This window comes from Streptomyces sp. NPDC000410 (assembly GCF_040300305.1).
Lineage (GTDB): Bacteria > Actinomycetota > Actinomycetes > Streptomycetales > Streptomycetaceae > Streptomyces.
In genome coordinates this window covers 226,491-341,833 of sequence record NZ_JBEPDM010000003.1, presented here as the reverse complement: position 1 = coordinate 341,833, position 115,343 = coordinate 226,491, and the positions used below count along the sequence as shown (strand labels likewise).

Here is a 115,343-nt window from a genome sequence, read left to right as displayed (position 1 = left end):
TGCAGCAGTACGGCGCGATGCCCGCCGACAAGGCGCTCAAGGTGACCGCGGATGTGCTGGCGGCGCTGGAGACCAGCCATGAAATGGGCCTGGTCCACCGGGACATCAAGCCCGGCAACGTGATGATGACCAAGCGCGGCGTCGTCAAGGTCATGGACTTCGGTATCGCGCGCGCCATGCAGTCGGGCGTCACGTCGATGACGCAGACCGGCATGGTCGTCGGTACCCCGCAGTACCTGTCGCCCGAGCAGGCGCTGGGGCGGGGCGTGGACGCCCGCTCCGATCTGTACTCGGTCGGCATCATGCTCTTCCAGCTGCTGACGGGCCGGCTGCCGTTCGACGCGGACTCGCCGCTCGCGATCGCGTACGCGCATGTGCAGGAGGAGCCGGTCGCTCCGTCCTCCATCAACCGCTCGGTGACCCCGGCGATGGACGCGCTGGTCGCCCGGGCACTGAAGAAGAACCCCAACGAGCGCTTCCCCAGCGCGGCCGCGATGCGCGACGAGTGCCTGCGGGTGGCCGGTGCCGGGCAGACGGGCGCGCCCATGATCGTCCAGGGCGGGCCGGTCAGCAGCGGCGCGGGGGTCGGCTCGGCCGTCTTCCCGCCGGTGGACCAGACGACCGGGGCTCCGGGCCCGCACAGCGTCCAGCAGCCGTACCAGCCGACCCCGGCCCCGGGTCCGGTACCCGGTCCGTACGGTCCGCCGACTCCGGCGCCCGCTCCGACGTACGGGTACCCGCATCAGGCCCCGAGCCCGGTGCCGGCTCCCGCGTACCAGGCGGCGACCCCGCCGCCGTACACCCTCGCGCCGCAGCAGCCGACCCACGCGGGCGGATCGGGCGGCGGCAGGAAGAACATGCCGGTGATCATCGGCTCGGCGGTGGTGGCGCTGCTCGCGATCGGCGGTCTGATCACGGCGCTGAACGTGGGCGGGGACGAGGACCCGGTCGACCCCCCGACCACGAGCGAGTCGAACGCGGCGCGCGGCGAGCACAAGCCGCCGGAGCGCAACCGCACCATGGACACGGACGAGTGCACGGACGCCATGGAGGACTCGGACGACCCGAAGAAGGTCCAGGCTCCGAACTTCGTCTACAAGGACGTGCTCTCGGTCAAGGCGTGCCTCCAGGCGGCGGGCTGGCAGGTCCGGGAGACGGAGGTCGACGACCCCCTGTTCGCCGAGGACCAGGTCGTCTCGCAGTTCCCGACGGCGGGCACCGCGGTGGTGCCCGGGAGCGCGACCTTCGAGCTCGAGGTCGCGACCGGCGACCCGGGGCAGTAGCCCGCCCGGCCCCTCTTCAGGGCGGGTCACGGACAGCTCCCGGACGGCCCGGCACGTGCGCGTGCCGGGCCGTCCGCGTGCCGGGGCGTCCGCGTGCCGGGCCGGCTGCTTGCCGAGCGCCTGCGTGCCCGGCCGTCCGTCTGCCGAGCGCCTGCGTGCCGGGCCGGCTGCTTGCCGAGCGCCTGCGTGCCCGGCGCCTGCTTGCCCGGCCGTCCGCTTGCCCGGCCGTCCGCTTGATCTCGTCACTCCAGATTGCCCCGGGATGCCGGAAATCTCCCGGCATGTGACGCTGAGTCCGATGTCTTGAATCTTGGCGACTCGGCGACTCGGCGACTCGGTGACTCGGCACGGGAGGGGGTCCCCCGGTGACTCCGAAGCTCCGCACGCACTGCGCGGTGACCTTCGCAGCTCTCGTGCTGGCCGTGCCCGCCGGGGCGCACGCCGATGAGCCGCCCCGCCGCGAGGCGGCGTCCCCGTCCGCACCCCGCTCCGCGACCGGCTCCGCCCCGGCCCCGGCGTACGCCCCCGCCTCAGCCTCCGCATACGCATACGCTTCGGTGCCCGTATCCGTTTCCGGGTCCGCCTCCGGGTCCGCATCGCCCCCATCCTCACCCTCACCCTCGCCCTCACTGGCGGGACGGCAGGCCGGCGAGGGCCGCCAGCGGCCCGGGCGTACCGCCGAGGCGTCCCCCTCGCTTTCCGGCAACCCTTCCCCCAGCCCGTCCTCCAGCTCTTCCGACAGCGCCTCCGCCAGCCCCTCCACCGGCCCCTCCACCGAGGACGCGACGGATGCGTACGAGGTGGAGGCCGAGGAGGAGCTGGAGGAAGGGGCCCGGGAGGACCCGCCCGTGGCCGGCTCCGTATCGCCGCCCGTGGCGACCCCGGCCCCCTCCGACCCCACCTCGATCGGCAAGGCGGCCCCGCAGCCCGCCACCGAGCCGCTGGGGCGGCAGGTCCCGGTGCTGACGCTGGGCGCCGGGTTCGCGCTGATGGGAGTGGGTCTCGGGTACATGGGCCTGCGCCTGCGTCGCCGCTGAGACCCATCCGTCCCTCGTACGGCCTAGGGACAAGGTCCTTCTCAAGACGGTTGCCCGCGGCGGCATACTCGGTATACATACTGAGTATGTCGATCCGCCATGGACTGCTCGCCCTTCTCGAACGCGGCCCGCGTTACGGCTCCCAGCTCCGCACCGAGTTCGAGTCACGCACAGGCGCGACCTGGCCGCTCAACGTCGGCCAGGTCTATACGACCCTGAGCCGGCTGGAGCGCGACGGCATGGTCGTCCAGGACGGGGAGGACGAGGCCGGGCACACGCTCTACGCGATCACGGACGCCGGGCGCTCCGAGCTGAGCTCCTGGTACGAACGGCCGGTCGACCGCACCAGTCCCGCCCGCGACGAGCTGGCCATCAAACTCGCGATGGCCGTCGGTGCTCCGACGGTCGACATCCGCGAGGTCATCCAGTCCCAGCGCCGCCACACCGTGAAGGCGATGCAGGACTACACCCGGCTCAAGGCCCAGGCACTGGCGTCCGTCCCCACGGAACGGGACGAGGTCGCCTGGCTGCTCGTACTGGAACAGCTCATCTTCCAGACCGAGGCGGAGGCCCGCTGGCTCGACCACTGCGAGGCCCGGCTCATCCGGCTCTCCGCCGCGGCACCCCGGGACCGGGACCCCGACCCTGCCCCACCCCCCGTCCCGGCACCGGACGCCCTCCACAGGCGACGGCGCTGACCCCCCGGGACCATCCGGCCGGCCACCCGCGCCCGCACTTCTCACGTCCGCACTTCTCACGTCCTTGTCACGTCCGTACATCCGCTTGGTATCCGCTTCACATCCGCTCGCGTCCGCCGACGCCGTCCGCGTACGCCCCAAGGGGGACCGCTCTCATGTCCAACCAACCCCAACAGCCCCAGCACACCCGGCAGCCCGTGCTGCAACTTCAGCAACTGGCCCGCGTCCACGGCAGCGGTGCCACCGAAGTGCACGCGCTGCGCGGTGTCGATCTCACCGTGTTCCCCGGTGAACTCGTCGCCGTCATGGGGCCGTCCGGCTCCGGCAAGTCCACGCTGCTCACCATCGCGGGCGGTCTCGACACCCCGAGCTCCGGCCGTGTGATCGTCGAGAGCACCGACATCACCACCGCCGACCGCAAGACGCTCGCCGCCCTGCGCCGCCGCAGCATCGGCTACGTCTTCCAGGACTACAACCTCATCCCGGCACTCACCGCCGCCGAGAACGTCGCCCTGCCCCGCGAACTCGACGGCACCTCCGCCCGCAAGGCTCGTCAGGAGGCCGTCGCCGCCCTGGAGGAGATGGACCTCGGCCACCTCGCCGACCGGTTCCCCGACGAGATGTCCGGCGGCCAGCAGCAGCGCGTGGCGATCGCCCGCGCCCTGGTCGGCGACCGCCGCCTCGTCCTCGCCGACGAGCCGACCGGCGCCCTGGACTCCGAGACCGGCGAATCCGTGCTCGCCCTGCTGCGCAACCGCTGCGACGCGGGCGCCGCGGGCATCCTCGTCACCCACGAGCCCCGGTTCGCCGCCTGGGCCGACCGGGTCGTGTTCCTGCGCGACGGCGCCGTCGTCGACCAGACCCTGCGCAGCGACGCGGACTCCCTGCTGAGCGGGCAGGCGGCCGAGCGGTGACGAACTGGTACCACTCCTGGCGTGCCGCGGTGCGCATAGCCCGCCGTGACGCCTGGCGCTTCAAGGGGCGCAGTTTCCTCGTCCTGGCGATGATCGCCCTGCCGATCCTCGGCGTGAGCGCGGCGGATCTGACCCTGCGCAGCGCCGAGCTCTCCACCGAGCAGAGCATGGAGCGCGGCCTCGGCGCGGCCGACGCCCGCTTCTCCGACGCGGGCACCGGGGGAGTGCCGATCTACCAGACGCCTGACGGCCAGGGCTCCATGCCCGTCGGCGGCGTCCCCGACGGCAAGCCGTGGCCCGAGGGCAAGACCGACGCCACGAAGGCCATCCCGGCGGGCGCCACGTCCCTTGCGGACACGTCCGGTTCCGCAAAGATCCGCACCGCGCACGGCCTGCTGACCTCCGAGATCCGCGAGCTCAAGGCCGCGGATCCGATGGCCAAGGGCATCATGACGCTGGTCAGCGGCCGGTTCCCGAAGTCGGCCGACGAGGTGGCCACGACGACGCACTTCCTGGAGTCGAGCGGCCTGAGCATCGGCTCCAAACTCGCGGCACGCGGGCTGGAGCGGGAGTACACGATCACCGGCTCGTACGAGCTGCCCGACTCGCTGAAGACCGACCAGGTCAACGCCCTCCCCGGGGCCCTGATCGCCCCCCTCAACAAGGCGCTCGAAGCAGCGAAGATGCCGAGCTCCGGCGAGCAGACGACGTACCTGGTGAGCCTTCCGGACTCCGCGCGTGGTTTCACGTGGAACATGGTCAAGGAGGTCAACGCCAAGGGCGTCATAGTGATTTCACGAGCCGTGGCGCTGGATCCGCCGGCCGACTCCGAGGTCCCGCTCTACCAGCAGGAGGACTGGGGCAACTTCGAGAACAGCCCGGCCGCCGACGCCGCGACGCTCGCGGCCGTCGGCACGGTCGTCGGACTCGCCATGCTGGAGATCTGCCTGCTGGCGGGGCCCGCCTTCGCGGTCGGCGCCCGGCGCTCGCGCCGCCAGCTCGGGCTGGTCGGCGCCAACGGCGGCGACCGCCGGCACATCCGGGCGATCGTCCTGGCGGGCGGTCTGGTGATCGGCGTCGCCTCCGCGGTCGTCGGCACCGTACTCGGCCTGGTGCTCACCTTCGCCCTGCAGCCCTGGCTCGAGGAGACCATGGGCCGGCGGTTCGGCAGCTTCGACGTCCGGCCCCTGGAACTGCTCGGCATCGCGCTGCTCGCCGTAGTGACCGGTCTGCTGGCCGCGATCGTCCCGGCCGTCACCGCGTCCCGGCAGACGGTGCTCGCCTCGCTCACCGGCCGCCGGGGCATCCGTCGCAGCAGCCGCGTACTGCCGGTGATCGGTCTGGTCGCGGTCCTGATCGGCGCGGCGATCGCCGTGTTCGGGTCCCTGGTGTCCGATTCGTTCATCATCGTCGCGGGCGGCAGCGCCATCGCCGAGCTGGGTGTGGTGGCCCTGACACCCGCGCTGGTGGGCCTCTTCGGCCGGGTCGGCCGCTGGCTGCCCCTCTCGCCGCGGCTCGCGCTGCGCGACGCCGTACGCAACCGTGGTCGTACGGCTCCGGCGGTGGCCGCGGTACTGGCCGCCGTCGCCGGAACCGTGGCCGTGGCCACGTACGCCGCGAGCAACGACGCCCAGGAGCGGGCCGCGTACGAGGCGCGGCTGCCGAACGGGGCCGTCTCGGTCATGATCGACGAGAACGGCGGGCGGGACGTGCCCGCGGCCCGCGCGGCCGTACGGAAGCACCTGCCGGTGGACGTCCAGGCCGACCTGGCCCGCATCGCCGTCGGAAACACCAACTGTCCGACGTACGGCGGCGGCGGCAAGGACTGCGGCCGCATGGAGGTCGTCGTACCGAAGGCGAACCAGTGCCCGCTGTGGGAGTCGACGCCCGGGTCGAAGGAGGACCCGGCATCCCGGTTCACCAAGGAGCAGCGCCGTGCGCTGGCCAAGGACTGGCGCTGCACGCAGGAGGGCGGATACGCCGCTGTGGACGGCGGTGTCGTCGTCGCCGACGAGAAGCTGCTGAAGGTGCTCGCGATCGACGACCCGGCGGCCGTGCGGGCCCTGGCGGACGGGAAGGTCGTCTCCTTCGACAAGCGCAATGTCGACGCGGCCGGCGCGGTCAACATCCGGCTGGTCACCGACACCGAAGCGGCCGACAGGGCCTTCGAGGAGGGCAAGGAGGCGCCCGGCGCGATCAAGTCCTTCCCGGTGCACCAGGTCGGACCGGACGTCGAGGCGTACGGTCACTCGATGATCCTGCCGCCCGCCGCCGCCAAGGCCGCAGGCATCACGACGGTCCCCGTCGGGTCGTACTACTCGACGGACCGGGCGCCGAGCACCGAGCAGTATCAGCGGCTGGACGCCGAACTCACCAAGACGGGCATCGGCGCCTCCCTCCACATGGAGGAGGGCTACATCAGCCAGAACAGCATCGTGCTGCTGTCGCTGACCGTCTTCGCCGGACTGATCACCATCGGCGCGGCCGGTATCGCCACCGGGCTCGCCCAGGCCGACGCCGAGGCGGACCTGAAGACGCTCGCCGCGGTCGGCGCCCCTCCCCGGGTCCGCCGTACGCTGAGCGGCTTCCAGTGCGGTGTGGTCGCGGCGATGGGTGTGGTGCTGGGCGCGGCGGCGGGTGTGCTGCCCGCGATCGGCCTGCGGCTGGCCGAGAAGCGCCAGCGGCTGAAGTTCCACGAGGAGGCGCTCAACTCGGGCTGGGGCAGCATGGACCCGCCCTACGTCCCGATCGTCGTCCCCTGGGAGACGCTGGCCGCCCTGCTGATCGCGGTCCCGGTGGGCGCGGCGATCCTGGCGGCCTTGGTCACCCGCTCGCGGGGAGCCCTGGCGCGCCGCGCGGCGATCTGATTCGGACTCGCTGTGGCTCGTTCCCCTGTACGAGGGTGGATCACCCTCGTACAGGGGCACACCGTCTGGTGAGGCACACGTGCGAGAGAATGGGCGGCATGGAGATGCCGAGGAATGAACGGTCGCAGGAGAGTCCCCATGTCCTGATCGTGGGACAGGACGGGATGGCGCTCGGCGGCGGTGACGGTGACGACGAGTCGCGTGAGGTCCCGGTGACGGACATGGTCGAACAGCCTGCGAAGGTCATGCGGATCGGCAGCATGATCAAGCAGCTGCTGGAGGAAGTGCGGGCGGCACCTCTCGACGAGGCGAGCCGCGTCAGGCTCAAGGAGATCCACGCGAGCTCGGTGAAGGAACTCGAGGACGGCCTGGCGCCGGAACTGGTCGAAGAGCTCGAACGTCTGTCGCTGCCGTTCACTGACGAGGCGATTCCCTCGGAGGCGGAGCTGCGCATCGCGCAGGCTCAGCTGGTGGGGTGGCTGGAAGGCCTGTTCCACGGCATTCAGACGGCCCTGTTCGCCCAGCAGATGGCAGCGCGCGCCCAGCTCGAACAGATGCGCCGCGCCCTCCCTCCGGGCGCTCCCCACGATGACGACGACAACCCCCACGGGGCGATCCGCTCGGGCCCGTACCTCTGACTCGGCTTTCGGGCCCGCCCCCATGGATGGGGGCGGGCCCGCAGCCGTCTCGGACGCGCTCCCCGACATGGGGGCGGGCACCCGGACCGCTGGATGAGGGGGTGCGTCCGAAGTCCCGCCCGCGGGCTGCTTCGGACGCACTCGTCTAACCCGCCGCCGGCGCGGTCAACAGCACCTTGCCCACGTTCGCCCCCGATTCCAGCACCCGATGTCCCTCCGCCGCCTCCGGCATCGGCACGGTGCGATCCACCACCGCCCGCACCGTCCCGGCCCCGACGAGCGGCCACACATGCTCCCGCACCGCCGCCACGATCGCCGTCTTCTCGTTCAGCGGCCGCCCCCGCAGCGTCGTCGCCGTCACCGCCGCCCGCTTCGCCAGCAGCGCCCCCAGGTTCAGCTCGCCCTTCACACCGCCCTGGAGCCCGATCACCGCGAGCCGGCCGTTCACGGCCAGCGCCCGGACGTTCCGGTCCAGATACTTGGCCCCGATGATGTCGAGGATGACGTCCGCCCCGGCCCCGTCCGTCGCCTTCCTCACCTCCTCCACGAAGTCCTGCTCGCGGTAGTCGATGAGGATGTCCGCGCCCAGCTCCGCGCAGCGCGCCAGCTTCTCCGGCCCGCCCGCGGTGACCGCCACTTTCGCGCCGACCGCCTTCCCCAGCTGGATCGCCATCGTGCCGATCCCGCTCGCGCCGCCGTGCACGAGCAGCGTCTCGGCGGGCCGCAGATGAGCCACCATGAAGACGTTGGACCAGACCGTGCAGGCCACCTCCGGCAGCGCCGCCGCCGTCACCAGGTCCACACCCTCCGGCAGCGGCAACAGCTGCCCGACGGGCACGGCGACCTTCTCCGCGTATCCCCCGCCGCCCAGCAGCGCGCACACCTCGTCACCGACGCTCCAGCCGGAGACCCCGGGCCCGAGTTCGACGATCCGCCCCGAGCACTCCAGCCCGGGGTACGGCGACGCCCCGGGCGGCGGGTCGTAGAAACCCTGCCGCTGCAGCAGATCCGCACGGTTGACGGCGCTCGCGACGACCTCGACGAGCACCTCCCCCTCGGCGGGCACCGGATCGGGCACCTCCGCCCAGACCAGCGCCTCGGGACCACCTGGTTCGGGAATCGTGATCGCATACATGGCCGCGAGGCTACTCCGAGCAGCCCCGCCCGCTAGTCCGCATCGTGCGCATGTGGCCCGTTCGTCGCCCGCACGATGGTGATCACGCGATCGGTCAGCTGCAAGGGGCTGGCGGCCGGATCGTCATAGCCGAGCAGCCGGTGCCCGCGCAGCACGCTCACCACCAGGTCGTCCGTCTCCCGGACACTCTTGCCGACCTCGCTCTTCGTCACCGGGCGTTCGACGATGTCGAGCCCGCTGCCCTGCTGGATCAGGTCCTCCATCACCATGCCCGCGCTGGGGCTGAGCACCGACAGCCCGAGCAGCCGGCCGGCCGCGCTCGCGCTGGTGATCACCACATTGGCCCCGGACTGGCGCAGCAGCGGCGCGTTCTCCTCCTCCCGCACCGCCGCGACAATCTTCGCCCCGCGATTGAGCTGGCGCGCGGTCAGTGCGACCAGCACCGCGGTGTCGTCGCGCTGCGTCGCGATGACGATCTGGCGCGCCTTCTGCAACTCGGCCCGGAGCAGCACCTCGCTGCGGGTCCCGTCGCCGACGACGCCGACGTACCCTTCCGCGTTGGCCGCCTCGATGACCTTCGGACTCGGATCGACGACGACGATCTGTTCCTTCTTCAGCCCCGTCGCGGACAGGGTCAGAATCGCGGAACGTCCCTTCGTGCCGAAGCCGACGACAACGGTGTGCTCACGCAAGGCGGCCCTCCAGCGGTTCAGTCGCCACTCGTCCCGCGTCCGCTCTGCGAGGACTTCGAGGGTGGCGCCGACCAGAATGATCAGGAACATCACGCGCAACGGCGTCACCAGCAGCACATTGGCCAGCCGCGCGCTGTCACTGTGCGGAACGATGTCGCCGTAACCCGTGGTGGAAAGGGTGACGGTGGCGTAGTAGACGGAGTCGAGGAAGTCGACGCTCTCATCGGCGTTGTCGTGGTAGCCGCCGCGGTCGGCGTAGACGATGAACACCGTCAGCACCAGCACGAACAGAGCCATGAACAGGCGCTTGCCGACCTGGCGCAAGGGCCGCTCGATGACGCGTCGCGGCATGTGCACGTTCGCGGCGGTCACCTGCTCGTCGGGCTGCCGGGACATCGCGTCCTGGCCGGAAAGTTTCACGTGAAACACCCTTCCCCCGTCGCCGACCAGGGCAGATCGAGGACCTCCAGCTCCTGGCCGGCGTGCCCGCCGCCGGGCGGTACGACAGCGAGTCCATGTGCGGCCGCGATGCCCCGGAGCATCGCCGGACCCTGGTAACGCAACGGCACGAGCCGACCGCCCTGGTACACGACCGGCACCAGCCGGGTGTCCCTCGGATGACCGTGCACCTCGTCCCTCAACAATGCACGGCGCGGGGCCGGGGCCGCCTGCCCGGACATGCCGCGCAGCAGCGGCTCCGCGAGAGTCAGCAGCCCGGAGACGGCCGCGAGGGGATTGCCCGGCAGCCCCACCAGATACCGGCCCGGCGCGAGCCGGGCGATCAGCATCGGATGCCCGGGGCGCACGGCCACCCCGTCGGCCAACAGCTCGGCTCCGGCCTTGCGGAGCACCGGATGGACGTGGTCCACGGGCCCGGCCGCCGTGCCTCCCGTGGTGACGACGAGGTCGGCCTCGGAGGTGGTGACGGCACTGTGCAGCGCATCGGCATCGTCACCGATCCGACGGGTGGCCAGGACCTCGGCACCGAGCGCCCGGAGCCAGGGTCCGGCCATCGGGCCGAGCGCGTCGCGGATGAGCCCGTCGTGCGGCAGCCCTTCGGTGAGCAGCTCATCGCCGAGTACGAGAACCTCGACGCGCGGCCGTCGGACGGTGCGCAGCTCGTCGTATCCGGAAGCCGCGGCGAGGCCCAGGACGGCGGGAGTCACCAGCGTTCCGGCGGGCAGGAGTTGGTCACCGGAGCGGCATTCCTGGCCCCGCGGCCTGATGTCCTGACCGTGCGTCACCTGGTGCCGCGGATGGAGATGTCCGCTGCCGTCGGCGTGGGAGTGCTCACTGCGGATCACGGCGGTGGCGCCGAGCGGAATCCGGGCGCCGGTGGCGATGCGTACGGCCGTGCCGTCGGCGAGCGCCTCCGGCTCCCCGTGCCCGGCGAGGATGCCGCTTCCGGCGCTCTTCACCTTCCAGGGGCCAGGTCCTGAGACCGCCCAGCCGTCCATGGCGGAGGTGTCGAAGGACGGCAGATCGGTGAGCGCGACGAGAGGCTCGGCGAGCACCTGCCCGAGAGCCCGGTCGAGCGGTTCGTGCCGCGTACGGACCGGGACACCACGGCCGGCCCGCGCGGCGATGGCACGGGCCTCCTCCCAGGGGGTGGTGCGGTGCGACCCGTCGTCGGCACGTCGGGGGGCGGTGGGGCTGGTAGGGCCGGTGGGACTGGAGGGGCTCACCGTGGGGGCGGATGATCTTCTGCCGACGAGCGCGAGAGCGTCCTCCATGCCGTCCGAGGCCTCGTCGGCTCCGGTGTCCGCGCCGCGCTCCGGCGTCGGCGGCTGCGATGGTTCCGACGGCGGCTGGGCCGATCCCGATGGCCGCTGGGCCGGTTCCGGGCGGCTGTTCACCAGCCCGAGGACGTCCTCGATTCCGTCCCCGCTGTCGTGTCCCTGCGCAGGGCCGCGGGCGTCGCCGCCCGACGAGAGCCGCGACGAAGGCCGTTCGGGCTGCCGGCGTCGCACGAGGGCGAGGGCCTCCTCGATACCGTCGCCGCCCGTGAGGGGGCCGCCGTGCCCCGCACCCGGCGCCGGGGCGCCGGGCTGCCCGGCGGTGCCCGGAACGTCGAGTCGGGGGTTCTGCGCGGTCATGGCGTGCCGTCCGCCTCCGCCGCCCAGCGGTCGGCGAGCGCCGCGGCCTTGCGCGCCGCCTCAGCCACCGCCTGGGCACTGTCACCGCCCGCCTTGGCCGCCGCGTAGCCGACCAGGAACGTGGTGAGCGGCGCCGCCGGTCTGGCGACGCCGTGCGCGGCGTCGCGGGCCAGGTCCAGCAGCACTGTGGTGTCGACGTCGAGCTCGATGCCGAGTTCGTCCTTGACCGCGGTGATCCATTCGTCCAGCACGTTCCCATGCTCCCTGATCCGGGCACGAGCCGCGGCAACGTCCTCCCAGGTGTCGCAGTCGAAGGCGTCGAGCGCCCCCGCGGGAACCTGGTCGAGTTGCAGCTCCTGCGTGAGCAGCCGCAGCGGCAGCCCGGCGAGAGCACCGTACTCCGTGGCGAGCAGCGCCAGTTCACGGCGCAGCGGCTCGGTCCGGTAGGCCGCGACCAGGGGCTGGTCGCGGCCGTCGGCATCGGTGAGCAGGGCGGCTTCCCGCCCGCCCGCGTCCAGGGCGGCGAGCAGCTGCCGTACGGTCGCCTCCCCGAGGAACGGCAGATCGGCCGAGAGCACGAGGACCGTCTCGGCCTCGACCTGCCGCACGCCCGCGTCCAGGGCCGCGAGCGGCCCGCCGCCGGCCGGGGTCTCGCGCGCCCAGAACACCGGGTGCGCGGTGCCCCGCCGGTCCCCGACGACGACGGTGCGGCCGGCTCCCCTGCACGCCGCGAGCACGCGGTCGAGCAGCGTCCGCCCGCCGACGCTCACCCCGGGCTTGTCCGCCCCACCGAGCCGCTTGGCGGCGCCTCCGGCGAGCACGATCGCGTCGTACTCCGCATACGCAGTCACCCCAGCAGTATGGGCCGTGATCACCGATACGGAACCGGCCGGGGTGGGTCCGGCCCTCTCGGGCCGCGTGAGGCTACAGCGTGCGCAGGAGCACCGCCGGATTCTCCACGCAGTCGGCCACGTAGCGCAGGAAACCGCCCGCCGTGCCGCCGTCACACACCCGATGGTCGAAGGTGAGCGAGAGCTGCACGACCTGCCGGACCGCGAGCTCACCCCGATGCACCCAGGGCTTCGGCACGATCCGGCCGACCCCGAGCATCGCCGCCTCCGGGTGGTTGATGATCGGCGTGGAGCCGTCGACACCGAACACCCCGTAGTTGTTCAGAGTGAACGTGCCTCCCGTGAGGTCGGCCGGGGTGAGGCTGCCCTGCCGTGCCTTGTCGGTCAGCCTCGCGAACTCGGCGCTCAGTGACTCGGCGTTACGGGCATGCGCGTCCCGGACGACCGGAACGACCAGGCCACGGTCGGTCTGGGCAGCGAAGCCGAGGTGTACCCCGGGCAGCCGCACGATCTCCCTGGCGGCCGTGTCCACCCTGGAGTTGAGCTCGGGGAAGCGCGCGAGTGCGGCCGTACAGATCCGCGCGAGCAGGGCGATGACGGAGATCTTCGGCCCGCCCGCCGCGTTCAGCGCCGAGCGCGCCGCCATGAGCTCCGTCGCGTCCGCGTCGACCCAGCAGGTCGCGTCGGGTATCTCGTGCCGACTGCGGGACAGCTTCTCCGCCACGGCCCCGCGCACGCCGCGCAATGGGATCCGCTCCTCGGCGGGAGCGGCGGGAGCGGCGGACACGACCGGCACCGGCTGCGCCTCCGGCTCCGGTGCGGCGGGACGGACGGACTCCCGCACCGCGTGCTCCACATCGGCCCGCAGAATCAGCCCGTCGGGCCCGGACCCCCGCAGCGCCCGCAGATCGATGCCGTTCTCCCTGGCCAGCCGCCGCACCAACGGCGATATCACCGCCACGGGCCCTTCGACGGCGGGTCCACGCAGCCCCGCATCGGGCGCCGGGCTCTCCACCACGCTGTCCCACAGGGGCTCGGGAAGCGTGTGCGCACCGTTCGACCGCGCCCCGGCCCCCTGACCGGCCGTGTCCCACGAAGGCTCCTGCCCCACGAAGGCGGCATCCGCCCGATCCGTCCCGCGCGCCCCGGGGGCACCCGACGTGCGCGTCGTACCCGGCAGGGGCGTCGGCCGGATCCGGCGGCGCCGCGCCGCGGGCGCCCCCGTGCCGTAACCCACCAGCACATTGCCCGAGGACTCGTCCTGGGGGGCACCGCTCGCCCCGGAGGCAGCCGGGGCGGGGGCCGAGTCCCCCGAACCCCGCCCCGGCTCCGCCGGGCCCACCGCGACCGTCAGCAGCGGCGCCCCGACCGGCAGCTCCGTGCCCTCCTCGCCGAAGCGCGCGGTCACCACGCCCGCGTACGGGCACGGCACCTCCACCATCGCCTTGGCCGTCTCGACCTCGACGACCGGCTGGTCCACGGCGACGACATCGCCGACCGCGACCAGCCAGCGCACGATCTCCGCCTCCGTCAGCCCCTCACCGAGGTCCGGCAGCTTGAATTCGAGCACCTGGGCCATCAGCTCCCCGCCTCCCACTGCAGCCGCGCCACCGCGTCCAGCACCCGGTCCACACCGGGCAGATGGTGCCGCTCCAGCATGGGCGGCGGGTAGGGAATGTCGAAGCCGGCCACCCGCAGCACAGGCGCCTCCAGATGGTGGAAGCAGCGCTCGGTGACCCGAGCCGCTATCTCCCCGCCCGGCCCGCCGAACCCGGGCGACTCATGGACGACGACCGCCCGGCCCGTACGCCGCACCGACGCGCACACCGTCTCGTCGTCGAACGGCACGAGCGAGCGCAGATCGACCACCTCCAGGTCCCAGCCCTCGGCCCGCGCCGCCTCGGCCGCCTCCAGGCAGACCGGCAGCGACGGCCCGTAGGTGATGAGCGTGGCGCTGCGGCCCTGGCGCCGCACCACCGCCCGGCCTATCGGCTCCACGGCCGCCGGCGCCTGCGGCGACCAGTCCGACTTGGACCAGTACAGCCGCTTGGGCTCGAGGAAGACCACGGGGTCGTCCGAGGCGATCGCGGCCCGCAGCAGCCCGTACGCGTCGTCGACCGTCGCGGGCGTGACGACATGGAGCCCCGGAGTAGCCATGTAGTACGCCTCGGAGGAGTCGCTGTGGTGCTCGACTCCGCCGATCCCGCCGCCGTAGGGCACCCGCACCGTGATCGGCAGCGGCATCGCGCCCCGCGTACGGTTCCGCATCCGCGAAACATGGCTGATGAGCTGCTCGAACGCCGGATAGGCGAACGCGTCGAACTGCATCTCGACCACGGGCCGCAACCCGTACATCGCCATGCCGACGGCCGTCCCGAGGATCCCGGCCTCGGCGAGCGGGGTGTCCGTGCAGCGGTCCTCGCCGAACTCCTTCGCGAGCCCGTCCGTGATCCGGAAGACACCCCCGAGCGTGCCGACGTCCTCGCCCATGACATGGACCGACGGGTCTTCGGCCATCGCGTCGCGCATCGCGCGCTGGAGGGCCTGGGCCATGGTGGCGGGCTTGGCCTGCTTGGCGGCCGTAGCCGCAGCCGTGCTCATCGCGCGTCGCCCTCCGAGCCGTCCGTACCCTCGGCGTCCAGCTCTGCTCGCAGCTGCGCCGCCTGCTCCCGCAGCTGGCCGGTCTGCTCGGCGTAGACGTGCGCGAACAGGTCCATCGGATCGAGCACCGGGTCCGCGTTCATCCGCTCCCTCAGGCGCGCCGCCATCGTCTCCGCCGCCTCCGCAGCCGTCCGCTTGGTGTCCTCGTCGAGCAGCCCGCGTCCCGTCAGCTCCGCCTCCAACAGCCGGATCGGATCGTGCTCGCGCCAGGCGTCGACCTCGCTCTCGCCCCGGTACCGGGTCGCGTCATCCGCGTTCGTATGCGCGTCCATCCGGTACGTGACGGCCTCGACCAGGGTCGGACCGCCACCGCGCCGCGCCCGCGCGACGGCCTCGGACAGCACCTGGTGCACCGCCACCGCGTCGTTGCCGTCCACGAGACGGCCCGGCATTCCGTAACCGACTGCCTTGTGGGCGAGGGAGGGCGCGGCAGTCTGCTTGGCGAGCGGCACCGAGATCGCGAAGCCGTTGTTCTGCACGAGGAAGACGACCGGCGCCTGCCATACCGCGGCGAAGTTCAGCGCCTCGTGGAAGTCGCCCTCGCTGGTGCCGCCGTCGCCGACCATGGCGAGCGCGACGACGTCGTCGCCCTTGAGGCGCGCCGCGTGCGCCAGGCCCACGGCGTGCGGCAGCTGGGTGGCGAGCGGGGTGCACAGGGGCGCTATGCGGTGCTCGCGCGGGTCGTAGCCGGTGTGCCAGTCGCCGCGCAGGAGCGTGAGGGCCTGGACGGGATCGAGGCCGCGGGCCACGGCCGCCAGGGTGTCCCGGTAGCTGGGGAAGAGCCAGTCGTGGGCCTGAAGGGCGAGCGCGGCTGCGACCTGGCACGCCTCCTGGCCGGTGCTGGACGGGTAGACGGCGAGCCGGCCCTGCTTGGTGAGCGCGGTCGCCTGCGCGTTGTACCTGCGGCCGCGCACCAGCTCGGCGTACAGCCGCAGCAGCAGCTCGGGGTCGGTCCCGGACACGTCCTGCGTACCGAGAATCCGGTACGGCTCGGGGTCCGGGAGCAGCGGCGCGGGGTCGGTGCGCGGCTTCCACGCCGGCGGCGGGGTGGGCCGGTAGGCGCCACCCGGCCGCTCTTGGACCGACATGCTGCTCTTCTTCAACGCGAGCACCTCCTCGTGGGAGCGGGCATAAGGACCCGTGAAGGGCGCGGAGTGTGGGGCGCCTCACCTACCGATTGTTCGGTCGTGGGCGCATTTTGGCTACAGGCACCTTCAGCCTGTGGACAAACGGTTCTCCACAGCCTGGGATAGGAGCAGGTCGTCCATGGCAGAAAGGCGGGGGGACGTGACAGCTGAACAAATGGCCGACGGCGGGGACAGCACCGTGTACGAGGTCGTGAACGGGTCCTTCATCGGAGCGGACCAGGGCCCACCGCCCCGCCCGCTCGACGCGATCGACCGCGACATCCTCCGCATCCTGCAGACCGACGGGCGCGCCTCGATACGCTCCGTGGCCGAGCGGGTGCACGTCTCGCGCGCCAACGCGTACGCCCGGATCAACCGGCTCATCGACGACGGCGTGATCCGCGGGTTCAGCGCCCGGGTGAACCACGAGCGCGCGGGGCACGGCGCCTCCGCCTACATCACCCTCAAGATCGTGCAGAACTCCTGGCGGACGGTGCGCGAGCAGCTCCAGGCGCTCCCCGGCGCCGCCCACATCGCTCTGGTCAGCGGCGATTTCGACGTACTGCTGCTCGTCCACACGCCGGACAACCGCACCCTGCGCGAACTCGTCCTGACCAAGCTCCAGTCGATCCCCGAGGTGCTCTCCACCCGGACGCTGCTGGTCTTCGAGGAGACCGATCTGGACCCGGACCACACCTCCTGAGGTGTGGTCCGTCCCGGCCCTCAGAGGCTGGTCACGGACCCGTGCGCAGCCCGTCGAAGGCGAGCCGTACGACCGCGTCGGCGACCTGATCGCGGTCGTACCCGGCGCCGGCCTGCGGCCGGTACCACTCCACCAGGGAGTTGACCATGCCGAACAGCAGCCGGGTCGCCAGCCTCATGTCCATGTCGGCGCGCAGATCCCCCTCGGCCGCGGCGGCCTTGAGCAGATCGGCGACCCGGTGGTCGAACTCACGGCGCCGTTCCAGCGCCCAGCGCTCGGTCCTGGTGTTGCCGCGCACGCGCAGCAGGAGGGTCACGTAGGGCAGCTCGGCCATCAGCACCTCGACGGTGCGCCGCGTCACGTACTCGACGCGCTCTATGGCTCGCCCGCGCACCGCCCCCGGCTCGTCGAGGATGCCGAAGAGCCCGTCGAGGGCGCGGCTGACCGCCCGGCGCAGCAGCTCCTCCTTGCCCGCGACATGGTGGTATATCGACGACTTGGAGATCCCCGCGGCCTTGGAGAGGTGCTCCATGGAGGTGCCGTCGTAACCGCGCTCGTTGAAGACCCGGACGGCGACGGACAGCAGCGTCTCCGGCGTGTACGTGTCGCGCTTGGCGGTCGTCATGAGGCCTGCTCCCCCGTCCGGACGTACGACTGGCGATAGAGCCCCAGGGACGGCGCGTAGCGGCCGGTGGGCACGCGTTCGTGGAGCTCGTCGAGCAGCTCGTGCGCCCAGGAGCGGCCGAGCCTGCGGCCCCATTCGACCGGGCCGACAGGATAGTTGACGCCGAGCCGCATCGCCGTGTCGATGTCCTCGGCGGAAGCGACGCCCTTGGCGACGGCGTCGGCCGCGAGGTCCACGAGCATCGCGACCGTCCGCGCGACGATCATGCCCGGCACGTCGCCGATGACACTCACGTTCTTGCCGAGGGCCTGGAACAGGCCGATCGACTGCCGCAGCGTCTCCCACCCGGTGACCTCGGACGCGGACAGGGCGATCCGGGTCGCCTTCCGGTAGTCGAGCGCCAGGTCGAAGTAGACGACATCGCGGAACTCGGCGGACGTCTGGCCGTCGGCGAGCGCCAGCTGCCCGCCGCTCGGCAGCAGGATGCGGGTCCCGCGGTCCTCGTCCTCCTCGTGCACGGTGATACCGGCCTCGCGGAACAGCTCGACCAGCTCGCCGGCCGGACCCAGGTCGCCCTCCACGGTGATGTGCGGGGGCGGCTCGGTGGGCGGAGCGGTGTGCGGCACGGGCCGCTCGGCCCCGGTCTCGTACGAGAACCAGCCCTGGCCCGACTTGCGGCCGAGGCGTCCGGACTCGACCAGGCGGCGCTGGGCGAGGGACGGTGTGAACTTCGGGTCCTGGAAGAAGGACTCCCACACGGAACGGGTCACCGCCTCGTTCACGTCCTGCCCGATCAGATCGGTGAGCTCGAAGGGGCCCATCCTGAAGCCGCCCGACTCGCGCAGCACGGCGTCGATCGTGGCGGGGTCGGCGCCCCGCTCCTCGTACACCCGCAGGGCCTCGGCGTAGAAGGGGCGCGCGATGCGGTTGACGATGAAACCGGGGGTGTCGGCGCAGCGCACCGGGGTCTTGCCCCAGGCTTTCGCCGTCCGGTAGGCGCGCGTGGCGGCGGTCTCGTCGGTGGCGAAGCCGCTGACGACCTCGACGAGGGGGAGCAGCGGGGCCGGGTTGAAGAAGTGCAGTCCGACGAACCGGCCGGGCAGGCGCAGAGCACCGGCGATGGCGGTGACGGAGAGGGAGGAGGTGTTCGTGGCGAGGAGGCAGTCGTCCGCGACGATCTTCTCCAGCTCGGTGAAGAGCTCCTGCTTGATGTGCAGTTGCTCGACGACGGCCTCGATGACGAGCGCGGCGTCGGCGAGCTCGGTGAGCTCCGTGGCGGGGTGGAGCCGGCCTCGGGCCACGTCGCGTTCCGCTGCGTCCAGACGCCCCTTCTCGACCAGCCGGTCCAGACGGCCGCCGATCGCGTCCGCGGCCTGCTGTGCGCGCTCGGGGACCGCGTCGTAGAGACGTACGAGGTGGCCGGCGACGAGCGCGACCTGGGCTATGCCCTGGCCCATGGTGCCGGTGCCCACGACGGCGACGGCGCGGCTCGTCGCGATGGCATGGCCGGCACTCGTGGCGGTGGCGGCGTCGATGGCGGTCATGAGTGTGATCCTCCCCTACAAAAGTTGTCCACAGGTTCTGCGGGGCCCTCTTGTCCCGACCGATCGTTCGGTTAATCTAACCCTGTCCGCGTTTCCCTGCCCAGCTCATCGAGGAGTTGGTCTTTCATGCAGCTGACCGAGACCCACCGGCCCACGCTCGACCAGGCCCTCGACGCGATCCGCTCGCGGGCGTACTGGTCACCGCACCCCGAGCACCCGAAGGCGTACGGCGAGACCGGCGCTGCCGACGGGCTCGAGGCCTACAAGGCCCTGCTCGGCAAGCGCTTCGAGCTCGACCAGCCCGGCACCGACGGCTGGACCGGCGGCGAAGTGTCGCCGTACGGGCCGGAGCTGGGCGTCGAGTATCCGCACCCGGACCTCGAAGTCCTGCTGCCGGCGATGCGCGCCGGCATGGCGGCCTGGCGCGATGCCGGCCCCGAGACCCGCGCCCTGGTCTGTATCGAGATCCTTTCGCGCATCGGAGCACGGACGCACGAGTTCGCGCACGCGGTCATGCACACGAGCGGCCAGGCGTTCATGATGGCCTTCCAGGCGGGCGGCCCGCACGCGCAGGACCGCGGTCTGGAGGCGGTGGCGTACGCCTACCAGGAGCAGACGCGCACCCCCGCCGCGGCCGACTGGAGCAAGCCGCAGGGCAAGCGCGACCCCCTGGAGCTGCGCAAGGCCTTCACCGCGGCCCCCCGCGGCATCTCCCTGCTGATCGGCTGCAACACCTTCCCGACGTGGAACGGCTACCCCGGCCTGTTCGCCTCGCTGGCCACCGGCAACCCCGTCCTGGTCAAGCCGCACCCGCGCGCCGTCCTCCCGCTGGCGATGACGGTCCGGGTCGCGCGCGAGGTGCTGGCCGAGGCGGGCTTCGATCCGAACCTGGTCGCGCTGGCCGCCGAGCGCCCCGGCGAGGGCATCGCCAAGATCCTCGCCGTCCGGCCCGAGGTCAAGATCATCGACTACACGGGCTCCACGTCCTTCGGCGACTGGCTGGAGACCAACGCCCGCCAGGCCCAGGTCTACACGGAGAAGGCCGGCGTCAACACGGTGGTGATCGACTCCACCGACAACTACAAGGGAATGCTGTCCAACCTGGCGTTCTCCCTGTCGCTCTACAGCGGCCAGATGTGCACCACCCCGCAGAACCTGCTGGTCCCGCGCGACGGCATCGCGACGGACGCCGGCCACAAGTCGTACGACGAGGTGGTCGCCGACCTGGCCGCCGCGGTGGACGGTCTGCTCGGCGACGACGCCCGGGCGAACGCGCTGCTGGGCGCGCTGGTCAATCCCGATGTGAAGGCCCGGCTGGAGGCGGCGTCCGCTCTGGGCGAGGCGGCCCTGGCCTCGCGCGAGGTCACCAACCCCGAGTTTCCGCAGGCCGTGGTGCGTACGCCCGTGATCGTCAAGCTGGACGGCGCGAGGAAGTACTGGGACGGTGCCGAGGACGAGGCGGCGTATCTGTCGGAGTGCTTCGGTCCGGTGTCCTTCGCGGTGGCCGTCGACTCGACGGGCGAGGCGCTGGAGCTGCTGCGTCGCACGGTGCGCGACAAGGGCGCCATGACGGTCGGGGCGTACACGACATCGGCCGACACCGAGCGGGCGGTCGAGGAGGTCTGCCTGGAGGAGTCCGCGCAGCTCTCGCTCAATCTGACCGGTGGGGTCTACGTGAACCAGACGGCGGCCTTCTCGGACTTCCACGGCTCCGGCGGGAACCCGGCGGCGAATGCCGCGCTGTGCGACGGCGCGTTCGTCTCGAACCGCTTCCGCGTGGTGGAGGTCCGCCGCCAGGCGTGACGAAGCCCGGCGCCCGCGTCCCCCGTGCCTCGGTCGGGGCGCGGGGACCGGGCCGGGGCCCGGCGGGCGGCTCACGGCTCAGGCCGTCAGGGCCGGGGCCTGCTGGCGGCTCAGGCCGTCGGGCCCGGGATCTGGGCGTACCGCTGCACCCACGCGTGCATCGCGATCGCGGCCGCCGCTCCCGCGTTGATCGAGCGGGTCGAGCCGAACTGGGCGATCGAGCAGACCATCGCGGCGTGCTCGCGGGCCTCCTCGGTCAGCCCCGGCCCCTCCTGCCCGAACAGGAGCACGCACCGCCTGGGCAGCTCGGTGCGCTCCAGCGGGACGGCGCCCGGCAGATTGTCGATCCCGATGATCGGCAGCTGCTCGGACAGCGCCCAGGCGGTCAGCGACCGCGTGTCCGGGTGGTGGCGGACATGCTGGTACCGGTCGGTGACCATCGCACCGCGCCGGTTCCAGCGCCGCCGCCCCACGATGTGGATCTCCTTGGCCAGGAAGGCGTTGGCGGTGCGCACCACGGACCCGATGTTGAAGTCGTGGCCCCAGTTCTCCACCGCCACGTGGAAGTCATGGCGGCGGGTGTCCAGGTCGGCGACGATCGCCTCCCGCGTCCAGTACCGGTACTGGTCGGCCACATTGCGCCGGTCCCCGTCGGCGAGCAGCTCGGTGTCGTACCGAGGGCCCTCGGGCCAGGGGTGCGGATGGGGTCCGACGCCGACCTCGTGGCCGTAGCCGTCGTCGTACTGCACGGGTGCCTGGGTCTCGCTGCTCACCCGACGAGGGTACGTGCGGGCTGCTCCTCGGGGGTACCGCGTGGCCCGGGCACCGGCTGCCGCCGGCGCAGCAGCCGGTCCCGCCCGTAGGCGGCCCGGGCACCGAGCCACAGCAGGAACGCCGTCGGCAGGAAGACCGCGTCCGCGGCGATCATCGCGAGCGAGAAGAAGGGGAGGCCTAGCAGCACGGCGATGCCGGCGTGCTCCAGCATCATGGCCACGAGCAGGACGTTCTTGACCTTCCGGTTGAACAGCGTGAAGGGGAAGGCGACCTGCACGATGACCGTCCCGTACGTCAGCAGCATCACGATCAGCCCGCTGGCGGCGAGGATGTCCGAGAGCGCCGGCCAGGGCGTGAAGTAGTCGAGCTTGAGCGGGTAGTACAGCGCGCTGCCGTCCTGCCAGCGCGAGCCCTGGATCTTGTACCAGCCGGCGGTGGCGTAGATCAGGCAGACCTCGGCCATGATCACGACGAGCGCGGCGTTGTGGGTGAGATTGGCGAGGATGTCGAGCAGCGTGCGCGGCTCGCTGCCGGGCGCGTAGCGGTTAACCGCCCACCAAACACCGTGGATGATCCACAGCCCCCAGAGCAGGACGGGGATCCACCATTCCCCGCCGATCCGGTCGACCACCGTCCCCAGGAGGAGGACCACGCCGAGAACCGACCACAGCACCGGTCCCGCCGCATCCCGTACCCGGGCCTGCCCGCGCGCGGCGGCACGGCCCCTCCTGCGGGCATCGAGTGACCACACCTGACCGCAGCGCGTCAGCACGAGATAGATCGCCATCAGGTGGATCACGTTGTCGCCGCCGTCGCCCATGAAGATGGACCGGTTCTGCAGCGACAGCACGCCGACCAGGAAGAGCACGGACATCGTGCGCGTGCGCCAGCCGAGCATCAGCAGCGCGCTGGAGAGTACGGCGAGGGCGTACACGACCTCGAACCAGACCGTGCTGTCGGACCACATCAGCACGGTGAAGGCGTGGTTGTTGGCGATCAGCTGCTGGGCCATGTCCCAGCCCCACGGGCTCTCGGGCCCGTACAGCTCCCGGCGGTAGGGCAGCTCGCGCAGCAGGAAGAGCAGCCAGGTGGCGGCGAAGCCGATCCGGACGACCGCGCTCTGGTACGGGCCGAGGGCGGACGAGGTCACGCGGTGGATGGCGCGTGCCAGCCTGCGGTCGACCGGCTCACGGTCGAGGGGCGCACGGTCACGGGGCGCGCGGCCGAGCGGACCGTGCTCGAGGGTCTGGGTCACTTGCCGGCCTCCGTGCCGCCCATGGCGTCGTCGCGTATGCCCATGGGCAGATCCGCGCTGGTCACCGTCCACCAGGGCAGCACCCGGTAGTACGGCTTGGTGTCCGTCTTCTCCTTGCTCCACGCCGGTGCCGCGACGGAGCGCGTGACGGCGCGCAGCTGGATGCGCTCCACCCTTCCGCCGAGGTCACGGCCGTCAAGGCGCAGCATGACGATGCGGCGGACGTAGCGCTCGGAGAGCTGGCCGCGCAGACCGTTCGGCCGGTTGTCGTCGGTGTGCGAGTTGGCGTAGAAGTCCCAGCCCCTGCGCAGTTCGTTCTGGTGGACGTGGCTGGGGAGGAGATTGCCGCGGATGTCCTCGCCGTCCTCGGCCGAGAGGTCGATCCACTCGGTGGTCCTGCGGCCGCCGTCACTGCCGGCGATCTCCGCGCGTGCCTGGACGGCGATGTTCTGCTGCAGTGGGTTGGGGGCGAAGAGCTTCCAGTTCTGCTCGAACTCGGGGTAGATCCACTCGTCGATCGCCTTGCCGTGCTGCTTGGTCACGGTGTTGGAGGGCGCGACATGCAGAAAGACCATCCCCAGATGGACGCAGCCGAGGACGCCGATGAGCGCGAGGGCGACCGCCGCCACCACCTGGTACGGGAGCGAGAGGCTCGCTATCCCGCCCTGCGTACCGCCGTCGTCACGGGCATCGGTCCCGCTGCGCGCACCGGCCTCACCAGGGGCACCTGCCCCGCCGCGTGCGCCACCGTCGCCCGAAGGCGCCTCGTCGCGCCTGGCGCCCTCGTTGCCGTACGAGTCCATCCCGCCCCGATCCCCATCGGTCACTCGGTTCGCTCGGTCACCCGGTCGACCGCTCACTCAGTTATCCACAGGGTTGACACCCTACGGGCCTCAGACTCACCATTGAAGCCATTCAACCGAACGATCGGTCGGTAGGGGATCTGATGACAGCGCTGCCAGCAGTGACTCCAGAGACGACTGTGGCGATGACGCCCCAGGAGCGGTTCGACGCTGCTGTGGCCGCCGACGAGCGCATCGAGCCGCGCGACTGGATGCCCGACGACTACCGCGCCTCGCTGGTCCGCCAGATGGCCCAGCACGCCCATTCGGAAATCATCGGCATGCAGCCCGAGGCGAACTGGATCACGCGCGCGCCCTCCCTGCGCCGCAAGGCGATCCTCATGGCCAAGGTGCAGGACGAAGCCGGCCACGGGCTGTATCTCTACAGCGCGACGGAGACCCTCGGCACCGGCCGCGACGAGCTGCTCGACAAGCTCCACTCCGGCCGCCAGAAATACTCGTCGATCTTCAACTACCCGACCCTGACCTGGGCGGACGTCGGCGCGATCGGCTGGCTGGTGGACGGCGCCGCGATCACCAACCAGGTGCCGCTGTGCCGCTGCTCCTACGGCCCGTACGCCCGCGCGATGGTCCGGATCTGCAAGGAGGAGTCCTTCCACCAGCGCCAGGGGTACGAGCTGCTGCTCACCCTGTCCCGGGGCACCGCCGCGCAGCACGAGATGGCGCAGGACGCGGTGGACCGCTGGTGGTGGCCCTCGCTGATGATGTTCGGCCCGCCGGACGACGCGTCGGCGCACTCGGCTCAGTCCATGGCCTGGAAGATCAAGCGGCATTCCAACGACGAGCTGCGCCAGCGCTTCGTGGACATCTGCGTCCCCCAGGCCGAGGCGCTGGGCCTGACCCTCCCGGACCCGGATCTGCGCTGGAACGAGGAGCGCGGGCACTACGACTTCGGGGCGATCGACTGGGACGAGTTCTGGCAGGTCCTGAAGGGCAACGGCCCCTGCAACGACCAGCGGATCACCCAGCGCCGCAAGGCCCATGAGGAAGGCGCCTGGGTCCGGGAGGCGGCCGCGGCCCATGCCGCGAAGACGACCCGGGCCGGCAAGCGCGACGAAGAGCATGTGGAGGCGACGGCATGAGCAGCTCGACCGACTGGCCACTGTGGGAGGTGTTCGTGCGCTCCCGCCGCGGGCTCTCGCACACCCACGCGGGCAGCCTGCACGCGCCGGACGCCGCGATGGCGCTGCGCAACGCCCGCGATCTCTACACGCGCCGCAGCGAGGGCGTCTCGATCTGGGTCGTGCCCTCCACCGCGGTCACCGCCTCCTCACCCGACGAGAAGGACCCGTTCTTCGAGCCGGCCGCCGACAAGCCGTACCGGCACCCGACCTTCTACGAGATCCCGGAGGGGGTGAAGCACCTGTGACGACCGCCGTGAACACCGCCGCACTCGCGCTGGGCGACGACGCTCTGGTGCTCTCGCACCGGCTGGGGGAGTGGGCCGGGCACGCCCCGGTCCTGGAGGAAGAGGTCGCGCTGGCCAATATCGCGCTCGATCTGCTCGGACAGGCCAGGACCCTGCTCTCCATGGCCGGCGACGAGGACGAGCTGGCATACCTCCGCGAGGAGCGCTCCTTCCGCAACCTCCAGCTGGTCGAGCAGCCGAACGGCGACTTCGCGCACACCATCGCGCGCCAGCTGTACTTCTCCACGTTCCAGCGGCTGCTGTTCCGGCAGCTGGCGGCGGGGGACGGCGCATTCGCGGCACTGGCGGCGAAGGCGGTCAAGGAAGTCGCCTACCACCAGGACCACGCCGAGCAGTGGACCCTGCGGCTCGGCGACGGCACGGCCGAGAGCCATGAGCGGATGCAGCGGGCGTGCGACGCCCTGTGGCGGTTCACCGGCGAGATGTTCCAGCCGGTGGAGGGCCTGGACGTGGACCCATCCGCGCTGCGCGTGGAGTGGCTCGAGTCGGTGACGGCCGTGCTGGGGCGAGCGACGCTGCGGGTGCCGGACACGGCGGACACCGGAGCCTGGTCGGCGGGCGCCGGGCGGCAGGGGCTGCACACGGAGCCGTTCGGGCGGATGCTCGCCGAGATGCAGCATCTGCACCGCAGTCACCCGGGGGCGTCATGGTGACCGACACGCCGCTGGAGGCCGAGCTGCGCAGGCTGGCCGGGTCCGTGCCCGACCCCGAGCTGCCCGTGCTGTCGCTGGAGGAGCTCGGAGTGCTGCGCGGGGTGCAGATCCTCGGCCCCGGCCGGGTCGAGGTCGAGCTCACCCCCACCTACACCGGCTGCCCGGCGATCGAGACGATGACGTCGGACATCGAGCAGGTCCTGCACGACCATGGGATACCGGACGTTTCGGTCGTCAAGGTGCTCTCACCGGCCTGGTCGACGGACGACATCAGCGCGGAGGGCCGGCGCAAGCTCGCGGAGTTCGGGATAGCCCCGCCCCGGCCCCGCGCCACGGACGGGTCCGTCCCGCTGACGCTTTCGGTGCGCTGCCCGCACTGCGGCTCCACGGACACGGAGCTGCTGAGCCGGTTCTCCTCCACCGCGTGCAAAGCGCTGCGCCGCTGTGTGGCCTGCCGTGAACCGTTCGACCACTTCAAGGAGTTGTAGATGTTCCATCCGCTCCGGGTCAGCGGCGTCGAGCGGCTGACGGACGACTCGGTGGCCGTCACCCTCACGGTCCCGGCCGAGCTGCGCGACGCCTTCCGCCATACGCCAGGCCAGCACATCGCCCTGCGCCGCACGGGGCCGACCGGCGAGGAGATCCGCCGTACGTACTCGATCTGCGCCCCGGCAGCCCCCGCCGGCGAGGATCCCGTACTGCGCGTGGGCATCCGGCTGGTCGACGGCGGCGAGTTCTCCACGTACGCGCTCAAGGAACTGTCCGTCGGGGACACCGTGGAGGCCATGCAGCCGACCGGCCGGTTCGTCCTGGCGCCGCGCGCCGGGCACTTCGCGGCGATCGTCGGCGGCAGCGGCATCACGCCGGTGCTGTCGATGGCGGCGACGCTGCTCGCCCGCGAGCCCCGGGCGCGCTTCTGTCTGATCCGCAGCGACCGCACGGCGGCGTCGACGATGTTCCTGGAGGAGGTCGCCGACCTGAAGGACCGCTACCCGGACCGCTTCCAGCTGGTCACCGTGCTCTCCCGGGAGGAGCAGCAGGCGGGATTGCCGTCGGGGCGGCTCGACCAGGAGCGGCTGATGGAGCTGCTGCCCGCGCTGCTCGCGGTGCCGGAGGTGGACGGCTGGTTCCTGTGCGGACCGTTCGGGCTCGTCCAGGGCGCGGAGCGGGCGCTGCGCGGACTGGGCGTGGACCGGAGCCGCATCCACGAGGAGATCTTCCATGTGGACGAGGCCCCCGCCCCGGCCCCGGCCGCCGCACCCGCGCACAGCACGCTGACGGCGACGCTCGACGGCCGCTCGGGCAAGTGGCCGGTGCGGGAAGGGGAGTCGCTGCTGGAGACGGTGCTGCGGTCCCGCTCCGACGCGCCGTACGCCTGCAAGGGCGGGGTGTGCGGGACCTGCCGGGCGTTCCTGGTCGCGGGAGAGGTCCGGATGGACCGGAACTTCGCCCTGGAGCAGGACGAGACGGAGGCGGGTTATGTCCTGGCCTGCCAGTCGCATCCGGTGACGTCCGAGGTGGAGCTGGACTTCGACCGCTGACCCTTGCCGCTGACCGCGGCGGACGGCACGGTCGGCGCCATTCCCTTCCGCTAGAACCTGTTCTATCTTGACGATCCGTCAGATCAGGCAGGACCGGTGCGCGGGAGGACAGGGCTGTGGACTTCACCTTCACCGAGGAGCAGCAAGCGGCCGTCGAGGCGGCGAAGGCCGTCTTCTCGGGCGTGGCGCCCGACGGGGTGCCGAGCCCCGCGCTGACCGCGGGTGCGGTGGCCGACGAGTTCGACCGGCCGCTGTGGGCCAGGCTCGCGGGTGCCGATCTGCTGAGCCTGGTGCTCGCCCCCGAGCACGGCGGGGCGGGCCTGGACCCCATCGCACTGTGCCTGGTGCTGCGCGAGTCGGCCAAGGTGCTGGCCCGGGTACCGCTGCTGGAGACGAGCGCGGTCGCCATGGCCGTACAGCGCTTCGGCAGCGCCGGGCTGGGCTCCACCGTCCTCCCCCGGATCGGCCGCGGAGAACTGGTGCTGACCGCCGGGGCCAATGGCCGCACCGGCCATGACCCCGCCGAGCTCGCCGTCACCGCCCGCCGCGAAGGCGAGGTCTGGGTCCTCGACGGGGTGCAGACAGCGGTGCCCTGGGCTCAGTGCGCCGATCTGATCGCCGTTCCCGCGCACAACGCCCACGGCCGGGCAGTCCTGGCCCTCGTACCCCGCACCCATGGCGGCCTGTCGCTCGCCGAGCAGATCTCCACCACCGGCGAACTACTCGCCGAGGTCCGGCTGGACTCCGTCCGTCTCGAGAGCGAAGCGCTGATCGAAGCCGACGGGGCCTGGGAGTGGCTGCGCGGGCTGCTCGCCACGGGGACCTGTGCCCTGGCACTCGGCCTCGGCGAGCGCGTGCTCTCCATGACGAGCGAATACACCAGCAAGCGCGAACAGTTCGGCTTCCCCGTCGCGACCTTCCAGGCCGTGGCCGTCCAGGCCGCCGACCGGTACATCGACCTGCGTGCCATGGAGGCGACCCTGTGGCAGGCCGCCTGGCGGATCGGCAGCGGGGCGGGAGGGGCCCTGCCCCCCGCCGGGGACATCGCGGTCGCGAAGATCTGGGCGGCCGAAGGCGTACGCCGTGTCGTCCAGACCGCGCAGCATCTGCACGGCGGCTTCGGCGCCGACACCGACTACCCGCTCCACCGCTACCACGCCTGGGCCAAACAGCTGGAGCTCTCACTCGGCCCGGCCGCGGCCCATGAGGAGGCTCTGGGCGACCTGCTCGCCGCCCACCCGCTGGGAGCGTGAGGACGGGAAGAGGGCGGGCGGGAGAAGGGCTACGGCCTGATCCGAAAGGCAGGCCCTAGAGGACGAAGCCCGGGGTTCCGTCCTTGGTGATCACAGGGCGTCCGGCGGCCTCCCAGGCCTGCATCCCGCCGTCGATGTTGACGGCGTCGATGCCCTGCTGCACCAGGTACTGGGTGACCTGGGCGGACCGGCCGCCGACCCGGCACATCACATGGGCACGGCGGCCCTCGGCAACGGCCTCGGTGACCTCACCGAAGCGGGCCACGAAAGCGCTCATCGGGATGTGCAGCGCACCCTCGGCATGACCGGCCTCCCACTCGTCGTCCTCCCGGACGTCGAGCACCAGACCGTCGGCCGGGACAGCCTCGGCGTCCACCGAGGGGAGCGGGGCGAAATTCATGGGGCTTGCCTTCTCTCGTACCGACGGGAACACGGACGACGCGGTGATGGGTGTACCTGAAAAACCTACTGCACCGGGGTGCTGCACCGGACTGCTGCGCCGGACTACTGCATCAGGCCCGCCAGCTCCCTCTCGCGCTCGGCCACCTGCGCCAGCAGCTGCTCGGCGATCTCCTCCAGCAGCCGGTCCGGGTCGTCGGGCGCCATCCGGAGCATCGCGCCGATCGCGCTGTCCTCCAGCTCCTTGGCGACCAAGGTGAGCAGCTCCTTGCGCTGCGCCAGCCACTCCAGGCGGGCGTAGAGCTCCTCGCTCTCGCTGAGCCGGGGAGGCTGTGGCGCGGGCCCGGCCTCCCACTCCTGCGACAGCTGGCGCAGCAGAGCCTCGTCGCCCCGCCCGTACGCGGCGTTGACCCGGGTGATGAATTCCTCCCGGCGCGTGCGCTCCGACTCCTCCTGGGCCAGGTCCGGGTGCGCCTTGCGGGCGAGCTCGCGGTAGAGCCTGCGGACCTCCTCGCTGGGCCGCACCCGCTTCGGCGGCTGCACGGACTGGTCGGTCAGCATCGCGGCGGCCTCCGGCGACAGACCGTCCGAGTCGATCCAGTTGTGGAAGAGCTCGTCGACGCCGGGCATCGGCATCACCATGGCCCGCGCCTCCTGCGCCTTGCGCAGATCTTCCGGGTCGCCGGTGCGCGCCGCGCGGGCCTCGGCGATCAGGGCGTCCAGCTCGTCGAGCCGCGAGTACATCGGGCCGAGCTTCTGGTGGTGCAGGCGGGAGAAGTTCTCCACCTCGACCCGGAAGGTCTCCACCGCGATCTCGAACTCGATCAGCGCCTGCTCGGCCGCGCGCACGGCCCGCTCCAGGCGGGCCTCAGGCCGCTGATCACCAACATCACCGGCCGCCTGCTCGACCGGCTCGTCCTGCGCACCCTGCACGTTCTGCTCGTCCACGCGGTGATCGTCCTGCTCGTCGTCGTTCCGGGCCGTCGGGCTCCCGGGAGCGTCCTGGGTCACCTGCCCAGCGTATGGCAGAGCGCCCTCGGGCCCGGCGGGCGGCCGCCGCCGCCCCTCGGGCAGCCGGACACCCGGCCCGGCGACCGGCCCTCAAGCCGGGCCCCGGGCCTTGTGGCCCGGGGTGACGCGCCTCTCAGACCCCCAGTTCGGCGGCTATCCGCCCACTGCGCACCGCCGCCAGCAGCTCGGCGTGGTCCGCCTCCGTACGGTCCGCGTACAGCACGGCGAAACCGCTGACAGCCTCGTCCAGCTCCTCGTTCTTGCCGCAGTACCCCGCGATCAGCCGGGGATCGACACTGTGCGCGTGAGCCCTGGCCAGCAGCGCACCCGTCATCCGGGCGTAGTCGTCCACCTGGTCGGTCGCGAGGGCCGTCGGGTCCACGCTGCCCTTGCGGTTCCTGAACTGCCGCACCTGGAACGGCCTGCCCTCGACCGTGGTCCAGCCCAGCAGGATGTCGCTGATCACCTGCATCCGCTTCTGCCCGAGGACCACCCGGCGCCCTTCGTGCGTCACCTCGGGAGCCTCGAAGCCCACCGCCGGCAGCTGAGGCAGCAGCACCGAGGGCCGTGCCTCCTTCACCTGGAGCACCAGCGACTCCCCCCGGTGGTCTATCAGCAGCACCACATAGGACCGCGTCCCCACGCTCCCCGTGCCCACGACCCGGAACGCCACGTCGTGGATGGCGTACCGGGCGAGCAGCGGCAGCCGGTCCTCGGAGACAGTCTCCAGATACGGTCCGAGGGCTGCGGCGACGGCGGCCGCCTCCTCGTCGCCCACCCGGCGCAGCACGGGGGGAGCGTCCACGAAGCGATGGCTGCCGTCCGGCCCGGTCTCCGTCGACTTGGCGGCGAACCGCGCGCTCGTATTGATCCGGGCCTTCGCCGCAACCCGCTCCAGCGTGCCGAGCAGGTCCCGCGCGTCCGTGTGCGAGACGAGCTCCTCGTCCGCGATGGCGTTCCACGCGTCCAGCACCGGGAGCCTGGCCAGCAGCCGCATGGTCCGGCGGTAGGCCCCCGCCGCATCGAAAGCAGCCTTGCGGCAGGTGTCCTCGTCCGCGCCAGCCTCTCGTCCGGCGAGCACGATCGAGGCCGCGAGTCGCTTGAGGTCCCACTCCCACGGCCCGGTCACGGTCTCGTCGAAGTCGTTCAGATCGATGACGAGCCGCCCGCGAACATCGCCGTACAGCCCGAAGTTGGCCGCGTGCGCGTCACCGCAGATCTGCGCCGCGACGCCGGTGACCGGCGTGCCCACCAGGTCATAGGCCATCAGCCCGGCGGCACCGCGCAGAAAGGCGAAGGGGGACGCGGCCATCCGGCCCACCCGGATCGGCACGAGCTCGGGCACACGGCCTCGGCTCGACACCTCCACCGCCCGCACCATGTCCGGCCGATCCGCCCGGATCACCAGGGAATCGTGCGACGCGCGCGGCACCTTCTCCCGCAGCGCCTTGCCGGCCTGCCGGGGAGAGTCCGGCACGCCACCCGCGACCGGAGGGGAGAAACCAGGAACCTCCGGAAGGCGCACGCTCCCGGAAACCGACAGCTGCTCCGGCACGACCGCTTCGACCTCACCCATGACGGGACCGCCTCCCCCGACGTCGCACAACATCAACTGCCCACGACCGTACCGCCACGCCCGGCAGCCGTCTCCCCCTGTGGACAACTGCCGGAGCAGCCGGTCCGCACCGCCGTCAGCGCGCCCCCGCACATCGGCGCGTACGCCCTCAGCCCCCACCCCCGATGTTCCACGTGAAACATCGCAGCGGCCTGCCACCATCATCGCCCCGGCCTCGCACACAGGCCCGCCCCGCAAGCCCGCCCCGGCCTCGCACCACAGGCCCGCCCCGCAAGCCCGCCCCGGCCTCGCACCACAGGCCCGCCCCGCAAGCCCGCCCCGGCCTCGCACCACAGGCCCGGCCCCGGCTTCGCGCCGAAGACCCTCGCACCGCGGCCTCGCCCCCGCGCGGGGCCTACAGTCCCGCGTCCCTCGCCAACAGCGCCGCCTGAACCCTGTTCTCGCATTCCAGCTTCGCCAGGATCCGGCTCACATACGTCTTCACGGTGGCCTCGCTCATATGCAGCCGCCGGCCCGCATCGGCGTTGGACAGGCCCTCCCCGAGCAGGGCCAGCACCTCACGCTCCCGCAGACTCAACGCCTCCACCCGCGTCCGAGCCCGCTCCCCGCGCGCCGCCGCCCGCCCCGAGGCCAGCTGGTCCACGACATGCCTCGTGGCCCCGGGCGAGAGATAGGCGTCGCCGGCGGCCGCGGCGCGCACGGCCCCGATCAGTTCCGCGGGGGCGGTGTCCTTCAGCAGGAAGCCGGCGCCGCCGTGCTCCAGCGCCCGCAGCACGTTCTCCCGCTCTCCGAAGGTCGTGAGCACGATGACCCGGGCCGCCGGAACCGCCCTGCGCAGCTCGGACAGTGCGGTGAGGCCGTCCATGACCGGCATCTGGATGTCGAGCAGGACCACGTCCGCGCTGTGCGAGCGGGCCAGGTCGACGGCCTCGCGGCCGGTCGACCCCTCCGCCACCACCTCGATCCCGCGGTCGGAGGTGAGGATCATCCGTATCCCGGCGCGAATCAGCGGCTCGTCGTCGGCGATCACAACCCTGATCGGCGAACCGGTCACAAGAACTCCCCCTACTTCCCCACCGCCAGATGTCCGGCAGCCGGCGTCACACCCGGGCCGCCCGCGCGGCCCGGCTAGATCTTGACCTCGTACGTCTTCTTCTCGATCAGCTTGCCGTCCTTGAAGCAGAACCGGAACACCGGCTCGACATCCCAGGCCGACCCCAACTCGGTCGACGCCAGCACCAGGCAGGTCGACCCGGCCGGCTCCTTCGGCCCCTTGCCTTCGAGGCCGATCGTCGCGATCCCGTCGCCGCTGGGCAGCTGGTCGCGTACCTCCTTCTCCGACATGCCTATCTCGACCGCGTCGTACTTGGAGGGTTCGATCATGCCCTTGTCCAAGGAAGTCCCCAGGAAGAACAGCCCGAAGGCCGCGGCCACCACCAGCACCACCGCGACAGCCGCCGATATCCCGCATCCCAGCGCGACCCCGCCGCCTGTACTGCCCCTGCCACTCATCGCCAGCTCCCTCTCCGAAACGGTCCAGTTCACGACCGGACCACCGTTCCCGAGCGGGACCGTCGGCGACTGCTGCCGGAAGTCGTCCGCCACCTCGACGAAGGGCGCGGCCTCGACGACGCCATACGGCAGTACGCCCGCCACCCGGAAGCCACCGCCGGTGGCCGGACCGGCGTGCACCATCCCGCCGACCAGCCGGGCGCGCTCATGCAGCCCCGTCAGCCCCTGACCGCCACTGACGACCTCGCCGCCCACGTCGGGGGCCGCCGCGTTGTGGATCTCCACGACGAAGGAGTCGGGCTCGTAGCGCAGCTCCACGCTGATCGGCGCGCCCGGCGCGTGCTTGTACGCGTTGGTCAGCGCCTCCTGGACGATGCGGTACGCCGCGTGGTCGGCGGCCGCCGCGAGGGGCCGAGCCTCGCCTGTGCGCCGCAGCTCCACCGTGTTGCCCGCGGCTCGGGCCGCGTCGACCAGCCCCGCGATACCGGCCGCGCCACGGGCGGAGCGTGCCGCCTCGCCCGGGGACACGGGTTCCGGCACGGGGGCCTCCACCCCGTCCCTGAGGATGCCGACGACCTCGCGCAGCTCGTGCATCGCCGTCACCGAGGCGGCCCGCAGCACACCGACCGCCTCCCGCTGCCGGTCGGTCAGCTCGGGGTCCACCTCGAGCGCGCCGGTGTGCACGGCGATGAGCGCCAGCTGGTGCCCGAGGCTGTCGTGCATGTCCTGGGCGATCCGCTGCCGCTCGCGCAGCCGCGCCTGTCCCGCCACCATCGCGCGTTCGCGCAACAGCTGGACATTGCGTTCCTGAAGGGTGTGCAGCAGGGTCCGGCGCTGGATCCAGTAGCGGCTGGCCAGTCCGGGGACGACCGTCGTCGCGACGTAGTAGAGCGTGGTGAGGAACACCATGGTCATCGCGACCTGCTGGGACCAGCTGGCGGCGACCGTGACACCGACGAAGAGCAGGTACGAGCCGGTGAACGCGCCCAGCGCCCGCCCCGCCCCGACGATCCGCCGCCCGGCGGACCAGCCCACGATCATCAGCAGTGGCACGAACCCGTCGACCAGCGGAGTCAGCGCGGATGTCAGGACCAGCACGCCGGCGGGCAGTCGGCGCCGCATCAGCGACAGCACGGCCACCCCGACGCCCTGCGCGGCGAGTACGAGCCCTTCCGCACCCAGCAACTCGGCCATGCCGGCGCCCATCAGCCCCAGAACGAGGGCGAGGACGGCCTCGCCCGCGAGCCTGCGCCGGGACCACAGCTCGGGGGCCGCCAGCCAGCGCCATCCGGCCCGGATCCACGACACCGCGTTCCCCGGTACGCCGTTCCTCGGCGTGCCGCTCTTCACTGCCCCACTCTTCAAAGCCCCGTCCACGTCCGCACCTTAGGCAAGGTACGGCAGCGTCCGCGGCCCACTTTCGTCTCACCCCCGCGCGACCAAAGTGGGCTCACGGGCCCGGCATGCGCTACTCGCGCATGCCCGCCAGCTCGACCGGCTTCGTACGCAGCGCCATCATCGCCGGTACGACGGCGGCCACGACGGCCAGTACGGCGCTCGCGCCCACGACCGCGCCCACGGTTCCCCAGGGCACCACCAGGGGCGACCGGACGGACAGCGCCCCCAATGCGCCCCAGACGCCCAGCAGGTTCAGCCCCGCCACGGCGGCGCCGAGCACAGTGCCCACCGCGACGACCACGAGGGCCTCCGCCGCGACCAGTTGAAGGACCTGCGGCCGGGTGGCTCCGGTCAGCCGAAGCACCACGAGGTCACGGACCCGGTCGGCAGTGGCCATGACCAGGGTGTTCGCGAGCGCGATACCCGTGTACACCAGGGCGATGCCCAGAATCATCAGCGTCCCGAGGCGGGTGTTCTCACTGGAGCGGGGATAGTGCGCCGCCACCCATGCCTCCTTCGTCAGCACAGGTGTGTCCGTCGCCCGCCCCGCCTCGCGCAGCTTCGCGAGAACGGCCGCCCTGTCCGCACCCGCGACGAGCTTGATGTCGACGCGGTCGGCCCCGGCGCCGCCGGCATGGCGCGGCGTCACATACACACCGTTGCTTCCGGTGCCGACCCGCAGGACCGCGGCGATGCGCAGGGACACCTGGCGGCCGTCGCCGAGCCAGACACTGACCCGCTGCCCGACGGTCCGGGCCTCCCATTCCTCGTTGACGATGATGCTGTCGTCATCGAGATCGCTCACCCGGCCCGACACCACGGGCAGCTCCGACACGGCGGCAAGACCGGTCGGGTCGACCACCCTGGCCTCGGACCTGACGAGCGCGACGCCCTCTTCGAGCACGCTCACCGAGGTCGAACGGGAGACACTCACGACCACGCCCGGGATGCTCTGCGCCCGTCGCACGAACTCCGGCGACAACCTGCCTCCCGCCCCGGCGGCCACCACGTGGTCGGCCGTCGTCTGCGAGGCCGCCTCTCGGGCCTTGGCCTCGTTGATGGTGGCCGTCGTGCCCATCAGCGACGCCGCCAGCGCGACCGTGATGAGCACAGGAGCGGCCACCGCCGCCGTCCGGCGCACAGCGATGACGGCGTTCTGCCGCGCCAGCAGTCCGGTGGCGCCCGGCAGTTGCGCGGGCAGCCACGTCATGAGCCGGGTCAACGGCCGCACGAGCACCGGAGCGAACAGCGCGAATCCGACGATCAGCAGCATCGGCCGGGTGGTGTACGTCTTCCGCTTCAGCACCTCACCGGGGTCGGTGACCAACGCCCAGACCAGCAGCCCAAGTCCGGCCAGCAGGACCGCCGCGCCCAGCAGCCGGCGGCTCGGCGGCATCGCCCGGCTGTCGACGACGGCCTCGCGCAGCGCCTCGGTGGGCTTGACCCGCCCCGCCCGGTACGACGAGGCCGCAACGCCCGCCAGCGCCACGCACAGACCCGTCCAGAAGGCCGTGTGCAGGGGCCATGTCTGCTCACCGATGGCGAACCAGCCGGGCGCGATCCCCGAGTCGACCATCCACTCGGCCAGACGGGGCGCCGCGGCGCGCCCCAGCCAGCAGCCGGCCGCCGACGCCGCCAGACCGATGACGAGGGCTTCGGCGAACACCACGCGCCGGACCTGGCCCGGAGTGGCACCGGCCGTGCGGAGCAGGCCGAACTCGCGTCTGCGCTGTGCCACGGCGAACGAGAACGTCGACGCCACCACGAAGACCGACACGAACCCGGTGATGCCCGCGGCCGTACCCAGCAGCGCGTTGACCGAGACGAGGGCTTCGCTGTCCCGGTCCGGGTCCGGGTCGGCCCTGCGCCGGTCGTCCCCGGTGAGGACGACCATTCCCGCGCCCATGGCCCCGGCGGACCCGACCGCCTCCCGCACCGCGGCGGCGTCCGCGTGCACGACGACGGCGTCGACGGGCGGGGAGATCCCCGCCGCCTCGGAGTCGGTGAAGAACACGGCGGTCTCGAAGCCCGCGGCCCGCACGGTCCCGACGACCGTCCCGCTGCCGCTCCCGGCCGGCGTCACGACCTTGACGCGGTCACCGAGCCCGGCACCGGCATGGGCCCCGTCCGTGACGACGATCTCCCCGGGCGTCGCGGGGGCCCGGCCACCGGTGAGCCGGTAGGACGCGTACGCCGCGACCGACCACGGGTGTCCGACCGTTCCCTCACCGCCGCCGCCCGCCGCGGCGTTCCCGAGGGCTACGGGGAACGTCCGGTCCGCGACCGTACGGCCCAGGCCCTTCAGGCCGGCCACCAGGCCGGCCGGAACGGGACGTGGATCGGAGAGCCGCTGCGTACGCTCGCCGATCGGCGTCCGCACCCGCAGCGTGTCCGACGCCCGTACGACCACAGGAGCCTCGGCGAAGCGTTCCGGTCCGCGGTGCGGAGCCTGGAACGTGGCCGCGAGCGCGAGGCCGGTGGCGGCGATGAGCCCCACCCCCAGGGCCAGCGCGACGAAGGACCCGATGAAGGTGACCCAGCGCGTCCGTATGCCTCTGAGCACCACACTCAGCACGGGGCCACCGCCGACCTGGTCATCCGCGCGGCAATCTGGTCCGCGGCCGGGGAGTACAGCTCGTCGCGCACTCGGCCGTCCGCGAGGAACAGCACGCGATCCGCGTACGAGGCGGCGACCGGATCGTGCGTCACCATGATCACCGTCTGGCCCCGGTCGACCATGTCACGCAGCAGTGCCAGGACCTCCGCGCCGGTCCTGGAATCCAGGGCCCCGGTCGGCTCGTCGCCGAACAGCACTTCGGGACGGGTCACGAGGGCTCTGGCCAGCGCCACACGCTGCTGCTGACCACCGGACAGTTCGCTGGGCCGGTGACCGGCACGGTCGCGCAGCCCCACCCGCTCCAGCACGTCGAGAACGGCGGCCCGCTTCGGCCTGCGGCCCGCCAGACGCAGCGGGAGCGCCACGTTCTGCTCCGCGGTGAGCGAGGGCAGCAGGTTGAACGCCTGGAAGACGAAGCCGATACGGTCGCGCCGCAGCCGCGTCAGCCGGGTCTCGCCGAGCTTCGTCAGATCGGTGTCGCCCAGCATCACCGCGCCGCTCGTGGGCCGGTCGAGCCCGGCCGCGCACTGGAGCAGAGTCGACTTGCCGGAGCCCGAGGGCCCCATGACCGCGGTGAACGTCCCTTTGGGGATGGTGAGCGTGACACTGTCCAGGGCGGTCACCGCGTCCGCTCCGGTGCCGAAGGACCGGGTGACCGAACCGAGTCGGAGGGCTGCTTCATTCATGCCGCTCACTCAATCCGGCCCGGGCCTCGCGCACATCGCAGCAGAACGCCATCTCGATGGTGGAGGTAGCTCCACCCTCACCTGCCGCTTGGCCACCCCCCGAAGGTGTAGCCGGCAGGCTGGTCGCCCCCTCGCGGCGCCGCCTACCGTTCTTTCATGATCTCTTCCGGTCTCCGGCAGGCACTGCAAGGACGTCGGTATCTCCTCAGCAGCTGGCCGTGGCGGTCGGCGCTGTATCTGCTGAGCAGCGTCCCGATCGGTCTGGCCACCCTCATCTCGCTGCTCCTGCTCGCGATAGCGGGAAGCGCGCTGGCGGTGGTCCTGATCGGCGTCCCGCTGCTGCTGATGCTCGCCCTCGCGGGCATTCCGCTGGCCGCCGTGGAGCGCCGCAGACTGCTGCTCATCGACTCCACCGCACTGGTCAGCGCGCACCGCGAGCCGGAGAGCCCTGGCCTGACGGCCTGGGCACGCGTCCGCTTCAAGGAGCGGGCCACCTGGCGGGAGCTGGGGTACGCCCTGCTGTTCGCCTTCGTACTGTGGCCGCTGGACGCGCTGGTGGTGGGGATGGCCCTGGCAGTCAGCGGCGGTCTGCTGGCGACCCCCGTCGTCATGGCGACGGCCGGCGGAGGGGAGGAGGTCCGCGTACTGAAGCTGTGGCTGGCCGACTCGTATCCCCAGGCGTTCGCCGCGGCACTGGCCGGCGCGCTGCTGCTGCCCCTCCTCGCCTACCCACTGGGCCTGGTGGCTGCGGTGCGCGCCGCGCTGACCCGGCAGCTGCTGTCCTCGCGCGATGTCGAAATCGACTCCCGGATCCAGGAGTTGGGCCGGTCCCGGATGCGACTCGTGGACGCCTTCGAGGCGGAGCGCCGCAGAATCGAGCGCGATCTCCACGACGGCGCTCAGCAGCGGCTCGTGGCCCTGTCGATGACGCTCGGGCTGGCCCGGCTGGAGAGTCCCGGCGAGCCTCTGCGAAGTCTGCTGGCCAAGGCGCACGAGCAGGCGGACAAGGCGCTGGTGGAGATCAGGGAGCTGATCCAGGGCATCCATCCCCAAGTGCTCACCGACCGCGGCCTGAAGGCCGCCGTCGAGGACGCCGCCGACCGGTCGGCGATACCCGTCGGCGTGGACCTCGATCTGCCGGGACGCCTGCCCGAAGCGATAGAGACCGCCGTGTACTTCGCGGTCTGCGAGGCACTGGCGAACGTGGCCAAGCACAGCCGGGCGGCACGGGCGGACGTGTCCGGCGGGGTCGAGGGCGGCGAACTGATCGTGGAGGTCAGGGACGACGGCGTGGGCGGAGCGGACGCGATGACCGGCACCGGCACCGGCACCTCCTCCGCGGGCGCAGCGCGCACCGGCACGGGCCTTCAGGGCGTGGCCGATCGTCTCTCGGTGGTGGACGGGCACCTGCTAGTGTCCAGCCCGCCCGGCGGGCCCACCGTCCTGCGCCTGCGGGTCCCCTGCCCTTCCTTCCGAACGAGGATCTGATGTCGCGCATCGTGCTGGCCGAGGACAGTGTCCTTCTGCGGGACGGGCTCATCAGCCTGCTGGAGCGCTTCGGACACCAGGTCGTGGCCGGGGTCGGGACCGCCCAGGAGCTGACCGACGCGGTCGCCGAGCACGGCCCGGACATCGTCGTGACGGACGTCCGCATGCCACCCGGCTACTCCGACGAGGGCCTGCGGGCGGCGATCGCCCTGCGCGAGCGGCAGCCTGAGCTGCCCGTTCTGGTACTCAGCCAGTACGTCCAGCGCGCCTACGCCGAGGAGCTGCTCGACTCCTCGGACGGTACGGGCGTCGGCTACCTGCTCAAGGAACGGATCGGGCACGTCGAGGAATTCGTCGACGCGGTCCGGCGGGTCGCCGAGGGAGCCACCGTGGTGGACCCCGAGGTCGTCCGGCAGTTGCTGCGGCACCGCCGTGACCCCTTGTCCCGGCTCACCGCCCGCGAGCAGGAAGTCCTGGCGCTGATGGCCGAGGGCAAGTCCAACGTCTCCGTCGCCGAGGCACTGCACGTGAGTGAAGGCACCGTCAGCAAGCACTTCGGCAGCATTCTCACCAAACTCGATCTCTCGGTGACCGACGCGACGAACCGCCGGGTCCTCGCGGTGCTCGCCTACCTGCGCGGCTGAGCGACCACAGACGCGGTCACCGCACCGCCACGGCACCACGCCACCCACCGCCACGACACCACGCGGTCACCGCACCGCCACGGCACCACGCCACCCACCGCACCGCCACCGCCACCGCCACCGCCACGGCACCACGCCACCCACCGCACCGCCACCGCACGACACCACGCGGTCACCGCACCGCCACCGCACGACACCACGCGGTCACCGCACGGTCGCTACGCGCCCTCGGCCGGAAGCTCCAGCCGCAGCTCGTAGCCGCCGTCGGCCGTCGGACCGGCGGTGACCGTGCCGCCGAGGAGCGCTGCGCGCTGACGCAGACCGACCAGACCGTAGTGCGCACTGGGCAGTGGAAGGGCGGGCCGCTGCGGTGCGGTGTTGGTGACCGTGACCCGCACGGCGCCGCCCTCGTGGGAGACGCGGACCGTCGCCGTGGCGCCGGGGGCGTGCTTGCGCACGTTGGTCAGAGCCTCCTGGACGGTGCGGTATATGGCGCGCTGGACGGTCGACGGAAGCCCTTCGGGCAGCTCCGTCTGCAGCTGGGCCTTGATACCGCTGTTGTCGACCAGCTGCTGAAGCCCGGCCAGGGACGGCTGCGGGGTCAGCTCCGTCGGGCGGCCCCCGGAGGCACGCAGCACGCTGACCATGTGCCGCAGTTCGTCCAGGGTCTGCACGCTGAGCCGCCGGATCGTGGCCGCGGCCTCCTTGACCTCGGAGTCCCGGGTGCCGACCTGGAGCGCCCCGGCCCGCACCGCGATCAGGCTGACCTGGTGAGAGACCACGTCATGCATCTCCCTGGCGAGCTGTTCGCGTTCCCTGGCCAGCACGGTCTGGGCGGTCAGCAGCCGCTCGTGGTCACGCGCCTCGGAGATCTCGGCGATCCGCAGCGACAGGTCACGCCGGGTCTGGACGAGCTGGCCGAGGAAGACCGGAGCGGCCGCCGTCGCGGCGGTGTAGCCGAGAGTGATCAGGGTGGCGGTGTCCGAGAGATCGAAATTCGGTGCCGGCCACGACGTCATGTCGCAGATCGTGAACGCCAGCGCGCACAGCACCAGCAGGCCGCGACGGCGGGTGAGTGAGGCGAGCGTGTACAGCGCGGCCAGCGCGGCGAAGATCGCGTCGGAGAGCAGGACGGCGGGCAGGGTGAGCAGGAAGGTGAGCAGCGGCAGGCGACGGCGCAGCAGGAGCGAGAAGGCGGCGAAGAGGGCGAACGCCAGGCGGGCCGGCTGGGCGGTGGCGACATTGGCCCAGACGTCGAACAACGAGACGCCGACGAGGGCCGCGTCCAGCAGCGGGGCGGGCAGGCGGCGCGGGCTCATCCCCCCTCCCGGTCCTTCGGCGGCTTGAGCAGACCGGCCCGTTGCGCGAGCAGAGCGGCCTGTACGCGACCGCCCACCCCCAGCTTGGTGAGTATGGCGCTCACGTGGTCCTTGACCGTGCCGGTGCTCAGGTGCATCCGTGCGGCGATGTCGGCGTTGGACAGGCCCTCGGCGATGAGGACGAGCACGGCGCGCTCACGGGTGGTCAGCCGCTCGAGAATCTCGTGGCAGACGGATTCCTGGCAGCCCCCGTCCAGGTATCCGTCCACGACGGTCCGGGTGACCTTGGAGGACAGGACGGTGCCGCCGTCGGCCAGGGTCCGGACCAGGAACGGCAGCCCCTCGGGGTCGGTGTCCTTGAGCAGGAAGCCGGCGGCGCCGGAGCGGAGCGCCGTCGCCACGTACTCGTCCATGTCGAACGTCGTGAGCATGGCCACGACCGGCGGGTCCGGCAGCCGGCGCAGGCCTGCCAGGACCGTGAGTCCGTCCACGTCCGGCATCCGGATGTCCAGCAGTACGACGTCGGGGCGAATCTCCTGCGCCGTCTGGATCGCCTGGCCGCCGGTGACCGCCGCCACGACCTCGATGTCGTCGGCCGTGTCGAGGATGTGCTGAAAGCCCGTACGGATCAGGGCCTCGTCGTCGACCACCAATACCCGGATCACGGGTGCTCCACTCCCATCGGACCACTGTCCGATTCGTACCACGCCCCGCTCCGCCCCGCGAGGCGCCCGAGGCCGGATCCCCGGTCCGGCCGGGCGGCGGGTGCGTCGCCAGCCAGTCGGCGGGGGCGTTCCGGACACCTGCCGGATGGTTGCACCGGGAAACTTCCTCAACTCTGAGCGTATGAGGCACGACGTGTCAGCGGCTGTGTTGTCCCACCGGGCACCCGTCCCGCCCCGTCCGTGGGCAGGCCGTCGGGCTGGCTGACGGAGTGGCGGTCTCCCGCCGCCCTGTTCGCCCCGCTTGCCGGGTTCTCCACCGTCCGGCGTTCCGCCGGACCAGGAAGGAGGTACGTGCCATGACGGTCCGCCTGACTTTCGTCTGTACGCCCGCCGTGGACGCCGCCTTGGACGCGGCCTTCGGTGACGGTCCTGTGGATGAGCGTGGCCTGCATGCCGCAGGCGCCTCCGGAGCAGCGCTGCCTCCCCACGCGCTGGCCCTCCGGGCGCCGTCGGCCCGCTGCGCGCAGACCGCTCGCGCGCTCGGCCTGGTGACCAGGCCCGAGCTCGCGCTGCGCGATGTCGACTACGGCACGTGGCGCGGCCGTAAGGTCCGCGAGATCGCCGACACCGACCCCTACGGCCTTTCCACCTGGCTCACCGACCCGGACGCCGCACCGCACGGAGGCGAGACCGTACGCGGGCTCTGCGAACGCGTCGCGGACTGGCTGAGCAGCCTGCCGTCCGACACCGGCCGTGTCCTGGCCGTCGCCGAACCGGCCGTCGTACGGGCCGCGCTCGTGCACGCTCTGTCCCTGCCGGCGAGAGCCTTCTGGCACGTCGACGTGCAGCCCCTGTCCGCGGTCACCCTCACCTCGCGACGCGACGGCGGCTGGGACGTCCAGCTGGACCGCGTCCCGCTCTCGTCCCACCCGGGCCTCGACACCGTCGAGCACATCGACATCGGACGAAAGACCGAACCGCGCCTGCTTCGCGTGCGCTGAACGCTCCGCGTGCGCTGAACCACGTGCAGTCCGACCGGCACCACGTGCAGTTCGACCGGCGCGCAGTTCGTCATCGGCGCACACCCGCGCCTCCCGCTCGTATCTGGGCAGCTTCTCGCGCAGTTCCTCGCGGGGCCGCTCCTTCCCGGGCCGGGTTTCCGGTCCACCCCGCGTGCGAGGGGACCTCCTCGCCCTTCATCAGGAAGGAGTCGGCGGCAAGCTGCGCCTGGTCGCCGATCGTGGTGCCGTAGTGCACGAACGCCCCGACGCCGAGGGTCACACCGGCGCCCAGCCTGGCGTGGTCGCTCTTGAAGGCGCCGTCCTCCTGGGAATGGGTCTGGATGACGGTCCCGGCGTTGAGCGTGCAGCCGTCGCCGATCGTGACGAGGGTCCGCTCGATCAGTGAGCAGCCGTCGTCGAAGACCCGGCGGCCGATCCTGACACCCAGCAGGCGCCAGACGACGTTCTTGAACGGGGTGCCGTTGAACAGCTGCATGTACCGGTGCGTCGTCAGCTTCCAGAAGCGCTCGTGGCGCCAGAAGGAGGGCTCGTAGATCGAGCAGTACAGCGGCTTCACCGGCTGCAAGCCGGTGACGACCCGTTCCACCAGCGCGTAGAAGACGACGGTGAAGGTCAGACTCATGAGTCCGATCAGCGCGACCGCCGGCACTCCGACGGCGTGGTAGAGATCGATGGCGGCCAGGGCGATGACCGCGACGACGAAGAAGTGGAACCACCGCATCAGCAGGTACAGGCTCGCGGTGAGCGCGTTGTGCCTGTTCTTGGCCGCCAGGCGGCGGCGCAGCTCATCGCCGGTGGCCAGGTCGTTGAACCTGTTGTCGCGCAGCACCGTGCGCGGGATCTCGAAGCTGGGCGAGCCGAGCAGGCCCACGCCCTCACGGACCGGCCCGTCGATGGGGACCATGACTTTCGTCGCGAGCAGGCAGTTGTCGCCGGTCCGGCCGCGTGTGGGGTAGGCGATGTTGTTGCCGAGGAAGTTGCTCGGCCCTATCGCGACCCGGGAGAGGCGGAAGGACGTACTGGAGAACTCGGCGTTGATGATCGACAGACCGTCGGCGACCATCGTTCCGGTGCCGACCTGGCTCAGGTACGGGGTGTCGTGCTTCACCTGCGAGCCGAAGTTCGATCCGGTCTGCTGGAGACCGCACAGGTCGTACCCGAGGCAGCGCAGATAGTGGACGATCGCGGAACTGTCCCCGAAGAGCAGGACGAAGAACCTGACATTGGTCAGCCGCACGAGTGCGCGCTGCAGACCGTGGTGGAAGCCGTACAGCGGGTAGATCTTGCCGGGCTTGATCGCCGGGCCGAGCATCCGCGGCACCGCGTTCACCGTCAGCAGGCTCACCAGCATGCCGCCGAAGAAGGCCACCAACGAGGCGATCAGCGCGTCGAGGTAGAACCCCGGGCTCGTGAAGGCCGGCTCCGGATGCAGCAGCACGTTCAACTGCGGCACCGCGGTGAACAGCAGGCCCACGCCGCCCAGCACCAGGGGCAGGTACACACCCAGCACCACAAGGAGCTGCGCGGCGGTGTAGAGGGCCTTGCGCAGGGTTCCGCACTCGGTGGGCTCGACGGCCCGGTAGTCGGTCCCCGCCGGCTGCGCCGGTGAGCCGTGCCACGACTCACCGGCCGGGACGGCCTGCCCCGACTGCAGAGACGAGGCGTGGCCCAGCTGGGCCCCGTCGCCCATCGACGTATCGATGTCGAGGACGGTCTGTTCGCTGACGGTCACGTTCCGCCCGAGGGTGACCGGACCCGTCTCGATCACCCCGGCATGTGCCCGGTAGCAGGAGAACAGCACGTCCTTGCGGATGACGGTGCCTTCCTCGATGGTCAGCAGGTCGGCGCACACCGGCACACTGCGGGAGAGGATCGCGACGCCGCGGCCGATGTGGGCGCCCAGCGCCTTCAGATACAGCACGTACAGCGGCGTACCGGTGAACAGGCGCATCGGACTGCTACGGATCAGGGTCTTCACGCACCAGAAGCGGACGTAGCCCGGGCTCCACACCGGGATCCGGCGGGGAGTGAAGCGCCCGACGAGCGTCCATTTGGCGACGACGGGAAGGGCACACAGGCCCACGAAGGCCAGGCCGGCGAACAGGGCCGCCCGCAGATAGAAGTCGACCACACCCGAACCGGCGCCTATCCACTCGTATCCGAGCATCGCCACGTAGGCGATGAGGAGGGACATTCCGAGGAACAGCAGCAGCTGGAGCACCCCGCACAGGATGTAGTGCCACGTACGCGCGGCTGCCGGTGCCGCCGCTCCGTCCGGCGCCTGCGGCTCCACCGACGCCGAAGCCGGCTCCTCCGCCTCCACCGACCCCGACGCGGACACCAACACCGACGCCGAATCACCGGCCGGAGGAATGTCGAGCGCGGCCACCAGGCTCCGGATCGTGGAGTTCCGGTAGATGTCCTTCATCGACACTCTGGGCAGGTCGTCCCGCTTGCGCACCCGGGCGCAGAACTGCGCCATCACCATGGAATCGGCGCCCAGATCATTGAAGAAGTGACCGTCGACCGGTACCTGCTCGGTGCGCAGGACCCCCGCGAGCACCTCGGCCAGCAGCGTCTCCGTATGGACCGCGACCGCATCCTCATCCGTGGACGCGGTGTCCGCGACGGACACCGTGCCGGCCGGGGTGGCCGCGGGGCCCTCCCCGCCGCCGATCACGACAGCTCCCACAGAAGGTCATGGGCCTGCGCCTGGAGCTGGGTCGGGTCACAGAAACACGAAAACATGCGTCGTTCACCTGCAGTCAGTGCGATCCGCTGTCGATTTTCCTTCGGAAACGACGTCCGGTCCGGCCGCGCGTCTCCCGGACCGCATGCGTCACGCACATGCCCGGCAGTAGCAGCTCTCGAACCCGTCGCGTTCTGCCTATCCTGCTACTTCAATTCAAAACTTAACAGGGCAAATCGACAAAAATAACCGACAGCGGCACTCCATGACACGGCCCCCGTCGGCACAAACCAACTCGAGCCTCGGCGCCTGCGACCACGGCAAGCGCGCACTCGGACGCCTTGGCAGGTCCGCGGCAGGACAGAGGTCCCTTTTGCGGCGAAGCGCCGGACGCTCCACGCTGGTGACCGGGAGCGGCTTGACCGGCAGCCACGAGAGGACCCTGTGTCCCTGACACCGATCGACGCGGCCTCCGTGACAGCCCTCGTCGAGGACGCCACGGCGGCTCCGTCCATGCACAACGCCCAGCCGTGGAGGTTCCGCTTCCTGCGGGACAAGGGTTCGCTGCAGCTGCACGCCGACCTGGATCGCGCGCTGCCGAAGGCCGACCCGGCGCATCGTGCCCTGCACCTCGGGTGCGGCGCGGCCCCCTTCAACCTGCGCGTGGCCGTCGCTCACGCGGGCAGGGAGCCAGTCACCACGCTGCTCCCCGATCCCGCCGACCCCTGGCTCCTCGCCGAGGTCCGCCTCGACCTGCCCAGGCGCCCGGACGACGATCTCGCCGGCCTCCACCCGGCGATCCGCCGTCGACACACCAGCCGCTTCCCTTTCACCGACGAGGAGATTCCGGTGGAAGTGCTGGACGGACTGCGCGGCGCGGCGCTCCTCGAAGGCGCCCGGCTGCACGTCCCCAAGGCCTGGCATGTCCGAGAGGTGCTCGACCTGGTTCACGACGCCGAGGGGCGCGAGTCGCTCGACCCCGAGGCCCGGGAGGAGCTGGCCCGGTGGACCGGCACGGGGGGGCGGAAGAGGACGACTCGCGGAACGGGGGGATCCCCGCCTACGCGTTCGGTCCTCGCCAACGGGACGTGACGTCCCCGGTGCGGGACTTCGCCGGCGGGCGACCGGTGCCCGGCCGGGAGGCGGCCACGTTCGAGAAGTGGCCCACTCTCGCGCTGCTGGGCACCACCGGCGACCGGCCGGTCGACTGGCTGCGGGTCGGCCAGGCGATGGAGAGAGTGCTGCTTCAGGCCACCCAGGACGGCCTGGTCACATCGCTGACCTCCCAGCCGTTGGAATGGCCCGAGCTGCGCTGGGCCGTGCGTGACCCCGGTACGGCGATGGGCCACGTCCAGATGGTGATCCGCCTCGGGTACGGGCCGGAAGGTCCGGCGACTCCCCGGCGGCCGGTGACCGACATCCTCGACATTCGCTGACAGGACCTTCGGTGACGGTCCACGCTGATGTCAGGTGTCTGAACGCCCTGAGCCGAGCCGCCGCGGACTGCTTCACGAGGACTTGGACGTGGCGCCCCCGGCACGGACGTCCGAACGTACGATCACCACCGGACACGTCGCGTGCAGCGCACACTGCTGACTCACCGAGCCGAGCAGCACACGAGCGAAACCTCCCCGGCCCCGACTGCCCACCACCAGCGCCTCGGCCCCCTCGGACACATCCAGCAGCACCTCGGCGGGGTTGCCGCGCAGCAGACGCTCCCGTACCTGGGACACTCCCGACTCGCCGAGCACCTCGCGGATCTCGTCGACCAGCCCCTGGTTGGCGGCCTGCTTGTCGAAATCGACGTCCACCGCCGGCGCCGACCATCCGTGCGCACCGGGCAGCTCGTAGGCCGCCACCGCTTCCACGACCCCTCCGATCAGGCCGGCATGCCGGACCGCCCACCGCAGCGCGGCATGTGACGAGGACGAGCCGTCGATGCCCACCACCACGCGCGGAGCCGCATTCTGCCCGTTCATGTCGTTCCGCCTTTCTGCGTGCCACTGGCAGCCACGCTGCGCGACTCCGGCCGGTCCTGCCAGGTGAGCGCCGCCGAAAGGGGCAGGAGGACACCCACCGGCTGCCTCGCGCCGGCCGGCCGTCGGTCAACTCCGACCGCACCAGCTGAAGATCGACCAAGAACTAGGGCCCACATCATGAGGTATGTCACGATGTGGGCTCTTTCACGTTGAACACGTCAAAATCGGGCCCTCGCCTCGGACCACAACACCCTGTGAACAACGAAAAACGGGCCTCCGCCAGGACTTTCGTCCTGACGGAGACCCGTGTCTCCTGGTGCGCGAGGGGGGAGTTGAACCCCCACGCCCTTGCGGGCACTGGAACCTGAATCCAGCGCGTCTGCCTATTCCGCCACCCGCGCATTGGGTGTTGCCGCCTTGTCCCTCACCTTGTTCGGTGCGAGCGCCTGGCGACATGCAGAAGATTAGCACGCTGCGCAGGGTGCATTCACATCCGTTTGTTTCGGCCCTCCACCACTGCGGAGAGAAGAAGGGAGGCGGCGGAGAAGAAGGCCGGGCGGCGGAGAGGGGCACGACGTGCGCGAGGCAGGACGGGCGGAGGACGGCCCGCCTCCCCCCGCTCCTCCAGGTCGCACCCCGGGTGCGGGACACTGTGAGGAGGCCGCCTCTACGATCCGTGTGAGAGGTGACACTCATCGACGGGGCAGACAAGGGGAACCAGCCGATTTCCCGACGCGTGGATACGATCAGTAAGCAGTACCAGGACGGCAACGACGGAGGAGGTGCCCCATGGGAGTCCTGAAGCGTTTCGAACAGCGGCTCGAAGGCCTGGTCAACGGCACCTTCGCCAAGGTCTTCAAGTCCGAGGTCCAGCCCGTCGAGATCGCGGGCGCCCTCCAGCGCGAGTGCGACAACAACGCGACGATCTGGAACCGCGAGCGGACCGTCGTCCCCAACGACTTCATCGTGGAGCTGAGCGCGCCGGACTTCGAGCGCCTCAGCCCCTACTCGGGCCAGCTCGGCGACGAGCTCTCCGGCCTGGTCCGCGACTACGCCAAGCAGCAGCGGTACACCTTCATGGGCCCGATCAAGGTCCATCTGGAGAAGGCCGACGACCTCGACACCGGTCTGTACCGGGTACGCAGCCGTACGCTCGCGTCGAGTACGTCACAGTCCCCGGACCGTGCTCCCGCCGGCCCGTCCGCTCCCGCCGCCCCCCAGGGCGGCGCCCGCGGCGGCTACGGCTACCCCCCGGCGGGCGCTCCGCCCATGCCGGCCGCCCCGCCGCCCGGGCCGAACCGGCCGGGACCCGCTCCCACCGCCGGCCGCCCGGCACCCGGCCCCGGCCCGATGCCGGGCGTCCAGGTGCGCCGCTGGATCGAGATCAACGGCACCCGCCACCAGATCTCCCGCCCGACGCTCGTGCTGGGCCGCAGCACCGAGGCCGACGTGCGGATCGACGACCCCGGCGTATCCCGCCGCCACTGCGAGATCCGGACCGGAACGCCCTCGACGATCCAGGATCTCGGGTCCACCAACGGCATCGTGGTAGACGGGCAGCACACCACCCGCGCTACGCTCCGCGACGGCTCGCGGATCGTCGTGGGCAGCACCACCATCGTTTACCGGCAAGCCGAAGGGTGAAGCGGGGGCAATGTCAGAGCTGACCCTTACGGTCATGCGGCTGGGTTTCCTGGCCGTTCTGTGGCTGTTCGTCATCGTGGCCGTCCAGGTCATTCGCAGCGACCTGTTCGGTACGCGCGTCACGCAACGCGGCTCCCGCCGCGGCGCCGACGCGCGGCCGCAGCAGGCCGCCCGCCAGCCGGCCGCGCCGCCGCAGCAGCGCCAGCAGGCCGCCAGGCAGCGCCGCGGGGCGCCCACCAAGCTGGTCGTGTCCGAGGGCAGCCTCACCGGCACCACGGTCGCCCTCCAGGGCCAGACGATCACCCTGGGCCGCGCACACGATTCGACGATCGTGCTGGACGACGACTACGCGTCCAGCCGGCATGCCAGGATCTACCCGGACCGTGACGGCCAGTGGATCGTCGAGGACCTCGGGTCCACCAACGGCACCTATCTCGACCGGGCCCGGCTCACCACGCCGACGCCGATTCCGCTGGGCGCGCCGATCCGCATCGGCAAGACCGTCATCGAGCTGCGGAAGTAGTACGACAATGAGCGAGCGGAGCGAGCGAGCCACGGTGGTCCCCACAGCGGACCCCACAGCGGTCCCGGCCGCGGACCTGGACAGGCGGCTCCCGACCGGAGGGTGGGCAGTGTGGCTCGAGACCGGCTGTACCCCGAGGCAGCGTCGACAGGGCAGGTGCGCATGAGTCTGTCCCTGCGCTTCGCCGCCGGATCGCACAAGGGCATGATCCGGGAGGGCAACGAGGACTCCGGCTACGCCGGTCCCCGCCTTCTCGCGATCGCCGACGGCATGGGCGGCCAGGCCGCCGGTGAGGTCGCCTCCTCCGAGGTGATCTCCACCCTCGTCCAGCTCGACGACGACGTGCCCGGCTCCGACATCCTCACCTCGCTCGGCACGGCCGTGCAGCGGGCGAACGACCAGCTGCGCGCCATGGTCGAGGAGGACCCCCAGCTCGAAGGCATGGGGACCACCCTCACCGCGCTGCTGTGGACCGGTCAGCGCCTCGGACTCGTACACGTCGGCGACTCCCGCGCGTACCTGCTCCGTGACGGCGTACTGACCCAGATCACCCAGGACCACACCTGGGTGCAGCGCCTGGTCGACGAGGGCCGGATCACGGAGGAAGAGGCCACGACCCACCCGCAGCGCTCCCTGCTGATGCGCGCGCTGGGCAGCGGCGACCACGTCGAGCCCGATCTCTCCATCCGCGAGGTGCGGGCCGGCGACCGCTATCTGATCTGCTCCGACGGACTGTCCGGCGTCGTCTCGCACCAGACGATGGAGGACACCCTCGCCAGCTACCAGGGCCCCCAGGAGACCGTGCAGGAGCTGATCCAGCTCGCCCTGCGCGGCGGCGGCCCGGACAACATCACGGTGATCATCGCGGACGTCCTCGACGTCGACGGCGGCGACACCCTCGCGGGACAGCTCAACGACACCCCCGTGATCGTCGGCGCCGTCGCCGAGAACCAGATCCAGCCGAACGACGGCGGGGCCATGCAGACCCCCGCGGGACGCGCCTCCGGCCTCGGCCGCCCCGTCCCGCCGCCCCCGGGCGCCGGCTTCGGCCCGCCCGGCAGCGGCGACGACGTCGGCTACGGCGGGATGCCCCCCCAGGGCACCTTCGGGGCCTACACGGACGAGGACTTCATCAAGCCGCGCCCCCGCCGCAAGTGGCTGAAGCGCTCGCTCTTCATCGCCCTCGCGCTCGGAGTCGTCGGCGGCGGACTGTACGGATCCTGGCGCTGGACGCAGACGCAGTACTACGTCGGCGCCAACGAGGACCACGTCGCGCTCTACCGGGGCCTCAGCCAGGACCTGGGCTGGGTCTCGCTCTCGAAGGTCGAGAAGGACCACCCCGAGATCGAACTCAAGTACCTGCCGCCCAACCAGCGCAAGAACGTCGAGCAGACGATCACCGAGGGCAGCCTCACAGACGCGCGCGCCAAGATCGAGCAGCTCGCCACCCAGGCCTCCGCCTGCAAGAAGGAAGAGCAGCGCCGCACCGCCGACCGCGCGGCAGGCGCATCGATCGGTGAGGGCGAGGCCGGTGGCACCACCGGCGCCAACCCCTCGACCCAGTCCGCCAAGACCAAGCCGACCGCAGCAACTCCCACTCCGGGCCCCACCCTCTCGGAAGAGGAGCAGAAGCTGGCCTCGAACTGCGGCAAGCAGTAAGCGGCATAGCCGTAAACCCGTAGGGGGCCTTTCTCCACCATGAGCGTTGTCACCAACACGACCACCATCGGCGCGATCGAAGCACCGAGCCGACGGAACACCGAGCTCGTCCTGCTCGCGTTCGCCGTCGCGATCCCGGTTTTCGCGTACCTCAACGTCGGCCTCGCGCTCGACGGCGAGGTGCCCCCCGGCATGCTCGGCTACGGTCTCGGTCTCGGCGCGATGGCGACCGTCGCCCATGTCGTGGTGCGGAAGTTCGCGAAGTACGCCGACCCGCTCCTGCTGCCGCTGGCGACCCTGCTCAACGGGCTCGGCCTGGTGCTGATCTGGCGCCTCGACCAGTCACCGAGGCTGCTGGCGCGAAACGATTTCGCACCCCAGGCCACCAACCAGCTGATGTACTCGGCACTCGGCATCGCGCTGTTCGTCGCCGTACTGCTCGTCCTCAAGGACCACCGCGTCCTGCAGCGCTTCACGTACATCTCGATGGTGGCCTCGCTGGTACTGCTCATCCTGCCGATCGTCCCCGGCCTCGGCGCGGACGTCTTCGGCGCCAAGATCTGGATCCGCGTCGGCGGCTTCTCCATCCAGCCCGGCGAGTTCGCGAAGATCGTCATCGCGGTCTTCTTCTCCGGCTACCTGATGGTCAAGCGCGACGCGCTCGCCCTCGCGAGCCGCCGCTTCATGGGCCTCTACCTGCCGCGCGGCCGCGACCTCGGCCCGATCCTCACGATCTGGGCGATGAGCCTGCTCATCCTGGTCTTCGAGAACGACCTCGGCACCTCGCTGCTCTTCTTCGGCATGTTCGTGATCATGCTGTACGTCGCCACCGAGCGGACCAGCTGGATCGTCATCGGCCTGCTGATGTCCGTCGGCGGCGCGGTCGCGGTCGCCTCCTTCGCCGGCCACGTCCAGGCCCGTGTCGCCGCCTGGCAGGACCCCTTCGGGACCTGTTACGAGGAGGGGTCGGCCGCCTGCCAGCAGATGGCGCAGGTGCTGATGTCGTTCGGCTCCGGCGGCACCCTCGGCACCGGTCTCGGCCAGGGCAACTCCGACCTCATCCAGTTCGCCGCCAACTCCGACTTCATCTTCGCCACCGTCGGCGAGGAGCTCGGCCTCGCCGGAGTGATGGCGTTCCTGCTGCTGTACGGCCTGATCATCGAGCGCGGCGTCCGCACGGCCCTCGCCGCCCGCGACCCCTTCGGCAAGCTCTTCGCGATCGGCCTCTCCGGCGCCTTCGCCCTCCAGGTCTTCGTCGTCGCCGGCGGTGTGATGGGGCTCATCCCGCTCACCGGTATGACCATGGCGTTCCTCGCGGCCGGTGGATCATCCGTGATCGCGAACTGGGCCCTGATCGGCATCCTGATCCGGATCAGCGACACCGCCCGCCGGCCCGCGCCCGCCCCCGCCCCGAACCCCGACGCCGAAATGACCCAGGTGGTCCGACCGTGAACAAGCCCCTGCGCCGGATCGCGATCTTCTGCGGCCTGCTGGTCCTCGCCCTGATGATCCGGGACAACTGGCTCCAGTACGTCCGCGCCGACGAGCTGAACTCCCACAAGTACAACCGCCGCGTCCAGATCGAGCGCTACGCCTACGAGCGCGGCGACATCATCGTCGACGGCAAGGCCGTCACCGGCTCGGTCGAGACGAAGGTCGGCGACTTCAAGTACAAGCGCACCTACGTCAACGGCCCCATGTGGGCCCCCGTCACCGGGTTCGCCTCGCAGGCCTTCGACGCCAACCAGATCGAGAAGCTCGAGGACGGCATCCTCAGCGGCAACGACGACCGGCTCTTCTTCGACCGCACCGTGGGCATGTTCACGGGTGACAAGAAGACCGGCGGCGACGTCGTCACCACCCTCAACGGAGCCGCCCAGAAGGCCGCCTTCGAGGGCCTCGGCGACAAGAAGGGCGCGGTCGCGGCGATCGACCCGCGGACCGGCAAGATCCTGGCGCTCGCGTCGACGCCGTCGTACGACCCCTCGGTCTTCGCCGGCAACTCGACGAAGGACTCCGACAACCGCCAGAAGCTGCTGAACGACAAAGACAAGCCGATGGTGAACCGCGCCCTGCGCGAGACCTACCCGCCCGGCTCCACGTTCAAGGTCGTCACCGCCGCCGCCGCGCTGGAGCACGGCGTGGTCACGGACATCAACGCCCCGACGGACACCCCCGACCCGTACTTCATCCCGCTGTCGCGCACCGAGATGATCAACCAGCACGGCGGCTGCGAGAAGGCGAGCCTGAACAAGGCCCTGGAAGTCTCCTGCAACTCCGTCTTCGCCAACCTCGCCGACAAGGTCTCCCGGGACAAGATGGTGGAGACGGCGGAGAAGTTCGGCTTCAACAACCCGGAGATCGACACACCGGTCCGCGCCTCCGCCTCCGTCTACGACCGGAACATGGACAGGGGCGGCAACGCCCAGTCGGCCATCGGCCAGTTCAACACCGCCGCCACGCCGCTCCAGATGGCCATGGTGACCGCCGCGATCGCCAACGACGGCAAGATGATGAAGCCGTACATGGTCGACCAGCTCCAGACGCCCGACCTGGACATCATCGAGAAGACCGAGCCCGAGGAGATGAGCCGTCCGCTCTCCCCGCAGAACGCGCAGCTTCTCCAGCAGATGATGGAGAACGTCGTCAACAGCGGCACGGGCAAGAAGGCGGCGATCGACGGCGTGACGGTCGGCGGCAAGACCGGCACCGCCCAGCACGGCGTCGCGAACAAGAAGCGCCCGTACGCCTGGTTCATCTCGTACGCCAAGACCGACCACGGCTCCCCGGTCGCCGTCGCCGTCGTGGTCGAGGACGCCGGCGGCGTCTCCCGCGACGACATCAGCGGTGGCGGGCTCGCCGCCCCCATCGCCCGCGATGTGATGAAGGCGGTACTCGAGAGCAGGGAGTGACGCCGGTCACTGGCCTGGCTCCGTCCCGCCCCTTTACCGCACAATGCGATACCGGTCGGATATCAGGTCCCGGCCATGGGCGGATGCGGTGCTGCCTGCCCGGTAGCGTATGCGCGAACAGCACACCGCCGGACCACACACACGGGTGCGGTCGGGACTGACGGAGAGGGCTGGAACAGTTATGGAAGAGCCGCGTCGCCTCGGCGGCCGGTACGAGCTGGGCTCGGTGCTCGGCCGTGGTGGCATGGCCGAGGTCTACCTCGCCCACGACACCCGGCTCGGCCGCACCGTCGCCGTGAAGACGCTGCGGGCCGATCTCGCCCGTGACCCGTCCTTCCAGGCCCGGTTCCGCCGTGAGGCCCAGTCGGCCGCCTCGCTGAATCATCCCGCCATCGTCGCGGTCTACGACACGGGCGAGGACTACGTAGAGGGCGTCTCCATCCCGTACATCGTGATGGAGTACGTCGACGGTTCCACGCTCAGAGAGCTGCTGCACTCCGGGCGCAAGCTGCTGCCCGAGCGCACGCTGGAGATGACCGTCGGCATCCTCCAGGCGCTGGAGTACTCGCACCGCGCCGGCATCGTCCACCGCGACATCAAGCCGGCGAACGTCATGCTGACGCGTACCGGTCAGGTCAAGGTCATGGACTTCGGCATCGCCCGCGCCATGGGCGACTCCGGCATGACCATGACCCAGACGGCGGCCGTGATCGGCACCGCCCAGTACCTCTCCCCGGAGCAGGCCAAGGGCGAGCAGGTCGACGCGCGCTCCGACCTCTACTCCACCGGCTGCCTGCTCTACGAGCTGCTCACCGTCCGCCCGCCGTTCATCGGGGACTCCCCGGTGGCGGTCGCGTACCAGCACGTACGGGAAGAGCCTCAGCCGCCCAGCAACTTCGACGCCGAGATCACGCCCGAAATGGACGCGATCGTGCTGAAGGCGCTGGTCAAGGACCCCGACTACCGCTACCAGTCCGCCGACGAGATGCGCGCCGACATCGAGGCCTGCCTCGACGGCCAGCCGGTCGCGGCGACGGCGGCGATGGGCGCGGTCGGCTACGGCGGCGGCTACGGCGCCCCGCACGGCCACGGCGACGACCAGCCGACGACCGCCCTGCGCCAGGCCGACCCGGCCGGCCAGACGTCGATGCTGCCCCCCATCAACCCGGACGACGGCGGATACGGCTATGACGACCGCCCGAACCGCCGCCGCGAGAAGAAGTCGAACACGTCGACGATCCTGCTGGTGCTCGCGGGCATCCTGGTGCTCGTCGGCGCGATCCTCATCGGCAAGGCGGTCTTCGGCGAGGACGGCGCGGGCAGCGGCAGGGTCGATGTGCCGCAGCTCGTCGGACAGCCCTTCAAGGAAGCCGAGCGGCTCGGCGTCAACGCCGGCGTCAAGGTCGTCCAGTCCGGCACACAGCGCTGCGACCAGCCCAAGGACAGCGTCTGCAGCCAGACCCCGGCCAACGGCAAGATGAACCAGGGCGAGACGGTCAGCGTCGTCGTCTCGGAGGGCGCGCCGCTCGTCGAGGTACCGGACGTGACCGAGGTGTCCGAGGAGAGCGCCAAGAAGCGGCTGGAGGACAAGGGCTTCAAGGTCGACGTCAAGTACGAGGAGTCCGACCAGGAATCCGGCACGGTCATCAAGCAGGACCCTGAGGGCGGGTCGCAGGCCGAGAAGAAGGCCATGGTCACCATCACGGTCTCGAAGAAGGCCCAGGCCACCGTTCCTCCGGTGGTGGGCCAGCAGTACGCCGCCGCCGAGGCCCAGCTGAAGGCTCTCGGATTCGAGGTCGCCAAGATCGACGTGGACAGCGACAAGCCCGCCGGCGAGGTCCTCGAGCAGGATCCGGCCGCCAACGAGAAGACCGACCAGAAGTCCACGGTGACCCTGAAGGTCTCCAAGGGCCCGGCGCAGGCACCGCAGATCGCGATGCCTGACGCGACCAACCGCACGCTGAACCAGGCCAGGGCGGAGCTGGAAGCGGCCGGGTTCAAGAACATCCAGATCCAGGGCTCCCAGGACGGCAACGCCCAGGTCGTCCTCCAGAACCCGCAGCCCGGCACCATGGTCGACCCGGCCACCACCCCCGTCACCCTGACGGTCATCGGCGGAGGCGGGAACCAGGGCGGAGACCAAGGCGGCAACGACGGCGGAGGCTTCATCGGCGGCCGCCGCGACTAGCCCCGGCCTCCGGACGTAAGAGCAGCCAGTAGAAGCCCCGGCGCCCTCTCAGGGCGCCGGGGCTTCTCGCTACCCACTCCGGGCACCACAAGTGCGCACATAGCAGCGAAGACCGATCGTGTCTTCATATGTCCCGACTCGTTGAGCGGGTGAGGTGGGGTGGAGAGTTCAGGCCCCGTCTCGACACCGCATGCACGACGGACGAGCCGAGAGGACATGAGCGTGATCAACGAAGCGGTACTGCTGGAGTCGAGGTCGCTGCGCGAGGGCGTGGTGGAACGCACGGAGGTGCTGGACAAGGTCAAGGCGTTGTCGCTGCTGCCGGACGGCATGCACGTGACGACGGCGATGGTGGCCGCCTACTTCGATGTCGCGGTGGAGGCGATCCGACAGATCAAGTCCCGTCACCGCGAAGAGCTCGCAGCCAACGGTATGCGCACGCTGCAGGGCTCTGACCTGCGAGACTTTAAGCGTGACATCCTGTCACGCTATCCAGGGAGTTATCCACAGCCCCGCTCCAGCCTCACGCTCTACTCCCGTCGAGCCGTCCTCAACATCGCCATGCTCCTGCGTGACAGCGAGGTCGCCCGCCAGGTGCGTACGTACCTCCTCGACATGGAGTACTTCGCCCGCACCGCACCCGTGGACAACTCTGTCCACAGCCCCAGCGACGCGCTCGACGATCGCATCGATCAGCGCATCACCCACATCCTCGGCAAGACCGTCGTCCCCATGTTCAACGCCCTCATCGAGGCCTCCGGCGAACAGCGCCGTGACCTGATCTCCCTCCGCGAAGACGTCCGGCGCATCGAGCGCAAGCTCGTCCGGCACGACGTACGGCTGTTGCGGCTGGAGCGCGCTCAGGAGCAGCGCGGCCTCGCCGGGGTCATGGCGTCCATCGACGCGATGAACTGGCGGGAGTTCGAGCAGCACGTGGCTCAGCTGCTGCGCCGCGACGGCTGCACCGATGTCGAGGTGCAGGGCGGCAGCGGCGACCGAGGTGCCGACGTCACGGGACGGGCGGCCGACGGGCGCCTGATCGTCGTCCAGTGCAAGAACTTCGCCCCGTACCGGTCCGTCTGGAGCGGCGAGATGCAGAAGTTCGTCGGCACGAAGACCCTCCACGGTGCCGACGTGGCGCTGTACGTGGCGACCTGCCCGTTCTCCCGCGAGGCGCTCGACATCGCCGTCCAGGGCGGTGTCACCGCAGTCCACCGCGGCCTGCTCGAAGCCTGGAGCGCCGGGGCCACCCTGCAAGTGCTGCGATAGCCCCCTGGGAGCAGAAGGCCCGAAGTCGCAAATCGACGTTGCGGCTTCGGGCCTCGGCCATTCTAAGACCACAGGCCCCCTGCAAGGGGGCCAGTCACGGTCAGCGCAGCTCCGCCGGCTTCGTCCGCTCCGCGTCCACCTTCTCCGTACGCTCCAGCTCACCCCACACGATGTACCGGTAGTCGGACGTCAGGATGGGCGTGCAGGTCGTCAGCGTGATGTACCGGCCCGGCTTCGCCTTCCCGGACTCCTTCGGGACCGGCTTCAGCACGTCCACGTTGAACTTCGACGTCTCCTTGAGGTCCTTGAAGACCTTGTAGACGTACCAGGTGTCCTTCGTCTCGAAGACGATCGCGTCGCCCGTCTTCAGCTTGTGGATGTTGTGGAACTTGGCACCGTGCCCGTCACGGTGCGCCGCCAGCGAGAAGTTGCCCTGCTTGTCGGCCGGGAGGGCCGACTTGATCGGGTCGGTGTAGTAGCCCGCGACGCCGTTGTTGAGAGTCTTGGGGTCGGTGCCCTTCTTGACCAGGACCTCGCCGTCGCTCATCGCGGGTACGTGAAGGAAGCCGATGCCGTCCTTGGTGTCCAGGGCTCCGGGGCCCGCCGCGCCGCCCGCCCAGTGGTCGCGTACCCGGTCGCTGTCCTTGCTGGCCTCGCGGTCGGCGAGGACGTTCGTCCACCACAGCGAGTAGACGACGAAGAGACCCAGCACCAGCCCCGCGGTGATCAGCAGCTCGCCGAAAACACTGATGACGCCGGCGATCCGGCTGCGCACACGTGCCACTGCACCTGTCCCTGTTCTGAAGTGCGTTCCATCCGGTCAGCCGACAAGCGCGTCCGGTTTGCCCTTGCTGCGCGGGCGTTCGTCGACCATCTTGCCCCACACGATCATTCGATACGTACTGGTGAATTCGGGGGTACAGGTTGTCAGTGTGATGTACCGGCCCGGCTTGGTGAAGCCCGAGCCGGGCGGCACCGGGCCTATCACGCTGACATTGGACGGCGAGGTCTGCGGGAGGATGCTCGCCATCTCGTACGTGTAGTACGCGTCCTGCGTCTCGACGACGATCGGGTCGCCGCTCTGCAACTGGTTGATGTAGCGGAACGGTTCGCCATGGGTGTTGCGGTGGCCGGCGACCGCGAAGTTGCCCTGCTTGTCGGAGGGCATGGCGGTCTTGAGCGCGCCTTCGGCGTAGTGCCCGACCATGCCCCGGTCGAGGACCCGCTGCTTGTCGATGCCCTCGGCGATGGGGACGACGACGTCCAGCTTGGGGATGTGCATGATGGCGAAGCCCTGGCCCGGCTCGAAGGCGTCCGGCTTGCGGCCGTTCGCCCAGTCGCTCTGGATCTGCTTGGTCGCGTCATCGGTCTGGAAGCCGGCCCAGATGTTCGACCACCACATCTGGTACGTGACGAAGAGCAGCATCAGCACACCGACGGTGATGAAGAGCTCGCCGAAGACCCGGCTGGCGATGACCGCCGGACTGTCCTTCTGGGCACGGGCCGCCCGGCGGGCCTCGACGCGGGAGAGCGGGGCGGCGGGGGCGGCTCCCTCGGGCCTGGGGGGCGGTGCCGGCGCCGCTCGGCGCTTCCCTCGCCCCTTGGCCGCCTTCGCCGCACGGCGGCGCTCCGCGCGGCCGCCGGTGGGCCGCTCGGGCGCGGCGGCGGCTTCTGCGGCGGCGGCGGTGGCGGTCCGCAGCGCGACGGTCTCGTCGTCGCGTGCGGGCGGGGGATCGGTCGCGACGGGCTCAGCCACCGCTGCGGGCACCGGTTCGGCGATCAGCTCCGGCTCCGGCTGGGGCTGCTGCCCGTACCAGTCCCGCTGATACCCGTCAGGGTCGTCGACGGGGTACTGGCCGTAGCCGGCCCAGTCCTGCGGCTGCTCCGGCTGCGGTTGCTGCTCCGGCTGTGGCTCCGGAGCGGTCGAAGCCCGGAACCACGGCGATCCCCCCTCGCCGTTCACGCCAGGGCCTTGCCCACCACCGGCGCAAGCCCTGCCGAGCGGCTGATCGCCCCCGCGTCCCCGCACTGCTCCAGCCAGTTGGCGAGCATCAGATGACCGTGCTCGGTGAGAACCGACTCGGGATGGAACTGCACACCCTCGACGGCGAATTCACGGTGGCGCAGCCCCATGATGATGCCGTCCTCCGTACGCGCCGTGACCTCCAGCTCGTCCGGCACGGTCCCCGGCTCGGCGGCCAGCGAGTGGTAGCGGGTCGCGGTGAAGGGGGAGGGCAGCCCGGCGAAGACGCCCTTGCCCTCGTGCAGCACGAGGGAGGTCTTGCCGTGCAGCAGCTCGGGGGCGCGGTCGACGACGCCGCCGTACGCCACGGCCATCGACTGCATACCGAGGCAGACCCCGAAGACGGGCACACCGGTCGCCGCGCAGTGGCGGACCATCTCGATGCACACCCCCGCCTGCTCGGGCGCACCCGGCCCGGGCGAGAGCAGCACACCGTCGAAGCCGTCCTGCGCATGCGAGGTGGACACCTCGTCATTGCGCACGACTTCGCACTCGGCGCCCAGCTGGTACAGGTACTGGACGAGGTTGAAGACGAAGCTGTCGTAGTTGTCGACGACGAGAATGCGCGCGCTCACTAGTCGTTCACCGTCACATCGTTGAACGGAAGCAGCGGCTCCGCCCAGGGGAATACGTACTGGAACAGCACGAAGACGACTGCGAGGACCAGCACGAGCGAGATAGCCGCCCGCACCCATGCGTTGCCCGGCAGATGACGCCAGATCCAGCCGTACATGCTGTCCCTTCCGTTCGTTACTGGACCAGACTAAAGGTCGCGGGAGGCGTGTGGGTCAGCTGTGGATAACCTGCGGCTTGCCGTCCGTCACAGGCTGAGTGGCATCCAGGTGCGCCCAGACGATCAGCCGGTGGCTGCTGCCCCACTCGGGATCACAGGTGGTGAGCGTCAGATAGCGGCCCGGCCCGTCAAAGCCGGACTTGCGCGGCACGGGGTCGATGACGGCGATATCGCTGGGGACGGTCCGGTACGGCTCCCGCTCGATGCGGTACGTGTACCAGGTCGTCCCGTCGTTGAGCACCACCGCGTCCCCCGGCCGGAGCTTCGGGAAGTCCTTGAACGGATCCCCGTACGTCCGCCGGTGGCCGGCCACCGAGAAGTTCCCGGTCTCACCGAGCCGGGCGGTGCCCGCGTAGTGCCCGAGGCCCTTCTTCAGCGTCCCGGCGGCCGTGCCCTCCAGCACCGGCCAGTCCCAGCTCGCGCCGAAGCGGGGGATGTACATGACGGCGAACGGTTTCCCGGCGGCGTACGCCTTGGTGGGCGGGGGAGGCGCCGCCGGGGACTGCGGTGATTGCGGGGGCTTCGCAGGTTGCGGGGACTGGAGCGGCAGCCGGGTCCATTCGTCCTGGAGCGATTCGATCTGCCCCTGCGACGCGTCCGCGGCCTTCACCCCGGTCCAGAACACCACGTACACGACGAACAGCACGATGACCGTGCCGACCGTGACGCAGGCTTCGCTGAAGGTCCTGACGATCAGTCGCACCGACACCGGCCGACCCCTCCCCGGGAGCTAACTCACAGGCTTCGCGTAGTGGAGATCCACTGTGCCCGAGTAGCCGGGGAGAGTCATCGCCTCGTGCTCGTCGACTTTCCAGCCGAGCCCGTACGCCGTCACGTACAGCTGGTAGTTCTGGATCGCCGGGGAGGCGGTCAGCGCGCGCTTGAGCTTTCCCGGGTCGCCGACCGCGGTGACCTTGTAGGGGGGCGAGTAGACGCGTCCCTGGAGGATCAGGGTGTTGCCGACGCAGCGCACGGCGCTGGTGGAGATCAGCCGCTGGTCCATGACCTGGATGCCCTCGGCGCCGCCCTGCCAGAGCGCGTTGACCACGGCCTGGAGGTCCTGCTGGTGGATGACCAGGTCGTTGGCCTGCGGCTCGGGGTAGCCGGGGGCTGCCTGGGCGTTCGGGGGAGCGTCGTTGAGGGTGACGGTGACGGCCCGGCCGCTGAGCTTCTTGGTTCCCGCGGCCTCTTCAAGAGCCCTGAGCTTGTCGTCCTCGGCCTTGGTGGAGCCGTCGTCGCGGCGGGCGAGAGCGTCCACGTCGCCCCGTACGGCCGCCGTGGACTCGTCCAGTTCGGCGTTCCTCTTGCTGCGCTGCTGGATCAGGTCGGAGAGTTTGAGCAGTGAGTCGTCGGTGCGGAGGTTGGTGCCCTTGGCCGTGTTGAAGCTGGTGACGAAGATCAGTCCGGCGAGGGCGAAAACGGCAGCGGTCAGCAGCCGGACGGGCCGCCATGTGGTGCGGCGGACCGGCCCTTGGGGGGTGTCGGCGGAATTGCTCAACGTACCCTTACTCCTACGGTGCCGCGGAAGCACTACGCTAACGGACGCCCGGGGGAGGCCGTGGTCCCCCCTCGCTCCCACCCCGGCGCCTGCCACTGTTTCCCTGCGCGGTCACGCAGCGCATCGACAGGAGAGTCCCTCGTGCCGAAGTCACGTATCCGCAAGAAGGCCGACTTCACGCCGCCGCCGGCCGCGAAGCAGGCGACCGCCATCAAGCTGACGAATCGCAGCTGGGTCGCTCCGGTGATGCTGGCGCTGTTCCTGATCGGGCTGGCCTGGATCGTCGTCTTCTATGTCACCGACGGCACCCTGCCCATCAAGTCCTTCGGCAACTGGAACATCGTGGTCGGCTTCGGCTTCATCGCCGGCGGCTTCGCCGTATCCACCCAGTGGAAGTAACCAGCACGAAGAAAGTTATCCACAGGTCTGTCCACAGCGGTGGGAAAAGGTCTGACGATCTGTGGATAACGAATGGAGTGTTGACGCCGGTGTGACTGCGACGGCCGCTCCGACGCTCATACCGGCGACACCCTTCACCACCGCTCGCCCCTTGTCCCTACTGGGAAAACCCAGATCGGCGACAAGGGGCACAGCCGTTCCCCACGAAATGCACAAGATCCGCCACACGCTGTGGACAACTATGGGGATAGCTCACGCTCAGGTGAGCGCCTGAGTCCTCAGAACGACCGTCACGACCACCGCGAGCAGCACCAGCGCACAGGTCCCGAACTGCACCAGAGCCCGCCGCTCACGCGGCGCGTGCACCATGCCGAAGGCGATGACGGTACCGGCGACGAGGCCTCCGATGTGGGCCTGCCAGGAGATCCCGCTCCAGAAGAACGTGAAGACCAGGTTCAGCGCGAGGAGTGCGATCACCGGGCGCATGTCGTAGTTGAGCCGGCGCATCAGTACGGCCGTGGCGCCGAGGAGGCCGAAGACCGCGCCGGAGGCGCCCAGCGTCCCGTCCTGCGGATCGGCGAGCAGATAGGCGCACGCACTGCCGGCCAGGCCCGACAGCAGATAGAGCGTGACGTAGCGCAACCGCCCGAGCGCCGCCTCCAGCGGGCCGCCGAGCCACCACAGGCCCAGCATGTTGAAGGCGATGTGCCAGATCTCCTGGTGCAGGAAGACCGACGTCAGAAGCCGGTACCACTGTCCCTCGGCGACGCCGTCGTACACGAACTGCGGCGGCGCGGGCCACGCCCCGACCAGGATCAGCTCGCTGACCAGCCGGGTCCCGTCGGCGAGGACCGCGAGGAACACCGCGAGGTTCAGACCGATGAGGATCTTGGTGACCAGGCGCGGGTCGCCGGCCGCGACCGCACCGCCCGCGATCGTGCGGGGAGCGCTCGCCGAGGGCGCGTGCCCCGTGCCTGAGCCGCTGCGGACGCAATCGGGGCACTGGAAGCCGACCGAGGCGCTGACCATGCAGTCATGGCAGATCGGCCTCTCGCAGCGGGTGCAGCTGATGCCGGTCTCCCGGCCGGGGTGCCGGTAGCAGCTCGGCAGCCCGTTCGCCGCCTGGGGCTGGTCCGGGCTTCCTGGCGCCTGATCCATGAGGTCCCCTCGTCTCCCGCACCGTCTTCTACGTCTACAACGAACCGCCCCGCTCGTCTTACGGACGAGCGGGGCGAAATGGTTCCCACACCGGACGTAGGTCACCCGGCAGCGGGTGGACCGGGATCAGGCGTCGCGGGTCTCGATCACGACGGACTCGATCACCACGTCGTTCAGGGGACGGTCGGTGCGCGGGTTGGTCTGCGTACCGGCGATCGCGTCCACGACCTTCTTGCTGGCCTCGTTCGTGACCTCACCGAAGATGGTGTGCTTGCGGGTCAGCCAGGCGGTCGGCGACACGGTGATGAAGAACTGCGAACCGTTGGTGCCCGGGCCCGCGTTGGCCATGGCCAGCAGGTACGGCTTGTCGAACGCGAGGTCGGGGTGGAACTCGTCCGCGAACTCGTAGCCCGGGCCGCCGGTTCCGTTGCCCAGCGGGTCGCCGCCCTGGATCATGAAGCCGCTGATCACGCGGTGGAAGACCGTTCCGTCGTACAGCCTGTCCGTGGACTTCTTGCCGGTCTCCGGGTGCGTCCACTCGCGCTCGCCCGTGGCGAGCTCGGTGAAGTTCTTGACCGTCTTCGGCGCGTGGTTCGGCAGAAGCCGGATCTCGATGTCGCCGTGGTTGGTCTTCAGGGTGGCGTAAAGCTGCTCGGCCACGATCTGCCTTCCGTAAGTCTTCCTCTGACGTCTACCGATCCTCGCACGGAAGTGCGCTCGGTGAGCAAAGGGTGACCCGGATGCCCGTAGCGCATGCCGAGGCAGGGCTCAGCGGGCATGATTTCGAAAAGGGTGGAAAGGCGCACTGTGCCTTGCCTGGGGCGACAACCGCCCAGACCCCCGCGAACGCCACCGAGGAGGAGGACCCCGTGACCCGCATGGACAGCGTGCGCGCCGCGACCGGTACGGCGAAGGAAAGCGTGCTGCACGCCGCGGAAGTGGTGGCGCCCTACGCCGGCACGGCGAAGGACCACGCCGCGCTCTACGCCCACGAGGCACGTGTGCGCCTCGCGCCCAAGGTGTCCCGGGCCGCTCGTCGGGCCCGCCATCAGGCGCGGATGCAGTACGCCGCGCATGTCGCACCGCATGTGCCGCCGAAGCTCGACGACGCGGCTCACCGGGCCGCCGTCACGACCCGCAATGCCGCACGTCAGGCGGCGGACTACACGGTGCCGCGGATCGAGCACGCGATCGCGGTGGCTCAGCCCGTGGGGGCGGAGGCCGCGGCCCGATCCGGTGCCGCCCTGGCCGCGCTGCGCGGTCAGGTTTCGGCGAAGGAGGTCCAGAAGCTGGTCAAGAAGCATGAGCGACGGTGCAAGTCCGGCCGGATCTTCAAGGGCGCGGCCGTTCTCGGTGTGCTGGCCATCGGGCTCTTCGTCGTGTGGAAGTGGTGGGACAAGCAGGCAAACCCGGACTGGCTGGTCGAGCCGCCGGCTCCCACTGAGGTCTCAGACCGCGGGGGGCCGATGTCGTCGGTGGGCGGAAACGGGCAGGCGGGGCTGGACCCTGAGGTTCAGGCGAAGCAGACGGAGGCCGAGGCCGGGGGTGCGGACCGCGACGACCGTCGCTGAGCGTCGCGTGCGGTCGTACGGAGACGGCCGACGCGGCATCGGCGGACGGGGCGTGCGCGTGCGGTGAGGCGGCTGGGGCCGACGTGGTTCGGGCTGCTGGGCCCGGAGCGGCCGGGGCTGACGCGGCTTGGGTCTACGTGGCTTGGGCTGCTGACGCGGCTGGGGCCGACGTGGCTCGGGCTGCTGACGCGGCCGGGGGTGACGCGGTCTCGGCGGACACGGCGTGCGCTGACGTGATGTGCGCTGACGCAGCGTCGGTCGACACAGCATCGGTCGACACAGCATCGGTCGATACAGCGTCGGTCGATACAGCGTCGGTCGACGCAGCTTCGGCAGGCACGGCATCGGCAGACGCGGCTTCGGCGCTCGGTGCAGCTGAGGCGGCCGTTGCTGCGGGCGCCGGGAGGGCTGATGTCCACCCGGCGCCTCAGGCCGATGCCGGGGTGAGCACCGCGCTGGCGATCGGCGAGGAGGCGTGCGAGGCGTCGGACAGACCGGGCTGTGCGACCAGCCTGCGGACGGCCGGTGAGGCGCCATGGGCCTCGGCAGTGATGCGCTGCTTGATCGTCGGCGGCAGCGACAGGCCCCTCAATTCCCGTTCTTGGACCACCGCCTGCCGTTGTGCGAACGCGGCGGCCACCGAAGGGGATGCCGTCCGCTCCAGCGAGGAGGAACTCTCCGGCTGCTGGGCGGCTGGCTGCGAAGCCGCCGTGGCGGAGTTCGCGAACCCCAGCGGGGCGAGCAGTGCGATCAGCAGGGAAATGAAGGCGGTCCACAACTTCTTGACCTTGACGGCGGCCATGGCCCCTCGCTTTCGGGTCTCGTTCCCGGGCTGGTTCCCGGGCTTTTCCGGGTCTCATCGGGTTGGGCGTTTTACATACCTTCCTCATGATGAGTACGCATCTCGGGAATCGGGGGACCTGCGCCACGGGTCGACAGATCTTCGGATGAACACCACCCGTCCGGCCCACCCGAAGTCGCCACGACGCCTGTCGCCTGTTACGCGGATGCCGGCGCCGACGGGTGTTTCGGCCCCGCCGGCCCTGACGGCTCCGTCGGCCCCTGCGGCCCCTGCGGCCCCTGCGGCCCCTGCGACTTCGACGTACGGACTTCGGCCTGCGGGAACGTCTTCCGGCGGACCAGGGCGAGCCCGAAAAGCACCGCCACAAGCCCGCAGGCGCAGCTCAGCGCGAAGGCGAGCCGGTATCCGGAGTGCTCGGCGAGAAGTCCGGCGACCAGGGCCGCGACGCCCTGGCCGGCGATCAGTCCGCTGCCGAGCAGCGCCATCGCCTCCCCCATACGCGCGAGCGGCGCGACCCGCTCGGCGAGGCTGAAGACCGCGATGAGGTGCGGAGCCACGGCTAGGCCGATCGTGGCGACAGCCGCGCCCGCGCCCGTATAGCTGTCGGCCGTGAGCAGCAGGAGCAGCAGGATCGCCTGGGACACGATCGCCAGCCGGAGCCTGACGGTCAGGTCCCGCGCGCCGGGCCTCAGAGTGATGGCCACACCCGCGAGCGCGCTCGTCACCGCCATGGCACCCCAGACGAAGCCCGCGATTCCGGGGTCACCCAGATGCCCGGCCAGGGAGCTGACGCCCGCGTTGGCGGCGCCCAGGATCATGCCCTGGAGCAGGATCATGCCGAAGAGCACGCCCAGCCCCGGGGTCAGCAGCCGCACGGCCCCCTCGCCGGACGGCGCACCAGACGGCGCAGTGGACCTCTTGGCGCCCGTGCCCCGGGGCGCGGTGGGGTGGATCGCGAACAGCACGCCGAAGACGGCGATGAGCGCCCCCGCCAGCGCCATCCCGGCCACCGGGTGGAACAGGACGACCGACGCCCCCGCGAGCGCGGGACCGGCCATGAAGCTGATCTCGTCGACGGTGGTGTCGAACGACAGCGCACGCCCCTTCAGACCTCCCTCGCTGTCGTCCCCGCCGCCGGTCAGGGCGATCCAGCGGGTCCGGGACAGCGGGCCGATCTGCGGAACGGTCAGGCCCACCGCAGCGCCGAGCGCTACCTCGACGGCCATCGGCACACCGCTCAGCACCGCGACCACCAGTGCGGCGATCGCGGTGGCATTGGCGACGGAGGCCGTCAGGATCACCGGCCGGTGCCCCAGCCGGTCCGCGAGGCGACCCAGCGGCGGACCGCTCACCGCCTGGCCCGTCCACAGCGCCCCGGCCGCGACGCCCGCCCGTCCGATGCCTCCGAGCTCCGTCAGCATCAGCAGCGTGCCGGTGGGACAGATCGCGGCCGGCAGCCGCGCCAGAAAGGAGATCACGGGCAGGCCGGGACCGGCCAGGGAGAACAGAGCGCGGAAACCCGCGGGCGCGGACACAAGAACTCCCAACTGCACCGCACCGCGGTGGAGATGAATACCGGTCGAACGTCGACGCTAACCGCCATGCCCGGCCCCCGAGGCCCGCCCCGTCACGGCGTCTCACCCCCTGGACAAGCTGGGACGATCCTCCGGCCGGGCCCCCCGGATCGCGTCCGTCTTTCGGCGCGTCAGCCCCTGGATCTCGCGACCGTGCCCGAAATTTTGAATCGATCGCTTCAAAACGTGTTACGGTCCGAGCCCGGAACGATCCGAAGGAACAGAAGGAGCAGGCATGACATCGCCCGCCACCCCGCCTCTCGCCCGCATCCGCGTCACGGCGGACCCCGACTGGTACGAGCAGGCCGGAATCTCTCTCGGCATCCGTGCGGGCGGACTGGTCTTCACCTCGGGACAGGCCCCGATCGACGCGAACGGAGTCACCGTCGGACCCGGAGACTTCGAGGCCCAGGCCCGGCAGGCCCTGGCCAATGTGTCCACCGTCCTCGCCAACGCCGGCTCCGGCCTCGACCAGGCGGTGAAGCTCACCGTCTTCGTCACGGACATCGCCCACCAGAACACCTTCGCGGCCCTGCGCGCGAAGCACTACGCCCCGCCCTTCCCCGCAGAGACCTTCGTCCAGGTCGCCGCGCTCGCCGACCCCGACTGGATGATCGAGATCGAAGCGGTCGGCATCGCGGCCTGAACGCCAGAACACCTGAACGCCTGGACACCTGGACACCTGGACACCTGGACACCTGGACACCTGGAGGCTGTGGGCCGGACGGGCAAAGGTCCACCCACAGCCAGATTCTGTAGACACGTTCCAAAACCCTTAGGGTGGGAACATGGCCAGGCCCCGAGAGTTCGACGAGCACCACGTCATCAGCGCGGCCATGGAGACGTTCTGGCGACGCGGTTACGAAGGCACATCGACCCGCGACCTCTGCGACAGCACGGGCCTCGGGCCTTCCAGCCTCTACAACGCCTTCGGCGGCAAGCGACCGCTCTACCTGCGCGCCCTCAACCAGTACTACGAGACCAGCACCGCCGAGCAGGTCGCACTGCTCCAGCGCCCCGGCCCCGTCAAGGACCGCCTGCGCGAGATGATGATCCACGCCATCGACGCGGACCTCGGCGCGGACCTCGACGGGACCGACCGCCGAGGCTGCTTCGCGATCAACGCCGCCGTCGAAGCCTCCGGCTCGGACCAGGAGGTCAGAGAAGCGGTACGACGCAGCTTCGACCGGGTCGAGAACGAGCTGTACGCGGTCCTCACCGCCGGCCGCCACACCGGCGAGATCCGCCCCACCGGCGACCTCCGCAGCCTCGCACGCCGGATCCAGAGCACGTACTACGGACTGCGCGTGCTCGGCCGGGTCCAGCAGGACAGGCAGGTCCTGCTCGACACCGTGGACAGCACCCTCGCCGACCTGTGAGCCGTCGGCTCGCCGATGAGCACGCAAAACACCCCTTCAAACCGCGTTTCCGCAGGTTTGAAGGGGTGTATGGAGTGGAGCCTAGGGGAGTCGAACCCCTGACATCTGCCATGCAAAGACAGCGCTCTACCAACTGAGCTAAGGCCCCGGAACGCAGACCAGAGTACCGGGTCACCCCCCCGATCTCGCAAAAGGATTGGGACTCCCGGTATCCGACCACTCTCCGTAAGATGCTCGTCGGGTTCGCACCAGCGAAGCCGCCGCATGGGGAAGCGATGGGGAGACGCACATGGATGCAGCACAGCAGGACACAACCGCCAGAGCCAGAGAGCTCCAGCGCAGCTGGTACGGGGAGCCGCTGGGGGCGCTCTTCCGTCGGCTGATCGACGATCTGGGCCTGAACCAGGCCAGGCTCGCGGCGGTGCTCGGGCTGTCGGCTCCGATGCTCTCCCAGCTGATGAGCGGCCAGCGCGCCAAGATCGGCAACCCCGCGGTGGTCCAGCGCGTCCAGGCGCTGCAGGAGCTGGCCGGACAGGTCGCGGACGGCAGTGTCAGCGCCGCCGAGGCCACGGACCGGATGGAAGAGATCAAGAAGGCGCAGGGCGGCTCCGTGCTCACCAGCACCGGCCAGACCACGACCAGCTCGGGCGCGCCGACGGTACGCCGGGTGGTCCGCGAGATCCAGTCGCTCCTCCGGTCGGTGGCGGCGGCCGGCGACATCATCGATGCGGCGGACACTCTCGCACCGACCCACCCGGAACTGGCAGAGTTCCTCCGGGTGTACGGCGCCGGGCGCACCGCGGAGGCGGTCGCCCACTACGAGTCGCACCAGAGCTGAACGAGGCAGTACGCCAGGCAGGACGCCAGAACGTGGCAGGACGCCGCAACAGGAACGGGGAGCGGGCGCAGGGCAATGGGTGAGGTCTTCGCTGGTCGATACGAGCTGATCGATCCGATCGGCCGCGGTGGGGTCGGTGCGGTGTGGCGCGCGTGGGACCAACGGCGGCGCCGCTATGTGGCGGCCAAGGTCCTTCAGCAGAGCGACGCGCACACGTTGCTGCGCTTCGTCCGCGAGCAGGCGCTGCGCATCGACCACCCGCATGTCCTCGCGCCGGCCAGCTGGGCCGCGGACGACGACAAGGTCCTGTTCACCATGGATCTGGTGAGCGGCGGCTCGCTGGCCCACGTCATCGGCGACTACGGGCCGCTGCCGCCGCGCTTCGTCTGCACCCTGCTCGACCAGCTGCTGTCCGGACTCGCCGCGGTGCACGCGGAGGGGGTCGTGCACCGCGACATCAAGCCGGCCAACATCCTGCTGGAGGCCACCGGCACCGGGCGGCCGCATCTGCGGCTGTCCGACTTCGGAATCTCGATGCGCAAGGGTGAGCCGCGGCTCACCGAGACCAACTACGTCGTGGGGACGCCCGGTTACTTCGCGCCCGAGCAGATGATGGGCGCGGAACCGGACTTCCCGGCCGACCTCTTCGCGGTCGGCCTGGTGGCGCTCTATCTGCTCCAGGGCCAGAAGCCCGACTCCCAGGCCCTGATCGAACACTTCGCGACGCACGGGACCCCGGGCGCCCCGCAGGGCATCCCCGAGCCGCTGTGGCAGGTCCTGGCGGGCCTGCTCCAGCCCGACCCGCAGGCCCGGTTCCGCACGGCCACGGGTGCGCGCAAGGCGCTGACCACGGCCGTCGAGATGCTGCCCGAGCCCGGTGTCGACGACGAGCCCGTCGAGGTCTTCGACCAACTCGGGCCGCTGCCCGCCTCCTTCGGCCCCGACGGCCCCGTGCGTCCGGCCGCGGCCTCGCAGGCCCAGGACGCGCCCGTACCACCCGTACAGCCGGATCCGTACGGCCCGCACACCGGCCCGCACACCGGCCATGGCCGGCCGGCCCCCATGACGGCCCCCATGCCCGCCCCCTCCGCGACCGGCTCCTTCCATCTCGCCCCGCCGCCGGAGCCGCCCACGCCGCTCCCGCAGTCGGCCCAGCCGGCCACGCCACCCCCCGCACCTGTCCCCGCTCACGCGGCCTCCCCCCATCACGCCGCGGCCGTGGACTTCTCCCAGGCCCAGACCTCCGCGGTGCCGTACGAACAAGCTTCTACTCGTCAATACACCGCCCACGGCCCGCAGGTTCCGCCCAAGACGCCTTCGGTCCCCCACACATCGGCACCAGCCCCCGCCACCACTCCCCAAAAGCGACCGGGACCGCCCCCGAAGGTGGCGATCCCGGTGCTGCTCGTGGCTCTGGTCTGCTTCGCGGTCGGCATCTGGGCACTCACTCAGGCCTGACCGCCTCCTGCGGACTGCCGGACGGGCTGCCGGGCCCCGGACTCCCCGACGCCCGACCGGACTGCCAACCGGTCCCGGACTCCCCGACGCCCGACCGGCTCTACCAGGACTGCGGCGGTCCGTACTGCGTCGGCCCCTCCGGCGTGCCCTGCGCCCCGCGCCGGCGGGCCAGCAGCGTCCAGGCCCCGAGCCCGAGGACCAGCACGGTCCCGGCCCCGATCCCGGCCGCCGCGACCACCTGCATCGTGTTGCTCCTGGCCGCCCCGGGCCCGCTCTGCCCGTTGGCCGCGGCCTCCTGGTCGTCGTCGGTGACGGCGAAGATCCCGGCCGACCCGTCGTACGGCGGCGCCGCCTCCGGGGTGCCCTTCACGTTCACCTTCAGCGTCAGCGGCACGGCCTTGTCGCCGTACTCCTTCGCCATCTCGGGGCTGAGCGTGGCCGACAGGTAGTACCAGCCCGCGAACCGCATCCCGCTGACCTTGTCGCTGGAGTCGTAGCGGTTCCTGTAGGCCACCGGCGGCAGCGGGTCCAGCGCCATCGAGGCCTGCTTGCCGTTGTACGACATGGTGTTGTCCTCGACGTGCCCGCGGGCCGGGTTGTCGAGCGACAGGGCGAACGCGTTGCCGACATAGTCGTCGCCCGCGGTGCTCGTACCGAGCTCGGCGGTGACGAAGAGCTGCTGTCCCCAGTCGACCGGCACCCGGTAGAACCGGGTCTGCCCCGGCTTGATGTCGTCCCGCCACTCGCCCTGTCCGAGGCTCATGGCGTTGTTGAAGCTCGTGCCGCCCACCCGCTTCTTCGGGCCGCCCGCCGGAGGCGCCGGGGACGCGGAGGGCCAGTCCTCGGGCGCCTCGGTCGGGCCGGTCGTCTTCAGCGCCGGCTCGGCGTCGTGGCGGATCTCCAGCTCCCAGTCGTCGGGCGCGGAGGTGGCCTCGGTGGTCCGCTCGACCTTCACGTAGTACGCGCCCTGCTGCTGGCACGTGGTGCTGTCCGGCCTGATCAACCGGGAGGCGTACGCGGCGATGGGGCGGGTGTACCCCACCGACTCGAACGCGGCGCTCCGCCAGCTGCACTCGGAGCCCGAGCTGTCCTCGAGGGTCACCTTGATGCCGTCGCCGTACTCGGCCTTCCCGCCCTGCTTGGGCACGGCCACCACCGACACGTACGCGTTCGTCTTCGCGTCGAGGTTCACGCGGTAGTAGAGCTTGCCGTCCGCCTTGATGCGGTCCCGGTAGACGGACCCGGCGTCCAGGCCCTCGGCGTTGCTGTTGACCTCGGCGCCCTTGACCGGCTTCGCCGCACCGTCGAACTCGTACGGGCTGGGCCCACCGGCCGCCCACGCCTGGCCCGGCAGTGCCGCCGCCGCGCACATCGCCGCCACCACGGCCGGCATCACCCGGCCCCTGCCGCTCAGCCTCATTACGCGCTTCCCCTTGTCATGTCTCTGGGCGCCCCGCGCCGCGTCCGTACGACGACGAGGACGAGCCCCGCGATCAGCACGACCGCGCCGCCCGCCGCCGCGGCGATCGCGGTGCCGGTCCATCCTGCCCCGCCTGTCCCATCGCTGTCTGCGCGCGAGGCCGAATCACCCTGCTTGTCCCCCTTCTTCGCGAGCACGGGGGCGTCGTGCTGCGGCCCTGCCCTCTCCTCACCGAGCACCGCGACCCGCAGCACCACACCGATCTGCGGATTCTCCGCGATCTCGGCGGCCTGGGCGCCCAGTGTGACGGCGATGTAGAAGTCGCCCTCGTCGTGCACGGGAACGACGTTGGGGTGCGACTCGTGGCGGTTGGTCCAGGAGACCGGGACCGTGCCCATCCGCACAGCCGCCGGGCGGCCGTTGTAGGTCGTCTCCGGGCTGAACTCGCCGGTTCCGCCCCCGACCGGTGCCCGCGTCGGCGTGTAGACCTCGGTGCTGCCGTACGACCGGACCGAGGAACCGCCTTCTGTGGTCGGCTCGTTGGCGAACTCCACGTCGTAGCGCAGCTGCTGCCCCCAGCCGACCGGCACCTTGTACCAGAGGGTCTGCGACGGCAGCACCCGGTCGCGCCACACGCCCGGCCCGAGCTCCCTGGCGTCGTTGAAGCCGGTGCCGCCCGTCACGTCCTTCGGGTCCCCGAGCGGCAGGGCCGCCTCCTTGCCGCCCTTTCCGTACTCGGGCTGCGACTCGGCGGGGGCGACGCCCTTCTCGAGCGGCTTCTCGACGCCGTACGTCAGCTCCAGTGGCCAGCGTGCCGCGTCCGAGCCCTTCTTGCTCTCCCGCTCCACGACGAACCAGTAACGCCCCGCCTTGTCACAGCTCTTGAACCCGTCCTCGCTCGGCACCCGTGCGAGCGCCGAGGTCAGCGGTGTCGCGCCCTCCTTCTGCAGGAAGCGCTCGGTGCTGGTCTCACAGGAGCCGTCGGAACTGTCGGTGCCGTACGCGATCCTGGTGCGCAGTGCGTCGAAGGTGTCCACGGCCGCCCCGGGCTGCGGCACCGCCGTCGCGGAGAAGTTCACCGTGGAGACGGCATCCAGGTCGACGGCGTAATGCCGTTTCTCTCCCGGCCCGATGGTGTCCAGATACTGCCCGGGTACGAGCGCGGGCGCCGAGCTCCGCTGCGGCGTGCCCCGCACCGGCTTGCCGCGGAAGCGGTATCCGTCCGCGGACAGCTGCGCGGACCGCTGCAGCTGGCGCGCCAGCGCCTTGGCGTCGGGTGCGTCGTAGTAACGCCCGTTGCCTGCTTCGGCGATGCACTCCAGCTGCTTGCGGGCGGCGCCCCGGACCTGGAAGCCGACGGTGTCGATGCGCAGCCCGACGCCGTCCTTGGCGAGCCGCCCGGCCACCTCGCAGGGGGCGGGGCTGCCGCAGGTGTCGTCCCCGTCGGAGATCAGCAGGATCGTGCGGGTGCCGATCGCCCCGTCCGAGGCCTTCGGCAGGTCCTGGGCGGCCTTTTGGAGCGACAGCCCGATGGGAGTGTCACCCTTGGGCCGTACGGACGCCACAGCCTGCTTCAGGGCCGCCCGGTCGAGCGGTTGTACGGGCCGTACGAGCCGGGTGTCGGTGCAGCCCTTGGGCCGGTCCGCCCCGTAGACCCGCAGACCGGTGGGGTGGCCGTCCGGGAGCGCGCCCACGACCGTGCCGACAGCGGCCCTGGCGGCCTCCATTCGGGTGCTTCCCGTGCCGTCGTCGTCGGCCATCGAGCCGGACGAGTCGAGCACCATCAGCAGGCTGCTCCTGCCGCCCACCCCCGGGTCAGCCGCTGCCACCCCGCTTCCGCCGGCCGCCACGGCCCCCGGCACCGGCCCCGCCACCAGGGCGAGCACCGCCCCGCCGATGGTGATCGCCGTCCATGTCCGGCGCCGTAGTCCTGATCTCACCCGTTGCCCCCTCCGCACGCAGGTTCCTGCAAGCAAGCCTCAACAAGCTGTGACTTTGCTTCTGCAAGCTAGCGATTTGCGTAGGCGAATTCAAGAGGCTCGGTGTCACGGTCCGGCAACAGGGAGTACTGCCGACCCGACGCGCCGAGAAGAGCCAGGAAAGGCCTCCGAGAGGCCCCTGCGAGCCCCGGGCAAACCCCCGGAAAGACCCCGGGCAGGGCCCCCGGACAGCGCAGAGCCCCGGCCGCTGAGCGGCCGGGGCTCTGTCACTCTGACTTGTCCGCTGTTGCGGCTCACACACCCGAACCTGCGGGCACGGAGTCGGTCGCCTCCGTCCACAGATCCTGCTCGGCGCGATCCGCCTGGATCTGGCGGTACACGAGGAGCCCGCCGATGGCGGCCAGTGCGACCAGGAGGAGCTTCTTCACCGCGCGACCTCGTCTTTCCTTGACGTAGGAGACCTTCTGGCGCCCGACTATACACACCAATCGATACCGATCGGTGACCTGAGTCCGTGCATGCTCCCACCGGGCGGCCAGCCAACTCCCGTCCCGATCAAACGAAATCGGCCCGGACGGATATTCTCCGTCCGGGCCGATCGTCACTGTGGGGCTAACAGGATTTGAACCTGTGGCCTCATCCTTATCAGGGATGCGCTCTAACCAACTGAGCTATAGCCCCTCCGCGCTGCGCGCTGACTCCTGAAGGTTAGCGCACGTGGGGGGCAGTCCCAAAATCGGTTGTCCGCCCCCCGGGATCTCCGCCTACTCGTCCTCGGCCAGCGTCAGCTCGACGCCGCCGACGAACCCGGCGGAGAGGTTGTAGATGAACGCACCCAGCGTCGCCAGCGCCGTGGCCAGCACGACGTCGATCACGGCGATCACCGACGTGAAGATGAGTACGCGCGGCAGCGACAGGAACGACTGCAGATCAAAGCCGTTGCTCTCGTTGGAGCCCGTCGCCTCGCTGATCGTGCCGCCGACCGTGGAGAAGACGCCCATGGCGTCCATGACCATCCACAGCACCGCCGCCGCGACGATCGTGCAGATCCCCAGCGCGATGGAGAGCAGGAAGCTGACCTTCATGACAGACCACGGATCGGCCTTGGCCACCCGCAGCCTCGCCTTGCGCGTCCGCGGCTGCGTACTCGCCCCCGTACGCGGCCGGCGGACCGCCGCCGTGGCGCCGGAAGACACACCGCCGGGGGATCCGGGATACGCCTGAGGCGGGTGGTACGGCTGCGATCCCTGCTGCTGCACCGGCTGCTCCCCGCCATACGTCTCGTGCGAGGGCTGAGACCCCCGGGTGTCCGTCACCGTGGTCCCCCTGCCCTCGGTGGGGACGCCCCCACCCTGGGACTCCGTGGCAGGGCCACGGGCACCGTTCGCTCCAGCAGCATTTCCGGCAGCGGCCGACCCGGCACCCGTGGCTCCACTCACGCTCTACTCCTCGTGCTCCCCGGCCGAGGACGTGCCCTCAACCGCCTCGGCCTCAGCCGTCACAGCCTCGGGCGCTTCGGCCCCCTCGGCCCCATCGGTCCCCTCGACCTCTTCGGCCTCGCGACCAGCCTCGGCGTTCCGCGCGATGCCGACCACGGCATCCCGCTTGCCCAGGTTGATCAGCTGGACGCCCATGGTGTCACGGCCCGTCTCCCTGACTTCATTGACTCGCGTACGAATCACACCACCGGACAACGTGATGGCGAGGATCTCATCGGTCTCCTCGACCACCAGCGCCCCGACGAGCGAGCCACGGTCCTCCACGATCTTGGCGGCCTTGATACCGAGGCCGCCACGGCCCTGGACGCGGTACTCGTCGACGGCGGTCCGCTTCGCGTACCCGCCATCGGTGGCAGTGAACACGAAAGTACCGGGCCGCACCACATTCATCGACAGGAGCTCGTCGCCCTCGCGGAAACTCATGCCCTTGACGCCCGACGTCGCACGCCCCATGGGACGCAGCGCGTCGTCCGTTGCGGTGAACCTGATCGACTGCGCCTTCTTGCTGATGAGCAGCAGATCGTCCTCCGCCGACACCAGCTCCGCGCCGATCAGCTCGTCGTCGCCGCCGGCCTCGGTCTCCCGCAGATTGATCGCGATCACACCGCCCGAGCGCGGGGAGTCGTAATCCTTCAGCGGGGTCTTCTTCACCAGGCCCGCCTTGGTGGCGAGGACCAGGTAGGGAGCGGCCTCGTAGTCGCGGATCGCGAGGATCTCGGCGATCTGCTCGTCCGGCTGGAAGGCCAGCAGGTTGGCCACGTGCTGGCCGCGCGCGTCCCGGCCGGCGTCCGGCAGCTCGTACGCCTTGGCCCGGTAGACCCGGCCCTTGTTGGTGAAGAACAGCAGCCAGTGGTGCGTCGTCGAGACGAAGAAGTGGTCGACGATGTCGTCCTGCTTCAGCTTCGTGCCGCGCACGCCCTTGCCGCCGCGCTTCTGCGAGCGGTAGTCCTCGGTCTTGGTGCGCTTGATGTAGCCGCCACGCGTGATCGTGACGACGATGTCCTCCTCGGCGATCAGGTCCTCGATGGACATGTCACCGTCGAAGGGGATCAGCTTGGAGCGCCGGTCGTCGCCGAACTTCTCGACGAGGACGGCCAGCTCCTCGCTGACGATCGCGCGCTGCTTCTCGGGCGAGGCGAGGATCGCGTTGTACTCATTGATCTTCGCCTGCAGCTCGTCGTGCTCCTGCACGATCTTCTGCCGCTCCAGGGCGGCCAGCCGGCGCAGCTGCATCTCCAGGATCGCGTTCGCCTGGATCTCGTCGATCTGCAGCAGGCCCATCAGGCCCTCGCGCGCGACCTCGACCGTGTCACTGCGCCGGATCAGCGCGATGACCTCGTCGATCGCGTCGAGCGCCTTGAGCAGACCGCGCAGGATGTGCGCCCGCTCCTCGGCCTTGCGCAGCCGGAACTTCGTCCGCCGGACGATGACCTCGATCTGATGCGTCACCCAGTGGCGGATGAACGCGTCGAGGGAGAGCGTGCGGGGCACACCGTCGACCAGCGCCAGCATGTTGGCGCCGAAGTTGGTCTGGAGGTCGGTGTGCTTGTAGAGGTTGTTGAGCACGACCTTGGCGACGGCATCGCGCTTGAGCACGATGACCAGACGCTGACCGGTCCGGGAGGAGGTCTCGTCGCGGACGTCGGCGATGCCGCCGATCTTGCCGTCCTTCACCAGGTCGGCGATCTTCTGCGCGAGGTTGTCCGGGTTCGTCTGGTACGGAAGCTCCGTGACCACCAGGCACTGACGGTTCTGGATCTCCTCGACCTCGACCACCGCGCGCATCGTGATCGAGCCGCGACCGGTCCGGTACGCCTCCTCGATGCCCTTACGGCCCACGACCAGCGCGCCGGTCGGGAAGTCAGGGCCCTTGATCCGCTCGATCAGCGCGTCCAGGAGCTCCTCGTGGGTGGCCTCCGGGTGCTCCAGCGCCCACTGGGCACCGGCCGCGACCTCGCGCAGATTGTGCGGCGGAATGTTCGTGGCCATACCGACCGCGATACCCGCCGAACCGTTGACCAGCAGGTTCGGGAAGCGGGCGGGCAGGACCGTCGGCTCCTGGTTACGGCCGTCGTAGTTGTCCTGGAAGTCGACGGTCTCCTCGTCGATGTCCCGGAGCATCTCCATGGACAACGGCATCATCTTGCACTCGGTGTACCGCATGGCGGCGGCCGGGTCGTTGCCCGGAGAACCGAAGTTGCCGTTGGAGTCCACCAGCGGCATCCGCATCGACCACGGCTGGGCCAGGCGGACCAGCGCGTCGTAGATGGAGGAGTCACCGTGCGGGTGGTACGTACCCATGACGTCACCGACGACACGGGCGCACTTGTAGAAGCCCTTCTCGGGCCGGTAGCCACCGTCGTACATCGCGTACAGCACACGCCGGTGGACGGGCTTGAGACCGTCCCGTACGTCGGGCAGCGCGCGGGACACGATGACGGACATCGCGTAGTCGAGGTACGAACGCTGCATCTCGGTCTCGAGCCCGACAGGCTCGATCCGCAGCTGCTGCTCTTCCTCTTCGCCCTCGGCGGCGGCGGTCGTGGGAGTGTTCTCGTCGGCCATTGCTGGTCTTCAGTCCTTTCGTGCGGTCAGCTGAGACCGACTCAGATGTCGAGGAAGCGGACGTCCTTGGCGTTGCGCTGGATGAACGAGCGCCGCGCCTCCACGTCCTCACCCATCAGCACCGAGAACAGGTCGTCGGCCTGGGCCGCGTCGTCCAGCGTGACCTGGCCGAGGACGCGGTGCTCCACGTCCATGGTGGTGACACGCAGCTCCTCGGCGTTCATCTCGCCGAGACCCTTGAAGCGCTGGATCGAGTCTTCCTTGATCCGCTTGCCGTTCTGCTTGCCCAGCTCGACCAGGGCGTCGCGCTCGCGGTCCGAGTACGCGTACTCGAAGTCGTCCCGGCCCCACTTGATCTTGTAGAGCGGCGGGCGGGACAGGAACACGTGCCCGGCCTCGACCAGCGGCCGCATGAAACGGAACAGGAAGGTGAGAAGGAGGGTGTTGATGTGCTGGCCGTCGACGTCGGCGTCCGCCATCAGAATGATCTTGTGATAGCGGAGCTTCTCGATGTCGAAGTCCTCGTGGACTCCGGTGCCGAAGGCCGAGATCAGCGCCTGGACCTCGGTGTTCTGCAGGATCTTGTCGATCCGCGCCTTCTCGACGTTCAGGATCTTGCCGCGGATCGGCAGGATCGCCTGGTACATCGGGTTACGACCGGACTTCGCGCTGCCACCGGCGGAGTCACCCTCGACGATGAAGATCTCGCACTTCGTCGGATCGTTCGACTGGCAGTCCGACAGCTTGCCCGGCAACGAGGCCGACTCCAGCAGACCCTTGCGGCGCGTGAGATCGCGGGCCTTGCGGGCGGCGACACGGGCCGTGGCGGCCTGGATCGACTTGCGGATGATGTCCCCGGCCTCGTTGGGGTTCCGGTCGAACCAGTCCGTGAGGTGCTCGTGGACGACCTTCTGCACGAAGGTCTTCGCCTCCGTGTTGCCCAGCTTCGTCTTCGTCTGGCCCTCGAACTGCGGCTCGCCCAGCTTCACCGAGATGATCGCCGTCAGACCCTCTCGGATGTCCTCACCCGTGAGGTTGTCGTCCTTCTCACGCAGCAGCTTCTTGTCACGCGCGTAACGGTTCACCAGGCCCGTCAGCGCGGCACGGAAGCCCTCCTCGTGCGTACCGCCCTCGTGCGTGTGGATCGTGTTCGCGAACGAGTACACACCCTCGCTGTACTGCGAGTTCCACTGCATCGCGATCTCGACCGAGAGCATCCGCTCCTTGTCCTCGGCCTCCACGTCGATCACGGTCGGGTGGATCAGCTCACCCTTGCGGGAGTTGAGGTACTTCACGAAGTCGACGATGCCGCCCTCGTAGTGGTACTTCACCGTCCGCGCCGGCTGCTCCTCGGCCGCCTCGGCGTCGGGGTCGTCGGCGTTCATCGTCGCCTTGGCCGACTCGCGCTCGTCCGTGAGCGTCAGGGTGAGGCCCTTGTTGAGGAAGGCCATCTCCTGGAAACGGCGCGCGAGCGTCTCGAAGGAGTAGTCGGTGGTCTCGAAGACGTCCGGGTCGGCCCAGAACGTCACCGTGGTGCCGGAGTCCTCGACCTGCTCGTGCTTGGCGAGCGGGGCGGTGGGCACACCGAGCTTGTAGTCCTGCGTCCAGCGGAAGCCATCGCGCTTGATCTCCACGGAGACCTTGGTGGACAGCGCGTTCACGACCGAGACGCCCACACCGTGCAGACCGCCGGACACGGCGTAGCCACCGCCGCCGAACTTGCCGCCCGCATGCAGGACCGTGAGCACGACCTCGACGGCCGGCTTCTTCTCGACAGGGTGGATGTCCACCGGGATACCGCGGCCGTTGTCGACGACGCGCACGCCGCCGTCGGCCAGGATCGTGACGTCGATCGTGTCCGCGTGGCCGGCCAGGGCCTCGTCGACGGAGTTGTCGACGACCTCCTGCACCAGGTGGTGGAGTCCACGCTCACCGGTCGAGCCGATGTACATGCCAGGCCGCTTGCGGACCGCGTCCAAACCCTCGAGGACGGTGATCGCGCTGGCGTCGTACGACGAGGTGGCCTCGACGGTCCCGTCGGCAGCAGTGGAAGGAATGTTCTCGTTGGGGTTGCCGGAATCGGCCACGAAGCGCCCTTTCTGGCACAGCACAAGCCGTTCTCCGGGCTGACGGGAGCGGCTGCGTCGTTCGGCATTAATCGACGGTCCCGTCGAGTCGACGGGATTACGTACCAGTCTACCGGTACCGCTGACACGAATGGGGGTTTGCCGGTACCTGAGTCCGCATGTGCCGCCCTGAACGGGAGCCGACCGACTCCCCATATCCGGGAAGGGGCTCCAAGAGGCTCACACGGGCATTGAGCGCTTCGGCCTGTCAACCTCCGGCTACGGTGAGGGACGCCTCACCGACACCGCTGGTACCACCAGGTTTGTAGGCATGCGTGCTGCAGCCAGGACACCCGTCCCCTCGCACCCGGCGCCAGCCGGGCACACCCGGCCACCGGCACCCCCGGCACCGCCCGCCGGGACCGCGCCCGGCTCAGCCGTACGTATCGCCCGGCCCCGTACTCCCCGGCGCCCGCAACGGCCCGAACCGCCGCTGCGGCCCGCCCGGCCCCAGCACCTTGATCAGCCGCACCGTGCCCTGCCCCAGGTCCTCGTTCAGCCGCGCCACCAGCCGCGGAGCCAGCAGCCGCAACTGCGTCGCCCACGCCGTCGAATCGCACTGCACCGTCAGCACCCGCTCATCGGCGTCCTCGTCGTACCGCAGCGGCACACAGTGCTTCGCCAGGTCCTCGCCCACGATCTGCGGCCAGCGCCCCATCACGCCACCCACCGCGGCCGGCGTCTCCCAGCCCCGCTCCGTGATCAACCGGTTGATCGCGGCACCCAACGGCAGCGGGTCCCGGCCGTCCGCCCGCGCCCCGGACCGCAGCCCGCCACCCCGCCTGGCCTGCCGCTTCTCCTGCGCCGCCGCACCCCGCGCCCGCGCCTGCTCCTTGGCCGCGCGCAACGCCACCCGCGCCAGATCCACCCCGGACGACTCGGGCACCGGAGCCTTGGCGCCTTCGTTCTCACTCATACGCGCTCCACCACCCCGTCCGCGACCGCGTACCGCGCCCCCGCCAACACCCCCGGAACGTCGTCGTCCACCGCCGCCGTCACCAGCACCTGCTCACCCGGAGCAACCAACTCCGCGAGCCGCTCACGCCGCCGGGCATCCAGCTCGGCGAAGACGTCGTCGAGGACGAGCACCGGCTCATTGCCCTCCGCCCGCAACAGGTCGTACGAGGCCAGCCGCAGCGCCAGCGCGTACGACCAGGACTCACCGTGGCTCGCGTACCCCTTCGCCGGCAGCTGCCCCAGCTTGAGCAGCAGCTCGTCCCGGTGCGGCCCGACCAGCGTGACGCCACGCTCGATCTCCTGCTTGCGCACCTCCGCGAGCGCGGCGATCAGCTGCTCGTACAGCTCCTCCCTGCTGTGGGCCCCCGCACCCGCCGACCCGCGGTACTCCAACGCGACCGGACCACCGCCCGGCGCCAGCTGCTCGTACGCCTTGTCCGCCAGCGGCTGCAACGTCGCGATCAGATCGAGCCGCTGCGCCAACAGCTCCGCACCCGCCCGCGCCAGATGCTGGTCCCACACATCCAGCGTGGACAGGTCCATCGACCGGCCGCCGTGCCGCCGCGCCATCGCCGCGGACTTCAGCAACGTGTTGCGCTGCTTGAGCACCCGCTCGTAGTCCGACCGCACACCAGCCATCCGCGGCGTGCGCGCCGTGATCAGCTCGTCCAGAAAGCGCCGACGCTCACCCGGGTCGCCCTTCACCAGCGCCAGATCCTCCGGCGCGAACAGCACCGTCCGTACGATCCCCAGCACGTCACGCGGCCTGACCTGCGAGGACCTGTTGATACGCGCCCGATTGGCGCGCCCCGGATTGAGCTCCAGCTCGATCAGCTGGGACCGCTCGCCCTGGGTGACGGCCGCGCGGATGACCGCCCGGTCCGCCCCCATGCGGACCAGCGGAGCGTCGGACGCGACCCGGTGGCTGCCGAGTGTCGCGAGATAGCCGACCGCCTCGACCAGGTTCGTCTTCCCCTGCCCGTTCGCCCCCACGAACGCGGTGACGCCCGGGTCGAGCGGAACCTCGACCCGGGCGTACGAGCGGAAGTCGGCCAGCGAGAGATGGGTGACATGCATGGTGGACGCCGACCTCCCCCGGCTTACCGCTTACCTACGTGCCACAGGACTTACCAACAGCCTGTGGATTACTTCTTGCTCTCGACCGCGTGCCCGCCGAACTGGTTGCGCAGGGCCGCGATCATCTTCATCTGCGGGGAGTCGTCCTGGCGCGACGCGAACCGCGCGAACAGCGACGCGGTGATCGCGGGCAGCGGTACCGCGTTGTCGATGGCGGCCTCCACAGTCCACCGGCCTTCGCCGGAGTCCTGTGCGTAACCCCGGAGGTTGTCCAGGTGCTCGTCCTCGTCCAGCGCGTTGACCGCCAGGTCGAGCAGCCAGGAACGGATCACCGTGCCCTCCTGCCAGGAGCGGAAGACCTCGCGGACGTCCGTGACCGAGTTGACCTTCTCCAGGAGCTCCCAGCCCTCGGCGTAGGCCTGCATCATGGCGTACTCGATGCCGTTGTGGACCATCTTCGCGAAATGGCCCGCACCGACCTTGCCCGCGTGCACCGAGCCGAACTCACCCTCGGGCTTGAGCGCGTCGAAGATCGGCTGGACCTTGGCGACGTGCTCGGGGTCGCCTCCGTACATCAGCGCGTAGCCGTTCTCCAGGCCCCAGACGCCGCCCGACACGCCGCAGTCGACGAAGCCGATGCCCTTGATGCCCAGCTCGACGGCGTGCTTCTCGTCCTCGGTCCAGCGGGAGTTCCCACCGTCCACGACGATGTCGCCGGGGGACAGCAGATCGGCCAGCTCGTCGATGGTGGACTGGGTCGCGGCACCCGCCGGGACCATCACCCACACCACCCGCGGCCCCTTGAGCTTGGCCACAAGCTCCTCGAGGCTGGGGACATCGGCGAGGTCCGGGTTGCGGTCGTAACCGATGACGGTGTGGCCTGCGCGGCGAATGCGCTCGCGCATGTTGCCGCCCATCTTGCCGAGTCCGACGAGACCGAGCTCCATCAGAGAATTTCCTTAAGGTGTGGCGTCTGGTACCCGCGTCCGAGCCTACGCCCGGACGCGGGTGCACACCTGTGGGGTCAGCCGCTCAGCCGACGGCCCTCAAACCGGTCAGCCGGAGGGCTCAGCCAGAGAGCCGCACCGGCATACTGCGATCTTGCGGGGGACGACCCCCGCACCCCCAGCCGGGCGTGCACGGGCCGAGCCCACCTACAGCGCTCAGCCCGAGAGCCGCACCGGCATGATCAGGTACTTGTACGCCTCGTCCGCCTCCGCGTCCACGGCCGGCTTGCCGCTCAGCAGCGCGGGCTTCGTCGACGTGGTGAACGAGAGCTGGGCGACCGGGGAGTCGATCGCGCTCAGACCGTCCAGCAGGAAGGTCGGGTTGAAGGCGATCGAGATGTCGTCGCCCTCCAGCCGGGCGTCCACACGCTCCACAGCCTGTGCATCGTCGCTGGAACCGGCCTCCAGGATCAGCACGCCCTGCTCGAAGGTCAGCCGCACCGGGGTGTTCCGCTCGGCGACGAGGGCGACACGCTTGACGGCCTCGACGAACGGCGCGGTCTCGATCACCGCGACCGAGTTGAACTCGGTGGGGAACAGCGTCCGGTACTTCGGCAGGTCGCCTTCGAGCAGTCGGGTGGTCGTACGCCGCCCAGCGCCCTCGAAACCAATGAGGCCCTCGCCCGCACCGGAGCCGGAGAGCGCCAGCGTCACCGTGTCACCGCTGGTCAGCGCCTTGGCCGTGTCCAGGAGCGTCTTCGCGGGCACCAGAGCGACCGCGGAGGCGTCCGGCGACTCCGGCTTCCACAGGAACTCGCGGACCGCGAAGCGGTAGCGGTCGGTGGAGGCCAGGGTGACGGTGTCGCCCTCGATCTCGATGCGTACGCCGGTGAGGACGGGCAGCGTGTCGTCGCGGCCCGCGGCGATGGCGACCTGGGCGGCGGCCGAGGCGAAGACCTCGCCAGGGACCGTGCCGGTCGCGGTCGGCATCTGCGGCAGTGCCGGGTACTCCTCCACAGGCAGGGTGTGGAGGGTGAAGCGGGAGGAGCCACAGACCACCGTCGCCCGTACACCGTCTGTGGAAATCTCCACGGGGCGGTTGGGGAGGGCGCGGCAGATGTCGGCGAGCAGGCGGCCGGAGACCAGGACCGTGCCGTCCTCCTCGACCTCGGCCTCGACCGAGACCTTCGCCGAGACCTCGTAGTCGAAGCTGGAGAAGCTGAGAGCTCCGTCCTCGGCCTTCAGAAGAAGGCCCGCGAGAACGGGCGCCGGCGGACGGGCCGGGAGGCTCCTGGCCACCCACGCCACCGCCTCCGCGAGTACATCGCGCTCCACCCGGATCTTCACCGGAACCGCCTCCTGCTGTTGCTCGCTCGCCCTGCTGGTCTTCGTTGGTCGGCTGTGATGCCGGAGACCAGTCTGACGCACCGCACCGACACTCGGTGCGGCTCGGGGTCAAGTCGAGACAAGCAGCGGCCGGAGCTCCGGCATCGAGTTGTGCACAGGGCCCCCTTCGAAACGAATTCCCGGGTAACTATGAGTGGGAGTAGTAGTAGGGCCTGTGGAAACCGTGGATAACGCCATCCGCGCAGGTCAGCACCGATTTTTTGTCCACCGGCCCTGTGGGTGGCACCCGTGGACAACAGGGGTCTTCTGTGGACACCCGAAAGTTCTGCACACCCGATGCACAGGTCACCTGGGTTTCTCCCCAGGGCTGTCCCCAGCTTTACCCACGTTCCCCACAGCCCAATCCAGCACCTTGGTGTGACGGCTTTCACTCGGTCCAGTGAGCCCGGGCGTTTCCTTGCCGAACAGTGGACAGGCATGTGGAAAGCCTGTGGGCAACATCATCGTGCCTGTGGGCCGGGTGGGGACAACGTAGAGAGGTGCCCTGTGGACGAATCTCCTGTCCACAGTCTGTGGAACGATGTTGGGCACAAATCCACAGCCCTCTGACCTGGTGTGATGATGTCCCACCCACCGCGCCTGTGGACGCGTTCGGGACAACTTGGGCCGTCCCCAGGCTGTGGACGGAAGATCGTCCGCACATCTGTGGAGAAGGCTCGGGCGACGGCAGGTATTCGAACAGGACCGGCCCTCAGAACGGCGAAGGGCGCCCCGGGAGTCCGTCCCGGGGCGCCCTTCGGAGCCGTGAAGCAGGCCCGCTCAGCCGTTCTTGATGCGGTTGGTGAGCTCGGTGACCTGGTTGTAGATCGAGCGCCGCTCGGCCATCAGCGCGCGGATCTTGCGGTCCGCGTGCATCACCGTCGTGTGGTCGCGGCCGCCGAACTGCGCGCCGATCTTCGGCAGCGACAGGTCGGTGAGCTCCCGGCAGAGGTACATCGCGATCTGGCGAGCGGTGACCAGGACCCGGCTGCGGGAGGACCCGCAGAGGTCCTCCACCGTCAGCCCGAAGTAGTCGGCGGTCGACGCCATGATGGCGCTCGCCGTGATCTCCGGGGCCGAGTCCTCGCCGCCCGGGATCAGATCCTTGAGGACGATCTCGGTGAGCCCGAGGTCGACCGGCTGGCGGTTGAGGCTGGCGAAGGCCGTGACGCGGATCAGCGCGCCCTCCAGCTCGCGGATGTTGCGCGAGATGCGGGAGGCGATGAACTCCAGTACCTCCGGCGGGGCGTTGAGCTGTTCCTGCACCGCCTTCTTGCGGAGGATCGCGATACGGGTCTCCAGCTCCGGCGGCTGCACATCGGTGGTCAGACCCCACTCGAAGCGGTTGCGCAGCCGGTCCTCCAGGGTCATCAGCTGCTTGGGCGGCCGGTCCGAGGACAGCACGATCTGCTTGTTCGCGTTGTGGAGCGTGTTGAAGGTGTGGAAGAACTCCTCCTGCGTCGACTCCTTGCTCGCGAGGAACTGGATGTCGTCGACCAGAAGGATGTCCACATCGCGGTAGCGCTTGCGGAACGTGTCGCCCTTGCCGTCGCGGATCGAGTTGATGAACTCGTTGGTGAACTCCTCGGAGCTCACGTACCGCACCCTCGTGCCGGGGTAGAGGCTTCGCGCGTAATGGCCGATGGCGTGCAGGAGATGGGTCTTGCCGAGCCCCGACTCCCCGTAGATGAACAGCGGGTTGTACGCCTTCGCCGGCGCCTCGGCGACCGCGACGGCGGCCGCGTGCGCGAACCGGTTGGACGCTCCGATGACGAATGTGTCGAACAGGTACTTGGGGTTGAGGCGGGCGTGCGGCTCACCGGGTCCGGGGGCCGGCGCGGGCTGCGCAGCCAGGGGGCCGGGGCCGCCTGCGACCGGCGGGCCGCCGTGGCGCGGGGCTTGGGACTCGGGCAGTTCGTGTCGCTCCGGGCGCTGCTGGTCGTACTGCCCGTGCTCGGGCATCGGCGGCCGGTACCCGTGCTGCGGCTGCGGGGGGCGGGCCGTGGCGTACGGATCGCGCTCCTGGAAGCCGCCGAGCCGTGGCTGCTGCCAGGAGAGGTCTTCCTGGGTACGGGGCCAGGCGCCGGGCTCGGGGCGCTGCTGCTGATAGTCGGGGTAGGCGGGGCGGGCGGTCGGCAGGCCGTCGTCCGCGGGCCGGTGTCCGTATCCCTCGTAGGCGTCGCTCTGGCGAGGCTCGTCGTGCTGCGGGCCCTGGTAGCGGGGCGGGTGCTGGACGGGCGGGGCGGTGGGCTCGGCCGCGGAGTCGTCGACCGTGATCGCGATCCGGATCGGGCGGCCGCACTCACGGCTGAGGGTGTCGCTGATCAGCGGGGCGAGGCGGCCTTCGAGGACGCGCTTGCCCCACTCGTTGGGGACGGCGAGGAGAGCGGTGTCGGCCACCAGCGCGAGTGGCTGGCAGCGCTCGATCCACTGCTTGTCCTTCGGCTCGATGCCTTGCTGGCCCTCTCCGAGGAGCTGCTCCAGCACTCGTGGCCACACTGCGGCAAGATCGGCAGGTACGTCAGCCACAAGGCACGCTCTCTCACAGGTCCCACGAATGTGTGGTTCTCGGAACGGGATGGGTTAGGCCCGGCAGGCGGGTAGGAAAGGAATTCCAGTTCAGCCACGGTAGTCAGGGCGACGGCTGTCGTTCAAGTCGTTGTCCACAGCCTGTGCACAGAGCGGCCTGTCGCGAGGCCGGTTTGACCGGATGGCGTAGCCGCGCGTACCGTAACCAGGTCGAGTTGTCGATGGCTGCTGCCGCCTGCCTCCGATGGGCAAAGATCATGGTCTGTGATCGTGAAGCGGTGCACTCGGGCGTATTGCGAGCTACTCGTGGGCGCACGGTGACAGCCAGGCGATGTCCCGCCACCACCGAATCATTACTGGAGCCCCCGAGTGAGCAAGCGCACCTTCCAGCCGAACAACCGTCGTCGCGCGAAGACCCACGGCTTCCGTCTCCGGATGCGCACCCGTGCCGGCCGCGCGATTCTCGCGTCCCGCCGTAACAAGGGTCGCGCCAGCCTGTCCGCCTGATCTCGTACAGGTCATGACGTGCTGCCTACCGAGAATCGGCTGAGGCGGCGCGAGGACTTCGCGACTGCGGTACGCCGGGGACGCCGGGCTGGACGCCCGCTCCTCGTCGTCCATCTACGCAGCGGTGCAACGGACCCGCACGCGCCTGGGGAGAGCGCTCCCCCGACGCGTGCGGGTTTCGTCGTCAGCAAGGCAGTAGGTGGTGCGGTCACGCGCAACCAGGTGAAGCGGAGACTGCGCCACCTGATACGCGAACGGCTGTCCGAGCTGCCCCCCGGTAGCCTGGTGGTCGTACGGGCGCTGCCCGGCGCGGGCGACGCCGACCATGCACAGCTGGCCCGAGACCTGGACGCCGCTCTTCAGCGGCTGCTGGGAGGGGGTGCGCGATGAAGTACCCGCTGCTGGCCCTGATCAAGCTGTATCAGTGGACGATCAGCCCGCTGCTCGGGCCTGTCTGCAGGTACTACCCGTCGTGCTCTCACTACGGATATACGGCCATCGACCGGCATGGCGCGCTGAAGGGCACGGCGCTGACCGCTTGGCGCATCCTGCGGTGCAATCCGTGGTCGCCCGGCGGTGTGGACCATGTTCCACCACGCAAACGACCTCGTTGGCACGAGCTGCTGCGCAATGCCCTGCGTGGCGGCAAGGGCGGGCAACCCCCTGAGACCAGCCCGGCCGCGGAGACCTCGCCCAATGCTCAAGGAGCCTGATTAGTGGACACGATTGCCAGTTTCTTCAGCTTTATCACCACACCCGTCTCCTGGATCATCGTCCAGTTCCACAAGCTGTACGGGGCGATCTTCGGGCCCGACACGGGCTGGGCCTGGGGACTGTCCATCGTGTCCCTGGTGATTCTGATCCGCATCTGTCTGATCCCGCTCTTTGTGAAGCAGATCAAGTCGATGCGGAACATGCAGGCGCTCCAGCCGAAGATGAAGGCGATCCAGGAGCGCTACAAGAACGACCGGCAGCGCCAGTCCGAAGAGATGATGAAGCTGTACAAGGACACGGGTACCAACCCGCTGTCCTCGTGCCTTCCCATCCTGGCGCAGTCGCCGTTCTTCTTCGCTCTTTACCACGTGCTGGCCGAGATCGCCGCTGGTAAGCAGATCGGCGTGCTCAACCAGACCTTGGTGGACAGCGCCCGTGAGGCCCAGATCTTCGGCGCCCCGATCGCCGCGAAGTTCATGGACAGCCCGGAGAAGGTCGAGGCGCTCAACGCCTCGCTGCTGGACGTCCGCATCGTCACGGCGGTCATGATCATCCTGATGTCGGCGTCGCAGTTCTACACGCAGCGCCAGCTGATGCAGAAGAACGTCGACCTCACGGTCAAGACGCCGTACATGCAGCAGCAGAAGATGATGATGTACATCTTCCCGGTGATCTTCGCCGTGATGGGCATCAACTTCCCCGTGGGTGTCCTCGTCTACTGGCTGACCACCAACGTGTGGACCATGGGCCAGCAGATGTACGTGATCAACCAGAACCCCACCCCGGGCTCGAAGGCGCAGGACAGCTACCTGCAGCGTCTGCTGAAGAGCGTCACGGCTCATGGTGAAGTGCGCGGCCGCCGTAAGCGCGCTGTCGTCCAGGCCATCGTCGCCAAGGGCTCCGACCGCAACGAGAACGAGCGCCGCTTCATCGGGGGCCTCGCCAAGGCGGGCTTCGCCGCTGAGGCGGACGGCACCGTGGCCAAGAGCGACGAGGTCACCGCGGATGCCGACGGTGGTGCTGCGGCGAGGCGCCAGCAGCCCAAGCGTCAGACCAAGGCCAAGCGCCAGTCCGGTGGCACCCAGCCGGCCGGTGCGGCGACCACGTCGCTGGAGAAGCAGGACGCGCCGCAGGACACCCAGCCGAAGCCCGCGGGTAAGGCCGCCTCTGGTACCGCCCGCCAAGCCAAGTCCGGACAGCGCAAGGGTCCGCAGCGGCCCAAGCACCCGTCGTCCAAGAAGTAAGAAGGAGTCCATCCGTGACGGAAGGCACCACCTCCGCCGCCGCCGAGGGTGGCGACACCCTGACCCGCCTGGAGCAGGAGGGGGAGATCGCCGCCGACTACCTCGAGGGTCTGCTCGACATCGCCGATCTCGACGGTGACATCGACATGGACGTCGAGGCGGACCGGGCAGCAGTCTCGATCATCAGTGACGCGGGCAGCCGGGATCTGCAGAAGCTTGTGGGCCGTGATGGCGAGGTGCTGGAGGCCCTTCAGGAGCTGACGCGTCTCGCGGTGCACCGGGAGACCGGGGACCGCAGCCGGCTGATGCTGGACATCGCGGGTTTCCGGGCCAAGAAGCGCGCCGAGCTCGCTGAGCTGGGGGCGAAGGCCGCGGACGAGGTCAAGAGCACCGGTGAGCCGGTGAAGCTGGAGCCGATGACTCCGTTCGAGCGCAAGGTTGTGCACGACGCGGTCGCGGCCGCCGGTCTGCGCAGTGAGTCCGAGGGCGAGGAGCCGCAGCGCTTCGTCGTCGTGCTCCCGGCCTGACCATCATTGTTCTCTCGGCCCCGTCTGTTTCGCAGGCGGGGCCGATCTTTGTCAGCCTGTTAGTCAGCCACCACAGCGCGTGAGTGCGGTATGGAAGGACGGTTCCGGTGACGGAGGCAGCAGAGCTTCCCCAGGCGCCAGAAGAGGCGCGGACGGTGTTCGGTGAGTTCTTCCCCGAGGCCGTCAGGTACGCGGAGCTGCTCGCGGACGCGGGGGTCAAGCGCGGTCTGATCGGCCCCCGAGAAGTCCCGCGACTGTGGGAGAGGCATCTGCTGAACTGCGCGGTGCTATCGGAGGTGGTGCCGGAAGGTGTCACCGTCTGCGATGTCGGCTCCGGTGCCGGGCTTCCCGGCATTCCGCTCGCGCTGGTGCGTCCCGATCTCAAGATCACGCTCCTGGAGCCGCTGCTGCGGCGCACGAATTTCCTCCAGGAGGTCGTGGAGCTGCTAGGGCTCGACCATGTCACGGTGGTGCGCGGACGGGCCGAGGAAGTGCTCGGCAAGCTGCCGCCGGTTCATGTGGTGACGGCCCGTGCGGTGGCGCCGTTGGACCGGCTGGCCGGCTGGGGGGTGCCGCTGCTGCGTCCCTACGGCGAGATGCTCGCGCTGAAGGGTGACACCGCGGAAGAGGAGCTCAGTAGTGCCCGGGCTGCCCTGAGCAAGCTCGGCGTCGTCGAGACGTCGGTGCTGCACGTCGGGGAGGGGATCGTTGATCCGCTGTCCACGGTCGTACGGGTCGAGGTCGGGGAGAGTCCCGGTGGTGTGAGGTTCGCGGCCAAGCGGGCCAAGGCGGCCAGAACCGGCCGTGCTCGTCGCCGTCGTTGAGCCGGTTGTTTGTTGAGTCTGTTTGTCTGTTCAGTGGGCGCTGCCAGCCGGTTGCCGTCCGGTATCCCGTACGTACGCATTTCGGAGTGTCGTAACGATGTGACCCTGCGGCGCGTGCATCGTGTTTCACGTGAAACGTCGCTCACTGCTGCAGGGAATCATCAGCCGCGGTCGCGCGGCTGCCGCGCCGCGCGGCCGTAAGCCCCTCTCGCGGGTTACGGAATTGTCCACAGAGGTGGATTCCTCCACAGAACCACCGGCCTCGCTGGTTCGCGACCCCGAAAGCATGGCAGGCTCTGTTCATCGCGAGCCTGAAGCCGAGGAGAGTGAATCCTTGCGGTCCGACGCAAACATCGCGGGACCGATGACCGATCCGGTCCCCGGTCCCCGTACCGAGTCGGCGGGGGTGGATGTTTCACGTGAAACACCGCCCCCGATGGACGACACCCCTATTGGTCGTGCTGCCCAGCTGGCAGTAGAGGCTCTGGGCCGTGCAGGCGAGGGTCTTCCGCGGCCTGAGCAGACACGCGTCATGGTGGTTGCCAATCAGAAGGGTGGAGTGGGCAAGACGACCACCACGGTCAACCTTGCTGCTTCACTGGCGCTGCATGGCGCCCGTGTTCTGGTGATCGATCTGGATCCCCAGGGCAACGCTTCGACGGCACTGGGGATCGACCATCACGCCGAAGTCCCTTCGATCTACGACGTCCTCGTCGAGAGCAAGCCGCTCTCCGAAGTGGTCCAGCCGGTCCCGGACGTCGAAGGCCTCTTCTGCGCCCCGGCCACCATCGATCTCGCCGGTGCGGAGATCGAGCTGGTGTCGCTCGTGGCGCGGGAGAGTCGACTGCAGCGAGCGATCCAGGCGTATGAACAGCCGCTGGATTACATTCTCATCGACTGTCCGCCGTCGCTCGGCCTGTTGACCGTCAATGCCCTCGTGGCAGGCGCAGAGGTGCTGATCCCCATCCAGTGCGAGTACTACGCATTGGAAGGGCTGGGGCAGCTCCTGAGGAACGTGGACCTGGTGCGCGGGCACCTCAATCCCGCGCTGCACGTGTCGACGATTCTGCTCACCATGTACGACGGTCGGACCAGGCTCGCCTCGCAGGTCGCGGAGGAGGTCCGCAGTCACTTCGGGGACGAGGTTCTGCGGACGAGCATTCCGCGCTCCGTACGCATTTCGGAGGCGCCCAGCTATGGGCAGACGGTCCTCACGTACGACCCGGGCTCCAGCGGCTCGCTGTCGTATCTTGAGGCGGCGCGTGAGATCGCACTGCGTGGGGTCGGGGTTCGCTACGAGGCCAAGTCCGCGCATGTGGTCAGCCAGAACAGCCAGCAGAGCATGTCGGAGGGGATCCAGTGAGCGAGCGACGTAGAGGATTGGGGCGTGGGCTCGGTGCGCTGATTCCGGCTGCTCCGCAGGAGAGGCCGGCGCCTTCCGATGGGGCCGGTCCGGCGTCTCCGGCAGCCGTCCCGGTACTCACCGCCGAGCGGGGTGTCCCCGCCGCGAAGGTGACCACGCTGCCGTCCGGGACCGTGACACCGGAACCGCGCATGCCGGAGCCGGAGCCGCAGGCGGCGCCCGAGGTTGTGTCCCCGGCGGGGGCGCACTTCGCCGAGGTGCCGCTGGACGCCATCACACCGAACCCTCGCCAGCCGCGTGAGGTGTTCGACGAGGACGCGCTCGCCGAGCTGGTCACCTCCATCAAGGAGGTCGGGCTTCTGCAGCCGGTGGTCGTCCGGCAGTTGGGCCCCGACCGCTATGAGCTCATCATGGGTGAGCGTCGCTGGCGGGCGTGCCGTGAGGCAGGCCTGGAGAGCATCCCCGCGATCGTGCGGGCCACGGAGGACGAGAAGCTCCTCCTGGACGCGCTCCTGGAGAATCTGCACCGTGCCCAGCTGAACCCCCTGGAAGAGGCCGCCGCCTACGACCAGTTGCTGAAGGACTTCAACTGCACGCACGACCAGCTGGCCGACCGGATCGGGCGTTCGCGCCCGCAGGTGTCCAACACACTGCGGCTGCTCCGTCTTTCCCCTCCCGTTCAGCGGCGCGTCGCCGCCGGTGTGCTGTCAGCCGGACATGCCCGTGCCCTGCTCTCGGTGGAGGACTCGGAGGAGCAGGACCGGCTGGCTCACCGCATCGTCGCCGAGGGGCTGTCGGTGCGTGCTGTCGAGGAGATCGTGAACCTGATGGGTTCCGGGTTTACGAGCACTCCCAAGGCCAAGGGGCCCCGTGCGGGTGCCCGGCTGTCGCCGGCGCTAGGAGACCTCGCTTCGCGCCTCTCGGATCGCTTCGAGACGAGGGTGAAGGTCGACCTCGGTCATAAGAAGGGAAAGATCGTCGTCGAGTTCGCCTCGATCGAGGATCTGGACCGCATCCTCAGCACCCTCGCCCCGGGCGAGGGGAAGGTCATGGAGAAGAGCCTTGCCGAGGAAGCCATGGAGGATGGCGAGGTCTGAGGCCTCTGCGGAGAGTCATGAGGGCGGGTCGTGTCCGGCAGTCGGCGGAACACGATCCGCCCTTTGCCGTCTCACAGTAGGCGTGTCCTCGCTGGGTGGATACGATGCGTTCTGGTATGGCACATCCACCTTGACCCATCTCAGAGGAAGGCTAGCCATGCGATCGGTGAGCCGCAGCCAGCTAGTGACAGCCGGCCTGGGCCTTGGCGCGGTCGGCGGGTTCATCGGCAGCCTGCTCCGGGAACGGAGCGCGCTGAGCGCTGCTCTTGGCGCGGCAGTCCAAGGAAGTGAGGAACAGCGCTCATGGGGCGTCGGCTCGTACCGCTCACGCTGGACAACCTTCCAGATCTCCCCAAGCGCTGCCGCGCCTGTGTCTTCTGGGAGCTTGATCCAGTCAGTGGAGAAGCCGCGGTAAAGGCGGGTAGACCCGAACTGGAGAAGGAAGCCTGGATCTCCGCGGTCCTGCTGGAGTGGGGATCCTGTGGCCGCCTCGTCTACGTCGATGAGGTCCCGGTCGGGTTTGTGCTCTACGCCCCGCCCGCGTATGTGCCGCGTTCCACTGCCTTCCCGACGAGCCCTGTCTCGCCGGATGCCGTCCAGCTCATGACGGGCTGGATCATGCCCGGATATCAGGGCCAGGGGCTTGGCCGGGTGATAGTGCAGACCGTCGCCAAGGATCTTCTGCGCCGGGGCTTCAAGGCGATCGAGGCGTTCGGTGACGCCCGTTGGTCGGAGCCTGCCTGTGTGCTCCCTGCCGACCATCTGCTGGCGGTGGGCTTCAAGACGGTCCGTCCGCACCCCACGCACCCCAGGCTGCGGCTGGAGCTGCGCACGACGCTCTCGTGGAAGGAAGACGTGGAGCTGGCGCTGGACAGGCTTCTGGGAGCCGTGCAGAAGGAGCCGGCCCTTCGGCCGCTCTGAAAGTCGACCGGAGAAACGGCGGATGGGCCGCCCCGGGGGGGCGGCCCATCCGCCGTTTCACGTGAAACGAAGAGTGTCAGGCCGTGCTGACCTCATCGCCGATGAAAGCGTCGAGGTCGCGGACGATCGCGGCCTTCGGCTTGGCTCCGACGATCGTCTTGGCGACTTCGCCGCCCTGGTAGACGTTCAGCGTCGGGATGGACATCACGCCGTACTTGGCAGCCGTGGCCGGGTTCTCGTCGATGTTGAGCTTGACGATCTGGATCTTGTCGCCGTGCTCCTCTGCGATCGCTTCCAGGGACGGCGCGATCTGGCGGCACGGGCCGCACCAGGCGGCCCAGAAGTCCACCAGTACGGGCTTGTCGCTCTTGAGTACGACTTCCTCGAAGTTGTCGTCGGTTACGTTGGTTACGGCGCCGGCCACGGCGGCCTCCTTGCTCTCGTGGGGTGTGGGATGTGGGGTCGTGTCGGGGTCAGACGGCCGCGGCGGCGGCCTTCTCGCTGTCGGCGAGGGCGGCGAGGAACCGCTCCGCGTCGAGGGCGGCGGAGCAGCCCGTGCCCGCGGCGGTGATGGCCTGGCGGTAGGTGTGGTCGACGACGTCACCGGCGCCGAAGACACCGGTGAGGTTGGTCCGCGTGGACGGTGCCTCGACCTTCAGGTAGCCCTCGTCGTCCAGCTCCAGCTGGCCCTTGAAGAGCTCGGTACGCGGGTCGTGGCCGACGGCGATGAACAGCCCGGTCACGGGGAGTTCGGACGTCTCACCGGTCTTGGTATTGCGCAGGGTCAGCCCGGAGAGCTTCTGGTCACCGTGGATCCCGGCGACCTCGCTGTCCCAGGCGAACTTGATCTTCGGGTCGGCGAAGGCGCGCTCCTGCATGGCCTTGGAAGCGCGGAGGCTGTCGCGACGGTGGACGACAGTGACGGACTTGGCGAAGCGGGAGAGGAAGGTGGCCTCCTCCATCGCGGTGTCGCCGCCGCCGACGACGGCGATGTCCTGGTCCTTGAAGAAGAAGCCGTCGCAGGTGGCGCACCAGGACACGCCGCGTCCCGACAGGGCGTCCTCGTTGGGCAGGCCGAGCTTGCGGTGCTGCGAGCCGGTCGTGACGATCACGGCCTTGGCCCGGTGCACGGTTCCGGCGGTGTCGGTGACGGTCTTGATCTCACCGGCGAGGTCCACGGCGATGACATCGTCCGCAACGAGCTCGGCACCGAAACGCTCGGCCTGGGCCCGCATGTTCTCCATGAGGTCCGGCCCCATGATGCCGTCGCGGAAGCCGGGGAAGTTCTCCACCTCTGTGGTGTTCATGAGCGCACCACCGGCGGTGACGGCGCCTTCGAACACCAGCGGCTTCAGCGAGGCGCGCGCGGTGTACAGCGCTGCGGTGTAGCCGGCCGGCCCGGAGCCGATGATGATCACGTTACGGACGTCGCTCACGGGTTTCTTCCTCGTCTCTGCAGACTGCCTACTGCCTACTGGGGCCGGTTCAACGACTCTCACCCCACCCAACGGATCCTACGGGGCGTGCATTCCCGCAGAGGCCGCGCGGCGCGGCGGCAGTCTCAGCGACGAGGGTAGGAGTGGGTCAGCAGGAGCTCACCCTTGCCCTGGGGGGTGGTGTTCACGCAGGCGGCGTCGACGACGTAGGCCTGGACCTGAGAGGGGTCGTGGGCATGCGGCAGGACAAGGAGGTAGGCCTTCGTGCCGGCATAAGAACCCTGCTCGACGGCGACGGCGTTTTCCGTGCGACCGGTGCCCTGCTGGACACAGGGCGGCACGGGGACGGCAGGAGTGCGCATCGGGGAGTTGGGACTGGACTCGATGCCGATCGACGGCCCCTCCTCCACACGGGGTGCCTTCTGTGAGCCGTCCTTCGAGGTGCCGGCTGCCAGGAGGGTCTGCACCCGCGCCTGAAGGCCGGCCTCGGAGAATTCGGGTCCGCCCTGTGCCGAGCTGACGGTCTTGTCGGCTGTCTGGGATACCGGTCCGCCTCCTCCCACGCCGACGGCCTGGAGAAGGAGCACGCCCACTCCGACGGCAGCAGCACCGAGAACGGCCCCCATAACGGTGCGGCGCCGTCGGCGGGTCTGACCTCGGCCCGGTCCGGTGGCCGCGCGGGGGCGTCCTGCGGGACGGTCCGACGGGGCGGTCTCGGGCTGCTGTGGCACGAGCGATGTTTCACGTGAAACATCCCCCGGCTCCTCCGCCGCTTCTTCCGGCGCGGTGGCATTGAGAAGAGCCTCGGCGGCGAGGGCCGCGTCGATGCGGCCCGCGATGTCGGCCGGCATGCGCTGGGCCCCGGGCAGTGTGCCCAGCAGTCCGCGGATTTCCTCCAGGGACGTCCGGACGTCGGTGCACAGCGCACAGCTGTCCAGATGCACCCTGACGGCAGCCTGGCGGGACGGTGAGAGGAGGCCTTCGGTGAGATCGGAGATCTCGGAGACATCGGGGTGCTGAGTCGTGCCGGTCGTGGATGTCACGCGCGCCCACCTCCGCCCTTCACAGCAGCAGGATCGTTCGGTCCTGCATCCCTTGGTCCCGACGCCGGTGGGACGGATGTCCCTGGCGTCCGGTTCCTTCCCCTGTCGAGGTCACTGTTATCCCCGGTGTCACCGCGCAGATGAGTGAGCATGGGGAGCAATCTCGCCCGGCCACGGGCACACCGGCTCTTCACGGTTCCCGTGGGTACGTCCAGCACACGTGCCGCCTCTGCGACGGGGTAGCCCTGCATGTCCACGAGGACCAGGGCTGCCCGCTGATCGGCGGGCAGCCGGGCCAGCGCGCTCAGCAGTTCGCGGTGCAGATCCTGGCGCTCGGCGGGGGCCTCGGCCGACTCGTGGGGCTCGAGGAGCTGCTCCAGCCGTTCGGTGTCGTCGACGGGAGACGTCCTGCGGGAGGCCGCCTTGCGGGCGCGGTCGAGGCAGGCGTTGACGGTGATGCGGTGGAGCCACGTCGTCACGGCGGACTGACCACGGAAGGTGTGGGCGGCCCGGAACGCCGAGACCAGGGCGTCCTGGACCGCGTCAGCAGCCTCCTCGCGGTCCCCCAGGGTCCGCAGGGCGACGGCCCAGAGCCGGTCTCGGTGGCGCCGTACCAGCTCACCGAAGGCGTCCGGGTCTCCGGCGACGTGGCGGGCCAGCAGATCCTGGTCGCTCGCGTCGCCGAGTGCGGCGTTGTCCAACTGTGAGCCCCCTCCCCACGTCTTGCGGATGTCAGCGGGTGAACTTCACGTCCGTGATGGCCTGCTTATGGCCGGGATCGCTGAACTCGTCCTGGGGTGAGTTCGGCATGGCCGTCATCCACAGCAACACGTAGCGGCTGTTCACCGGGGTTTTGGCTGTGAGCTTCAGTGCCGCGTCACTCGTCTGTCCAGTCGCGATCTTCTGCATGGAGTCGACGGAGCCCGAGGGGGAGAGGGAATCCACCGCGTAGAGCGTGATGGTGGTGTGGTCCCCTCCGTAGCGCAGCGCTATAGAGGCTTTCGAGATGTCCTGTGCGGAGCCGAGGTCATAGGCGATTCCGACCCCCTGCTTGATCGACGGAGCGAACTCCGGTCCGTCGACGAAGCTGTTGGTGCGCCAATACGAGGAGCTGTCGTCGTCGTAGGTCTTGCCGACGTCCTCGGCGTTCTGCGGCCTGCCGTCCGGGGCGTATTCCTCGGCGTCCTGGATGGCCAGCGGGACCGGTGCCTTCGGCTTCTCGTCCTGGTCGTTGTTGTTCGTGGTCTGGCTGGTTCCGTCCTCGGAGGTCTTGTTGTCCGGGGCCAGAAGCCTGTCGGCGATCTGCCAGCTGCCGAGGCCCAGCGCGGCGATGAGCAGTGCGGCCACGGTCCACTTGAGCACCTTGCCGGTGCGGCTCTCCAGTGGGGCGGGCGGGGTCGCGATGGGCTGGGTGACCACAGGCCGGGAGTAGGGCGTGGGACGGCCGTAGGTGCCTTGCTGATACGTGGTGCGCTGGTACTCCGGCGGCGGGGTGAAGGCGGGCTCCGGCGGGCGGATGCGGGGCATTGCCGCGACCGCCTTGGCCAGCTCGTCCGGCGTGGTGCAGGGCGGCTCCTGGCGGGAGGCGGTGGCGCCGTCGTTGACCAGGGCACGCATGGCGAGCTCCGACAGGCCGCGGTGGACGCCGGCCCGCACCTGGTCGGGGGCGATCAGGCCGACGCCCTTGGGCAACCCGGAGAGGCCATAGGCATCGTTCTCGTACGGCCAGCGCTGAGTGAGCGCGGCGTAGAGCAGAGCGCCGATCGCTTCGGTGTCGGTCCGCTGGGGGCGGTCGGCGCTGATTCCGCGCAGTGCGGCGTTCACGGCGAGGCCGCGGATCCGGTACTGCCCGGTCGAGCTGCGGAGCACGGCGCCCGGGGTGAGCCGGAGGTGGGCGAGTCCTTCACGGTGCGCCGCGGCCATGGCCTGGGAGAGCTGGGTGACCAGCTGGTAGGCGTCGTGGGCCTCCATGGGGCCGGCGGCCAGCAGGGCGGTGAGCTCGGTGGCGTCGGGAAGCCATTCGTGGACGACGTAGACGAGGTCGTTCTCCTCGACGGCGTCCAGCACCTGTACGAACCGAGGGTCGCCCAGCAGCGCTGATGAGCGGGCCGCGGCGAGCACGGACCGGCCCCGCGGATGGTCTGCGGGCAGGATGTGCACGCCGACGGCGCGGCGGAGTTTCTCATCGACCGCACGCCAGCTGCTGAATCCGTCCAGACGGGTGACGCACTCCTCGAGTCGGTAGCGTCTGGCGAGCTTGTGACCGCTGTGGAGTTCGGGTGTCGTGATGGTGGGCTGGTCGCCGCTCTTCCCCTCGCTGCCCTCGTCCTGAGCGCTCTGTTCCGCCATGTCGTCGGTTTCCGCCACCCCGTCGGTCGTGGCCTTCTCCGCCTGGGCGGTCAGCGGGTCGTCACCGCTGTTGTCGGCCACGTCGACGGCAGCCGTGCTACGTTCCGCCACCGTCGTTCCCTGCCTCCCCATCCGTTGCGCCATATCCAACAGCCATGCCAATTGTGCCCACAGTCCGACGCTATGCACGACACACAGTGGTGGACGATGGTTGTGCGCAACGTGACAGTTCTAGCGTCCGAGACGCCCGCGCACCATGCCGACCATGGCGTTGAGTTCCTCGATCCGCATCCGCTTCGCCGCGGCCAGGAATACGCCCAGCAGGACTGCTCCGCCCACGACCAGTGCGGCCAGTGAACCGAGGACGCCGAGGCCGAGTACCTGGGTCATCGCGTACCCGGCAGCGCCGCCGACAATCGCCGCGGGCAGCGCGGCGAGGCAGAGACGGGCATAGGTACGCAGGACGTGGGCGCCGTCCAGGTCGCCGTCGAGGCGCTTGCGCAGCCGCTGCCAGGCGACGCCTACGCCGATCGCGTAGGCGAGACCGTAGGCGGCGGCCATGCCGGTGACGGCCCAGCGGGCGGGCAGCGTGAAGTAGCAGAGCGCGGAGGCGGCGGCGTTGACGGCGGCGACGATGACGGTGTTGTAGAAGGGCGTGCGCGTGTCTTCGTACGCGTAGAAGGCGCGCAGGACCACGTACTGCACGGAGTACGGGATCAGACCGAGACCGAAGGCCATCAGCATGTACCCCATGGAGGTGGCGCCGCCCGAGGAGCCGAAGATCAGCGTGCACATGGGGACGCCGAGGGCGACGAAGCTGAAGGCGATCGGGACGATCGCGACGGCCGAGGTGCGCAGACCCTGGGAGATGTCGTCGCGGACGGCGCCGGTGTCTCCTTCGTGGGCCGAGCGGGACAGCCGGGGCAGCAGGGCGGCCATCAGGGAGACCGTGATGATGGCCTGGGGGAGGCCCCAGATCAGCTGGGCGTTGGCGTAGGCGGCGAAACCGATGCCCTTGACCGCGGTGTCGGTGGTCGCGGCGGTCGACAGCTGGCTGACGACGAGCGCACCCGCCTGGTTGGCGAGCACGAACAGCATCGTCCACTTGGCGAGCTTCGCGGCCTTGCCCAGGCCGTGGCCCTTCCAGTCGAAGCGCGGACGCAGCTTGAACCCGGCCTCCCGCAGATAGGGGACCATCGCGAGGGCCTGGACGACGAGTCCGAGCAGGATGCCGACGCCGAGCAGCCGCTCGGCCTCGGGCGGGATCGACTGGACCGTCATGTCGGAGTTCGCGGCGGAGCCGTACACCCCGATGAACATGCCGAGCGTCGCGATGATGACGATGTTGTTGAGGACCGGGGTCCACATCATCGCGCCGAAGCGTCCCCGGGCGTTGAGGATCTGCCCCATGACCACGTGGATGCCCATGAAGAAGATCGAGGGCAGGAAGTAGCGCAGAAGGGTGACGGCCACGTCGTTCGCCGCCGGGTCGTTCGCGACCGGCACTGACATCATGCGGACCAGCTGAGGTGCGGCGAGGATGCCCAGCACGGTGAGTGCGCCGAGTACCACCATGACGAGGGTCAGCAGCCGGTTGGCGTAGGCCTCGCCGCCGTCGCTGTCCTCCTTCATGGAGCGCACCAGCTGCGGCACGAACACGGAGTTCAGGCCGCCGCCGACCGTCAGGATGTAGATCATCGTCGGGATCTGGTACACGACCTGGAAGGTGTCGCCGAGCAGTCCGACACCCAGGGCCGAAACGATCAGCGCGGAGCGGATGAAGCCGGTCAGCCGCGACACCATGGTGCCGGCCGCCATCACCGCGCTGGACTTGAGCAGGCCGGAAGCGCGTCCGCCGGACTTCTTGGGGGCGGGGGCGACGGCAGGCTCGGGTTCGGGGGACTGCTCAGGCACGGTCGGCTGTCCGGGTCGCTGCTGGTCCCGGTAGAGGTGGGCGAAGGCGTCCGGCTGCGGCTCGTCCTCGCCTGCTTGGGTCACCAGCTCGTCGACGCCTGTGAACTGGACGGTGCGGGCATCGTCACCGTACGAGAGATGACGCGACGGGCCGTCGGGCTCGGGCGGCGGGGTCTGGGCCCAGATCCGCGGATCCGGGGCGGGCTGCTGGGCGGGCGGCTGCTGGTACAGCGGCTCAGGCTGCTGGTAGGCGCCGGGCGGAGGCGGCGGGTGGGCGGCACGGTCGTAGAGCGCCTCCGACACGGGGTCCTGGGCGGACAGGTCCTCTGCCCGGAAAGGATCGTGCTCGTAGGCGGCCTGGACGTAGGGGTCCGTGGGGCGTTCGGGCGACGGCGGCGGCACCTGGTCCGAGACCTGCGGTTCTGCCGCCGGCCATGCACCGGGTGAGGGGTGCTGAGCGCCCGGGGAGGGCGCAGTGCCGCCCGCGCCCTGCCCGCGGTCACCGTCGTACGGCGCGTTCATGGTTACCCCACCTCATCGTCCCCGGCCGACCGGCCACGACATAGCTCAACGGTCCACTTTCTCACCCGTGCCCGACGGGTCGCCGCTTTCGGGTCCGGTGTCCGGCGTCGGGTCACTCGGCTGCTCGGCGCTGTCACCCTCTTCGGCCGTAGCGGCCTCCTCACGGGCCGCCGCGCGCTTGCGCTGGGTATACATCCTGACGCCCGCGAGGACGAGCAGCAGCACGCCGCCGGCGATCACGAGCATCACGGTCGGGGTGATCTCAGACACCTTGACCGTGAATGTCATCGGGCCGCCGTACGGCTTGCCGTCCTTGGTGTAGAGCTGTGCGGTCACCTGTACCGGGCCGTTGGCGTTGGCCGCGGCCGCGAATTTCACCGACTGGCTGTGTCCGCCCTCGATCTTGATCTGCTGCTCCGCGACCATGCTGCCGTCGTCGAGCTTGAGGCGGGTGGGGTTCGACGACTTCAGCCGCAGCACGAGGTCGTCGACGCCTTGGAGCAGTTTGTTCTGCACGGTCACGGGGATCGTGGCACTGCGGCCGGACAGCGTCACCGCCGACTTCTGGATGAGCCGGACCTCTGCGGTGAGTTTCTCCAGGTGAGTCTGTACTTCGCTGCGGTACGCGGCCGCCGCGCTCGTCCTGCCGCGCCAGGACGTGGACATCTCCCGGTTGAGCGCGTTGCCGAACGGCGTCACGACCCGGTCCGGAGCGGTGAGGATGACCTTGAAGTTGTCGAGGGTCCCCTGGGTGGACTTGATGTCCTGGAAGGTCTGGAGCGGAAGCTCCCGTGCGCGCAGTGAGTCCGGGTACTGGGAGGCCGAGGGGACCCGGGTCGTGGCGTCGGGGTCGGGCGTCGCCGCAGCGGCGGCGATCAGACCGAGGGGCTGGGACCACCGCTGGCCGGTGAGGCCGTGCAGCGCGTTCGCCATGGCCTGCGCCTGGGAGGCGCTGGGCATCCGCTGCGGAGCGACGACGATGCTTCGCTGCTTGGCCGGTGCCTGAAGCGTCAGTGCCAGTGTCTGGGCCAGGAACTCCTGCACCGCCAGGGTGGAATCCTCCGCCTGGCTCATGTCCCCGAGGAACGCGGTGGAGAGTCTGTCGTCCGCGACGACCGCCGTGGTGCCGCCGCCGATGGGCCGCGCTGCCGACGGTGTGTACGACACCGGCCCGGTCTCCCGGAGGCTGTCGCTCCGAGCGATGATCTTGTGGGCGCCGGCCGAGGTCGCGACGTCGACGATCGACGGGTCGATCGCGCCTTCCACGGGCCAGGCGAAGTCGATGGACGGCTTCACATGGAGGATCGTCTCTACGGTGGTCTCGGCCACGGCGGTCGCGGGCTGCAGCTGGCTGAGGGACCCGGAGACGTCCTTCCCGCGATGCGCGAGGGAGGCGAGGTCGGGGTCGGCGAACGGCAGGGCCACGACCTCGCGGTCCTGCACCGCTGCTTCGAGGGAGCTCAGCCACTTCTTGGCGACGGCCTGGTTCCGGCCGGGGACCGTACTGTCCGGCCCATTTCTGACTTCGTAGTTCCGGGTCATCGCGTCGACCGTGGCCAGCAGGTCCGGATCGACCACCCAGGTCACGGGCAGTTCGCTGCCCAGCGAGACCAGCTGCTCGAGTCGGCCCCCGGGGGCGAGCTCCGCGGCCAGATTGTCGTCTTCGAAGACGGGGGTCTGCTGCTCGTCCGGCCGGGTCTCCACAGAGAGGTGAGTGGTGGAGATGAGCGGCCAGAGGACGGTGAGCTGGGTCTTCTTGCTGGTGGCCTCGGGCTGCCAGGGCAGGAAGGTCCGCTCGATGCCCAGCACCTGGTCGTCAGGCCGGCTCGGTGTCCGTCCGGAGAGAGACACGCCGAGCTGGTACACACCGCCCTCGTCGAGCCCGAGCTTGGCGACCGGGACGGTCAGCGCGAAGTCCTGGCTTATGCCGGACGCCAGCCGGGAGAACTTCACGGTGTAGCGGCCGCCGAGCTGCCGGGCGTCGCTCTCCGGCGAGTAACCGGTGCGCTCGGACGCTTCGTGGATCTCGGCGCGACCTGACATACGCGGCCCCACGTGCAGATCGACGTGCGCCGCTGTGACGGTCTCCTTGCCCTTGTTCGTCACCGTGCCCGTGATGGTGAGGGTGTTGTCTTTCACAGGCACGGCGGGAGAAAGAGTGCCCAAGGACACGTCGACGGTACGGGAGCCGGAGACGCTGTCCGCGGCGTGGGCGGGTGGGGCGACCGGTACGTACAGAAGACCGGCCAGCAGCGGTGTACCCGCCAGAAGGGCGGCTGTCCGCCGCAGCCACCGGCGGGCAGGAGAGGGACTCATCCCCTGGAAGTCTGCCGCCTCGGCCACGCGCTCGTCCGTCCCTCGTCGTCTGTTGGCGTTGTTCGGTGTCGCTTGGTGCGTCCACGCATGGTAACGAGGTGCGCCGTGTCGAAGTGCTGGGGACTGCTCCACATGATCGGAAGAGCGGCAGTCCGGGGCGAAACCGGGAAGCTCCCCCGGGCGCGGGCACGTACCCTTTTCTGTTGTGCCGAACGCCAACGAAGACAACCCGACTGCACTGAGCCAGGTGCAGCGCCGCGCGGTCAGTGAGCTGCTGCGGGTGTCCCCTGTCGCCGACGATCTCGCCCGCCGATTCCAGCAGGCGGGGTTCAGCCTCGCCCTGGTCGGAGGGTCGGTCCGGGACGCACTGCTCGGCAGGCTCGGCAATGATCTTGACTTCACCACCGACGCGCGCCCCGAGGACGTCCTGAAGATCGTCCGGCCGTGGGCGGACTCGGTCTGGGAGGTGGGCATCGCCTTCGGCACCGTCGGCGTGCAGAAGGACGGCTACCTCATCGAGGTCACGACGTACCGCTCCGAAGCGTACGACCGCTCCTCGCGCAAGCCGGAGGTTTCCTACGGCGACTCCATCGAGGAAGACCTCGTCCGTCGGGACTTCACGGTGAACGCGATGGCGGTCGCCCTTCCCGAGAAGGAATTCATCGATCCGTACGGCGGCCTGGAGGACCTCGCCGCGCGGGTGCTCCGCACCCCCGGCGCTCCGCAGGACTCCTTCACGGACGATCCGCTGCGCATGCTGCGGGCCGCGCGCTTCGCCGCGCAGCTGGACTTCGAGGTGGCCCCTGAGGTCATCACCGCGATGACGGAGATGGCCGACCGGATCGAGATCGTTTCCGCTGAGCGGATCCGTGACGAGTTCAACAAGCTGATTCTCTCCGCGCACCCCCGCAAGGGCCTCGGCCTGCTCGTCGACACCGGACTTGCCGCACATTTCGTCCCCGAACTGCCGGCGCTTCGACTGGAGAGCGATGAGCATCACCGGCACAAGGATGTATACGAGCACTCACTGACCGTGCTGGATCAGGCGATCGATCTTGAGGTGGCGGGGCCGGATCTTGTGCTGCGCCTGGCCGCATTGCTGCACGACATCGGCAAGCCGAGGACGAGGCGCTTCGAAACCGATGGACGGGTCTCCTTCCATCACCACGAGGTCGTCGGCGCCAAGATGACCAAGAAGCGGCTGACTGCTCTCAAGTACTCCAATGAGATGGTCAAGGACATCTCCCGGCTGGTGGAGCTGCACCTTCGCTTCCACGGGTACGGCACCGGCGAGTGGACCGACTCGGCGGTGCGACGGTACGTGCGCGATGCAGGGCCGTTGCTGGAGCGGCTGCACAAGCTGACGCGTTCGGACTGCACCACGCGGAACAAGCGAAAGGCGAGCGCTCTGTCGCGGGCCTACGACGGCCTCGAGGAGCGCATCACTGAGCTCAAGGAGCAGGAGGAGCTGGACTCGATCCGGCCCGACCTGGACGGCAACCAGATCATGGAGATTCTGGGAGTCGGCCCCGGCCCGGTCATCGGCCAGGCCTACAAGGTCCTGCTGGAGCTGAGGCTGGAGAACGGGCCGATGGAACACGAGGCCGCTGTCGCCGCTCTCAAGGACTGGTGGGCAGCCCAGAGCTGAGCCCGCCTGTGCCGTGTTTCACGCGAGCCATGTTTCACGTGAAACATGGCTCGCGCCCGTTAGGTGAGGGGTGGTGTTTCACGTGAAACATCACCGCTCGCGCCAGCGAGTCATCGCTGTGGCCACGGCGGCATAGACGACAGCGACCCCGAGTACGAGCGGGATCGATCTGCCGTCCGGCGGCAGGATCGCGGCAGCGACGGCCGCGGCGCCGACGAAGGCGACGTTGAAGAGCACGTCGTAGAGCGAGAAGACTCGGCCGCGGAAGGCGTCGTCGACGGACGTCTGTACGACGGTGTCCGTGGCGATCTTCGCCCCTTGAGTGATGACTGCGAGGACGAACGCGGCGATGAGTATCGGCGCGGGAGTGAACGGCAGGCCGAGGGCCGGTTCGAGAACCGCGGCCACCCCCGCGCACATCGCCACCCAGCCGTAGTTTCCGAGTCGGCCGACTGCCCACGGTGTGATGATCGCCGCGGTGAAGAATCCCGCCCCCGAGATCGCCACTGCCATGCCGAGCAGCGCCAGCCCCTCCGACTCCGTTGCCGACCAGGCATAGCGGCAGAGCATCAGGACCATCACCGTCAGCGCGCCGTAGCAGAAGCGCAGCAGCGTCATCGCCGCAAGTGCTCGTGCGGCGACACGTCTCTCTGACAGATGGCGCAGCCCGCTCACCAGGCCGCGGGCTGTCGAGGCCACCGCGGCGGTCAGCCGCGGCTGTACCAACTCCGGATCGGGGCCGAGCAGGTTCCGCCCCATGCGCAGCGCGGCCAGTCCGGCGCTGAGATAGAGCGCGGCACCCAGCAGCACCACCATGGCGTCGGAGCCGGTGGAGACCGCCCGTACGGCGAAGGCGAGCCCGCCACCGGCTGTCGCGGCGAGGGTTCCCGCGGTGGGTGAGATGGAGTTGGCCACCACCAGCCGTTCCTCGTCCACGACGCGAGGCAGGGCGGCGGAGAGCCCCGCCAGAACGAAGCGGTTGACGGCCGTGACGGTGAGAGCGGAGGCGTAGAAGAGCCAGTCGGGGACCGAGGCGATGATCAGCAGAGCAGTGCAGGCGGCGAGCGCGGCCCGCAGCAGGTTTCCGTAGAGGAAGACCTGGCGGCGCCGCCAGCGGTCCAGCAGGACGCCGGCGAAGGGACCGATCAGGGAATACGGCAGCAGCAGTACGGCCATCGCCGAGGCGATCGCGCCGGGAGAGGTCTGCCGCTCCGGCGAGAAGACGACGTACGTGGCGAGCGCGACCTGGTAGACACCGTCGGCCGCCTGTGAGAGCAGCCGGACGGCGAGCAGGCGGCGGAAGTTCGTCAGCCGCAGGAGTACGCGCAGATCACGTACGACAGGCATGTGGGCAAGCGTCACACAGCAAGAGGGCCCCCGGGTATACGCCACGGGGACCCTCAACAGCCAAGCGGAGACGAGCCCTTAGCGCTCGACCTCGCCCTTGATGAACTTCTCGACGTTCTCGCGGGCCTCGTCGTCGAAGTACTGGACCGGCGGCGACTTCATGAAGTACGAGGACGCGGAGAGGATCGGGCCACCGATGCCACGGTCCTTGGCGATCTTCGCGGCACGCACGGCGTCGATGATGACGCCCGCCGAGTTCGGGGAGTCCCACACCTCGAGCTTGTACTCCAGGTTCAGCGGGACGTCGCCGAAGGCACGGCCCTCGAGGCGGACGTACGCCCACTTGCGGTCGTCCAGCCACGCCACATAGTCGGACGGGCCGATGTGGACGTTCTTCTCGCCGAGCTCCCGGTCGGGAATCTGGGAGGTGACGGCCTGCGTCTTGGAGATCTTCTTGGACTCCAGGCGCTCGCGCTCGAGCATGTTCTTGAAGTCCATGTTGCCGCCGACGTTGAGCTGCATCGTGCGGTCCAGGATGACGCCCCGGTCCTCGAACAGCTTCGCCATGACGCGGTGCGTGATGGTGGCGCCGACCTGGGACTTGATGTCGTCACCGACGATCGGGACACCGGCCTCGGTGAACTTGTCCGCCCACTCCTTGGTGCCGGCGATGAAGACCGGGAGAGCGTTGACGAAGGCGACCTTGGCGTCGATGGCGCACTGCGCGTAGAACTTCGCAGCGTCCTCGGAGCCCACGGGCAGGTAGCAGACGAGGACGTCGACCTGCTTGTCCTTGAGGATCTGGACGACGTCGACGGGGGCCTCGGCGGACTCCTCGATGGTCTGGCGGTAGTACTTGCCCAGACCGTCGAGGGTGTGGCCGCGCTGCACCTTCACGCCCGTGGACGGCACGTCGCAGATCTTGATGGTGTTGTTCTCGCTGGCGCCGATGGCATCCGCGAGGTCGAGGCCGACCTTCTTCGCGTCGACATCGAAGGCGGCCACGAACTCGACGTCCCGGACGTGGTAGTCGCCGAACTGGACGTGCATCAGACCCGGCACCTTGCCGGCCGGGTCGGCGTCCTTGTAGTACTCGACGCCCTGCACCAGCGAGGCGGCGCAGTTGCCCACGCCGACGATGGCTACGCGAACCGAACCCATTCCGGTTGCTCCCTGTTTGTTCTCGTACGAGACCCTGCGTGGATGCAGGGGCTCACTTGGTGGTGTCATCGGACGGATCCGGCGGGTCGAGGTCTCCCGGGGGACTCCCCTCGGGGGATACCGCGTCCCGGTGCCGGGGCAGGCCGTCCGCTTCTCCAGTTGTGCTGTCCTGCTGAGCGGCGTCACCGACGGAAAGGGGTCGTCGCCGATCCCGCCCCGCGCGCTCGCTCTCGATGAGCTCGTTCAGCCAGCGCACTTCGCGCTCCACGGATTCCATTCCGTGGCGCTGCAGCTCAAGCGTGTAGTCGTCGAGGCGCTCGCGTGTGCGGGCGAGGGAGGAGCGCATCTTTTCCAGACGCTCCTCCAGCCGGCTGCGCCGGCCCTCCAGCACCCGCATTCTCACTTCGCGCTCCGTCTGTCCGAAGAAGGCGAAGCGGGCCGCGAAGTGCTCGTCCTCCCAGGTGTCGGGACCGGTGTGGGAGAGGAGCTCCTCGAAGTGCTCCTTACCCTCCGCCGTCAGCCGGTAGACGATCTTGGCACGGCGGCCCGCGAGGGAGGCGGCGAGGGCGTCCTCAAGGGCGCTGCCCGGCTCTTCGATCAACCAGCCGTTGGCGACAAGCGTCTTGAGGCAGGGATAGAGGGTCCCGTAACTGAAGGCCCGGAAGATCCCCAGGGACGTGTTGAGCCGCTTGCGCAGCTCGTACCCATGCATCGGGGCCTCGCGGAGCAGGCCGAGAACGGCGAACTCGAGGATGCCGGAGCGTCTGCTCATCGATCGCCTCCTCCGCCTTCCTCGGTCTTTATGCCGTCTTGATGTATCGACTCGATACATCAAGACGATAGAACGGCGGTCCTGCCGCGACAAGTGCGGCCATCGTGACCGGCGTCACATCGCCAATTCGCAGTAATCGAGTTGCCTGTTTTCGGGTGAATTTTGCCCCTAGGTGGGTTTTGGTCGTGCGTAGTCTGTGCGGCATGCCGACCACCGGGAACCGAGTGACGCCAGGGAGCGTCGTTGTCCTGGATGCATCACGGATGAGCCTGTTCGTGGGCTGGTCCGTATGTATTTCGGGGGGACCGGATCTCAACTGCCGCTTCCAGGCGTTTTCGCCTGCCCGAGGAGTAGTCGTTCGATGAGCGAGCACCGTCGCAAACAGCCGCAACCGCAGGGTGGCGGACGTGCCGCGGCCAGGCGCGCCGCCCAGCCCTCAGGCCGCCGCGCAGCCCCGTCACAGGGCGCCAGCACCGGATCCCCTTCCGACGCGTACGGGCAGGAGGAGCCGACGTACGGCGGCCGCGCCGAAGCCCGCCGCGCCGCCCAGCGCGGTGGTGGGGGCCGCAGAAGGGCCGCCGAGGGCGGTGGCGCGGGTCATGGCGGACCGGGTGGCGGCCGCCGCGGTGGCGGTGGTCCGGGTGGACCGGGACGCGGCCGGGGCGGTGGCGCCCCGGGGAAGAAGCGGCTGATCGACTATCCGCGTCACAACAAGTACGGGTGGCGGCGCTGGGTGCCGTCGTGGAAGCTCGTGAGCGGGCTCACGCTCGGGTTCATCGCCACTGTGATGACGGCCGGGACGATCGCGTACGCCATGGTGGAGATCCCGAATCCGCAGAAGGCCGCGGAGGCGCAGAACAACGTCTACTACTGGGCCGACGGTACGCAGATGGCCGCCACCGGCGGCGAGGTCAACCGGCAGATCATTCCGATCGCGCAGATCCCCGCCGCGATGCAGAACGCGGTGATCTCCGCCGAGAACAAGACGTTCAAGACCGACCGCGGTATCGACCCGATGGGTATCGGCCGGGCCCTGTTCAACATGGCCAGGGGCCAGCAGACCCAGGGCGGCTCGACCATCACGCAGCAGTACGTGAAGAACGCACGGCTCGGGGACCAGTCCCAGACCCTCAGCCGGAAGTTCCAGGAACTGTTCATCGCGATGAAGGTGGGCGAGGAGGTGGACAAGCCCGGGATCATGGCGGGCTATCTGAACACCTCGTACTACGGGCGCGGAGCCTACGGAATCCAGGCCGCCGCCCGTACATACTTCAACGAGGACGCCTCCGAGCTCGACCCGAGCCAGTGCGCCTTCCTCGCCTCGCTGCTCAAGGGTGCGACGTATTACGACCCGGCCGGCGCTACGGAGATCGACCCGGCCGCCACTCCGAAGGACAACACCGAGCGCGTCACCAAGCGCTGGCGGTGGATCCTCGACGAGATGGTCAAGGACGGTCACCTCCCCGCCGCGGAGCGCGCCAAGTACACGACGCTCCCGAAGGTCGAGAGTCTGAAGAAGAACGCGCAACTCGGCGGCCAGATCGGCTACCTGGTCGACCTCGCCAAGGCGAACTTCATCAACAACAACGACAAGGGCATCAAGGACCTGTCCACGGGCGGCTACGAGATCTACACGACCTTCGAGCGGCCCAAGGTAGAAGCGCTCGAGGCGGCCGTAACGAAGATCCGCGCGAAGAACATCGACGCCGAGAAGCGCCCGGACAAGGACACCCACGTCCAGTTCGGCGGGGCCTCGGTGGACGTGAAGACCGGCGCCATCGTCGCGATCTACGGCGGTGAGGACGCGACCAAGCACTTCACGAACAACGCCGACCAGACCGGTGCCCAGGTCGGCTCGACGTTCAAGCCGTTCGTCCTCGCCGCCGCGATGGAGGAGGGCGTACGCGACCCGGAGCTGGGCCCGGAGCAGGGTCTGGAGAGCCGCACCAAGGTCGACCCCAACACGAGCAAGTACAACGGCGCCAACAAGCTCAAGATCAAGAACTACGACCGGTCCGTCTGGCAGGACGAGAACGGCAAGGAGTGGCTGCAGACGAACGACGGTCAGCAGTCGTACAAGGACATCACCCTGCGCGAAGCCATGGTCCACTCGGCCAACTCGCCCTTCGTCCAGCTGGGCATGGACATCGGCGTTGACAAGGTGAGGCAGGCCGCGATCGATGCCGGCCTGCGGGCGAACAGCCTGATCGAGGCGGACGTGCCGTCCTTCTCCATCGGCATCTCCGACCCGAGCGCCATCCGCATGGCGGGGTCGTACGCGACCTTCGCCGACAACGGCAAGCAGCGCGACCCGTACTCGGTGACCAAGGTCAAGAAGAGCGGGAAGATCGTCTACGAGCACGAGGACCGCACCAAGCAGAACTTCGACCCCAACGTCGCGGCCCATGTGACCGACGTGCTGGTGGATGTCGTGGAGAAGGGTACGGGCACCAACGCCCGGATTCCGGGTCGTAAGGTCGCCGGCAAGACCGGCACCACCGACGGCAACAAGTCCGCCTGGTTCGTGGGCTACACGCCCCAGCTGTCGACCGCAATCGACATGTACCGGCTCGACGACAACGCCGAGAACAAGAACCGCGCGTTCCTCGAGATGTTCGGCACGGGTGGACAGAAGAAGATCCACGGAGCGTCGTTCCCGTCGGACATCTTCAAGGACTACATGTCGACCGTGCTCAAGGGGCAGGAGAGGCTCGAATTCCCGAAGCCCGAGCCTCTCGACGACGCCGAGACCGTCTACGGCGGTGGCCAGCCCAGCCCCACGCCGACGCCGACCGCCTCGGCTCCGTCCGCCACGCCTTCCCAGAGCCCGTCCACGACGCCCTCGCAGTCGCCGTCCGGGTCGCCCGAACCGACCGACACCTGTGACCCGTTCGACTGGAAGTGCAAGCCCACCGGCGGTCAGGACGGCGGTGGTGACAGCTCCGGTACCGACACGGGCGGCGTCACCGACGGCGGCACCACCGACGGCGGCACCACTGACGGCGGTGTGACCACCAGCCCGTCACCGCCCACGGGCGGCAACGGCAACGGGAACGCGGGCAAGGACTCGGGAGGCTGGTTCGGCGGCCCGGAGGGCTGACGCCCGTCGCCGCACCGGCCACGAGGGCCGCCGCACCGGAGAACATCCGGAGCGGCGGCCCTCGTCCGTTGTCCACAGGCCCGGACGTGCCGACAGCCCGGTACGGCAGGATGTGTTGCATGCCGAGCCCAGAGAAGACGAGCGTGCGCCAGGACCAGCCCGTGGTGTGCCCCACACAGCGGGACGAGGTCGCGGCGGCCGGCAGCGAGGTGATCGGCGGCCCGCTGGGCCGCTGGGCATGGACCGGCGGCAGCCGGCTCACGCCGGTCCGGGTCGTGGCGCTGGTCGCGATCGGGATGTTCGCGCTGGGCATGGTGCAGAAGATCCCCTGCTACGACTGGGCCTGGTTCCGGGGCACCAGCTCGCAGTACACGCACGCGTGCTACTCCGACATCCCGCACCTGTTCCTGGGACGGGGTTTCGCCGACGGGCTCGTGCCCTACTTCAACCGGCTGAGCGGCGACATGGAGTACCTCGAATACCCCGTCCTGACGGGGCTGTTCATGCAGGTCGCCGCCTGGCTCACGCCGTCCGGCGGCTCCATGCAGCACCGAGAGCAGCTGTACTGGATGGTCAACGCGGGCATGCTGCTGATCTGCACCGCGGTCATCGCGGTCTGCGTCAGCCGCACCCACCGCAGGCGCCCCTGGGACGGGCTGCTGGTCGCCCTCGCGCCGGCGTTCGCCCTCACCGCGACCATCAACTGGGACCTGTTCGCGGTGGCCCTCACGGCCTCGGCGATGCTGATGTGGTCACGTGGACGGACTCTGGCCTTCGGCATCCTCATCGGGCTCGCCACGGCCGCCAAGTTCTATCCGGCGCTGCTGCTGTGGCCCCTGCTGGTGCTGTGTGTGCGGGCTGGGAAGTACCGGGCGTTCGTGGTGGCCGCGCTGGGCGCGGCGGGCTCCTGGCTGGTGGTGAATCTGCCGGTGATGCTGCTCGCCCCCGAGGGGTGGAAGAAGTTCTACACCTTCAGCGAGGAACGGCAGGTCGACTTCGGGTCCTTCTGGCTGATCATCACGCAGCGCACCGGCGTGGCGCTGGAGGTCGAGTCGGTCAACACGTACGCGACGCTGCTCGTGGCTCTGGCGTGCGTGGGCGTGGCCGCGCTGACTCTCAGCGCCCCGCGCCGGCCGCGCTTCGCCCAGCTCGCCTTCCTGCTCGTCGCGGCGTTCATCGTCACCAACAAGGTCTACTCGCCGCAGTACGTGCTGTGGCTGATCCCGCTCGCCGCGCTGGCCAGGCCGCGCTGGCGGGACTTCCTGATCTGGCAGGCCTGCGAGGTCACGTACTTCCTCGGCATCTGGATGTACCTGGCGTACACGACGAGCGGCGACAAGCACCAGGGGCTCCCGCCGGAGGGCTACCAACTGGCGATCGCGGTCCATCTGCTGGGGACGCTCTACCTGTGTGCGGTGATCCTCTGGGACATCCTGATGCCGGAACGGGACGTCGTACGGCAGGACGGATCCGACGACCCCTCGGGAGGGGTGCTGGACCGGGCGCCGGACAGGATCGTGTTCGGCGAGGCAGCACGCCCCGCGCGGCACGCGGCGCACACGGCGGAGGGTCCGCGGGTCGAATGGGGGACCGAGGGGTCCCCCACCGCCTAGCGGTCGACCAGACGGTCGAACTGGGTCGTCGTGTGCCGCAGATGGGCCACGAGTTCGTCGCCGACCTTGGGCTCCTGGGAGTCCGACGGGACGAACAGGATCGACACCTGCATGTGCGGAGGCTCGGCGAACCAGCGCTGCTTGCCCGCCCAGACGAACGGCGACAGGTTGCGGTTGACCGTGGCCAGGCCCGCCCGGGCCACGCCCTTGGCGCGGGGCATGACGCCGTGCAGGGCCTTCGGGGCCTCCAGACCGACTCCGTGGGAGGTGCCGCCCGCGACCACCACCAGCCAGCCGTCGGAGGCGGCCTTCTGCTGGCGGTAGCCGAAGCGGTCGCCCTTGGCGACGCGGGTGACGTCGAGAACGGAACCGCGGTACTCGGTCGCCTCGTGGTCGCCGAGCCACAGCCGGGTGCCGATCCGCGCGCGGAACCGCGTCTGCGGGAACTGCTGCTGAAGGCGGGCCAGTTCCTCGGCGCGCAGATGGCTCACAAACATGGTGTGCAGGGGCAGCCGGGCGGCACGCAGCCGGTCCATCCAGCCGATGACCTCTTCGACCGCGTCCGAGCCGTCCGTGCGGTCCAGGGGCAGGTGCAGGGCGAAGCCTTCGAGGCGTACGTCGTCGATGGCGGCGTGCAGGTGGCCCAGGTCCTGCTCCGAGATGCCGTGGCGCTTCATCGAGCTCATGCACTCGATGACGACGCGCGCGCCGACCAGCGCGTGCACGCCGTCGACGGACGAGACCGAGCGGATGACCCGGTCCGGCAGCGGAACCGGTTCTTCACCCCGCCGGAACGGAGTGAGGACGAGAAGGTCTCCGCTGAACCAGTCCTTGATCCGGGCCGCCTCGTAGGTCGTGCCGACGGCGAGCATGTCCGAGCCGAAACGGGACGCCTCATCGGCGAGCCGCTCGTGGCCGAAGCCGTAACCGTTGCCCTTGCAGACCGGGACGAGGCCCGGGAACTGGTCGATCACGGACTTCTGGTGCGCCCGCCAGCGCGCGGTGTCGACGTAGAGGGAGAGCGCCATGGCCGGGACCGGAACCTTTCTGGTGGCAGCGGTGTATCAGAGATATGAGCGAGACTACGGAAGGATCAGCGGCGCGACATGTAGATGTCGAGCGCCTTGTGCAGCAGCTTGTTGAGCGGGAAGTCCCATTCACCGACGTATTCGACGGCTTCGCCGCCGGTGCCGACCTTGAACTGGATCAGGCCGAAGAGGTGGTCGGTCTCGTCGAGCGAGTCGCTGATGCCGCGCAGGTCGTAGACGGTGGCGCCCATGGCGTAGGCGTCGCGCAGCATCCGCCACTGCATCGCGTTCGAGGGCCGGACCTCGCGGCCGATGT

Annotated in this window: 98 protein-coding genes, 3 tRNA genes and 1 pseudogene (2 of these 102 cut by a window edge); 43 read left to right on the top strand and 59 right to left on the bottom strand. The window is 69.9% G+C overall.

Features of this window, described 5'->3' with window-relative positions:
* The 6 genes from ABT342_RS06945 to ABT342_RS06920 all read left to right on the top strand — a co-directional run.
* Positions 1-1,283, top strand: the 3' portion of a protein-coding gene (locus tag ABT342_RS06945) for a protein kinase domain-containing protein (RefSeq protein WP_351568090.1). It extends 355 nt beyond the left edge of the window; only the last 1,283 of its 1,638 coding nucleotides appear in the window; its start codon lies beyond the left edge, outside the window; its stop codon occupies positions 1,281-1,283.
* Between the two features lie 365 nt (positions 1,284-1,648).
* Positions 1,649-2,320, top strand: coding sequence for a hypothetical protein (locus tag ABT342_RS06940; protein WP_351568087.1), 672 nt, complete (start codon positions 1,649-1,651; stop codon positions 2,318-2,320).
* Positions 2,321-2,406: 86 nt separating this feature from the next.
* Positions 2,407-3,018 carry a PadR family transcriptional regulator gene (locus ABT342_RS06935; protein ID WP_351568084.1) on the top strand — a complete coding sequence of 204 codons (612 nt, stop codon included), beginning with the start codon at positions 2,407-2,409 and terminating at the stop codon, positions 3,016-3,018.
* 155 nt (positions 3,019-3,173) lie between these two features.
* On the top strand, positions 3,174-3,932 hold the full coding sequence (locus ABT342_RS06930; RefSeq protein ID WP_351568081.1) for an ABC transporter ATP-binding protein: 759 nt from the start codon (positions 3,174-3,176) through the stop codon (positions 3,930-3,932).
* Entirely contained in the window at positions 3,929-6,799 is a 2,871-nt protein-coding gene (locus ABT342_RS06925; protein WP_351568078.1) for an FtsX-like permease family protein, read from the top strand. Before ABT342_RS06930 ends, ABT342_RS06925 begins: the two co-directional genes overlap by 4 nt.
* A 98-nt stretch (positions 6,800-6,897) precedes the next feature.
* On the top strand, positions 6,898-7,437 hold the full coding sequence (locus ABT342_RS06920; protein ID WP_351568075.1) for a bacterial proteasome activator family protein: 540 nt from the start codon (positions 6,898-6,900) through the stop codon (positions 7,435-7,437).
* 145 nt (positions 7,438-7,582) lie between these two features.
* On the opposite strand, the gene ABT342_RS06915 is transcribed toward ABT342_RS06920, so the two are convergent.
* The 7 genes from ABT342_RS06915 to pdhA form a co-directional block, all read right to left on the bottom strand.
* The gene (locus tag ABT342_RS06915) at positions 7,583-8,572 is read right to left on the bottom strand and encodes an NAD(P)H-quinone oxidoreductase (protein WP_351568072.1); all 990 of its coding nucleotides are present in this window, start codon (positions 8,570-8,572) and stop codon (positions 7,583-7,585) included.
* Positions 8,573-8,604: 32 nt separating this feature from the next.
* Positions 8,605-9,660 (bottom strand): potassium channel family protein, encoded by a 1,056-nt coding sequence (locus tag ABT342_RS06910; RefSeq protein WP_351568070.1) that lies wholly within the window; start codon positions 9,658-9,660, stop codon positions 8,605-8,607.
* A 20-nt stretch (positions 9,661-9,680) separates the two neighbouring features.
* A complete protein-coding gene (locus ABT342_RS06905) occupies positions 9,681-11,360 on the bottom strand; it encodes a molybdopterin molybdotransferase MoeA (RefSeq protein ID WP_351568067.1) in 1,680 nt (559 codons plus the stop codon).
* Entirely contained in the window at positions 11,357-12,211 is an 855-nt protein-coding gene (locus ABT342_RS06900) for an NTP transferase domain-containing protein (RefSeq protein WP_351568064.1), read from the bottom strand. Before ABT342_RS06900 ends, ABT342_RS06905 begins: the two co-directional genes overlap by 4 nt.
* A 73-nt stretch (positions 12,212-12,284) precedes the next feature.
* The gene (locus tag ABT342_RS06895) at positions 12,285-13,790 is read right to left on the bottom strand and encodes a dihydrolipoamide acetyltransferase family protein (RefSeq protein WP_351568061.1); all 1,506 of its coding nucleotides are present in this window, start codon (positions 13,788-13,790) and stop codon (positions 12,285-12,287) included.
* Positions 13,790-14,812 carry an alpha-ketoacid dehydrogenase subunit beta gene (locus ABT342_RS06890; RefSeq protein WP_351568058.1) on the bottom strand — a complete coding sequence of 341 codons (1,023 nt, stop codon included), beginning with the start codon at positions 14,810-14,812 and terminating at the stop codon, positions 13,790-13,792. Before ABT342_RS06890 ends, ABT342_RS06895 begins: the two co-directional genes overlap by 1 nt.
* Positions 14,809-15,960 (bottom strand): pyruvate dehydrogenase (acetyl-transferring) E1 component subunit alpha, encoded by a 1,152-nt coding sequence (gene pdhA, locus ABT342_RS06885; protein WP_351568056.1) that lies wholly within the window; start codon positions 15,958-15,960, stop codon positions 14,809-14,811. The genes ABT342_RS06890 and pdhA overlap by 4 nt, the downstream gene beginning before the upstream one ends.
* A 214-nt stretch (positions 15,961-16,174) precedes the next feature.
* Here pdhA and ABT342_RS06880 point away from each other — a divergent pair, with 214 nt between their 5' ends.
* Positions 16,175-16,702: an Lrp/AsnC family transcriptional regulator gene (locus ABT342_RS06880; RefSeq protein WP_351568158.1), complete on the top strand. Its 528-nt coding sequence runs from the start codon at positions 16,175-16,177 to the stop codon at positions 16,700-16,702.
* Positions 16,703-16,733: 31 nt separating this feature from the next.
* Here the strand turns inward: ABT342_RS06880 and ABT342_RS06875 are convergent, their stop codons facing one another.
* Entirely contained in the window at positions 16,734-17,327 is a 594-nt protein-coding gene (locus ABT342_RS06875; RefSeq protein ID WP_351568055.1) for a TetR/AcrR family transcriptional regulator, read from the bottom strand.
* Entirely contained in the window at positions 17,324-18,871 is a 1,548-nt protein-coding gene (locus tag ABT342_RS06870; RefSeq protein WP_351568052.1) for a 3-hydroxyacyl-CoA dehydrogenase, read from the bottom strand. The genes ABT342_RS06875 and ABT342_RS06870 overlap by 4 nt, the downstream gene beginning before the upstream one ends.
* 126 nt (positions 18,872-18,997) lie before the next feature.
* On the opposite strand from ABT342_RS06870, the gene paaN reads away from it, so the two are divergent.
* Positions 18,998-20,674 carry a phenylacetic acid degradation protein PaaN gene (paaN, locus tag ABT342_RS06865; RefSeq protein ID WP_351568049.1) on the top strand — a complete coding sequence of 559 codons (1,677 nt, stop codon included), beginning with the start codon at positions 18,998-19,000 and terminating at the stop codon, positions 20,672-20,674.
* A gap of 110 nt (positions 20,675-20,784) precedes the next feature.
* Here paaN and ABT342_RS06860 read toward each other — a convergent pair whose 3' ends face one another.
* The 3 genes from ABT342_RS06860 to ABT342_RS06850 all read right to left on the bottom strand — a co-directional run bounded on the left by ABT342_RS06860 (position 20,785) and on the right by ABT342_RS06850 (position 23,506).
* Positions 20,785-21,447: a TrmH family RNA methyltransferase gene (locus tag ABT342_RS06860; RefSeq protein ID WP_351568046.1), complete on the bottom strand. Its 663-nt coding sequence runs from the start codon at positions 21,445-21,447 to the stop codon at positions 20,785-20,787.
* Positions 21,444-22,619 carry an HTTM domain-containing protein gene (locus tag ABT342_RS06855; protein WP_351568155.1) on the bottom strand — a complete coding sequence of 392 codons (1,176 nt, stop codon included), beginning with the start codon at positions 22,617-22,619 and terminating at the stop codon, positions 21,444-21,446. The genes ABT342_RS06860 and ABT342_RS06855 overlap by 4 nt, the downstream gene beginning before the upstream one ends.
* An 80-nt stretch (positions 22,620-22,699) precedes the next feature.
* On the bottom strand, positions 22,700-23,506 hold the full coding sequence (locus ABT342_RS06850) for a DUF5819 family protein (RefSeq protein WP_351568043.1): 807 nt from the start codon (positions 23,504-23,506) through the stop codon (positions 22,700-22,702).
* 143 nt (positions 23,507-23,649) lie between these two features.
* On the opposite strand from ABT342_RS06850, the gene paaA reads away from it, so the two are divergent.
* The 6 genes from paaA to ABT342_RS06820 all read left to right on the top strand — a co-directional run bounded on the left by paaA (position 23,650) and on the right by ABT342_RS06820 (position 28,442).
* Positions 23,650-24,648 carry a 1,2-phenylacetyl-CoA epoxidase subunit PaaA gene (gene paaA, locus ABT342_RS06845; RefSeq protein WP_351568041.1) on the top strand — a complete coding sequence of 333 codons (999 nt, stop codon included), beginning with the start codon at positions 23,650-23,652 and terminating at the stop codon, positions 24,646-24,648.
* A complete protein-coding gene (paaB, locus tag ABT342_RS06840) occupies positions 24,645-24,935 on the top strand; it encodes a 1,2-phenylacetyl-CoA epoxidase subunit PaaB (protein WP_351568038.1) in 291 nt (96 codons plus the stop codon). The genes paaA and paaB overlap by 4 nt, the downstream gene beginning before the upstream one ends.
* A complete protein-coding gene (gene paaC / locus ABT342_RS06835; protein ID WP_351568034.1) occupies positions 24,932-25,648 on the top strand; it encodes a 1,2-phenylacetyl-CoA epoxidase subunit PaaC in 717 nt (238 codons plus the stop codon). Before paaB ends, paaC begins: the two co-directional genes overlap by 4 nt.
* Positions 25,642-26,136: a 1,2-phenylacetyl-CoA epoxidase subunit PaaD gene (gene paaD, locus ABT342_RS06830; RefSeq protein WP_351568031.1), complete on the top strand. Its 495-nt coding sequence runs from the start codon at positions 25,642-25,644 to the stop codon at positions 26,134-26,136. Before paaC ends, paaD begins: the two co-directional genes overlap by 7 nt.
* Positions 26,137-27,189 (top strand): 2Fe-2S iron-sulfur cluster-binding protein, encoded by a 1,053-nt coding sequence (locus tag ABT342_RS06825; protein ID WP_351568028.1) that lies wholly within the window; start codon positions 26,137-26,139, stop codon positions 27,187-27,189.
* A gap of 116 nt (positions 27,190-27,305) precedes the next feature.
* Positions 27,306-28,442, top strand: coding sequence for an acyl-CoA dehydrogenase family protein (locus ABT342_RS06820; protein ID WP_351568025.1), 1,137 nt, complete (start codon positions 27,306-27,308; stop codon positions 28,440-28,442).
* A 55-nt stretch (positions 28,443-28,497) separates the two neighbouring features.
* Here the strand turns inward: ABT342_RS06820 and ABT342_RS06815 are convergent, their stop codons facing one another.
* The 7 genes from ABT342_RS06815 to ABT342_RS06785 all read right to left on the bottom strand — a co-directional run bounded on the left by ABT342_RS06815 (position 28,498) and on the right by ABT342_RS06785 (position 37,641).
* Positions 28,498-28,842, bottom strand: a complete 345-nt coding sequence (locus ABT342_RS06815; RefSeq protein WP_351568022.1) for a rhodanese-like domain-containing protein — start codon at positions 28,840-28,842, stop codon at positions 28,498-28,500.
* A gap of 104 nt (positions 28,843-28,946) precedes the next feature.
* Entirely contained in the window at positions 28,947-29,852 is a 906-nt protein-coding gene (locus ABT342_RS06810; protein WP_351568019.1) for a hypothetical protein, read from the bottom strand.
* Positions 29,853-29,985: 133 nt separating this feature from the next.
* Positions 29,986-31,428, bottom strand: coding sequence for a DUF2252 domain-containing protein (locus ABT342_RS06805; RefSeq protein ID WP_351568016.1), 1,443 nt, complete (start codon positions 31,426-31,428; stop codon positions 29,986-29,988).
* Between the two features lie 394 nt (positions 31,429-31,822).
* Positions 31,823-32,482 (bottom strand): response regulator transcription factor, encoded by a 660-nt coding sequence (locus ABT342_RS06800; RefSeq protein WP_351568013.1) that lies wholly within the window; start codon positions 32,480-32,482, stop codon positions 31,823-31,825.
* 74 nt (positions 32,483-32,556) lie between these two features.
* The gene (locus ABT342_RS06795; protein WP_502965476.1) at positions 32,557-34,239 is read right to left on the bottom strand and encodes a sensor histidine kinase; all 1,683 of its coding nucleotides are present in this window, start codon (positions 34,237-34,239) and stop codon (positions 32,557-32,559) included.
* Between the two features lie 169 nt (positions 34,240-34,408).
* Entirely contained in the window at positions 34,409-36,913 is a 2,505-nt protein-coding gene (locus ABT342_RS06790) for an ABC transporter permease (protein WP_351568010.1), read from the bottom strand.
* Complete coding sequence (locus ABT342_RS06785) at positions 36,907-37,641, bottom strand: ABC transporter ATP-binding protein (RefSeq protein WP_351568007.1); 735 nt, start codon at positions 37,639-37,641, stop codon at positions 36,907-36,909. Before ABT342_RS06785 ends, ABT342_RS06790 begins: the two co-directional genes overlap by 7 nt.
* A gap of 156 nt (positions 37,642-37,797) precedes the next feature.
* Between ABT342_RS06785 and ABT342_RS06780 the strand changes: the two genes are divergently transcribed.
* Together ABT342_RS06780 and ABT342_RS06775 are read left to right on the top strand one after the other, a co-directional pair.
* Complete coding sequence (locus ABT342_RS06780) at positions 37,798-39,129, top strand: sensor histidine kinase (protein WP_351568005.1); 1,332 nt, start codon at positions 37,798-37,800, stop codon at positions 39,127-39,129.
* A complete protein-coding gene (locus ABT342_RS06775) occupies positions 39,129-39,773 on the top strand; it encodes a response regulator (protein WP_351568003.1) in 645 nt (214 codons plus the stop codon). The genes ABT342_RS06780 and ABT342_RS06775 overlap by 1 nt, the downstream gene beginning before the upstream one ends.
* 218 nt (positions 39,774-39,991) lie before the next feature.
* Here ABT342_RS06775 and ABT342_RS06770 read toward each other — a convergent pair whose 3' ends face one another.
* Positions 39,992-41,092, bottom strand: a complete 1,101-nt coding sequence (locus ABT342_RS06770) for a sensor histidine kinase (protein WP_351568001.1) — start codon at positions 41,090-41,092, stop codon at positions 39,992-39,994.
* A complete protein-coding gene (locus ABT342_RS06765; RefSeq protein WP_351567998.1) occupies positions 41,089-41,757 on the bottom strand; it encodes a response regulator in 669 nt (222 codons plus the stop codon). The genes ABT342_RS06770 and ABT342_RS06765 overlap by 4 nt, the downstream gene beginning before the upstream one ends.
* Before the next feature lie 356 nt (positions 41,758-42,113).
* Between ABT342_RS06765 and ABT342_RS06760 the strand changes: the two genes are divergently transcribed.
* Entirely contained in the window at positions 42,114-42,758 is a 645-nt protein-coding gene (locus ABT342_RS06760) for a histidine phosphatase family protein (protein ID WP_351567996.1), read from the top strand.
* Positions 42,759-42,828: 70 nt separating this feature from the next.
* Here ABT342_RS06760 and ABT342_RS06755 read toward each other — a convergent pair whose 3' ends face one another.
* The gene (locus ABT342_RS06755; RefSeq protein WP_502965473.1) at positions 42,829-45,471 is read right to left on the bottom strand and encodes a Pls/PosA family non-ribosomal peptide synthetase; all 2,643 of its coding nucleotides are present in this window, start codon (positions 45,469-45,471) and stop codon (positions 42,829-42,831) included.
* Positions 45,472-45,912: 441 nt separating this feature from the next.
* Here ABT342_RS06755 and ABT342_RS06750 point away from each other — a divergent pair.
* Positions 45,913-46,904 (top strand): annotated as a pseudogene (locus ABT342_RS06750) (Acg family FMN-binding oxidoreductase).
* A gap of 72 nt (positions 46,905-46,976) precedes the next feature.
* On the opposite strand, the gene ABT342_RS06745 reads toward ABT342_RS06750, so the two are convergent.
* Positions 46,977-47,447, bottom strand: coding sequence for a universal stress protein (locus ABT342_RS06745; protein WP_351567993.1), 471 nt, complete (start codon positions 47,445-47,447; stop codon positions 46,977-46,979).
* 314 nt (positions 47,448-47,761) lie between these two features.
* Positions 47,762-47,848 (bottom strand) — tRNA-Leu (locus tag ABT342_RS06740).
* A gap of 388 nt (positions 47,849-48,236) precedes the next feature.
* Here ABT342_RS06740 and ABT342_RS06735 point away from each other — a divergent pair.
* The 7 genes from ABT342_RS06735 to ABT342_RS06705 all read left to right on the top strand — a co-directional run bounded on the left by ABT342_RS06735 (position 48,237) and on the right by ABT342_RS06705 (position 57,642).
* The gene (locus ABT342_RS06735) at positions 48,237-49,091 is read left to right on the top strand and encodes an FHA domain-containing protein (protein WP_351567990.1); all 855 of its coding nucleotides are present in this window, start codon (positions 48,237-48,239) and stop codon (positions 49,089-49,091) included.
* A 10-nt stretch (positions 49,092-49,101) separates the two neighbouring features.
* Entirely contained in the window at positions 49,102-49,614 is a 513-nt protein-coding gene (locus ABT342_RS06730; RefSeq protein WP_351567987.1) for an FHA domain-containing protein FhaB/FipA, read from the top strand.
* Positions 49,615-49,776: 162 nt separating this feature from the next.
* Positions 49,777-51,273, top strand: a complete 1,497-nt coding sequence (locus ABT342_RS06725) for a Stp1/IreP family PP2C-type Ser/Thr phosphatase (RefSeq protein WP_351567984.1) — start codon at positions 49,777-49,779, stop codon at positions 51,271-51,273.
* A 39-nt stretch (positions 51,274-51,312) separates the two neighbouring features.
* Entirely contained in the window at positions 51,313-52,725 is a 1,413-nt protein-coding gene (locus ABT342_RS06720) for an FtsW/RodA/SpoVE family cell cycle protein (protein WP_351567982.1), read from the top strand.
* Complete coding sequence (locus tag ABT342_RS06715; RefSeq protein ID WP_351567980.1) at positions 52,722-54,185, top strand: peptidoglycan D,D-transpeptidase FtsI family protein; 1,464 nt, start codon at positions 52,722-52,724, stop codon at positions 54,183-54,185. Before ABT342_RS06720 ends, ABT342_RS06715 begins: the two co-directional genes overlap by 4 nt.
* A 181-nt stretch (positions 54,186-54,366) precedes the next feature.
* Positions 54,367-56,373: a Stk1 family PASTA domain-containing Ser/Thr kinase gene (pknB, locus tag ABT342_RS06710; RefSeq protein ID WP_351567978.1), complete on the top strand. Its 2,007-nt coding sequence runs from the start codon at positions 54,367-54,369 to the stop codon at positions 56,371-56,373.
* Positions 56,374-56,589: 216 nt separating this feature from the next.
* Entirely contained in the window at positions 56,590-57,642 is a 1,053-nt protein-coding gene (locus ABT342_RS06705; protein ID WP_351567976.1) for a restriction endonuclease, read from the top strand.
* Between the two features lie 100 nt (positions 57,643-57,742).
* On the opposite strand, the gene ABT342_RS06700 is transcribed toward ABT342_RS06705, so the two are convergent.
* From ABT342_RS06700 to ABT342_RS06675, 6 genes are read right to left on the bottom strand one after another with little or no spacing between them, the layout of a single operon-like run.
* Positions 57,743-58,426 carry a class E sortase gene (locus tag ABT342_RS06700; protein WP_351567973.1) on the bottom strand — a complete coding sequence of 228 codons (684 nt, stop codon included), beginning with the start codon at positions 58,424-58,426 and terminating at the stop codon, positions 57,743-57,745.
* A gap of 36 nt (positions 58,427-58,462) precedes the next feature.
* Entirely contained in the window at positions 58,463-59,605 is a 1,143-nt protein-coding gene (locus ABT342_RS06695) for a class E sortase (protein WP_351567970.1), read from the bottom strand.
* Positions 59,602-60,240, bottom strand: coding sequence for an aminodeoxychorismate/anthranilate synthase component II (locus ABT342_RS06690; RefSeq protein ID WP_351567967.1), 639 nt, complete (start codon positions 60,238-60,240; stop codon positions 59,602-59,604). The genes ABT342_RS06695 and ABT342_RS06690 overlap by 4 nt, the downstream gene beginning before the upstream one ends.
* Positions 60,240-60,398 carry a hypothetical protein gene (locus ABT342_RS06685; protein WP_351567964.1) on the bottom strand — a complete coding sequence of 53 codons (159 nt, stop codon included), beginning with the start codon at positions 60,396-60,398 and terminating at the stop codon, positions 60,240-60,242. The genes ABT342_RS06690 and ABT342_RS06685 overlap by 1 nt, the downstream gene beginning before the upstream one ends.
* Before the next feature lie 55 nt (positions 60,399-60,453).
* On the bottom strand, positions 60,454-61,167 hold the full coding sequence (locus ABT342_RS06680) for a class E sortase (RefSeq protein WP_351567961.1): 714 nt from the start codon (positions 61,165-61,167) through the stop codon (positions 60,454-60,456).
* Between the two features lie 21 nt (positions 61,168-61,188).
* Complete coding sequence (locus ABT342_RS06675; protein ID WP_351567958.1) at positions 61,189-61,956, bottom strand: DUF881 domain-containing protein; 768 nt, start codon at positions 61,954-61,956, stop codon at positions 61,189-61,191.
* Between the two features lie 141 nt (positions 61,957-62,097).
* Here ABT342_RS06675 and crgA point away from each other — a divergent pair, with 141 nt between their 5' ends.
* Positions 62,098-62,355 (top strand): cell division protein CrgA, encoded by a 258-nt coding sequence (gene crgA / locus ABT342_RS06670; RefSeq protein WP_351567955.1) that lies wholly within the window; start codon positions 62,098-62,100, stop codon positions 62,353-62,355.
* Positions 62,356-62,613: 258 nt separating this feature from the next.
* On the opposite strand, the gene ABT342_RS06665 is transcribed toward crgA, so the two are convergent.
* Both ABT342_RS06665 and ABT342_RS06660 read right to left on the bottom strand, forming a co-directional pair.
* Positions 62,614-63,513 carry a rhomboid family intramembrane serine protease gene (locus ABT342_RS06665; RefSeq protein WP_351567952.1) on the bottom strand — a complete coding sequence of 300 codons (900 nt, stop codon included), beginning with the start codon at positions 63,511-63,513 and terminating at the stop codon, positions 62,614-62,616.
* A 126-nt stretch (positions 63,514-63,639) separates the two neighbouring features.
* Complete coding sequence (locus ABT342_RS06660; protein WP_351567949.1) at positions 63,640-64,173, bottom strand: peptidylprolyl isomerase; 534 nt, start codon at positions 64,171-64,173, stop codon at positions 63,640-63,642.
* 209 nt (positions 64,174-64,382) lie between these two features.
* Here ABT342_RS06660 and ABT342_RS06655 point away from each other — a divergent pair, with 209 nt between their 5' ends.
* Positions 64,383-65,084 (top strand): DUF5324 family protein, encoded by a 702-nt coding sequence (locus ABT342_RS06655; protein WP_351567947.1) that lies wholly within the window; start codon positions 64,383-64,385, stop codon positions 65,082-65,084.
* Between the two features lie 427 nt (positions 65,085-65,511).
* Here ABT342_RS06655 and ABT342_RS06650 read toward each other — a convergent pair whose 3' ends face one another.
* The gene (locus ABT342_RS06650) at positions 65,512-65,886 is read right to left on the bottom strand and encodes a DUF6344 domain-containing protein (protein ID WP_351567944.1); all 375 of its coding nucleotides are present in this window, start codon (positions 65,884-65,886) and stop codon (positions 65,512-65,514) included.
* A gap of 197 nt (positions 65,887-66,083) precedes the next feature.
* On the bottom strand, positions 66,084-67,421 hold the full coding sequence (locus ABT342_RS06645; RefSeq protein WP_351567941.1) for an MFS transporter: 1,338 nt from the start codon (positions 67,419-67,421) through the stop codon (positions 66,084-66,086).
* Between the two features lie 274 nt (positions 67,422-67,695).
* On the opposite strand from ABT342_RS06645, the gene ABT342_RS06640 reads away from it, so the two are divergent.
* Positions 67,696-68,106, top strand: a complete 411-nt coding sequence (locus ABT342_RS06640) for a RidA family protein (protein WP_351567939.1) — start codon at positions 67,696-67,698, stop codon at positions 68,104-68,106.
* Between the two features lie 142 nt (positions 68,107-68,248).
* Positions 68,249-68,839: a TetR/AcrR family transcriptional regulator gene (locus ABT342_RS06635; RefSeq protein WP_351567936.1), complete on the top strand. Its 591-nt coding sequence runs from the start codon at positions 68,249-68,251 to the stop codon at positions 68,837-68,839.
* Between the two features lie 75 nt (positions 68,840-68,914).
* On the opposite strand, the gene ABT342_RS06630 is transcribed toward ABT342_RS06635, so the two are convergent.
* Positions 68,915-68,987, bottom strand: a tRNA-Ala gene (locus ABT342_RS06630).
* Between the two features lie 141 nt (positions 68,988-69,128).
* Between ABT342_RS06630 and ABT342_RS06625 the strand changes: the two genes are divergently transcribed.
* Both ABT342_RS06625 and ABT342_RS06620 read left to right on the top strand, forming a co-directional pair.
* Positions 69,129-69,677, top strand: a complete 549-nt coding sequence (locus ABT342_RS06625; RefSeq protein WP_351567933.1) for a helix-turn-helix domain-containing protein — start codon at positions 69,129-69,131, stop codon at positions 69,675-69,677.
* A 75-nt stretch (positions 69,678-69,752) separates the two neighbouring features.
* Entirely contained in the window at positions 69,753-71,135 is a 1,383-nt protein-coding gene (locus ABT342_RS06620; RefSeq protein WP_351567930.1) for a serine/threonine-protein kinase, read from the top strand.
* A gap of 100 nt (positions 71,136-71,235) precedes the next feature.
* Here ABT342_RS06620 and ABT342_RS06615 read toward each other — a convergent pair whose 3' ends face one another.
* The 12 genes from ABT342_RS06615 to dnaA form a co-directional block, all read right to left on the bottom strand.
* Complete coding sequence (locus ABT342_RS06615) at positions 71,236-72,555, bottom strand: hypothetical protein (RefSeq protein WP_351567927.1); 1,320 nt, start codon at positions 72,553-72,555, stop codon at positions 71,236-71,238.
* Positions 72,555-74,495, bottom strand: coding sequence for a vWA domain-containing protein (locus tag ABT342_RS06610; protein ID WP_351567924.1), 1,941 nt, complete (start codon positions 74,493-74,495; stop codon positions 72,555-72,557). Before ABT342_RS06610 ends, ABT342_RS06615 begins: the two co-directional genes overlap by 1 nt.
* Before the next feature lie 293 nt (positions 74,496-74,788).
* Complete coding sequence (locus tag ABT342_RS06605; protein ID WP_003958712.1) at positions 74,789-74,923, bottom strand: DLW-39 family protein; 135 nt, start codon at positions 74,921-74,923, stop codon at positions 74,789-74,791.
* Positions 74,924-75,102: 179 nt separating this feature from the next.
* A tRNA-Ile gene (locus ABT342_RS06600) sits at positions 75,103-75,176 on the bottom strand.
* Positions 75,177-75,259: 83 nt separating this feature from the next.
* Entirely contained in the window at positions 75,260-75,934 is a 675-nt protein-coding gene (locus ABT342_RS06595; protein WP_351567921.1) for a DUF3566 domain-containing protein, read from the bottom strand.
* A gap of 3 nt (positions 75,935-75,937) precedes the next feature.
* Positions 75,938-78,559: a DNA gyrase subunit A gene (gene gyrA, locus ABT342_RS06590; RefSeq protein ID WP_351567918.1), complete on the bottom strand. Its 2,622-nt coding sequence runs from the start codon at positions 78,557-78,559 to the stop codon at positions 75,938-75,940.
* Between the two features lie 41 nt (positions 78,560-78,600).
* Positions 78,601-80,670, bottom strand: coding sequence for a DNA topoisomerase (ATP-hydrolyzing) subunit B (gyrB, locus tag ABT342_RS06585; RefSeq protein ID WP_351567915.1), 2,070 nt, complete (start codon positions 80,668-80,670; stop codon positions 78,601-78,603).
* Positions 80,671-81,058: 388 nt separating this feature from the next.
* Complete coding sequence (locus ABT342_RS06580; protein ID WP_351567912.1) at positions 81,059-81,601, bottom strand: DciA family protein; 543 nt, start codon at positions 81,599-81,601, stop codon at positions 81,059-81,061.
* Positions 81,598-82,719 carry a DNA replication/repair protein RecF gene (gene recF, locus ABT342_RS06575; RefSeq protein WP_351567909.1) on the bottom strand — a complete coding sequence of 374 codons (1,122 nt, stop codon included), beginning with the start codon at positions 82,717-82,719 and terminating at the stop codon, positions 81,598-81,600. The genes ABT342_RS06580 and recF overlap by 4 nt, the downstream gene beginning before the upstream one ends.
* Positions 82,720-82,787: 68 nt before the next feature.
* A complete protein-coding gene (gnd, locus tag ABT342_RS06570) occupies positions 82,788-83,666 on the bottom strand; it encodes a phosphogluconate dehydrogenase (NAD(+)-dependent, decarboxylating) (RefSeq protein ID WP_351567906.1) in 879 nt (292 codons plus the stop codon).
* A gap of 216 nt (positions 83,667-83,882) precedes the next feature.
* Entirely contained in the window at positions 83,883-85,013 is a 1,131-nt protein-coding gene (gene dnaN / locus ABT342_RS06565; RefSeq protein ID WP_351567903.1) for a DNA polymerase III subunit beta, read from the bottom strand.
* A gap of 819 nt (positions 85,014-85,832) precedes the next feature.
* Positions 85,833-87,581, bottom strand: coding sequence for a chromosomal replication initiator protein DnaA (gene dnaA / locus ABT342_RS06560; RefSeq protein WP_351567900.1), 1,749 nt, complete (start codon positions 87,579-87,581; stop codon positions 85,833-85,835).
* A 369-nt stretch (positions 87,582-87,950) separates the two neighbouring features.
* On the opposite strand from dnaA, the gene rpmH reads away from it, so the two are divergent.
* The 9 genes from rpmH (at position 87,951) to ABT342_RS06515 (ending at position 94,778) form a co-directional block, all read left to right on the top strand.
* On the top strand, positions 87,951-88,088 hold the full coding sequence (gene rpmH / locus ABT342_RS06555; protein WP_351567897.1) for a 50S ribosomal protein L34: 138 nt from the start codon (positions 87,951-87,953) through the stop codon (positions 88,086-88,088).
* 18 nt (positions 88,089-88,106) lie between these two features.
* The gene (gene rnpA / locus ABT342_RS06550) at positions 88,107-88,478 is read left to right on the top strand and encodes a ribonuclease P protein component (protein ID WP_351567894.1); all 372 of its coding nucleotides are present in this window, start codon (positions 88,107-88,109) and stop codon (positions 88,476-88,478) included.
* On the top strand, positions 88,475-88,801 hold the full coding sequence (gene yidD / locus ABT342_RS06545; RefSeq protein ID WP_351567892.1) for a membrane protein insertion efficiency factor YidD: 327 nt from the start codon (positions 88,475-88,477) through the stop codon (positions 88,799-88,801). Before rnpA ends, yidD begins: the two co-directional genes overlap by 4 nt.
* A 3-nt stretch (positions 88,802-88,804) precedes the next feature.
* Positions 88,805-90,046 (top strand): membrane protein insertase YidC, encoded by a 1,242-nt coding sequence (yidC, locus tag ABT342_RS06540; RefSeq protein ID WP_351567890.1) that lies wholly within the window; start codon positions 88,805-88,807, stop codon positions 90,044-90,046.
* Between the two features lie 14 nt (positions 90,047-90,060).
* Positions 90,061-90,573 (top strand): Jag family protein, encoded by a 513-nt coding sequence (locus tag ABT342_RS06535; RefSeq protein WP_351567888.1) that lies wholly within the window; start codon positions 90,061-90,063, stop codon positions 90,571-90,573.
* Between the two features lie 107 nt (positions 90,574-90,680).
* The gene (gene rsmG, locus ABT342_RS06530) at positions 90,681-91,397 is read left to right on the top strand and encodes a 16S rRNA (guanine(527)-N(7))-methyltransferase RsmG (RefSeq protein ID WP_351567885.1); all 717 of its coding nucleotides are present in this window, start codon (positions 90,681-90,683) and stop codon (positions 91,395-91,397) included.
* Between the two features lie 286 nt (positions 91,398-91,683).
* Positions 91,684-92,760 carry a ParA family protein gene (locus ABT342_RS06525; protein WP_351568148.1) on the top strand — a complete coding sequence of 359 codons (1,077 nt, stop codon included), beginning with the start codon at positions 91,684-91,686 and terminating at the stop codon, positions 92,758-92,760.
* Positions 92,757-93,857, top strand: coding sequence for a ParB/RepB/Spo0J family partition protein (locus tag ABT342_RS06520; protein WP_351567882.1), 1,101 nt, complete (start codon positions 92,757-92,759; stop codon positions 93,855-93,857). The genes ABT342_RS06525 and ABT342_RS06520 overlap by 4 nt, the downstream gene beginning before the upstream one ends.
* A 303-nt stretch (positions 93,858-94,160) precedes the next feature.
* Positions 94,161-94,778 carry a GNAT family N-acetyltransferase gene (locus tag ABT342_RS06515; protein ID WP_351567879.1) on the top strand — a complete coding sequence of 206 codons (618 nt, stop codon included), beginning with the start codon at positions 94,161-94,163 and terminating at the stop codon, positions 94,776-94,778.
* 76 nt (positions 94,779-94,854) lie between these two features.
* On the opposite strand, the gene trxA is transcribed toward ABT342_RS06515, so the two are convergent.
* From trxA to ABT342_RS06480, 7 genes are all read right to left on the bottom strand, one after another.
* Positions 94,855-95,202 carry a thioredoxin gene (trxA, locus tag ABT342_RS06510; RefSeq protein WP_351567876.1) on the bottom strand — a complete coding sequence of 116 codons (348 nt, stop codon included), beginning with the start codon at positions 95,200-95,202 and terminating at the stop codon, positions 94,855-94,857.
* 49 nt (positions 95,203-95,251) lie between these two features.
* Positions 95,252-96,214, bottom strand: a complete 963-nt coding sequence (trxB, locus tag ABT342_RS06505; protein WP_351567874.1) for a thioredoxin-disulfide reductase — start codon at positions 96,212-96,214, stop codon at positions 95,252-95,254.
* 125 nt (positions 96,215-96,339) lie between these two features.
* Positions 96,340-97,257 carry a zf-HC2 domain-containing protein gene (locus ABT342_RS06500; protein ID WP_351567872.1) on the bottom strand — a complete coding sequence of 306 codons (918 nt, stop codon included), beginning with the start codon at positions 97,255-97,257 and terminating at the stop codon, positions 96,340-96,342.
* Positions 97,254-97,958, bottom strand: a complete 705-nt coding sequence (sigM, locus tag ABT342_RS06495; RefSeq protein ID WP_351567869.1) for an RNA polymerase sigma factor SigM — start codon at positions 97,956-97,958, stop codon at positions 97,254-97,256. Before sigM ends, ABT342_RS06500 begins: the two co-directional genes overlap by 4 nt.
* 31 nt (positions 97,959-97,989) lie before the next feature.
* Positions 97,990-99,717: a protein kinase family protein gene (locus ABT342_RS06490; protein ID WP_351567866.1), complete on the bottom strand. Its 1,728-nt coding sequence runs from the start codon at positions 99,715-99,717 to the stop codon at positions 97,990-97,992.
* 120 nt (positions 99,718-99,837) lie between these two features.
* Positions 99,838-102,042 (bottom strand): murein biosynthesis integral membrane protein MurJ, encoded by a 2,205-nt coding sequence (murJ, locus tag ABT342_RS06485; RefSeq protein ID WP_351567863.1) that lies wholly within the window; start codon positions 102,040-102,042, stop codon positions 99,838-99,840.
* Positions 102,043-102,087: 45 nt separating this feature from the next.
* Positions 102,088-104,385 carry a DUF6049 family protein gene (locus ABT342_RS06480; protein ID WP_351567860.1) on the bottom strand — a complete coding sequence of 766 codons (2,298 nt, stop codon included), beginning with the start codon at positions 104,383-104,385 and terminating at the stop codon, positions 102,088-102,090.
* 178 nt (positions 104,386-104,563) lie between these two features.
* On the opposite strand from ABT342_RS06480, the gene ABT342_RS06475 reads away from it, so the two are divergent.
* On the top strand, positions 104,564-106,006 hold the full coding sequence (locus tag ABT342_RS06475) for a CCA tRNA nucleotidyltransferase (RefSeq protein WP_351567857.1): 1,443 nt from the start codon (positions 104,564-104,566) through the stop codon (positions 106,004-106,006).
* A 90-nt stretch (positions 106,007-106,096) separates the two neighbouring features.
* On the opposite strand, the gene ABT342_RS06470 is transcribed toward ABT342_RS06475, so the two are convergent.
* From ABT342_RS06470 to ABT342_RS06460, 3 genes are all read right to left on the bottom strand, one after another.
* A complete protein-coding gene (locus tag ABT342_RS06470; RefSeq protein WP_351567854.1) occupies positions 106,097-107,353 on the bottom strand; it encodes an MFS transporter in 1,257 nt (418 codons plus the stop codon).
* A gap of 78 nt (positions 107,354-107,431) precedes the next feature.
* Positions 107,432-108,514 carry an inositol-3-phosphate synthase gene (locus tag ABT342_RS06465; RefSeq protein WP_351567851.1) on the bottom strand — a complete coding sequence of 361 codons (1,083 nt, stop codon included), beginning with the start codon at positions 108,512-108,514 and terminating at the stop codon, positions 107,432-107,434.
* A gap of 52 nt (positions 108,515-108,566) precedes the next feature.
* Positions 108,567-109,286, bottom strand: coding sequence for a PadR family transcriptional regulator (locus ABT342_RS06460; protein WP_351567848.1), 720 nt, complete (start codon positions 109,284-109,286; stop codon positions 108,567-108,569).
* Positions 109,287-109,647: 361 nt separating this feature from the next.
* On the opposite strand from ABT342_RS06460, the gene ABT342_RS06455 reads away from it, so the two are divergent.
* Together ABT342_RS06455 and ABT342_RS06450 are read left to right on the top strand one after the other, a co-directional pair.
* Complete coding sequence (locus ABT342_RS06455; protein ID WP_351567845.1) at positions 109,648-112,386, top strand: transglycosylase domain-containing protein; 2,739 nt, start codon at positions 109,648-109,650, stop codon at positions 112,384-112,386.
* Positions 112,387-112,505: 119 nt separating this feature from the next.
* Entirely contained in the window at positions 112,506-113,999 is a 1,494-nt protein-coding gene (locus tag ABT342_RS06450) for a glycosyltransferase family 87 protein (protein ID WP_351567843.1), read from the top strand.
* Here ABT342_RS06450 and ABT342_RS06445 read toward each other — a convergent pair.
* Both ABT342_RS06445 and ABT342_RS06440 read right to left on the bottom strand, forming a co-directional pair.
* Entirely contained in the window at positions 113,996-115,027 is a 1,032-nt protein-coding gene (locus ABT342_RS06445) for an alanine racemase (RefSeq protein ID WP_351567841.1), read from the bottom strand. The genes ABT342_RS06450 and ABT342_RS06445 overlap by 4 nt on opposite strands.
* A gap of 65 nt (positions 115,028-115,092) precedes the next feature.
* Positions 115,093-115,343 carry the end of a lipid II:glycine glycyltransferase FemX gene (locus ABT342_RS06440; RefSeq protein WP_351567838.1) on the bottom strand. 868 nt of this gene lie beyond the right edge of the window, so only the last 251 of its 1,119 coding nucleotides appear in the window; its start codon lies off the right edge, out of view — the gene reads right to left on this strand; it ends in the stop codon at positions 115,093-115,095.

Excerpts from the sequence above, each read along its gene's own strand:
- yidD (WP_351567892.1), top strand. The coding sequence starts at position 88,475 with ATGAAGTACCCGCTGCTGGCCCTGATCAAGCTGTATCAGTGGACGATC.
- ABT342_RS06825 (WP_351568028.1), top strand. The coding sequence starts at position 26,137 with ATGTTCCATCCGCTCCGGGTCAGCGGCGTCGAGCGGCTGACGGACGAC.
- murJ (WP_351567863.1), bottom strand. The coding sequence starts at position 102,042 with ATGAACGCGCCGTACGACGGTGACCGCGGGCAGGGCGCGGGCGGCACT.
- ABT342_RS06685 (WP_351567964.1), bottom strand. The coding sequence starts at position 60,398 with ATGTACGGCTGGATCTGGCGTCATCTGCCGGGCAACGCATGGGTGCGG.
- ABT342_RS06870 (WP_351568052.1), bottom strand. The coding sequence starts at position 18,871 with ATGACCGCCATCGACGCCGCCACCGCCACGAGTGCCGGCCATGCCATC.
- ABT342_RS06445 (WP_351567841.1), bottom strand. The coding sequence starts at position 115,027 with ATGGCGCTCTCCCTCTACGTCGACACCGCGCGCTGGCGGGCGCACCAG.
- ABT342_RS06920 (WP_351568075.1), top strand. The coding sequence starts at position 6,898 with ATGGAGATGCCGAGGAATGAACGGTCGCAGGAGAGTCCCCATGTCCTG.
- ABT342_RS06760 (WP_351567996.1), top strand. The coding sequence starts at position 42,114 with ATGACGGTCCGCCTGACTTTCGTCTGTACGCCCGCCGTGGACGCCGCC.
- ABT342_RS06875 (WP_351568055.1), bottom strand. The coding sequence starts at position 17,327 with ATGACGACCGCCAAGCGCGACACGTACACGCCGGAGACGCTGCTGTCC.
- ABT342_RS06905 (WP_351568067.1), bottom strand. The coding sequence starts at position 11,360 with ATGACCGCGCAGAACCCCCGACTCGACGTTCCGGGCACCGCCGGGCAG.
- ABT342_RS06470 (WP_351567854.1), bottom strand. The coding sequence starts at position 107,353 with ATGCCTGTCGTACGTGATCTGCGCGTACTCCTGCGGCTGACGAACTTC.
- ABT342_RS06455 (WP_351567845.1), top strand. The coding sequence starts at position 109,648 with ATGAGCGAGCACCGTCGCAAACAGCCGCAACCGCAGGGTGGCGGACGT.
- ABT342_RS06515 (WP_351567879.1), top strand. The coding sequence starts at position 94,161 with ATGGGGCGTCGGCTCGTACCGCTCACGCTGGACAACCTTCCAGATCTC.
- ABT342_RS06880 (WP_351568158.1), top strand. The coding sequence starts at position 16,175 with ATGGCCGACGGCGGGGACAGCACCGTGTACGAGGTCGTGAACGGGTCC.
- ABT342_RS06665 (WP_351567952.1), bottom strand. The coding sequence starts at position 63,513 with ATGGATCAGGCGCCAGGAAGCCCGGACCAGCCCCAGGCGGCGAACGGG.
- pknB (WP_351567978.1), top strand. The coding sequence starts at position 54,367 with ATGGAAGAGCCGCGTCGCCTCGGCGGCCGGTACGAGCTGGGCTCGGTG.
- ABT342_RS06895 (WP_351568061.1), bottom strand. The coding sequence starts at position 13,790 with ATGGCCCAGGTGCTCGAATTCAAGCTGCCGGACCTCGGTGAGGGGCTG.
- pdhA (WP_351568056.1), bottom strand. The coding sequence starts at position 15,960 with ATGTCGGTCCAAGAGCGGCCGGGTGGCGCCTACCGGCCCACCCCGCCG.
- ABT342_RS06450 (WP_351567843.1), top strand. The coding sequence starts at position 112,506 with ATGCCGAGCCCAGAGAAGACGAGCGTGCGCCAGGACCAGCCCGTGGTG.
- gyrA (WP_351567918.1), bottom strand. The coding sequence starts at position 78,559 with ATGGCCGACGAGAACACTCCCACGACCGCCGCCGCCGAGGGCGAAGAG.
- ABT342_RS06850 (WP_351568043.1), bottom strand. The coding sequence starts at position 23,506 with ATGGACTCGTACGGCAACGAGGGCGCCAGGCGCGACGAGGCGCCTTCG.
- ABT342_RS06780 (WP_351568005.1), top strand. The coding sequence starts at position 37,798 with ATGATCTCTTCCGGTCTCCGGCAGGCACTGCAAGGACGTCGGTATCTC.
- ABT342_RS06785 (WP_351568007.1), bottom strand. The coding sequence starts at position 37,641 with ATGAATGAAGCAGCCCTCCGACTCGGTTCGGTCACCCGGTCCTTCGGC.
- ABT342_RS06725 (WP_351567984.1), top strand. The coding sequence starts at position 49,777 with ATGAGTCTGTCCCTGCGCTTCGCCGCCGGATCGCACAAGGGCATGATC.
- ABT342_RS06815 (WP_351568022.1), bottom strand. The coding sequence starts at position 28,842 with ATGAATTTCGCCCCGCTCCCCTCGGTGGACGCCGAGGCTGTCCCGGCC.
- ABT342_RS06650 (WP_351567944.1), bottom strand. The coding sequence starts at position 65,886 with ATGGCCGCCGTCAAGGTCAAGAAGTTGTGGACCGCCTTCATTTCCCTG.
- ABT342_RS06930 (WP_351568081.1), top strand. The coding sequence starts at position 3,174 with ATGTCCAACCAACCCCAACAGCCCCAGCACACCCGGCAGCCCGTGCTG.
- ABT342_RS06580 (WP_351567912.1), bottom strand. The coding sequence starts at position 81,601 with ATGAGTGAGAACGAAGGCGCCAAGGCTCCGGTGCCCGAGTCGTCCGGG.
- ABT342_RS06705 (WP_351567976.1), top strand. The coding sequence starts at position 56,590 with ATGAGCGTGATCAACGAAGCGGTACTGCTGGAGTCGAGGTCGCTGCGC.
- ABT342_RS06735 (WP_351567990.1), top strand. The coding sequence starts at position 48,237 with ATGGGAGTCCTGAAGCGTTTCGAACAGCGGCTCGAAGGCCTGGTCAAC.
- paaA (WP_351568041.1), top strand. The coding sequence starts at position 23,650 with ATGACAGCGCTGCCAGCAGTGACTCCAGAGACGACTGTGGCGATGACG.
- ABT342_RS06730 (WP_351567987.1), top strand. The coding sequence starts at position 49,102 with ATGTCAGAGCTGACCCTTACGGTCATGCGGCTGGGTTTCCTGGCCGTT.
- ABT342_RS06935 (WP_351568084.1), top strand. The coding sequence starts at position 2,407 with ATGTCGATCCGCCATGGACTGCTCGCCCTTCTCGAACGCGGCCCGCGT.
- ABT342_RS06620 (WP_351567930.1), top strand. The coding sequence starts at position 69,753 with ATGGGTGAGGTCTTCGCTGGTCGATACGAGCTGATCGATCCGATCGGC.
- paaD (WP_351568031.1), top strand. The coding sequence starts at position 25,642 with ATGGTGACCGACACGCCGCTGGAGGCCGAGCTGCGCAGGCTGGCCGGG.
- ABT342_RS06805 (WP_351568016.1), bottom strand. The coding sequence starts at position 31,428 with ATGGGTGAGGTCGAAGCGGTCGTGCCGGAGCAGCTGTCGGTTTCCGGG.
- ABT342_RS06460 (WP_351567848.1), bottom strand. The coding sequence starts at position 109,286 with ATGAGCAGACGCTCCGGCATCCTCGAGTTCGCCGTTCTCGGCCTGCTC.
- ABT342_RS06615 (WP_351567927.1), bottom strand. The coding sequence starts at position 72,555 with ATGAGGCTGAGCGGCAGGGGCCGGGTGATGCCGGCCGTGGTGGCGGCG.
- ABT342_RS06745 (WP_351567993.1), bottom strand. The coding sequence starts at position 47,447 with ATGAACGGGCAGAATGCGGCTCCGCGCGTGGTGGTGGGCATCGACGGC.
- ABT342_RS06635 (WP_351567936.1), top strand. The coding sequence starts at position 68,249 with ATGGCCAGGCCCCGAGAGTTCGACGAGCACCACGTCATCAGCGCGGCC.
- ABT342_RS06525 (WP_351568148.1), top strand. The coding sequence starts at position 91,684 with ATGGCAGGCTCTGTTCATCGCGAGCCTGAAGCCGAGGAGAGTGAATCC.
- paaB (WP_351568038.1), top strand. The coding sequence starts at position 24,645 with ATGAGCAGCTCGACCGACTGGCCACTGTGGGAGGTGTTCGTGCGCTCC.
- gnd (WP_351567906.1), bottom strand. The coding sequence starts at position 83,666 with ATGGAGCTCGGTCTCGTCGGACTCGGCAAGATGGGCGGCAACATGCGC.
- ABT342_RS06915 (WP_351568072.1), bottom strand. The coding sequence starts at position 8,572 with ATGTATGCGATCACGATTCCCGAACCAGGTGGTCCCGAGGCGCTGGTC.
- ABT342_RS06465 (WP_351567851.1), bottom strand. The coding sequence starts at position 108,514 with ATGGGTTCGGTTCGCGTAGCCATCGTCGGCGTGGGCAACTGCGCCGCC.
- paaN (WP_351568049.1), top strand. The coding sequence starts at position 18,998 with ATGCAGCTGACCGAGACCCACCGGCCCACGCTCGACCAGGCCCTCGAC.
- ABT342_RS06775 (WP_351568003.1), top strand. The coding sequence starts at position 39,129 with ATGTCGCGCATCGTGCTGGCCGAGGACAGTGTCCTTCTGCGGGACGGG.
- recF (WP_351567909.1), bottom strand. The coding sequence starts at position 82,719 with ATGCATGTCACCCATCTCTCGCTGGCCGACTTCCGCTCGTACGCCCGG.
- ABT342_RS06625 (WP_351567933.1), top strand. The coding sequence starts at position 69,129 with ATGGATGCAGCACAGCAGGACACAACCGCCAGAGCCAGAGAGCTCCAG.
- ABT342_RS06910 (WP_351568070.1), bottom strand. The coding sequence starts at position 9,660 with ATGTCCCGGCAGCCCGACGAGCAGGTGACCGCCGCGAACGTGCACATG.
- ABT342_RS06770 (WP_351568001.1), bottom strand. The coding sequence starts at position 41,092 with ATGAGCCCGCGCCGCCTGCCCGCCCCGCTGCTGGACGCGGCCCTCGTC.
- ABT342_RS06890 (WP_351568058.1), bottom strand. The coding sequence starts at position 14,812 with ATGAGCACGGCTGCGGCTACGGCCGCCAAGCAGGCCAAGCCCGCCACC.
- ABT342_RS06640 (WP_351567939.1), top strand. The coding sequence starts at position 67,696 with ATGACATCGCCCGCCACCCCGCCTCTCGCCCGCATCCGCGTCACGGCG.
- ABT342_RS06720 (WP_351567982.1), top strand. The coding sequence starts at position 51,313 with ATGAGCGTTGTCACCAACACGACCACCATCGGCGCGATCGAAGCACCG.